This window comes from Streptomyces capparidis (genome assembly GCF_054782095.1).
This window is the reverse complement of the sequence record NZ_BAAGTD010000020.1, coordinates 1-110,987: the sequence shown is the minus strand read 5'-3', so window position 1 is coordinate 110,987 and position 110,987 is coordinate 1. Positions and strand designations below refer to the sequence as shown.

102 protein-coding genes, 2 tRNA genes, 1 other RNA gene and 2 pseudogenes (1 of these 107 running past the window's edge) are annotated in these 110,987 nt (G+C 75.7%); 57 read left to right on the top strand and 50 right to left on the bottom strand.

What is annotated here, in order from left to right; translation table 11 throughout:
- The 4 genes from ACYVO2_RS18195 to ACYVO2_RS18180 all read left to right on the top strand — a co-directional run.
- On the top strand, nt 1–487 hold the 3' portion of the coding sequence (locus ACYVO2_RS18195) for a TerD family protein (protein ID WP_461008902.1). The gene continues 89 nt to the left of window position 1, outside the view; only the last 487 of its 576 coding nucleotides appear in the window; the start codon falls outside the window, past its left edge; it ends in the stop codon at nt 485–487.
- 153 nt (nt 488–640) lie between these two features.
- Complete coding sequence (locus ACYVO2_RS18190; RefSeq protein WP_461008901.1) at nt 641–1,216, top strand: TerD family protein; 576 nt, start codon at nt 641–643, stop codon at nt 1,214–1,216.
- Nucleotides 1,217–1,327: 111 nt separating this feature from the next.
- The gene (locus ACYVO2_RS18185; RefSeq protein ID WP_461008900.1) at nt 1,328–2,491 is read left to right on the top strand and encodes a DUF475 domain-containing protein; all 1,164 of its coding nucleotides are present in this window, start codon (nt 1,328–1,330) and stop codon (nt 2,489–2,491) included.
- A gap of 124 nt (nt 2,492–2,615) precedes the next feature.
- Nucleotides 2,616–3,329, top strand: coding sequence for a TerD family protein (locus ACYVO2_RS18180; protein ID WP_461008899.1), 714 nt, complete (start codon nt 2,616–2,618; stop codon nt 3,327–3,329).
- A 42-nt stretch (nt 3,330–3,371) separates the two neighbouring features.
- On the opposite strand, the gene ACYVO2_RS18175 is transcribed toward ACYVO2_RS18180, so the two are convergent.
- On the bottom strand, nt 3,372–4,340 hold the full coding sequence (locus ACYVO2_RS18175) for a TerD family protein (RefSeq protein WP_461008898.1): 969 nt from the start codon (nt 4,338–4,340) through the stop codon (nt 3,372–3,374).
- A gap of 239 nt (nt 4,341–4,579) precedes the next feature.
- Between ACYVO2_RS18175 and ACYVO2_RS18170 the strand changes: the two genes are divergently transcribed.
- From ACYVO2_RS18170 to ACYVO2_RS18150, 5 genes and pseudogenes are all read left to right on the top strand, one after another.
- Nucleotides 4,580–5,749, top strand: a complete 1,170-nt coding sequence (locus ACYVO2_RS18170; protein ID WP_461008897.1) for an HpcH/HpaI aldolase/citrate lyase family protein — start codon at nt 4,580–4,582, stop codon at nt 5,747–5,749.
- 62 nt (nt 5,750–5,811) lie between these two features.
- A pseudogene (locus ACYVO2_RS18165) lies at nt 5,812–8,339 on the top strand (phosphoribosyltransferase).
- The gene (locus ACYVO2_RS18160) at nt 8,336–9,202 is read left to right on the top strand and encodes an HAD family hydrolase (protein WP_461008896.1); all 867 of its coding nucleotides are present in this window, start codon (nt 8,336–8,338) and stop codon (nt 9,200–9,202) included. The pseudogene ACYVO2_RS18165 and the gene ACYVO2_RS18160 overlap by 4 nt, the downstream one beginning before the upstream one ends.
- A gap of 108 nt (nt 9,203–9,310) precedes the next feature.
- Nucleotides 9,311–10,867: an alpha/beta hydrolase gene (locus ACYVO2_RS18155; protein WP_461008895.1), complete on the top strand. Its 1,557-nt coding sequence runs from the start codon at nt 9,311–9,313 to the stop codon at nt 10,865–10,867.
- Nucleotides 10,868–10,935: 68 nt separating this feature from the next.
- A complete protein-coding gene (locus ACYVO2_RS18150; RefSeq protein WP_461008894.1) occupies nt 10,936–11,604 on the top strand; it encodes an O-methyltransferase in 669 nt (222 codons plus the stop codon).
- Nucleotides 11,605–11,660: 56 nt separating this feature from the next.
- Here ACYVO2_RS18150 and ACYVO2_RS18145 read toward each other — a convergent pair whose 3' ends face one another.
- The 3 genes from ACYVO2_RS18145 to ACYVO2_RS18135 form a co-directional block, all read right to left on the bottom strand.
- Nucleotides 11,661–11,891, bottom strand: a complete 231-nt coding sequence (locus tag ACYVO2_RS18145) for an FmdB family zinc ribbon protein (protein ID WP_461008893.1) — start codon at nt 11,889–11,891, stop codon at nt 11,661–11,663.
- A 40-nt stretch (nt 11,892–11,931) separates the two neighbouring features.
- Nucleotides 11,932–13,377: a hypothetical protein gene (locus ACYVO2_RS18140; protein WP_461008892.1), complete on the bottom strand. Its 1,446-nt coding sequence runs from the start codon at nt 13,375–13,377 to the stop codon at nt 11,932–11,934.
- A 143-nt stretch (nt 13,378–13,520) separates the two neighbouring features.
- Nucleotides 13,521–14,285: a DUF4097 family beta strand repeat-containing protein gene (locus tag ACYVO2_RS18135; protein ID WP_461008891.1), complete on the bottom strand. Its 765-nt coding sequence runs from the start codon at nt 14,283–14,285 to the stop codon at nt 13,521–13,523.
- A gap of 207 nt (nt 14,286–14,492) precedes the next feature.
- Between ACYVO2_RS18135 and ACYVO2_RS18130 the strand changes: the two genes are divergently transcribed.
- From ACYVO2_RS18130 to ACYVO2_RS18115, 4 genes are all read left to right on the top strand, one after another.
- Nucleotides 14,493–14,564: transfer RNA gene (locus tag ACYVO2_RS18130), tRNA-Val, on the top strand.
- A 129-nt stretch (nt 14,565–14,693) separates the two neighbouring features.
- The gene (locus ACYVO2_RS18125; protein ID WP_461008890.1) at nt 14,694–15,221 is read left to right on the top strand and encodes a DinB family protein; all 528 of its coding nucleotides are present in this window, start codon (nt 14,694–14,696) and stop codon (nt 15,219–15,221) included.
- Nucleotides 15,222–15,554: 333 nt separating this feature from the next.
- The gene (locus ACYVO2_RS18120) at nt 15,555–15,974 is read left to right on the top strand and encodes a CBS domain-containing protein (protein WP_461008889.1); all 420 of its coding nucleotides are present in this window, start codon (nt 15,555–15,557) and stop codon (nt 15,972–15,974) included.
- A 34-nt stretch (nt 15,975–16,008) separates the two neighbouring features.
- Entirely contained in the window at nt 16,009–16,548 is a 540-nt protein-coding gene (locus ACYVO2_RS18115) for a superoxide dismutase family protein (RefSeq protein WP_461008888.1), read from the top strand.
- A 200-nt stretch (nt 16,549–16,748) separates the two neighbouring features.
- Here ACYVO2_RS18115 and ACYVO2_RS18110 read toward each other — a convergent pair whose 3' ends face one another.
- A complete protein-coding gene (locus ACYVO2_RS18110) occupies nt 16,749–17,111 on the bottom strand; it encodes a hypothetical protein (protein WP_461008887.1) in 363 nt (120 codons plus the stop codon).
- A gap of 217 nt (nt 17,112–17,328) precedes the next feature.
- On the opposite strand from ACYVO2_RS18110, the gene ACYVO2_RS18105 reads away from it, so the two are divergent.
- From ACYVO2_RS18105 to ACYVO2_RS18090, 4 genes are all read left to right on the top strand, one after another.
- Nucleotides 17,329–17,691 (top strand): hypothetical protein, encoded by a 363-nt coding sequence (locus tag ACYVO2_RS18105; RefSeq protein ID WP_461008886.1) that lies wholly within the window; start codon nt 17,329–17,331, stop codon nt 17,689–17,691.
- On the top strand, nt 17,688–18,641 hold the full coding sequence (locus ACYVO2_RS18100) for a hypothetical protein (protein ID WP_461008885.1): 954 nt from the start codon (nt 17,688–17,690) through the stop codon (nt 18,639–18,641). The genes ACYVO2_RS18105 and ACYVO2_RS18100 overlap by 4 nt, the downstream gene beginning before the upstream one ends.
- Complete coding sequence (locus tag ACYVO2_RS18095) at nt 18,638–19,018, top strand: roadblock/LC7 domain-containing protein (protein ID WP_461008884.1); 381 nt, start codon at nt 18,638–18,640, stop codon at nt 19,016–19,018. Before ACYVO2_RS18100 ends, ACYVO2_RS18095 begins: the two co-directional genes overlap by 4 nt.
- Nucleotides 19,019–19,222: 204 nt before the next feature.
- The gene (locus tag ACYVO2_RS18090) at nt 19,223–19,828 is read left to right on the top strand and encodes a hypothetical protein (protein WP_461008883.1); all 606 of its coding nucleotides are present in this window, start codon (nt 19,223–19,225) and stop codon (nt 19,826–19,828) included.
- A 43-nt stretch (nt 19,829–19,871) separates the two neighbouring features.
- On the opposite strand, the gene ACYVO2_RS18085 is transcribed toward ACYVO2_RS18090, so the two are convergent.
- Nucleotides 19,872–20,258 carry a winged helix-turn-helix transcriptional regulator gene (locus ACYVO2_RS18085; RefSeq protein ID WP_461008882.1) on the bottom strand — a complete coding sequence of 129 codons (387 nt, stop codon included), beginning with the start codon at nt 20,256–20,258 and terminating at the stop codon, nt 19,872–19,874.
- 132 nt (nt 20,259–20,390) lie between these two features.
- On the opposite strand from ACYVO2_RS18085, the gene ACYVO2_RS18080 reads away from it, so the two are divergent.
- Nucleotides 20,391–21,014 carry an NAD(P)-dependent oxidoreductase gene (locus ACYVO2_RS18080; RefSeq protein ID WP_461008881.1) on the top strand — a complete coding sequence of 208 codons (624 nt, stop codon included), beginning with the start codon at nt 20,391–20,393 and terminating at the stop codon, nt 21,012–21,014.
- A gap of 37 nt (nt 21,015–21,051) precedes the next feature.
- On the opposite strand, the gene ACYVO2_RS18075 is transcribed toward ACYVO2_RS18080, so the two are convergent.
- The gene (locus ACYVO2_RS18075; protein ID WP_461008880.1) at nt 21,052–21,858 is read right to left on the bottom strand and encodes an SDR family oxidoreductase; all 807 of its coding nucleotides are present in this window, start codon (nt 21,856–21,858) and stop codon (nt 21,052–21,054) included.
- 387 nt (nt 21,859–22,245) lie between these two features.
- Here ACYVO2_RS18075 and ACYVO2_RS18070 point away from each other — a divergent pair, with 387 nt between their 5' ends.
- A complete protein-coding gene (locus ACYVO2_RS18070; protein WP_461008879.1) occupies nt 22,246–22,902 on the top strand; it encodes an HAD-IA family hydrolase in 657 nt (218 codons plus the stop codon).
- Here the strand turns inward: ACYVO2_RS18070 and ACYVO2_RS18065 are convergent.
- Entirely contained in the window at nt 22,892–23,482 is a 591-nt protein-coding gene (locus ACYVO2_RS18065) for a TMEM165/GDT1 family protein (protein WP_461008878.1), read from the bottom strand. The genes ACYVO2_RS18070 and ACYVO2_RS18065 overlap by 11 nt on opposite strands.
- A gap of 281 nt (nt 23,483–23,763) precedes the next feature.
- Nucleotides 23,764–24,525, bottom strand: a complete 762-nt coding sequence (locus ACYVO2_RS18060) for an ABC transporter permease (protein WP_461008877.1) — start codon at nt 24,523–24,525, stop codon at nt 23,764–23,766.
- 200 nt (nt 24,526–24,725) lie between these two features.
- Here ACYVO2_RS18060 and ACYVO2_RS18055 point away from each other — a divergent pair, with 200 nt between their 5' ends.
- The 3 genes from ACYVO2_RS18055 to ACYVO2_RS18045 all read left to right on the top strand — a co-directional run bounded on the left by ACYVO2_RS18055 (nt 24,726) and on the right by ACYVO2_RS18045 (nt 28,583).
- Nucleotides 24,726–25,373, top strand: coding sequence for an HNH endonuclease family protein (locus tag ACYVO2_RS18055; RefSeq protein WP_461008876.1), 648 nt, complete (start codon nt 24,726–24,728; stop codon nt 25,371–25,373).
- Between the two features lie 211 nt (nt 25,374–25,584).
- On the top strand, nt 25,585–26,793 hold the full coding sequence (locus ACYVO2_RS18050) for a hypothetical protein (RefSeq protein ID WP_461008875.1): 1,209 nt from the start codon (nt 25,585–25,587) through the stop codon (nt 26,791–26,793).
- Between the two features lie 146 nt (nt 26,794–26,939).
- On the top strand, nt 26,940–28,583 hold the full coding sequence (locus ACYVO2_RS18045; protein WP_461008874.1) for an alkaline phosphatase D family protein: 1,644 nt from the start codon (nt 26,940–26,942) through the stop codon (nt 28,581–28,583).
- A gap of 81 nt (nt 28,584–28,664) precedes the next feature.
- Here the strand turns inward: ACYVO2_RS18045 and ACYVO2_RS18040 are convergent, their stop codons facing one another.
- Nucleotides 28,665–29,813, bottom strand: a complete 1,149-nt coding sequence (locus ACYVO2_RS18040; RefSeq protein ID WP_461008873.1) for a peptidoglycan-binding domain-containing protein — start codon at nt 29,811–29,813, stop codon at nt 28,665–28,667.
- Between the two features lie 337 nt (nt 29,814–30,150).
- Here ACYVO2_RS18040 and ACYVO2_RS18035 point away from each other — a divergent pair, with 337 nt between their 5' ends.
- From ACYVO2_RS18035 to ACYVO2_RS18025, 3 genes are all read left to right on the top strand, one after another.
- Nucleotides 30,151–32,211, top strand: a complete 2,061-nt coding sequence (locus ACYVO2_RS18035; protein ID WP_461008872.1) for an MFS transporter — start codon at nt 30,151–30,153, stop codon at nt 32,209–32,211.
- A 153-nt stretch (nt 32,212–32,364) separates the two neighbouring features.
- Nucleotides 32,365–33,039: a hypothetical protein gene (locus ACYVO2_RS18030; protein ID WP_461008871.1), complete on the top strand. Its 675-nt coding sequence runs from the start codon at nt 32,365–32,367 to the stop codon at nt 33,037–33,039.
- Nucleotides 33,036–33,590, top strand: coding sequence for a hypothetical protein (locus ACYVO2_RS18025; protein WP_461008870.1), 555 nt, complete (start codon nt 33,036–33,038; stop codon nt 33,588–33,590). The genes ACYVO2_RS18030 and ACYVO2_RS18025 overlap by 4 nt, the downstream gene beginning before the upstream one ends.
- A gap of 270 nt (nt 33,591–33,860) precedes the next feature.
- Here ACYVO2_RS18025 and ACYVO2_RS18020 read toward each other — a convergent pair whose 3' ends face one another.
- Nucleotides 33,861–34,175: an antibiotic biosynthesis monooxygenase family protein gene (locus tag ACYVO2_RS18020; RefSeq protein ID WP_461008869.1), complete on the bottom strand. Its 315-nt coding sequence runs from the start codon at nt 34,173–34,175 to the stop codon at nt 33,861–33,863.
- A gap of 309 nt (nt 34,176–34,484) precedes the next feature.
- Between ACYVO2_RS18020 and ACYVO2_RS18015 the strand changes: the two genes are divergently transcribed.
- Nucleotides 34,485–36,560 (top strand): bifunctional glycosyltransferase 87/phosphatase PAP2 family protein, encoded by a 2,076-nt coding sequence (locus ACYVO2_RS18015; protein ID WP_461008868.1) that lies wholly within the window; start codon nt 34,485–34,487, stop codon nt 36,558–36,560.
- A gap of 121 nt (nt 36,561–36,681) precedes the next feature.
- A complete protein-coding gene (locus ACYVO2_RS18010; protein WP_461008867.1) occupies nt 36,682–38,322 on the top strand; it encodes an alpha/beta hydrolase in 1,641 nt (546 codons plus the stop codon).
- Nucleotides 38,323–38,593: 271 nt separating this feature from the next.
- Here the strand turns inward: ACYVO2_RS18010 and ACYVO2_RS18005 are convergent, their stop codons facing one another.
- The gene (locus ACYVO2_RS18005) at nt 38,594–39,829 is read right to left on the bottom strand and encodes a cytochrome P450 (protein ID WP_461008866.1); all 1,236 of its coding nucleotides are present in this window, start codon (nt 39,827–39,829) and stop codon (nt 38,594–38,596) included.
- Nucleotides 39,830–40,263: 434 nt separating this feature from the next.
- Between ACYVO2_RS18005 and ACYVO2_RS18000 the strand changes: the two genes are divergently transcribed.
- Nucleotides 40,264–41,433, top strand: coding sequence for a steroid 3-ketoacyl-CoA thiolase (locus tag ACYVO2_RS18000; protein WP_461008865.1), 1,170 nt, complete (start codon nt 40,264–40,266; stop codon nt 41,431–41,433).
- 60 nt (nt 41,434–41,493) lie between these two features.
- On the opposite strand, the gene ACYVO2_RS17995 is transcribed toward ACYVO2_RS18000, so the two are convergent.
- The 6 genes from ACYVO2_RS17995 to ACYVO2_RS17970 all read right to left on the bottom strand — a co-directional run bounded on the left by ACYVO2_RS17995 (nt 41,494) and on the right by ACYVO2_RS17970 (nt 48,217).
- Nucleotides 41,494–42,315, bottom strand: a complete 822-nt coding sequence (locus ACYVO2_RS17995) for an ECF transporter S component (RefSeq protein WP_461008864.1) — start codon at nt 42,313–42,315, stop codon at nt 41,494–41,496.
- Nucleotides 42,312–43,934 carry an ABC transporter ATP-binding protein gene (locus ACYVO2_RS17990; protein WP_461008863.1) on the bottom strand — a complete coding sequence of 541 codons (1,623 nt, stop codon included), beginning with the start codon at nt 43,932–43,934 and terminating at the stop codon, nt 42,312–42,314. The genes ACYVO2_RS17995 and ACYVO2_RS17990 overlap by 4 nt, the downstream gene beginning before the upstream one ends.
- Nucleotides 43,931–45,070 carry a CbiQ family ECF transporter T component gene (locus ACYVO2_RS17985; protein ID WP_461008862.1) on the bottom strand — a complete coding sequence of 380 codons (1,140 nt, stop codon included), beginning with the start codon at nt 45,068–45,070 and terminating at the stop codon, nt 43,931–43,933. Before ACYVO2_RS17985 ends, ACYVO2_RS17990 begins: the two co-directional genes overlap by 4 nt.
- A gap of 7 nt (nt 45,071–45,077) precedes the next feature.
- Nucleotides 45,078–45,764, bottom strand: coding sequence for an SCO2322 family protein (locus ACYVO2_RS17980; RefSeq protein WP_461008861.1), 687 nt, complete (start codon nt 45,762–45,764; stop codon nt 45,078–45,080).
- On the bottom strand, nt 45,764–47,044 hold the full coding sequence (locus ACYVO2_RS17975) for a prenyltransferase/squalene oxidase repeat-containing protein (protein WP_461008860.1): 1,281 nt from the start codon (nt 47,042–47,044) through the stop codon (nt 45,764–45,766). The genes ACYVO2_RS17980 and ACYVO2_RS17975 overlap by 1 nt, the downstream gene beginning before the upstream one ends.
- A 150-nt stretch (nt 47,045–47,194) precedes the next feature.
- Nucleotides 47,195–48,217 carry an MBL fold metallo-hydrolase gene (locus ACYVO2_RS17970; protein WP_461008859.1) on the bottom strand — a complete coding sequence of 341 codons (1,023 nt, stop codon included), beginning with the start codon at nt 48,215–48,217 and terminating at the stop codon, nt 47,195–47,197.
- Nucleotides 48,218–48,485: 268 nt separating this feature from the next.
- On the opposite strand from ACYVO2_RS17970, the gene ACYVO2_RS17965 reads away from it, so the two are divergent.
- From ACYVO2_RS17965 to ACYVO2_RS17940, 6 genes and pseudogenes are all read left to right on the top strand, one after another.
- Nucleotides 48,486–49,961 (top strand): aldehyde dehydrogenase, encoded by a 1,476-nt coding sequence (locus ACYVO2_RS17965; RefSeq protein ID WP_461008858.1) that lies wholly within the window; start codon nt 48,486–48,488, stop codon nt 49,959–49,961.
- A complete protein-coding gene (locus tag ACYVO2_RS17960; RefSeq protein ID WP_461008857.1) occupies nt 49,954–50,187 on the top strand; it encodes a ferredoxin in 234 nt (77 codons plus the stop codon). The genes ACYVO2_RS17965 and ACYVO2_RS17960 overlap by 8 nt, the downstream gene beginning before the upstream one ends.
- Before the next feature lie 383 nt (nt 50,188–50,570).
- On the top strand, nt 50,571–53,156 hold the full coding sequence (gene lanKC, locus ACYVO2_RS17955; RefSeq protein ID WP_461008856.1) for a class III lanthionine synthetase LanKC: 2,586 nt from the start codon (nt 50,571–50,573) through the stop codon (nt 53,154–53,156).
- 65 nt (nt 53,157–53,221) lie between these two features.
- Nucleotides 53,222–53,347 (top strand): SapB/AmfS family lanthipeptide, encoded by a 126-nt coding sequence (locus ACYVO2_RS17950; RefSeq protein ID WP_461008855.1) that lies wholly within the window; start codon nt 53,222–53,224, stop codon nt 53,345–53,347.
- A 197-nt stretch (nt 53,348–53,544) separates the two neighbouring features.
- A complete protein-coding gene (locus tag ACYVO2_RS17945) occupies nt 53,545–55,380 on the top strand; it encodes an ABC transporter ATP-binding protein (RefSeq protein WP_461008854.1) in 1,836 nt (611 codons plus the stop codon).
- Nucleotides 55,280–56,875, top strand: a pseudogene (locus ACYVO2_RS17940) (ATP-binding cassette domain-containing protein); the annotation flags it as partial. The gene ACYVO2_RS17945 and the pseudogene ACYVO2_RS17940, both read left to right, overlap by 101 nt.
- 279 nt (nt 56,876–57,154) lie before the next feature.
- Here the strand turns inward: ACYVO2_RS17940 and ACYVO2_RS17935 are convergent.
- Nucleotides 57,155–57,847, bottom strand: coding sequence for a helix-turn-helix transcriptional regulator (locus ACYVO2_RS17935; protein WP_461008853.1), 693 nt, complete (start codon nt 57,845–57,847; stop codon nt 57,155–57,157).
- A 439-nt stretch (nt 57,848–58,286) separates the two neighbouring features.
- Nucleotides 58,287–58,913, bottom strand: coding sequence for a TetR family transcriptional regulator (locus ACYVO2_RS17930; RefSeq protein WP_461008852.1), 627 nt, complete (start codon nt 58,911–58,913; stop codon nt 58,287–58,289).
- Nucleotides 58,914–59,323: 410 nt separating this feature from the next.
- Between ACYVO2_RS17930 and ACYVO2_RS17925 the strand changes: the two genes are divergently transcribed.
- Genes ACYVO2_RS17925 through ACYVO2_RS17915 form a run of 3 tightly spaced genes read left to right on the top strand, consistent with a single transcriptional unit; the run spans nt 59,324 to nt 62,557 of the window.
- On the top strand, nt 59,324–60,652 hold the full coding sequence (locus ACYVO2_RS17925; protein WP_461008851.1) for a glycosyltransferase family 4 protein: 1,329 nt from the start codon (nt 59,324–59,326) through the stop codon (nt 60,650–60,652).
- 46 nt (nt 60,653–60,698) lie between these two features.
- Nucleotides 60,699–61,436, top strand: a complete 738-nt coding sequence (locus tag ACYVO2_RS17920; RefSeq protein ID WP_461008850.1) for a class I SAM-dependent methyltransferase — start codon at nt 60,699–60,701, stop codon at nt 61,434–61,436.
- Nucleotides 61,433–62,557, top strand: coding sequence for a prenyltransferase (locus tag ACYVO2_RS17915; protein ID WP_461008849.1), 1,125 nt, complete (start codon nt 61,433–61,435; stop codon nt 62,555–62,557). The genes ACYVO2_RS17920 and ACYVO2_RS17915 overlap by 4 nt, the downstream gene beginning before the upstream one ends.
- A 22-nt stretch (nt 62,558–62,579) precedes the next feature.
- Here ACYVO2_RS17915 and ACYVO2_RS17910 read toward each other — a convergent pair whose 3' ends face one another.
- The 6 genes from ACYVO2_RS17910 to ACYVO2_RS17885 all read right to left on the bottom strand — a co-directional run bounded on the left by ACYVO2_RS17910 (nt 62,580) and on the right by ACYVO2_RS17885 (nt 68,262).
- The gene (locus tag ACYVO2_RS17910; protein ID WP_461008848.1) at nt 62,580–62,891 is read right to left on the bottom strand and encodes a hypothetical protein; all 312 of its coding nucleotides are present in this window, start codon (nt 62,889–62,891) and stop codon (nt 62,580–62,582) included.
- Nucleotides 62,892–62,944: 53 nt separating this feature from the next.
- Nucleotides 62,945–63,967 carry an LLM class F420-dependent oxidoreductase gene (locus ACYVO2_RS17905; RefSeq protein ID WP_461008847.1) on the bottom strand — a complete coding sequence of 341 codons (1,023 nt, stop codon included), beginning with the start codon at nt 63,965–63,967 and terminating at the stop codon, nt 62,945–62,947.
- Between the two features lie 257 nt (nt 63,968–64,224).
- Nucleotides 64,225–65,169 carry a hypothetical protein gene (locus ACYVO2_RS17900; protein WP_461008846.1) on the bottom strand — a complete coding sequence of 315 codons (945 nt, stop codon included), beginning with the start codon at nt 65,167–65,169 and terminating at the stop codon, nt 64,225–64,227.
- 127 nt (nt 65,170–65,296) lie between these two features.
- On the bottom strand, nt 65,297–66,316 hold the full coding sequence (locus tag ACYVO2_RS17895; RefSeq protein ID WP_461008845.1) for an N-acetylmuramoyl-L-alanine amidase: 1,020 nt from the start codon (nt 66,314–66,316) through the stop codon (nt 65,297–65,299).
- The gene (locus ACYVO2_RS17890; protein ID WP_461008844.1) at nt 66,306–67,490 is read right to left on the bottom strand and encodes a hypothetical protein; all 1,185 of its coding nucleotides are present in this window, start codon (nt 67,488–67,490) and stop codon (nt 66,306–66,308) included. The genes ACYVO2_RS17895 and ACYVO2_RS17890 overlap by 11 nt, the downstream gene beginning before the upstream one ends.
- Before the next feature lie 106 nt (nt 67,491–67,596).
- Entirely contained in the window at nt 67,597–68,262 is a 666-nt protein-coding gene (locus tag ACYVO2_RS17885; RefSeq protein WP_461008843.1) for a class I SAM-dependent methyltransferase, read from the bottom strand.
- Nucleotides 68,263–68,468: 206 nt separating this feature from the next.
- Here ACYVO2_RS17885 and ACYVO2_RS17880 point away from each other — a divergent pair, with 206 nt between their 5' ends.
- From ACYVO2_RS17880 to ACYVO2_RS17870, 3 genes are all read left to right on the top strand, one after another.
- Nucleotides 68,469–69,323, top strand: coding sequence for a MaoC/PaaZ C-terminal domain-containing protein (locus tag ACYVO2_RS17880; RefSeq protein WP_461008842.1), 855 nt, complete (start codon nt 68,469–68,471; stop codon nt 69,321–69,323).
- Between the two features lie 85 nt (nt 69,324–69,408).
- Nucleotides 69,409–70,488 carry a Zn-dependent alcohol dehydrogenase gene (locus ACYVO2_RS17875; RefSeq protein WP_461008841.1) on the top strand — a complete coding sequence of 360 codons (1,080 nt, stop codon included), beginning with the start codon at nt 69,409–69,411 and terminating at the stop codon, nt 70,486–70,488.
- Between the two features lie 103 nt (nt 70,489–70,591).
- On the top strand, nt 70,592–71,500 hold the full coding sequence (locus ACYVO2_RS17870; RefSeq protein ID WP_461008929.1) for a 3-oxoacyl-ACP reductase: 909 nt from the start codon (nt 70,592–70,594) through the stop codon (nt 71,498–71,500).
- An 83-nt stretch (nt 71,501–71,583) separates the two neighbouring features.
- Here the strand turns inward: ACYVO2_RS17870 and ACYVO2_RS17865 are convergent, their stop codons facing one another.
- Nucleotides 71,584–71,760, bottom strand: coding sequence for a hypothetical protein (locus tag ACYVO2_RS17865; RefSeq protein WP_461008840.1), 177 nt, complete (start codon nt 71,758–71,760; stop codon nt 71,584–71,586).
- Nucleotides 71,761–72,670: 910 nt separating this feature from the next.
- Nucleotides 72,671–73,882 (bottom strand): hypothetical protein, encoded by a 1,212-nt coding sequence (locus tag ACYVO2_RS17860; protein ID WP_461008839.1) that lies wholly within the window; start codon nt 73,880–73,882, stop codon nt 72,671–72,673.
- Nucleotides 73,883–74,085: 203 nt separating this feature from the next.
- Between ACYVO2_RS17860 and ACYVO2_RS17855 the strand changes: the two genes are divergently transcribed.
- The 3 genes from ACYVO2_RS17855 to ACYVO2_RS17845 are packed head-to-tail and all read left to right on the top strand — an operon-like array spanning nt 74,086 to nt 76,852.
- Entirely contained in the window at nt 74,086–74,961 is an 876-nt protein-coding gene (locus ACYVO2_RS17855) for a Nif3-like dinuclear metal center hexameric protein (protein WP_461008838.1), read from the top strand.
- Nucleotides 74,958–75,701, top strand: a complete 744-nt coding sequence (locus tag ACYVO2_RS17850; RefSeq protein ID WP_461008928.1) for a zinc ribbon domain-containing protein — start codon at nt 74,958–74,960, stop codon at nt 75,699–75,701. The genes ACYVO2_RS17855 and ACYVO2_RS17850 overlap by 4 nt, the downstream gene beginning before the upstream one ends.
- Nucleotides 75,701–76,852 carry a bifunctional RNase H/acid phosphatase gene (locus ACYVO2_RS17845; RefSeq protein WP_461008837.1) on the top strand — a complete coding sequence of 384 codons (1,152 nt, stop codon included), beginning with the start codon at nt 75,701–75,703 and terminating at the stop codon, nt 76,850–76,852. Before ACYVO2_RS17850 ends, ACYVO2_RS17845 begins: the two co-directional genes overlap by 1 nt.
- Here the strand turns inward: ACYVO2_RS17845 and eda are convergent.
- Both eda and yaaA read right to left on the bottom strand, forming a co-directional pair.
- Nucleotides 76,814–77,467 carry a bifunctional 4-hydroxy-2-oxoglutarate aldolase/2-dehydro-3-deoxy-phosphogluconate aldolase gene (eda, locus tag ACYVO2_RS17840; RefSeq protein WP_461008836.1) on the bottom strand — a complete coding sequence of 218 codons (654 nt, stop codon included), beginning with the start codon at nt 77,465–77,467 and terminating at the stop codon, nt 76,814–76,816. The two genes, ACYVO2_RS17845 and eda, sit on opposite strands and share 39 nt — an antisense overlap.
- Nucleotides 77,468–77,754: 287 nt before the next feature.
- Nucleotides 77,755–78,582 carry a peroxide stress protein YaaA gene (yaaA, locus tag ACYVO2_RS17835; protein ID WP_461008835.1) on the bottom strand — a complete coding sequence of 276 codons (828 nt, stop codon included), beginning with the start codon at nt 78,580–78,582 and terminating at the stop codon, nt 77,755–77,757.
- Nucleotides 78,583–78,667: 85 nt separating this feature from the next.
- On the opposite strand from yaaA, the gene rnpB reads away from it, so the two are divergent.
- An RNA gene (gene rnpB, locus ACYVO2_RS17830) (RNase P RNA component class A) lies at nt 78,668–79,067 on the top strand.
- Nucleotides 79,068–79,241: 174 nt separating this feature from the next.
- Here the strand turns inward: rnpB and ACYVO2_RS17825 are convergent.
- The 3 genes from ACYVO2_RS17825 to ACYVO2_RS17815 all read right to left on the bottom strand — a co-directional run bounded on the left by ACYVO2_RS17825 (nt 79,242) and on the right by ACYVO2_RS17815 (nt 82,460).
- Nucleotides 79,242–80,060, bottom strand: a complete 819-nt coding sequence (locus ACYVO2_RS17825; RefSeq protein ID WP_461008927.1) for a dienelactone hydrolase family protein — start codon at nt 80,058–80,060, stop codon at nt 79,242–79,244.
- Between the two features lie 74 nt (nt 80,061–80,134).
- Nucleotides 80,135–81,250 (bottom strand): ferritin-like domain-containing protein, encoded by a 1,116-nt coding sequence (locus ACYVO2_RS17820; protein WP_461008834.1) that lies wholly within the window; start codon nt 81,248–81,250, stop codon nt 80,135–80,137.
- 190 nt (nt 81,251–81,440) lie between these two features.
- Nucleotides 81,441–82,460 carry an NAD(P)/FAD-dependent oxidoreductase gene (locus ACYVO2_RS17815; protein ID WP_461008833.1) on the bottom strand — a complete coding sequence of 340 codons (1,020 nt, stop codon included), beginning with the start codon at nt 82,458–82,460 and terminating at the stop codon, nt 81,441–81,443.
- A 129-nt stretch (nt 82,461–82,589) separates the two neighbouring features.
- Here ACYVO2_RS17815 and ACYVO2_RS17810 point away from each other — a divergent pair, with 129 nt between their 5' ends.
- From ACYVO2_RS17810 to ACYVO2_RS17800, 3 genes are all read left to right on the top strand, one after another.
- Complete coding sequence (locus ACYVO2_RS17810) at nt 82,590–83,438, top strand: UbiA family prenyltransferase (RefSeq protein ID WP_461008832.1); 849 nt, start codon at nt 82,590–82,592, stop codon at nt 83,436–83,438.
- A 571-nt stretch (nt 83,439–84,009) separates the two neighbouring features.
- On the top strand, nt 84,010–85,086 hold the full coding sequence (locus ACYVO2_RS17805) for a type III polyketide synthase (RefSeq protein WP_461008831.1): 1,077 nt from the start codon (nt 84,010–84,012) through the stop codon (nt 85,084–85,086).
- Entirely contained in the window at nt 85,083–85,619 is a 537-nt protein-coding gene (locus tag ACYVO2_RS17800; RefSeq protein WP_461008830.1) for an isoprenylcysteine carboxyl methyltransferase family protein, read from the top strand. The genes ACYVO2_RS17805 and ACYVO2_RS17800 overlap by 4 nt, the downstream gene beginning before the upstream one ends.
- A 3-nt stretch (nt 85,620–85,622) precedes the next feature.
- Here ACYVO2_RS17800 and ACYVO2_RS17795 read toward each other — a convergent pair whose 3' ends face one another.
- From ACYVO2_RS17795 to ACYVO2_RS17780, 4 genes are all read right to left on the bottom strand, one after another.
- Entirely contained in the window at nt 85,623–87,398 is a 1,776-nt protein-coding gene (locus ACYVO2_RS17795) for a sugar-binding protein (protein WP_461008829.1), read from the bottom strand.
- Nucleotides 87,399–87,531: 133 nt separating this feature from the next.
- A complete protein-coding gene (locus tag ACYVO2_RS17790; RefSeq protein WP_461008828.1) occupies nt 87,532–87,741 on the bottom strand; it encodes a hypothetical protein in 210 nt (69 codons plus the stop codon).
- Nucleotides 87,741–87,965 carry a hypothetical protein gene (locus tag ACYVO2_RS17785; RefSeq protein WP_461008827.1) on the bottom strand — a complete coding sequence of 75 codons (225 nt, stop codon included), beginning with the start codon at nt 87,963–87,965 and terminating at the stop codon, nt 87,741–87,743. Before ACYVO2_RS17785 ends, ACYVO2_RS17790 begins: the two co-directional genes overlap by 1 nt.
- An 11-nt stretch (nt 87,966–87,976) precedes the next feature.
- A complete protein-coding gene (locus tag ACYVO2_RS17780; RefSeq protein WP_461008826.1) occupies nt 87,977–88,171 on the bottom strand; it encodes a hypothetical protein in 195 nt (64 codons plus the stop codon).
- A gap of 138 nt (nt 88,172–88,309) precedes the next feature.
- Between ACYVO2_RS17780 and ACYVO2_RS17775 the strand changes: the two genes are divergently transcribed.
- The 3 genes from ACYVO2_RS17775 to ACYVO2_RS17765 are packed head-to-tail and all read left to right on the top strand — an operon-like array spanning nt 88,310 to nt 89,539.
- Nucleotides 88,310–89,170 (top strand): helix-turn-helix domain-containing protein, encoded by an 861-nt coding sequence (locus tag ACYVO2_RS17775; RefSeq protein ID WP_461008825.1) that lies wholly within the window; start codon nt 88,310–88,312, stop codon nt 89,168–89,170.
- Entirely contained in the window at nt 89,130–89,351 is a 222-nt protein-coding gene (locus tag ACYVO2_RS17770; RefSeq protein WP_461008824.1) for a DUF397 domain-containing protein, read from the top strand. Before ACYVO2_RS17775 ends, ACYVO2_RS17770 begins: the two co-directional genes overlap by 41 nt.
- The gene (locus ACYVO2_RS17765) at nt 89,348–89,539 is read left to right on the top strand and encodes a DUF397 domain-containing protein (protein WP_461008823.1); all 192 of its coding nucleotides are present in this window, start codon (nt 89,348–89,350) and stop codon (nt 89,537–89,539) included. The genes ACYVO2_RS17770 and ACYVO2_RS17765 overlap by 4 nt, the downstream gene beginning before the upstream one ends.
- A 66-nt stretch (nt 89,540–89,605) precedes the next feature.
- Here ACYVO2_RS17765 and ACYVO2_RS17760 read toward each other — a convergent pair whose 3' ends face one another.
- The 3 genes from ACYVO2_RS17760 to ACYVO2_RS17750 all read right to left on the bottom strand — a co-directional run bounded on the left by ACYVO2_RS17760 (nt 89,606) and on the right by ACYVO2_RS17750 (nt 91,847).
- Nucleotides 89,606–90,154: a YwqG family protein gene (locus ACYVO2_RS17760; protein ID WP_461008822.1), complete on the bottom strand. Its 549-nt coding sequence runs from the start codon at nt 90,152–90,154 to the stop codon at nt 89,606–89,608.
- 95 nt (nt 90,155–90,249) lie between these two features.
- Nucleotides 90,250–91,707, bottom strand: coding sequence for a hypothetical protein (locus tag ACYVO2_RS17755; RefSeq protein WP_461008821.1), 1,458 nt, complete (start codon nt 91,705–91,707; stop codon nt 90,250–90,252).
- A 63-nt stretch (nt 91,708–91,770) separates the two neighbouring features.
- Nucleotides 91,771–91,847, bottom strand: a tRNA-Trp gene (locus ACYVO2_RS17750).
- A gap of 167 nt (nt 91,848–92,014) precedes the next feature.
- Here ACYVO2_RS17750 and ACYVO2_RS17745 point away from each other — a divergent pair.
- Together ACYVO2_RS17745 and ACYVO2_RS17740 are read left to right on the top strand one after the other, a co-directional pair.
- Nucleotides 92,015–93,325, top strand: coding sequence for an aminotransferase-like domain-containing protein (locus ACYVO2_RS17745; RefSeq protein ID WP_461008820.1), 1,311 nt, complete (start codon nt 92,015–92,017; stop codon nt 93,323–93,325).
- 40 nt (nt 93,326–93,365) lie between these two features.
- Nucleotides 93,366–94,322, top strand: coding sequence for a D-alanine--D-alanine ligase family protein (locus ACYVO2_RS17740; RefSeq protein WP_461008819.1), 957 nt, complete (start codon nt 93,366–93,368; stop codon nt 94,320–94,322).
- 58 nt (nt 94,323–94,380) lie between these two features.
- On the opposite strand, the gene ACYVO2_RS17735 is transcribed toward ACYVO2_RS17740, so the two are convergent.
- Nucleotides 94,381–94,914, bottom strand: a complete 534-nt coding sequence (locus ACYVO2_RS17735; protein ID WP_461008818.1) for a hypothetical protein — start codon at nt 94,912–94,914, stop codon at nt 94,381–94,383.
- Nucleotides 94,915–95,219: 305 nt separating this feature from the next.
- Between ACYVO2_RS17735 and ACYVO2_RS17730 the strand changes: the two genes are divergently transcribed.
- Nucleotides 95,220–95,753: a hypothetical protein gene (locus ACYVO2_RS17730; RefSeq protein ID WP_461008817.1), complete on the top strand. Its 534-nt coding sequence runs from the start codon at nt 95,220–95,222 to the stop codon at nt 95,751–95,753.
- Between the two features lie 82 nt (nt 95,754–95,835).
- Here the strand turns inward: ACYVO2_RS17730 and ACYVO2_RS17725 are convergent, their stop codons facing one another.
- Together ACYVO2_RS17725 and ACYVO2_RS17720 are read right to left on the bottom strand one after the other, a co-directional pair.
- Complete coding sequence (locus tag ACYVO2_RS17725) at nt 95,836–97,476, bottom strand: TROVE domain-containing protein (protein ID WP_461008816.1); 1,641 nt, start codon at nt 97,474–97,476, stop codon at nt 95,836–95,838.
- A 309-nt stretch (nt 97,477–97,785) separates the two neighbouring features.
- Nucleotides 97,786–98,976: an XdhC family protein gene (locus ACYVO2_RS17720; protein WP_461008926.1), complete on the bottom strand. Its 1,191-nt coding sequence runs from the start codon at nt 98,974–98,976 to the stop codon at nt 97,786–97,788.
- 162 nt (nt 98,977–99,138) lie between these two features.
- Between ACYVO2_RS17720 and ACYVO2_RS17715 the strand changes: the two genes are divergently transcribed.
- Nucleotides 99,139–99,720: a Uma2 family endonuclease gene (locus ACYVO2_RS17715; protein WP_461008815.1), complete on the top strand. Its 582-nt coding sequence runs from the start codon at nt 99,139–99,141 to the stop codon at nt 99,718–99,720.
- A gap of 82 nt (nt 99,721–99,802) precedes the next feature.
- Here the strand turns inward: ACYVO2_RS17715 and ACYVO2_RS17710 are convergent, their stop codons facing one another.
- On the bottom strand, nt 99,803–100,426 hold the full coding sequence (locus ACYVO2_RS17710; RefSeq protein ID WP_461008814.1) for a TetR/AcrR family transcriptional regulator: 624 nt from the start codon (nt 100,424–100,426) through the stop codon (nt 99,803–99,805).
- 418 nt (nt 100,427–100,844) lie between these two features.
- Here ACYVO2_RS17710 and ACYVO2_RS17705 point away from each other — a divergent pair, with 418 nt between their 5' ends.
- Complete coding sequence (locus ACYVO2_RS17705) at nt 100,845–102,437, top strand: alkaline phosphatase D family protein (protein WP_461008925.1); 1,593 nt, start codon at nt 100,845–100,847, stop codon at nt 102,435–102,437.
- Between the two features lie 43 nt (nt 102,438–102,480).
- Here ACYVO2_RS17705 and ACYVO2_RS17700 read toward each other — a convergent pair whose 3' ends face one another.
- On the bottom strand, nt 102,481–103,626 hold the full coding sequence (locus tag ACYVO2_RS17700; RefSeq protein ID WP_461008813.1) for an acyl-CoA dehydrogenase family protein: 1,146 nt from the start codon (nt 103,624–103,626) through the stop codon (nt 102,481–102,483).
- A gap of 183 nt (nt 103,627–103,809) precedes the next feature.
- On the opposite strand from ACYVO2_RS17700, the gene ACYVO2_RS17695 reads away from it, so the two are divergent.
- Nucleotides 103,810–104,418, top strand: a complete 609-nt coding sequence (locus ACYVO2_RS17695) for a TetR/AcrR family transcriptional regulator (protein WP_461008812.1) — start codon at nt 103,810–103,812, stop codon at nt 104,416–104,418.
- A gap of 40 nt (nt 104,419–104,458) precedes the next feature.
- Here ACYVO2_RS17695 and ACYVO2_RS17690 read toward each other — a convergent pair whose 3' ends face one another.
- Both ACYVO2_RS17690 and ACYVO2_RS17685 read right to left on the bottom strand, forming a co-directional pair.
- On the bottom strand, nt 104,459–104,788 hold the full coding sequence (locus ACYVO2_RS17690; protein WP_461008811.1) for a chaplin family protein: 330 nt from the start codon (nt 104,786–104,788) through the stop codon (nt 104,459–104,461).
- Nucleotides 104,789–104,861: 73 nt separating this feature from the next.
- Nucleotides 104,862–106,199: a glycosyl hydrolase family 28-related protein gene (locus tag ACYVO2_RS17685; RefSeq protein ID WP_461008810.1), complete on the bottom strand. Its 1,338-nt coding sequence runs from the start codon at nt 106,197–106,199 to the stop codon at nt 104,862–104,864.
- A 278-nt stretch (nt 106,200–106,477) separates the two neighbouring features.
- On the opposite strand from ACYVO2_RS17685, the gene ACYVO2_RS17680 reads away from it, so the two are divergent.
- Complete coding sequence (locus tag ACYVO2_RS17680; protein ID WP_461008809.1) at nt 106,478–107,191, top strand: CDP-alcohol phosphatidyltransferase family protein; 714 nt, start codon at nt 106,478–106,480, stop codon at nt 107,189–107,191.
- Nucleotides 107,192–107,196: 5 nt separating this feature from the next.
- Here ACYVO2_RS17680 and ACYVO2_RS17675 read toward each other — a convergent pair whose 3' ends face one another.
- From ACYVO2_RS17675 to ACYVO2_RS17665, 3 genes are all read right to left on the bottom strand, one after another.
- Nucleotides 107,197–107,625 (bottom strand): adenylyltransferase/cytidyltransferase family protein, encoded by a 429-nt coding sequence (locus ACYVO2_RS17675; RefSeq protein ID WP_461008808.1) that lies wholly within the window; start codon nt 107,623–107,625, stop codon nt 107,197–107,199.
- A gap of 22 nt (nt 107,626–107,647) precedes the next feature.
- On the bottom strand, nt 107,648–109,144 hold the full coding sequence (locus tag ACYVO2_RS17670) for a fibronectin type III domain-containing protein (protein ID WP_461008807.1): 1,497 nt from the start codon (nt 109,142–109,144) through the stop codon (nt 107,648–107,650).
- 121 nt (nt 109,145–109,265) lie between these two features.
- Nucleotides 109,266–110,813 carry a lipopolysaccharide biosynthesis protein gene (locus ACYVO2_RS17665; protein WP_461008806.1) on the bottom strand — a complete coding sequence of 516 codons (1,548 nt, stop codon included), beginning with the start codon at nt 110,811–110,813 and terminating at the stop codon, nt 109,266–109,268.
- Between the last annotated feature and the right edge of the window lie 174 nt (nt 110,814–110,987).

Below are 110,987 nucleotides of genomic sequence, written 5' to 3'. Positions count from 1 at the left end.
CGCGCGTACCACCACCGGCACGGACTTCGACCTGGACGCCAGCGCGCTGATGACGAACGCGGACGGCAAGGTCATCTCCGACGGCCACTTCATCTTCTTCAACAACCTCAAGAGCCCCGACGGCTCCGTGGAGCACACCGGTGACAACCTCACCGGTGAGGGCGAGGGCGACGACGAGCAGATCAAGGTGAACCTGGCCACCGTGCCGCAGGACGTCGCCAAGATCGTCTTCCCGGTCTCGATCTACGAGGCCGAGGCGCGCCAGCAGAGCTTCGGCCAGGTCCGCAACGCCTTCATCCGCGTGGTGAACCAGGCCGACAACAACGAGCTGGCCCGTTACGACCTCACCGAGGACGCCTCCACCGAGACCGCCATGGTCTTCGGTGAGCTGTACCGGCACGGAGCCGAGTGGAAGTTCCGCGCCATCGGCCAGGGCTACGCCTCGGGCCTGCGCGGCATCGCCCAGGACTTCGGCGTCAACGTCTGAGCCCGAAAGCGGTACCGCCACCGGTTCCTCCGCCACGGCGCCGTACGCCCCTCGGGCGTGCGGCGCCGTGCGCACTGACGGGGGCGGTGCCGCGCTCGGGCGCGCCCGGGGACCCCGGGGCACGCAGGATGAGAACCAGGGGAGGAACAGCACATGGGTGTGACGCTCACCAAGGGTGGCAACGTCTCCCTCACCAAGGCCGCGCCGAATCTCACCCAGGTGACGGTCGGCCTGGGCTGGGAGGCCCGCGCCAGCACCGGCGCGCCGTTCGACCTCGACGCCAGCGCCTTGCTGTGCGGCGGGGGCCGGGTCCTCGGCGACGAGTACTTCGTCTTCTACAACAACCTCACCAGCCCCGAGGGCTCCGTGGAACACACCGGTGACGAGCTGGTGGGCGGCAGCGGCGGGGACGACGAGGCGATCGTGGTGGACCTCCCCCGGGTCCCGCCGGCCGTGGACCGCGTCGTCTTCTGCGTGTCGATCCACGAGGCCGACGCCAGGCGGCAGAGCTTCGGCCAGGTCCGCGACGCCTACATCCGCGTGGTCAACCAGTCGGACGGTGTCGAGCTGGCCCGCTACGACCTCACCGAGGACGCCTCCAACGAGACGGCGATGATCTTCGGCGAGCTGTACCGGTACGGCGGAGAGTGGAAGTTCCGTGCCGTCGGCCAGGGGTACGCGTCCGGGCTGAGGGGCATCGCTCTAGACTTCGGGGTCAACGTCTCGTAAAAAGCTTGCGGACAGCGCGGGGGATCATCATGTGTCAGGCCAGTCAAGCCGGCGTCCCCTCCTGGCGCGGAAGCATCGCCCGGATACCGACCTGATCTATAAGGAAAAGCAGTGATCCTCCGAACTTTCGGCTGGTCCTTCGGCGTCACCGCCGCGGGGCTGGCGTTCGCCGCGTGGCAGTGGGGATGGACGGCGTTCGCCGTCGTGGGCATCCTCTCCATTCTCGAGATCTCGCTGTCGTTCGACAACGCGGTGGTCAACGCCGGCGTGCTGAAGAAGATGAACGCCTTCTGGCAGAAGATCTTCCTCACCATCGGCATTCTCATCGCCGTCTTCGGCATGCGGCTGATCTTCCCGGTGGTGATCGTCGCGATCAGCGCCAACCTCGGGCCCATCGAGGCCGTTGATCTCGCGATCAACGACAAGGAGGAGTACGAGCACCTGGTCACCGCCGCCCACCCGGCGATCGCGGCGTTCGGCGGCATGTTCCTGCTGATGATCTTCCTCGACTTCGTCTTCGAGGAGCGCGAGCACAAGTGGCTGGCGTGGCTGGAGCGCCCGCTGGCCAAGCTCGGCAAGGTGGACATGCTGTCGGTGACCATCGCGCTGATCGGGCTGCTGGTGACCGCCATGACCCTGGCCACCAGCGTGGCGCACAGCCACGAGGACAAGTCGGCGACGGTGCTGCTCGCCGGTGTCGGCGGTCTGATCACGTACCTGGTCGTCGGCGGCCTGTCCGGCTACTTCGAGGACCGGCTCGAGGACGAGGACGAGGACGAGGACGAGGAGGACGGCGAGGAGGCCGCCGAGGCGGAGCCGCGGGAGAAGCAGCCCGCCGCCGCCGGGGACCGCCGGCCCACCGCCATGGGCATGGCGGGCAAGGCCGCGTTCTTCATGTTCCTCTACCTGGAGGTGCTGGACGCCTCGTTCTCCTTCGACGGCGTGATCGGCGCCTTCGCCATCACCAACGACATCTTCTGGATGGCGCTGGGCCTGGGCATCGGCGCGATGTACGTCCGGTCGCTGACCGTGTACCTGGTGCGCCAGGGCACCCTGGACGACTACGTCTACCTGGAGCACGGCGCCCACTACGCGATCGGCGCGCTGGCCGTCATCCTGCTGATCACCATCAAGTGGGAGATCCACGAGGTGATCACCGGCCTGATCGGTGTCACCCTGATCGCCGCCTCGTTCTACTCCTCGATCCGCCGCAACAAGCGCATCGCGGCCGAGGGCGGCGAGGGCACCGAGGCCCGGACGGAAGTCAAGGTGTGACGGCAGGGGTGTGACGCGACCCCGTTTGCGGAACGCTTGCTGAGGGGCGGCGCGAGGCACGGCCTCGTGCCGCCCCGTCGTCGTGCCGCCGAGGGAGCGGCCGGGGCTCAGGGGAGGACACGCGATGTTGGACCTGTTCCGGCGGGCCAGGATGGCGACCGTGGACAGCTTCAGTCCGCACAAGGTGACGCTGACCAAGACGCGACCGCTGCTGTCGCTCACCGAGCACGGACTGGACAACGGCACCCTGCGGATCAACCTGGCGTGGACGATGCGCTCCAGCGACGCCCTGCCCCGGCAGCGCGGCAGCCTGCTGCGCCGCCCGCTGAGCCTGTTCGAGCCCCAGGTGGTCTCCGCGCAGGGCCCGGCGCTGGTCAACGTGGACCTGGACCTGGGGTGCATGTACGAGCTCGCCGACGGCAACAAGGGCGTGGTGCAGCCGCTCGGCAGGCTGCTGGGCGGCCTGCACAAGCCGCCGTACGTCGAGACCAGCGGCGACGACAGGTTCGGGGCGCCGTCGGGGGAGACGCTGTACGTCAACTTCGACAAGAAGGACGAGCTCCGGCGGCTGCTGGTGTTCGTCTACATCTACGACGGCACGCCCGCGTTCAGCCGCGCCAACGCGGTGGTGACCCTGTTCCCGAACTACGGGCCGCGCATCGAGATCCCGCTCGAGGAGACCGCGCCGGAGGCCAGGTCCTGCGCCGTGGTGCTGTTCGAGAACCGCAAGGGCGAGATGCTGGTGCGCCGCGAGGTGAAGTACGTGTACGGCTTCCAGTCGGAGCTGGACCGGCTGTACGGCTGGGGCATGCAGTGGGAGCGGGGTTACAAGAGCTAGTTCTCACGGGACCGCGCACGCCCGCGCACGCGGGTCGGCGGCTCAGCGGCGGCCCGCCCGCGACGGCTGGAACTGGGGCCCCTGCGGCGGCAGCGCGAAGCCCTGGCCCGTCGGCAGCGACTGCGGAGCGGGCTGCGGGGCCGGGGGCTGGTAGGGCGGCGGCGGGGGCGGGTACCCGTAGCCCGGCTGGGGCTGGGGCTGGGGCTGGGGCGGCGGGGCGGCCGGAGGCTGCGGGTAGCCGTAGGAGCCCTGCGGCTGCGGATAGCCGTACGCCCCGGCGGGCTGGGGCTGGGGCGGATAGCCGTAGGAACCGGCCGGCTGCGGCCCCGGCGGGTAGCCGTACCCGCCCGCGGGCGGCGCGGCGGGCACCGGGGGCGCGGGCGGCGGTGACAGCGGCTCGGGAGCGGGCGCGGGCGTCGCGGGCTCGGGCGCCGGGGCGTGCGGGGTCCCGGGTTCGGCCGCGGCGCCGTCGTCCACGGCCACGCCGAAGTCCGTGGCCAGGCCGATCAGCCCGTCGGTGTAGCCCTGCCCGACGGCCTTGAGCTTCCACTGGTCCCTGCGCCGGTACAGCTCGGCGCAGTTCAGCGCCGACTCCTCGCCGGTCTCCGGCACCACGTGGTACTCGGCGAGCGGCTGCGCGTCGCGCCCCGCCGCCAGGTCGTACACCAGCACCCGCAGGTCGCCGACGGCGGTGAACGTCCCCACGTCCACGGACGCGGCGATCACCACCCGGTCCACCGAGGGGTCGAGCGTGCCCAGGTCCACCTCGACGGTGTCGGTGATGCCGCCGGAGTCGCGCCGCTTGGGCCGGTGCCGGACCAGGCCCGAGGGGTGGCGGGGCTGGTTGTAGAAGATGAAGTCCTGGTCGGAGCGCACGCGGCCGTTCTCGCCGACCAGCAGGGCGGAGGCGTCGATGTCCGGCACGCCCGCGTTCGGGCTCCAGCGCAGGACCACCCGCACCGCGGAGGCGCTCAGCGGGATGTTCGACCCTTTCACCATCGCGTGCGTCATGACGGCAATCCTGCCCTCCCGGCGGGTGGTGGGACAACGCGGGGGCCGCCCCTCCGCGTCACCGGCCGGTCCCGGTCCGCGCGTCCCGCGGCGCGCCGCCGGGCCCCTCCCGTGGTTGGCGTGGTGGAAACCTGCTTGTCTTGAGGTCTTCACATGGCGGCGGATCTCGAGGGCAGAGGATGTACGTACGATAATCGGCCAGTCGATGGCCGGAACGGCCGAAAGAAAAGCGGGGAGATATGCGTCATTTCGGGCATCTGGCGGAGGGGGCACGCGAAAGGCTGTTCCACCGTCAGCCGCGGAGCTTCGGCGCCGACGCGCCGGCCGACACGCTCGCCGTGGCGCTGGGGGCCACCCTCTACAGCCCCGCCACCCGCCTGGGGCTCGCCGACGACGTCGTCAAGCTCGCCGCCCGCGGGGTCGTCTCGATGGTGCTGTGCCTGGAGGACTCCATCGGCGACGAGGAGGTGGCCGGCGCCGAGGACAACCTCGTGCGCCAGTTCGCCGACCTCGCGGACCGCGCCGCCGACCTGCCGCTGCTGTTCATCCGGGTGCGCCGCCCCGAGCAGATTCCCGACCTGGTGCGGCGGTTCGGCGAAACGGTTCGGCTGCTGTCCGGATTCGTACTCCCCAAATTCACCGAAACCACCGGAACCCCGTTCCTCGAGGCCCTCGCCGCCGCCGAGTCCGAGTGCGGCCGCCGCCTGTTCGCCATGCCGGTCCTGGAGTCGCCCGAGCTGCTCCACGTGGAGACCCGGCACGAGACCCTGTTCGGCATCGCCCGCGCCGTGGAGAAGTACCGCGACCGCGTCCTGGTCCTGCGGCTCGGCGTCACCGACTTCTGCTCCGCCTACGGGCTGCGCCGCCCGCCGGACCTGACCGCGTACGACGTGCAGGTCGTGGCCTCCGCCATCGCCGACGTGGTCAACGTCCTCGGCCGCGCCGACGGCACCGGACACGTCGTCACCGGCCCGGTGTGGGAGTACTTCAGGGCGGGCGAGCGGATGTTCAAGCCGCAGTTGCGCCGCTCCCCGTTCACCGAGGTCGCCCCGCGCGCCGAGAAGCTGCGCGCCCAGTTGATCGAGCACGACATGGACGGCCTGCTGCGCGAGATCGAGCTGGACCGCGCCAACGGCCTGCTCGGCAAGACCTGCATCCACCCCAGCCACGTCGCGCCGGTGCACGCCCTGTCCGTCGTCACCCACGAGGAGTACAGCGACGCGCTGGACATCCTCCAGGAGGACCGGGCGGGCGGCGGCGTGCTGCGCTCCGCGTACACCAACAAGATGAACGAGGTGAAGCCGCACCGCCCCTGGGCCGAGCGCACCCTGCGCCGCGCCGACGCGTTCGGGGTGGCCCGGGAGGACGTCTCGTTCGTCGAACTGCTCGACGCGCTCCTGCCCTCCTGACCCGCGCCCGGGAACCGACCCCCGCACCACGCCGCACACCCACACGACGGAGCCGCCCCCGCATGCCCGAAGCCCCAAGCGCCACCCGGGACCACATCTGGCCCGGCACCTGGGTCGCCGACCGCCTGGGCCTCGCCCTGCGCGGCGACGGCCTGCCCGAGCTGCTCGGCCTCGCCCTGCGCCGCAACCCCAGGCGCGCCCACCTGCTGGTCTCCGAGGTGCTCGGCAAGCACGTGCCGCAGTCGCCGTCGCGGGTCGTCGGCGCGGGCGCCGCGCTCGGCGCGCGGGTGCGCGCGCTGCTCGGCCCGGAGCGGGCCGGGCGCGCCGTCGTCCTCGGGTACGCCGAGACCGCCACCGGGCTCGGGCACTGCGTCGCCGACGCCGTCGGGCCGGTGACCTATCTGCACTCCACCCGCCGCCCGGTGCCCGGCGTCGCCCCGGTCGGCGGCTTCGAGGAGGAGCACTCCCACGCCACCTCCCACCTGCTGCTGCCGCAGGACCCGGAACTGCTGGCGGGCGGCGGGCCGCTGGTGCTGGTGGACGACGAGTTCTCCACCGGCCGCACGATCCGCAACACCATCGCCGCCCTGCACGCCCGCCACCCGCGCGAGCGGTACGCCGTCGCCGCGCTGGTGGACCTGCGCTCGGCCGCCGACCGCGCCGCCATGGAGGAGTTCGCGGCGGCGCTCGGGGCGCGGGTGGAGGTGACCGCGCTCGCCTCGGGCGAGGTGGAGCTGCCCGGCGACGTGCTGGAGCGCGGCCGGGCCCTGGTGGAGCGGTACGAGACCCCCGACGCGCCGCCCGCCGCGCACGGCACGGTGGCCCGGGTCGCCCTGGACTGGCCGGACGGGCTGCCCGACGGCGGACGGCACGGCTTCACCCCGCGGCACCGGGCCGTGCTCGAGGAGGCGCTGCCCGGCATGGCGCGGCAGGTGGCCGCGGCGCTGCCCGGCGGCGGGCGGGTGCTGGTGCTGGGCTGCGAGGAGTTCATGTACGTGCCGGTCCGTCTGGCGCAGGCGCTTCAGGCGCGGCTGCGCGGCACCCACGAGATCCGCTTCTCCACCACCACCCGCTCCCCGGTGCTGGCGGTGGACGACCCCGGCTACGCCATACGCACCCGGCTCACCTTCCCCGCCCACGACGACCCGGCGGACGGCCCGGGCCCCCGCTACGCGTACAACGTCGCCGCGGGCGCCGATCCCGGCCGCGGGTTCGACGCGGTGGTGCTGGTGGCCGACTCCGCCGCCGACACCCCGCGACTGCACGCCCCCGGCGGGCTGCTGGACGCGCTGCGCGGCGCGGCCCCCCGGGTGCTGCTCGCCGTCGTCCCCTCCCATGTCCCCGCCGCGGCGGACCCCGGGCCCACCCCGCACACCCCGAACGTGAGGCACCCCGCATGACCACCACCGACGCCGCCCCGCCGCCCGTGCTGCCGACGCCGCTGCGCGGGCCGCACTTCTCCTCCTACGCCCCGGACGAGGTGGCCTGGCTGCTCCAGGACCTGTCCGGCGTGGCGCTGGAGGCCCCCACCGAGGAGCGCGAGGAGGCCATCCAGAGCGGCGGCGCGCACTACGCCGAGTCGCTGCCGGTGGAGTACCAGCCGAGCGAGGACTACCAGCGGCTGTTCCGCGCGGCGCTGGACGCGTCGGCGGCGCGGATCGCGCGGGCGGTCGGCGTGGTGACGGACACGGTGCTCGCCGAGCGGGGCCGCGGCGCCGTGCTGGTGTCGCTGGCCCGGGCCGGGACGCCGGTCGGCGTGCTGATGCGCCGCTGGGCCCGGCACGCCCACGGGGTGGACCTGCCGCACTACGCGGTGTCCATCGTGCGCGGCCGCGGCATCGACACGGTGGCGCTGCGCTGGCTGGCCGCGCACCACGACCCCGCCGACGTGGTGTTCGTGGACGGCTGGACGGGCAAGGGCGCCATCACCCGGGAGCTGGCCGCGGCCCTGGCGGCGCCCGGGGTGCCGCGCGGGTTCGACCCGGGCATCGCGGTGCTCGCCGACCCGGGCCGCTGCGTGCGGGTCTTCGGCACCCGCGACGACTTCCTGATCCCGTCCGCCTGCCTGAACTCCACCGTCTCGGGGCTGGTCTCGCGCACCGTGCTCCGCGCCGACCTGGTGGGCCCGGACGACTTCCACGGCGCGAAGTACTACCGGGAGCTGGCGGACGCGGACGTCTCCGGGCTGTTCCTGGACACCGTCTGCGGGCGCTTCGCCGAGGTGGGGGACGCCGTGGCCGCCGACCTCGCCGCGCTGGCCGCCGCCGACCGGGAGCCCACCTGGGAGGGCTGGGCCGCCGTGGAGCGGATCAGCGAGGAGTACGGGATCGGGGACGTGAACCTGGTCAAGCCCGGCGTCGGCGAGACCACCCGGGTGCTGCTGCGCCGGGTGCCGTGGCGGGTGCTGGCCCGCCGGGGCGCGGGCGCCGACCTGGACCACGTGCGCCTGCTCGCCGCGCAGCGCGGCGTCCCCGTGGAGGAGGTGGACGACCTGCCGTACTCCTGCGTGGGCCTGATCCACCCGAGGTACACCCGCGGCGCGGTGGGCGCCTCCGGCACCGTGGCCGCCCCCGGGGGTGAGCGCGCGTGACCGCCCTGCCCCTGGTCGCCAGCGACCTGGACCGCACCCTGATCTACTCCACCGGCGCGCTCGCCCTGGACATGCCGGACGAGCTGGCCCCGACCCTGCTGTGCGTGGAGGTCTACCAGCGCAAGCCGCTGTCGTTCATGACCGAGCGGGCCGCGGCGCTGCTGCGGGAGCTGGCCGGGGCCGCGGTGTTCGTGCCGGCGACGACCCGCACCCGCGAGCAGTACCGCCGCGTCCGCCTGCCGGGCCCCGTCCCGCCGTACGCGATCTGTGCCAACGGCGGCCATCTGCTGGTGGACGGCAGGACGGACTACGACTGGCGCGCGGCCGTGCAGGAGCGGCTGGCCGCCTCCTGCGCGCCGCTGGCGGAGGTCCGCGCGCACCTGGCGGCCGTCGCCGACCCGGCGTGGCTGCTGAAGAACCGGGTCGCCGAGGACCTGTTCGCCTACCTGGTGGTGGAGCGCTCCGCGCTGCCCGCCGCCTGGCTCGCCGACCTCACCGGCTGGGCGGGCGAGCGCAACTGGACCGTCTCCCTCCAGGGCCGCAAGGTCTACGCCGTGCCCGGGCCGCTCACCAAGACCGCGGCGCTGGAGGAGGTGGTGCGCCGCACCGGCGCCACCACCGTGCTGTCGGCGGGCGACTCGCTGCTCGACGCCGAGCTGCTGCGCGCCGCCGACGAGGCGTGGCGCCCGGCGCACGGCGAGCTCGCCGACACCGGCTGGACCGCGCCCGGCGTGACCGCGCTCCCCGAGGCGGGCGTCGCCGCGGGCGAGGAGATCCTGCGCCGCATGCTGGCCCGCGCCAGGAGCACCGCCGGGGCCGCCCCCGCCGGCGCCGCCCCCACCGCGGAGGCGGCGCTGCCGTAGCGCCGCCCCCACCGGCTGACCCGAGGCCGCGGGTGGGGACGCCCCCACCCGCGGCCCGGGGGCGTCCCGGCCTGCCGCCGCGCCGCCCGCGGCCTACGTTTGACGGGCATGAAGGCCATCACCGCCACACCCGGCCGCGTGACCGCGGCCGCCGCCGCGGGCCTCGCCGTGCTCGCCGCCTCCCTCTCCGTCCCGGCCGGAGCCTCCGCCGCGCAAGCGGGCGGGGCGGGGCCCGGCCCGGCCCGCTTCCACGACCAGCGCCTGGAGTGGGGCGGCTGCGCCACGGGACCCGACGACGAGCAGGGCAGGGAGCTGGAGCGGGCCGGCGCGCGGTGCGCCGAGCTGACCGTCCCGCTGGACCACGCCCGCCCGCACGGCCGCACCATCACCGTCGCCGTGTCCCGGATCGCCGCCGCCGACCCCGCCCGCCGCGTCGGCGCCCTCCTCGTCAACACCGGCGGGCCCGGCGGCCAGGGCATCTTCGACCCCCCGTTCGTGAGGAAGGCGATGAAGCGGATGGGGGAGCGCTGGGACGTCATCGGGATGGACCCGCGCTTCGTCGGGCGCAGCACCCCGCTGGACTGCGGCTGGCCCACCGGCACGGCCGTCCGCTCGGCCGGCCCCGACCGGGCCACGTACCTGCGCGCGGCCGCGTTCGCCCGGGACCTGGCGGACCGCTGCGCGCGGGCGCACGGGGACGTGCTGCCGTACGCGAGCACCCGCGACACCGCCCGCGACATCGACGTGCTGCGCGCCGCGCTCGGCGAGCGGAAGCTGTCCTACCTGGGCTACTCCTACGGCACCTACCTGGGCACCGCGTACACCCAGATGTTCCCCGGCCGCACCGACCGGGTGGTCCTCGACGGCGCCATCGACCCGGGCGCCTACCGGACCCGGCTGCTGTTCGGCGCGGAGGGCGAGAACGAGCGGGCGCTGGCCGCCTGGGCGTCCTGGGCGGCGCGCCGCCACGCCGACTTCGGCCTCGGCGCCACCCGGGAGGCGGTGCTGCGCACCGTGGACGGCATCGCGCGGGCCGCGGCCGAACGCCCGCTGCGCGTCGGCGCGTTCCGGGTGGACGCCACCGAGGTCCCCGCGCTCCTCGTCAACGGCACCGCCGACGACCGCGACCCGGCCCGGGCCGAGTTCGCCTCCGCCGTCGCCGTGCTGCACCGGGCCGCCCGCGACGGCCACGCCGAGCCCACCGCCTCGTTCGCCGAGACCCTCGCGTTCTTCCTCACCGGCGTCCACTCCTCCTACGGCAGCGCGCAGACCGCGATCCTGTGCGCGGACGTGGCCGAGCCCCGCGACACCGAGGTCCAGTGGCGGGACGTGGAGCGGGTGCGCGCCCGGCACCCGCTGTTCGGCCCGCTCACCCGCAACGTCACCCCCTGCGCGTTCTGGCCCACCGCGCCGCGCGAGGAGCCGGTGCGGGTGCACCGCGACACGCCCGCGCTGATCGTCGCCGCGACCGGCGACGCCCGCACCGCCTACACGGGCAGCGCGGCCCTGCGCCGGCAGTTGCCCAGCTCCCGGCTGGTGACCCTGCGCGGCGCGTACACGCACGGCGTCTACGGGGAGTACGGGAACGCCTGCGTGGACGGCCACGTCAACGCCTACCTGGCCACGGGCCGCCTGCCCGCGGGCGACCGCACCTGCGCCCGGTGATCCCGCGCAGTACAGTGCCCGCACCCGCGACACCGCGGGGCCCACGGCCCGAGAGGAACAGCGCCGCCATGACCGACGACACCGTGCCGAAGCAGGTCCGCCTCACCCCGGAGCTGTTCGCCTACGTCATGGAGCACAACGAGCCCCTGGACGAGCACCAGCGGGCCCTGATCGAGCGCACCCGCGCCCTCGGCGACGTGGCGGGCCTCCAGATCAGCCCGGTGCAGGCACCGGTGCTCGCGTTCCTGGTGCGGCTCACCGGGGCCCGCAGGATCGTGGAGGTCGGCACCTTCACCGGCTTCTCCGCGCTGACCATGGCCCGCGCCATGCCCGCCGACGGGCGGCTGCTGGCCTGCGACATCTCCGAGGAGTGGACGGCGATCGCCCGCGAGGCGTGGCGGGCGGCCGGGGTCGAGGACCGGGTGGAGCTGCGGCTCGGCCCGGCCGCGGACACCCTGCGCGCGCTGCCGGAGGAGCCGTGGATCGACCTGGCGTTCCTCGACGCCGACAAGCCCGGCTACATCGCCTACTGGGAGGAGCTGGTGCCCAGGATGCGGCCGGGCGGGCTGATCGTCAGCGACAACGTCCTCTACCACGGGGAGGTCACCGACGCCGAGCCGGGCGCGACGGCCCGCGCGGTACGGGAGTTCAACGCGCACGTGCGCGCCGACACCCGCGCCGACTCCCTGCTGCTGCCCATCGCGGACGGCCTGACGGTCAGCCGCAGGCTGGGCTGACCCGGTCGGGCCCGGCGGCGCCGCTCCGGGGCGGCGCTGTCAGGAGTCTTTCGCCGTCACGAGCAGCAGCCTCCTCCGCAGCACCCTCCCCCGCCCCCCGCGGCGGGGGAGCCCGCGGCGGAGGACGGGCCTCCCCCGGCCCTGCCGGTCACGGCCACCGTGGACAGCAGCTTCACCGTGTCGGCGTGCCCCTCGGGGCAGACCGCGGGCGCCGACGACTGGTCCATGGGGCGTCGCAGCTCGAAGGTGGCGCCGCACGCCTTGCACCGGTACTCGTAACGAGGCATGGCGCAAGGATATCCGCGCCGCCCCGCGGGGGAAGGGCGCTCAGCGGCCCCCCGCCAGGTCCTCCCTGATGGCGGCCACCACCCGGCTGGTGGCCTCCCGGATCTCGGCCATCTCCCGCAGGAAGTGCCACCAGTCCGGGTGCGGCGCGTCCAGCGCGGCCACCGCCCGGTCGATCCTGGCCACCGCGGCGTCCAGCGGCCGGGCGTGCCGCGGGTCCGGGGTGGTGCGGCCCGTCATGGCCAGCCGCTGGGCGTCGCGCAGGGCGAAGCGGGTGCGCTCCACCTCGGCCGAGGGGTCCCGGGCCACCTCGTCCAGCACCCGCAGCCGGCCCGGGACCGCCGACAGCGCCTCGTCGGCCTGGTTCAGCAGCGCCCGCACCGTGCCGAGCAGCGCCGTCGCGTCCGGCCACCGCTGCTCGGCGCGGGCCGCCGCCGCCTCCCGCAGCCGCTCCTCGGCCCGCGCCACCGCCTCCCCGGCCCGCTCCGGCGCGCCCTGGAGGTCCAGCCAGCAGGCCGCGGTGTAGCGGCGGCGCAGCTCGCTCAGCACCGGATCGACCGTCTCGGCGCGGCCCTGGAGCGCCTGCACGCGGGTGCGCAGGCTCACCAGGCGGCGGTCGATCTCGCGGACCCGCTGCGGCAGTCGCTCGGCCTCGGCGCGCACCGCCTCCGCCTTGGCGCCCAGCTCGTCGGCGCGGCGCAGGGTCTCCCGCACACCGTGGACGCCCGCGCCCTGGTTCAGCTTGGTCAGCTCGGGCGCGAGCGCGGCGAGCCGGGCCGCCAGGTCGTCCGCGCGCAGCCCCGCGCCGCGGGCGGCGTCCAGCGCCTCGGTGGCGGCGAGCAGGGTCCGCTTGGCCCGCTCCACCGCGGGCACCAGCCGGGACAGCTCGGCCTCGGCCTTCTCCAGCAGCGGGCCCAGGGTGCCGGCGAAGCGGTCGAGTTCCTCCTGGGCGCGCCGCAGCTCCTCCTGGGCGCGGCGCAGCTCCGCGGTGGCCCGGGCGGCCGTGCCCGCGTCGAGCTCCTCCGCCTCCAGGTCGTGGGCGTCCACCGCGCTGATGTAGACGTGGCTGGCCTCGTCGATGCGGCGGGAGACGGCGGCGAACCGCTCGGCGACGCCGCGGGCGGCGGGGGAGTCGTCCACCGCCTCGATGGTCTCCACCGAGATCCGCAGCTCCCGCTGCGCCGAGTCCAGCTCGTAGAACGCCTGCGCGGCGGCGTCCCGCGCGGCCCTGGCGCCGTTCCCGTTGTCGCCGCGGCGCCACCAGGAGCGGGTGCCGCCCCCGGCGAAGGAGGCGGCGCGGAGCGTGACGAGGAGGGCGCTCGCCAGGAGCGGCGCGGCGAGCAGCGCCCCGAGCGGTCCCGCCGCCGCCGGTTCCGCGGGATCCGCGCCGTCGGCCGGTCCGCCGCCGTCCGCGCAGGGCCCGCGGCCCTCGGGCGCCCTGTGCTCCTGCGGCGTCCCGCGATGTCCTGGCGTGTGTATCGCCGTCACATCTCTCTCCCGTCCCGCCCCGGTGCCGGGTTCCATCCTTCCACCAGCGTCCACGATCGCCAGGTGATCGCCGGTTGCGGGAACGGTTCGCGGGCGGTTCGAGCCGGGCTCGTGCCCCGGCCCCGGCCCCGCCCGGGCCGGGCTCAGCCGCCGTTCAGGCGCAGCGAGACGCTGCCGTTGGCCGACTTGGCGGTGACCGAGTGCCGGCTGCCGTCGTCGCGGGGCACGCCGACGCGGACGCTGCCGTTGGAGGCCTTCGCGTCCACCCGGTACTCCGCCCTGGGCAGGTGGATGCGCACCGCGCCGTTGTCGGACTCGGCGCGCACCACGTCGGGCACCTTGGTGAACCGCAGCTCCACCCGTCCGTTGTCGGCGTCGGCGTCCACCCGCGGGGACCGCACCCCGGTGGCCTTCACCGAGCCGTTGTCGCTGCTCAGCCGAAGTTCGCCGGAGGAGTCCCGGACGACGACCCGGCCGTTGCCCGAGTCCAGGTCCAGGGCGGTGGTGAACCCGGAGGCGGTGACCGAGCCGTTCTCGGCGTCCACGGACACCGCGACGCCCCGGGGGACCAGCACCCGGTGCCGGGCCGCGCAGTCGTTGATCAGGCCGACCCCGCACCGGACGGTCAGCCGCAGGGTGCTGCCCTCCATGGACCACTTCACCTCGGGCCGCTTGCCCCCAAGCACCGTCCAGGCGTCGAACCAGCGCGTCACCCGGACCTCGTCCACGTCGGCCGGGCGGATCTCCACGCTGCTGTCGTCGGCCTTCACGGTCAGCCGCCGGCCGTCCAGCGGGAACGAGCGGTGCTCGGGGTCGCCGTCCTGGCCCGGGTCGGCGCATCCCGCGGCGGCCAGCGCGAGGAGCGCGGCGCCGGCCGCGAGCATCCGGGTGGGGTGGGGCCTGGCCACAGGTGCCTCCGGGGGTCTGGGGTGTGCCGTGCGCCGTGCGCACACCGGGACGGTATCGGGGCTCCCGCCCCGCCTCGATCCGGCCGCCCCCCTGGGTCCGGGTGGGGTTATCCCCCCGTCGGCATCCGGTGGATTCGGGTTTGATGGGGCGCCGCGGGGACGTTGTACGCTGTGCACTCGTGCTTCGCGCCCTTCGCGGGCGCGCGCGGGCGCATAGCTCAGTGGTAGAGCGCTGCTCTTACAAAGCAGATGTCGGCGGTTCGAATCCGTCTGTGCCCACCGTCTCCTTCCCCCGGCCGCGCCGCGTCGCCGCAGGTCACCGGGGTCGCCCCGGGTCCCGGCCCACTCCGCGGCCCCGCCCCGGAAAACCGTTTCCGTTCCCCGCCGCCCCCGTGTCAGGGTCGGGGGGTGAGTGCTTCCCGACGTGAGCTGCTGCGCTGGCAGTTCGAGTTGTCCTGGTCGCTTTTCGAGTACCACCTGGAGCGACTGGAGCTGGCGGATCTCCTGTGGGAGCCCGCGCCGCTGTGCTGGACGGTGCGCGAGCGGGCCGACGGCACCTGGGTGCCCGACTGGGCGGACACCGAGCCGGACCCCGTGCCGGTGCCCACCGCCGCCTGGCTCACCTGGCACCTCGGCTGGTGGTGGTCCACGGCCGTGGACCACGCGCGGGGACGCGCGCCCCGCGGCCGGGAGGAGGTCGCCTGGCCGGGGGACGGCGAGGCGGTCGTGGCGTGGCTGCGCGGGCTGCGCGACGAGTGGCTGGCGGCGCTGGACGGCCTCACCGACGCCGACCTGGACGCCACCGCCCCGTTCCCGTGGCAGGACGACCCCCGGCACACCGTCGCCCACATGGCGGCGTGGGTGAACGCCGAGCTGATGAAGAACGTCGCCGAGATCGGCCAGCTCCGCCTGCTGCGCGCGGCGTCCTCCGCCTGAGCGGGGCCTTCCGCCCGAGCGGCGGTCCCCGCCCCGGCGGGCGGCCTCCGGCCGGGACCGGCCGCCGCGGTTGCGCGGTCCGGCGGCAGGATGCTGCACGGCAACTGGCGGCCAGTGCGGGCGGGGTCCGCTTCCCCGGCCCCGGTCGGTATCGTTCTTCCCGGTGCCCCGCTGCTGTTCCCCCGTCGGTAGCGGGGCGCCTTCGTGTCCGCGTCCCTCCCTCCGGGGCGCGGTCACCCGGTCGGACGGCCACCGCTCGCGGGCGGCCGGCCCGGCGGTGACGATGAGGGCGCCGCCCGGCGGGAGTCGCCGGGCCCCATCGGAGGGACAGCGATGACCACCGCCGGACAGATCATGCACCCCGGTGCCCAGTGCATCGACCAGGGGGAGACCCTCGCCCGCGCCGCGCAGCTCATGCGGGAGCTCGACGTCGGCGCCCTGCCCATCTGCGACGCCGACGGACGGATGACCGGCATCGTCACCGACCGGGACATCGTCGTGCACTGCGTGGCCGTGGGCCGGGAGCCGGCCCAGGTCCAGTGCCGCGACCTGGCGCACGGCACCCCGGTGTGGATCGACGCCGACGCCGACATCAGCGAGGTGCTCCACACGATGGAGCGGCACCAGATCCGCCGCCTGCCGGTGGTGGAGAACAAGCGGCTCGTCGGCATGATCAGCGAGTCCGACCTCGCGCGGAACCTGCCGGAGGACCAGATCGCGGAGTGGGCCGAGCGCGTCTACGCCAAGGGCTGACCCCGCAGTTGTCCGACGACCCCACGGAGTACCGATGCTTGCTGCTTGGATGGCGGCCGGCGCCGTGATGGCGGCGACGACCGCCCAGCCGGTGGTCCTGGCCGACGCGGAGTTCGCCCGGCCCGCCGCGCCGCTGCCGAAGGCGGTCACCTATGACACCGCGGCCGTGCCCGGCGGCGCCCGCGTGCGGCTGACCGAGGAGACCGGCGACCGCACCACCCGGCTCACGCTGCGGCTGCGCGGCCTGAAGCCGGGCCGCACCTACGGGGTGCACGTCCACACCGGGCCGTGCGGCGCGGACCCGGCCGCCGCCGGCCCGCACTACCAGCACCGCCCCGACCCCGGGGGCCCGTCCTCGGGCGACCCCCGCTACGCCAACCCGCGCAACGAGGTGTGGCTCGACCTCACCACGGACCGGCGGGGCGACGGAACCGCGCACGCCGTGCAGCAGTGGCGGTTCCGGCCGGGCGGGGCCCGCTCCCTGGTGGTGCACGAGCACGGCACCAGCACCCACCCCGGCCACGCGGGCACGGCGGGCGACCGGGTCGCCTGCGTCACCGCGCGCTTCAGGTAGCCGCCGCCCGCGGGGCCGCGCGCACCGGTGACGCCGCGTGCCGGTGACGCCGCGCCGGTGCCGCGGGCGTCACCGAGTCCGCCCCCGGCCGCGCCCCGGGGGTGCGGGCGCCCGTACCGGTCGAGCACCCGGTGCGGGCGCCCGGTCACGTCCCGGCCCGCCGCGGACCGGGCACGAGTGGGCGGCGCCCGGTCGGGCCGTCAGACGACCAGCGCCTCCTCGATCCTGCGCAGCCCGTGCCGGGCCAGCGCCAGGTTGGCCCGCTGCCGGTCCAGGGCCAGGTACAGGAACAGGGAGCCCTGGGACTGCCGGAGCGGGCGGATCAGGTGGTACTGCCGGGTGAGGGTGATCAGGATGTCCTCGACGGCGTCGTCGATGCCCAGGCCGGCCAGGGTGCGCGCCTTGGCCCGCACCACCTCGGTGTTGCCCGCGGCGGCCAGCTCCAGGTCGAGGCCGCCCCCGCCCAGCGTCCCCAGCGACATGCCGCTCTCGCAGTCGACGAGGGCCGCGCCGATCGCGCCGTCCAGCGCCATGGCCTCCTTCAGGGCGGCCTCGATGTTCATCAGTGCTTCCTCCGGGTCCGCGCCGGGCCCCGCGCCGCTCGTCGGACACCGGCACGGCGCCGGCGGGGACGAGGGGGACACCCGGCTGTGCTGACAGGTCCGCACGGGGCAGGAAAGCCGGGCGGATCCACCGCCGGGTGAAGACGGGCGAGAACTCCTCTTGCCGGACGGGAGTCGCAGGGTATCGTCGCGCCCCACGGAAAGTGAAGGGGGGACCGTGTCCCGACTGGCCGACGCCTTAACGGAGTTGCTGGACTTCCCGGGCCTGGTCACCGCGGTTCTGGTGGACGGTGTGACCGGGCTGGAGTACGGCAGCGCCGGTGACCGCGGCGCGCTGCCGGACGCCGCCGCGCTCTGCGAGGAGGTCCGTCGGGTTTCGGACACCGCGCTGGCGGCGCGCGCCGAAGGGGAGGTGGAGGGCCTGGTCCTCACCACGGCCCGCCGCCACCACCTCACCCGGGTGCTGCCCAGGGCGCACGGTGACCCGCTGCTGCTCGCGGTGGCCCTCGACCGCGGGCGCACCAACCTGGCCCTGGCGGTCCGTGAGATCGACGCGCGCGCCGGAAGGCTGCTGGCATGAGCGGGCACCCCGGGGACGAGACCCCCGGGGACGAGACCCCCGTGGACGAGACCCCCGTGGACGGGACCCCGGCCCCCGGCGGCCCCGAGCCGCCCGGCGCGCTCCACGCCGGGCTGCGCGCCCTGGCCGAGCGGGGGTTCACCGGGCCGCTGCGGGTCGCGGGCAGCCCCGGCGGCACCCTGCACCTGCGCGACGGGCTCGTGGTCGCGGTGGCCACCCCCGGGGCGCCCGGGCCTGACTCCCTGCTGCTGCGCTCCGGGCGGGTCACCGAGCGGGCCTGGTCGGCCGCGTTCGACGCCGGGGCCGCCGCCGGGCGGGTGGGGGAGCACCTGGTGGCGGCGGGCGCGGTGGGGGCCGGCGAGCTGGAGGTGGTCCTCCTGGCGGCCCTGTACGACGGGGTGTTCGCGCTCGCCGTGCACCCCCCGGACGGCTGGTCCGCGGAGCCGGGCCCGCCCGGCCACCCGCTGCCGCTGGACCGGGGCGTGCACCCCGACGCCCTGCTGGAGGAGAGCCGCCGCCGCCTCGCCGCCCTGTCCCGCGGCTGGGGCCCGGCGCGGCGACTGGCCCGCGAGCGGCCGGTGCCCGCGGCCGCCGTCGCCCCGGGCGGGCCGCGCGGCGCGGAACGCGACCTGCTGACGCTGGCCAACGGCCGGCGCACCCCGCGCGACCTGGCCTTCCTGCTCGGCCGCGGCACCTACGCGGTGATGTGCGACGTCGTCTCGCTGGCCGGGCGCGGCCTGCTGCACTGCCGTCCGCCGCAGCCGCCCACCGGGTCCGTGACGCTGACCCGCCGCCTCCCCGAGCCGCGCGGCGGCCGCCCGCAGCCCGGCGCCCCCGCCCCGCTGCCCCGCCGCCGCCCCGCCGCGGGCCCCGCGCCGGGGAACCGCGGGCAGGGCCTCACACGTCCGTTTGATCACGGTCCACGGCAGCAGGAGGAGTCACCGCGTTGAGCGACAAGGAACTGGTACTGAAGGAGCTGAAGGCCCTGCGGGAGCAGGTGACCGGGGTGAGCGAGAGCCTCGTCGCCACCTCCGACGGCCTGCTGGTGGCCGCCGACAGCTCGGAGATCCAGGCGGAGTCGGTGGCCGCCCTCGCCGCCGCGTCACTGGGCCTGGCCCGCCGCACCGCGGCCGAGGTCCGCGTCGGCGCCCTGCGCGAGGTCGTCATCCGCGCCAGGACCGGGCACATGGCCGTCTACGCCGTCGGCCCGAACGCCCTCCTGGCCGTCCTCGGCGACGAGGGCCTGGACCTGGACACCCTCCACACCCACTCCCGCACCACGACCGACCGCCTGGCGGCGCTGCTGGAGACGGACGCGGAGGACTGACGGGGCGGCCGGCGGGCGGGGCCGAGAGCTCTCCCGGCGGCCTCCCGCCACCGGACTTCCGGGGCGGCGCCGCGGGGTGCCGGGCCCACCGGGCGGGCCCGGGGCCGCGGCGGTCACGGCGGTCGGGCGGCAGCCCTGCCACGACCGGGCCCGCCCGGCGCGGGCCCGCCGCACGTGCCGGAGGACAGAAAGGAGACGCGGGCGTTGAACGTCCCGAACGACGGTGCGTGTCCGGAGCGGAGGGAGCCCGCCGCGCCCGGTCACACGCCGGTTCCCGACGGCTTCGCGGAGCCGCCGGCGGAGCACCCCGACGCGCGGGCCCGCAGCTACTACCTGCTCGAGTTCTGTTTCGAGCAGACACCCAACTCCTACGACATGGGCTACCTCTCCGCCGATCCGGCGGAGATTCGCACCGCGCTGGAGGACCAGTACCGGGCGCCGCGGAGGCCGGGTACCGGGATCGGCGAGCAGGTGTGCCTCTGGGTGGCCCAGCGCGGCGTGCTCACCCACGGCCTCGACCTGAACCCGCTCATCCGCGCCCGGTGCGCCGACGGGGCCACCCGCTCCCTCGCCGAGCTCCGGCGCCTGCACGGCGAGGGGGCGGGGGAGCGCGGCGCATTCCCGACGGGACGGACCTTCACCGTCGACTGGGAGGCCATCGCCGCCCTGCTGCCGCCGCTGCCGGCTCCGCTGGCCGCCCCCGGGGACGAGGAGCTCCACCTCGAGGTGCCCGACCCGTCCCCCGTGTCGGGGGTGCCCCTGTCGATCGACGACCGGGAGTGGCTGGAGCACGGGTGGACCGACCTGTGACGGGGCGGCGCGCCCGCCCGGGACCGGCTCGCCGCCCGCCGGGTCATCCGGCGTGGTCGAGGCGGGTGGCGTCGTCGTACGCCTCGCGGGCGTCGAGCAGTTCCTCCCAGTGCTCCTCCGCCCAGGCGCAGGCGGCCGCCATCGGCTGGAGCATGCTGCGGCCCAGCGCGGTCAGCTCGTACTCGACGCGCGGGGCGGCCCCCGCGTGGACGGTCCGCTTGACCAGGCCGTCCCGTTCCAGGGACCGCAGCGACTGGGTGAGGACCTTGGGCGTGACGCGGCTCAGCGGCACGCGCAGCTCGGAGAACCGGCGCGGCCCGTGCTCCAGGCAGCGGATGACGAGCGCCGCCCACTTGTCGCCGAACCGGATCGGATTGAGCGACGACGGGCACACCTCGTCGAACATGTCGGCGGGCAGCGGTTCCCTCATGTCCTCACCCTAGGAAACCGAGCCGCGGCTGACCATCCCCGGCCGGTATCCGCGTGGTAACCGGGGCCCTCGATAGCGTCCGGGAACCGACCGGGGCATCAGGGCTCCGGCGCTGGTGAGAGGCGGTTCGTCATGGAGATCGTGGTCTTCGGCGCGGGTGGCAGGGCAGGGCGGCAGGCGGTCGCCGAGGCGCGGCGCCGCGGCCATGGCGTCACCGCCGTGGTGCGCGATCCGGCGCGCCACGGCGACCTGGCCGACGTGCGGATCGTGGCGGGCGACGTCACGGACCCGGCGAGCGTGGAGCGGGCGGCCGCCGGGCACGACGCCGCCGTCAGTGCGGCCGCGGACCTGTCCGCGCCGCCGCACGAGTTCTTCACCGCGTCGTCCCGCGCCCTGACCACCGGTCTGGCGAAGGCGGGCGTGCGCCGCCTGGTGGTCGTCGGGCTGGCGTCGATCCTGCCCGGCGCGTCCGGTGCTCCCCTGATGGACGAGCCCGGCTACCCCGACGAGTACCGCTCCTTCTACCTCGGCCACGCGGCGGGCCTCGACGAGCTGCGGGCCGGTGACCTGGACTGGGCCTATCTGGCCCCGGCCGGCGACTTCGACCACGACGGCACGCGCACCGGCCGGTACCGCATCGCCGAGCACGGCGACCCGGCCGACCGGATCACCTACCCGGACTTCGCGATCGCCCTGCTCGACGAGATCGAGACCCCCCGCCACCACCGCGCCGCCGCCAGCGTGCGCGAGGCGTGACCCGGCGCGGGCTGCCGTCCGGGGCCCGCCGCGTCCCTCACCCCCGCCTCCCCCGGTAGGCCACCCGTCGCGGGTCGGGCTGTTCCGTCAGGTACTGCCCGAAGGTGATGCGTCCTTCGGCGTGGTCCGGGGTGAGGTTGTGGCCGGAGCGGAAGGCGGTGAACGCGGCGCCGGGCAGGCGCACCGGGGCCACCGGGCGGCGGCGGCCGGTGGCGCGCAGATAGGCGCGGGCCAGGTCGCGGGCGTCGCGGACCTCGGGGCCGCCCATGTCGGGGACCCGGCCCGCGGGCGGGGCGGTGGCGAGGCGGGCCAGGCGGGCGGCCACCTCGCGCACGTCCACCGGCTGGAAGCGCAGGCCGGGCACCGGCATCACCGGCAGCCTGGCGCCCGCCGCGAGCACGGTGCGGACCAGGTCGTGGAACTGGGTGGCCCGCAGGATCGTGTACGGCAGCCCCGAGTCCGCGATCAGCCGCTCGGCCGCGAGCTTGCCCCGGTAGTAGGGGAACGGGATCCGGTCCACGCCGACGATGGACACGTACACCAGGTGGGGCCGCGGCCGCCCGGCGGCGAGCGCGGCCTCCACCAGCGCCCGCACCTCGTCGGCGGGCCGCCCCCGCCGGTGCGCGGTCACGCAGTGGACGATCACCTCCGCGCCCGCCACGGCCGGGGCCACCCCCCGCCCGGTGCTCAGGTCGGCGACCGCCCAGGCGGCCGGTCCCGGCTCGCCCGCGGGGCGGGGGCGCCGCCCGGTCGCCCGCACCTCGTGCCCGTCCGCGGCCAGCCGCCGGACCACCTCACGCCCGAGTGTGCCCGTGCCTCCGGTCACCAGGATCGGTGCTCCCACCTCGTGCTCCTCGCTCTCGTCGCAGCCCGTTCACCGGTGAGGACAGCGCGGGCCGGGGAAGTGTGACATCCGGCCGCCGCACCCGCGGGGCGCCGCCGCTTCCGTTCTTCCCCTTCCGTTTGCCGTCCCGCCATCCGGTCGCCTGTTTGCCCGCGGCCCCGCCGGTGGTACTTTGTATAGCGCGGAAACAAACGCAGGAACACCTGGTTCCGTGCCTCACCCCGACCACCCCTCCCGCTCCGTTTCCCTGACAGGACGGGCCGGGAGGCAGGCGAGGCACGGAACCTTCCTGTTGGCCCTCGTATCCACGGCCCTCCCCGGCCCCCGCCCGCGATCCCGCGGCCCGGCGCCCGGCCGCCCCACCCCGGCGTGAGGAGAATCCCACCCATGACCGCACTCACCGCGAAGGCCCTGCTCCTCGACATGGACGGCACGCTCGTCAACTCGGACGCGGCCGTGGAGCGCTGCTGGCGCCGGTGGGCCGCGGAGGTCGGCCTGCCCGCGGAGGAGGTGCTCGCGGTGGCGCACGGGCGGCAGGGCCACGCCACCATGGCGGAGCTGCTGCCGGACCGGCCCGTGGCGGACAACCTCGCGGACAACGCCCGGATGCTGCGCTGGGAGGTCGCCGACACCGAGGGCGTCGTCCCGATCCCCGGCGCCCCCGAGTTCCTCGCCGCGCTGCGGGGCGTGCCGCACGCCGTCGTCACCTCCGCCACCGGCGACCTGCTGCGGGCCAGGATGGGCGCCGCCGGGCTGCCGCTGCCCGAGGTGCTGGTCACCGCCGAGTGCGTGAGCGCGAGCAAGCCCGACCCCGAGGGGTTCCTCAAGGGCGCCGCCGAGCTCGGGTTCGAGCCCGCGCGGTGCGTGGTCTTCGAGGACTCCCAGGCCGGAATCGCGGCCGGGCTCGCCGCCGGGATGCGGGTGGTGGGCGTCGGCCCGCGCGCCGGGGAGGGGCCGCACCGGCCGACCGTCCTGGTGCGGACGCTGGAGCAGGTCGCGGTGGCGGCCCTGCCCGGCGGCGGGGTCGAGCTGACTATCCGGTGACGGCCTCGTAGAGGCTGTACGCGGCCATGGCGAGCATCACGCAGGCCGCGATCCGGGTGACCACGGTCATCGGCACCACGCGCAGCAGCGTCCTGCCGCCGACGACGGCGAGCCCGGCGACGGCCCACAGGGCGAGCAGGGCGCCGACGCCGACGGAGAGCGGGTCGTCGAAGCGCGCGGCGAGGTTCGCCGTCATGATCTGGGTGAGGTCGCCGAACTCGGCCACCAGGACGATGCCGAACCCGGTCGCCGCGACCCGCCAGAACGTCGGCGCCTTCGCCTCCCTGGCCTCCCGGTCTTCCTCCTCCTCGTCGTCCTTGTTGAGCAGCAGCATCGCCGCCCCGCCGAGGAACAGCGCGGCGACGATGCCCTGGAGCAGCCGCTCGGGCAGCAGCGCCAGCAGACTGCCCGCGGCGACGGCGAGCGCGACGTGCACGGCGAACGCGGCGGCGACGCCGGCGAAGACGTGGGCGGCGCGGTAGCGGGTGCCGAGGACGAGGCCGGCCAGCGCCGTCTTGTCGGGCAGCTCCGCGAGGAAGACGACGCCGAAGGCGATCGCCGCGGTGGTGGGAGAGAACACGAGTCGAACCCGTTCCGGTCGGGCCGCCGTGCCGAACCGGGGACGCTTCGGCACGGCAGCGCTGTGGACACAACACTGCTGGCCGAAGGTCTCGCTGGCGCGCACCGCCCGACGGCGGTCCGCGCTCCGGGCGCCGGGCCCCCACCGCGGACGGCGGGTGGCCAGTATGTCGACGTTCCGGCGAGGAGCTACTCCCCTTCGTACGCGCCCCAGGGTACGGCATCGCGGTCCGGAGGCGGCCGGGGCGGGGCTCCGGGGCCCGGGACGGCCGGCCGGGCGGCTCAGCCCCGCGGCGGCCGGGTCAGGCGCCCCCGCGCCACCAGCTCGAGCACCACCGCGATCGCCGCCGCCTCCACCGCGACCAGCGCGACCAGCACGAACAACTGGACGGCCCCGGCCATCAGCGGTGAGGCGCCGCCCAGCAGCATGCCCACGAACGCGCCGGGCAGGGTGACCAGGCCCACGGTGCGGGTCTGGTCCAGGGCCGGGAGGAGGGCGCCGGAGGCGGCGGGGCGGGCGATCTCCAGGCGGGCCTCCCGGTCCAGGAGGCCGACGGCCATCGCCGCCTCCACCTCGCCGCGCCGGGTCTGGAGCTCCTCCAGCGCCCGCCGCCCGGCCAGCACCGTCGCGGTCAGCGCGCCGCCGACGAGGATGCCCGTCACCGGGATCAGCGCGATGCCGCGCACCGGCACCACGCCCAGGGCGGTGAGCAGGCCCACCACGGGGACGACGCCCACCGCCATCGGCAGCCCCGCCCAGGGCCAGGTGCGGTCGCCGGTGACGCGGTGCCCGGCCGTCCAGGTGGCGACCGCGTACATGACCACCAGGAACGCGAGCAGCACCGCGAGGGAGTGCAGCGCCCACCGGACCACGACCGCCACCGCGGCGAGCTGCACCGCGGCGCGCAGGCCCGCGGTGACGACGGCCCGCGCGTGCCCGAGCCTGGCCACCGCCGCCACCGCGGCCCCCGCCACCAGCAGCGCCGCCAGCGCGAAACCCAGCTCCGGGGTCACCAGGAGCAGGGTGGGGGAGGCCGCGAGCACGCCCTCAGCGTAGAACGCCGAGGGAGTGAACCCGCACCACCCGGCCGGGGAGTGCCGCCGCGTCAGCTCCGCGCGCCTCTTGTATCTGACGTGCACATGACCTCAGGCTGTTACCTGGAGCACGCCGGAGCGAAAGGTTCCGCCGAAACGATTCCCTCGCTCGACCGCAGCTCCGGGTTCCGCCTCGAGAGGAGTTCCGCATGCTCAGGTTCTACGCGCGTCGACGGGTCGCCGCGCTCGCCGCCGCCGTCGGCATCGCCACCGCCGCGCCCGTGCTGGCCGGCCCGCCCGCCCAGGCCGCGCCCCCCACCCCGCCCGACGCCTCCACCGCCCGCTCCTACCTGTCGGCCCTCACCGTCCGGGCCGAGGGTTCCTCCTCCGGCTACAGCCGCGACCTGTTCCCGCACTGGATCACCCAGAGCGGCAGTTGCAACACCCGCGAGGTCGTCCTCAAGCGCGACGGCAGCAACGTGGTGCAGGACTCCTCCTGCGCGGCCGTCAGCGGAAGCTGGTACTCGCCCTACGACGGCGCCACCTGGTCCGCCGCCTCGGACGTCGACATCGACCACATCGTCCCGCTCGCCGAGGCGTGGCGCTCCGGCGCGAGCGGCTGGACCACCTCCCGGCGGCAGTCCTTCGCCAACGACCTGACCCGCTCCCAGCTCATCGCGGTCACCGACGACGTCAACCAGGCCAAGGGCGACAAGGACCCGGCCGAGTGGATGCCGTCCCGCACCACCTACCACTGCACCTACGCGCGGATGTGGGTCTGGGTGAAGCACTACTACGGCCTGTCGGTCGACTCCGCGGAGAAGAGCAAGCTCAGCTCGGTGCTGAACGGCTGCTGAGCCCGGCCCCTCCGGCGGGGGTGCCGCGCCGGAAGGGAGCGCTCGGGGGGCGGGGGCCCGCGGTGACGGGGGCGGCGGGGGTGGCAGCCGTCGCCGCGGGACCGCCCGCCCTCCGCCCTCCGCCCTCGCCGTCCCGGGCGGGGCGGCGCCGCGCCGTGCGCGGGGGGCCGTGACCCGCTCCGGGTTGCGGGGGGTGCGGGCCGGACCTGCAATGGACGTGTGGAGGGAGCCCGGAGCCGAGGGCGGCGCGATGCCCGCTTACCTGGACGTGGCGGCGCCGATGAAGGCGGGCGCCTGGCGCCAGCGGGCCAGCGCCCACGTCGCCGCGCTCCAGGCGCAGCTCGACCGGATCCGCGCGATGGGCTCCTTCGCCCCGCACGACGACAAGCTCGCCGAGAAGGCCGAGTGCATCCTGGACGCCGCCCGGGAGGCGGCCGAGCGGTGGACCGGCCCGGTCTGGGCGCTGAACTCGGCCAAGGACCGGGTGCTGGCCAACATCCACGAGGCCGAGTCGATCCTCCTCCAGATCGCCCCCGAGGAGGAGCTGGCCTGGCGCGGCCCGGCCGTGCTGGCCAAGGGCATGCAGCACCTGGGCGCGGAGGACCCCCGGCTGCGGCTCCTGTCGGAGCACCTGGCCCGCAACGGCAACCGGCTCGACCCCCGGTACCGGGACCTGGCGGTGGGGGTGCTGCACGCCGCCAACCACACCGAGGAGGTGGAGATCGCCAGGGTGCGGAACTTCCGCGACATCCTGCTGGTCTGCTTCCTCGCCACCGCCACCCTGGCCACCCTGCTCATCCTCTCCGCCTACTGGGCGCCCGATGCGCTCGCGGAGAAGCTCTGCTTCGAGCGGCCCGAGCGCCCCGCGGACGGTGCCCGCACGGAGATGGTGTGCCCCACCCGGAACGGGCCGGGCGGCGGCGACGCGCTGCTCGTGGCGTCGCTCGGCGCCGGGGCCGCCACCCTCACCGGCGCCGTGGCGATCCGGCACCTCCAGGGCTCGGCCGTCCCCTACATGGTGCCGATGGGCCTGCTCCTGCTGCGGATCCCCGTCGGCGCCCTGTCCGCGATCCTGGGCCTGATCCTCATCCACGGCGACTTCATCCCGGGGCTGACCGCGCTGGACCGCAGGCCGCAGATCGCCGCCTGGGCGGTGATGTTCGGCATCGGCCAGGAGGGGCTGACCCGGCTGCTCGACAAGAAGGGCACCACGGTGCTGGAGAACGTGCGCGGCTCCTGGCGGGCCGTGGACGCCCCGCCGCCCGCGCCGCGGACCATGATGAAGGCGGAGAACCTGCCCGCGGGGCCGGGGGAGCCCGGGGCGCCGGACGCGCCCGCGGGCGCGGGGAGCGCGGGCGAGCCCCCGCCCGCCGGCCCCGCCCGCCCCCGCGGACGGCGGTTCCGCCGCCGCGGGCGGTAGCCGCGGCGGCCCGGCCCGGCCCCGCCGCGCCCCTCGGCCCGGCCCCGCCGCGCCTTCACGAACGGACCCCCCGTGCCCCCCCGGGAACCCGGGTTCGACGCCCGTACGTCCACTCAGTGCGTTCGGGCGTGAGGAAGGGGCCGGGGATGGCCGGGTTGGTGCTGGGGCCGCTGCTGCGGTACGCGGGGGAGCAGGGCGCCACCGTGTGGGTGGAGACCGGCGGGCCCTGCGAGGTGCGCGTGGTCACCGACTCGGGCGCGTCCGGCGCGGCGAGGACATGGCGGGTGGCCGGGCACCACTACGCGCTGGTGCCCGTGACGGGGCTGCCGCCAGGCACCGAGACCGCCTACCGGGTGGAGCTGGACGGCGAGCGGGTGTGGCCGCTGCCCGGCTCCCCGTACCCGCCGAGCACGATCCGGATCCCGGCGGGCGGGGACGCGCCGGTGCGGGTGGTGTTCGGCTCGTGCCGGTGGGCCTGCCCCTCGGTGGTGCACTCCTCGCCGCACGCCTCCCGGGTGGGGCCGGACGCGCTGGACACCCTCGCCGTGAAGCTGGCCGCGGAACCGGCCGCGTCCCGGCCCGACGTGCTGGTGCTGCTGGGGGACCAGGTCTACGCGGACGAGGTCTCCGACCGCACCCGGGCGTACCTGGACGAGCGCAGGGGCCTGGACACGCCGCCCGGCGCCCAGGTGGCAGACTACGAGGAGTACACCCGCCTGTACTACGAGTCATGGCTCGACCCGGAGGTGCGGTGGCTGCTGTCCACCGTGCCGAGCTGCATGATCTTCGACGACCACGACGTGATCGACGACTGGAACACCTCCGCGTCCTGGCGCGAGGACATCCGGGCCACCCCGTGGTGGAGCGAGCGCATCCTGGGCGGGCTGACCTCCTACTGGGTGTACCAGCACCTGGGCAACCTCTCCCCGCGGGAGCTGGCCGCCGACGGGCTGTACGCCGCGGTGCGGGCCGCGGACGACGGCGAGGAGCGGCTGCGCGCGTTCGCCCGCGAGGCCGACGCCGACCCGTCCGCGGCCCGGTGGAGCTACCGCCGCGACTTCGGCCGCACCCGGCTGCTGATGGTGGACGCGCGGGCCGCCCGGGTGCTGGAGGAGCGGGAGCGGGCCATGCTGGCGCCCGACCACATGCGCTGGGTGGCCGAGCAGGCGCGGGACGGCGACTGCGACCACCTGCTGGTGGGGACGTCCCTGCCGTGGCTGCTGCCGCAGGCCGTGCACGACGCCGAGGCGTGGAACGAGGCCCTGTGCGCGGGGCGGCGCGGGCCGCGCTGGGCGCGCTGGTCGGAGCGGTTGCGGCGGGCGGGCGACCTGGAGCACTGGGCCGCGTTCCGCACCTCCTTCGACGCCCTGGCGGAGCTGTTCGCCGAGGTGGGCGAGGGGGAGGGGGCGCCCGCGACGGTGTGCGTGCTGTCCGGCGACGTGCACCACGCCTATGTCGCGGAGGCCCGCTTCCCCGGGCGGCGGATGCGCAGCCGGGTGGTGCAGCTCACCTGCTCGCCCGTGCACAACGCGGTCCCGGCCGCGATCCAGCTCGCCTTCCGCCTCGGCTGGGGCCGCCCGGCGCGGTGGGCCGGACGGGCGCTGGCCCGGCACGGCGGGGTGCCGCCCGCGCCGGTGACCTGGGAGCGGCGGCACGGCCCGCACTTCGGCAACCAGTTGATGACGCTCACCCTGGACGGCCGCTCGGCCCGACTGCGCCTGGAACGCGCCGAGCCGGGGCGACCCGGCGCGCGGCTGGCGACGACGGTGGAGACGGAGCTGGGGGAGTAGGGCGCCGCCGACGGGCCGTCAGGCCAGGCCGCCGTGAGGGCATTCCGCCTTCGGGTCCCGCCGCCTTCGGGTCCCGGCCCGTCACGGCTCTTCGGTCTCGGCCTCCAGGGCGCGGCGGGTGGTGTGGCCGTAGACGCCCTCCGGGTCGGCCTCGATGCCGCGGTCCCGCTGGAACCTGGCGACCCAGTCGGCGACCTCGCCGTCGTACTCCCCGTCGACCGTGCCCCAGTACAGGGCGTACACCTGCTTGAGCCGCTGCTGGAGCTCCTCCACCTCGGGCCCGCTGTCGCCCTCCCGCAGCACGGGCGGGCCGGGGTCGACGGGCTTCTGGGTCTCCTCGTCCTCCTCCCCGCCCCCGCCCCCGCCGCCGTCGTCCGAGGGGGAGGGCACGGAGATGCCGCCGCCCGCGTCCCTGGTCGGCCGCGCGGAGGAGCTGGGGGAGGCGGCCGCGCTCCCGCTCGCCGAGGGGCTCTCGCTGGCGGAGGAGGAGGCCGAGGCGGACGGCGACGGGGAGCCGGAGCGGCTCGCGGACGGGGAGTCCGTGGGGTCGGCCGGGTCGTCCGGGGTCGCGGCGGTGGGGACGGCGTCGGTCGGCCGGGGCAGCGCGTGGTCGTCCTTGCCGTCGCCGCCGCCCATGCCGGTGAGGAACGCGATGGCGCCCACCCCGAGCACCGCGGCGGCCGCGGCGGCGGCCACGCCCCGGCGCCTGCCGGTCCGCGCCTGCCGGGTCCGCCGGGGCGCGGTGCGCACCACCAGGGCGGTGGAGTCGCCGCGCGGCGCCAGGACGGGCAGGTTGTCCCCGGAGTCCCTCGGCTCCCCGGCGGGCTCGGGCTCGGGCTCCGCGCCGCCGTGCCCGGCGGGACCGGGCTCCGGCTCGGGGAACAGGCTCACGTCCTCCGCGTTCGGGCCGCCGCCGAACTCCCCGCCCGGCCCGGCCGCGCCCGGCGCCGCCAGACCAGGTGCCGCCAGACCGGGCGCCGCCGGACCGGGCGCGGGGGCGGGCCCGTCGGGTCCGGTCCCCCCCGGGTCGCCGATCAGCGAGCGGCGGGGCTCCGGCGGGCGCGTCTCGATGTCGTCGTTCGACGCGATGTACGGCCGTACCCGCATCGGGCGGAACGAGTCGAACGCGGCCGCGACCGCCTCCTCGGCCGTCAGGGGAGCGCAGTCGCAGAGGGGCCTGCCGTCCGTGTCGAGACCGGCCCCGCAGACCGAGCACTGCTCTGCCGCCACTGGCGGTCCTCCTCGTGGAATTGCCGCGGACCGCGCCGCGGGACGTGCGCCGCCGCCTCGCGGCGGGGGTGGTCGGGCAGGCGTCCGGGGCCCTGATACGGGGCTCCCTGGTTCCGCTTGGCCGGGCACAGATTATGCAGAACCCGCCAGGGGACGGACAGGTTTCGCCAAGGCTCTGCCCGGTTTCGACACGGCGGCTTTACGGGATCTCACGAGATCGGGAGACGGCGGTTTCGGTGCGAATGCCGGTGGTACCCGGTTCGCTCAGCCGCCCATTCGGGGTCAGGTGTGACCATTCGTGCAGGTGCCGACGAGGCGACAGCGAGGGAGCGGGGAGATGGCCCAGGACCCCGCGGCGGCGGCCGCGGACCCGCAGGAGCCGCGGGCGCGCCCCGGGCAGCGGAAGGAGCGCGGCCTGTGGGTGGTCCTCGGCGCGCTCCTGCTCGGCATGCTGCTCGCCGCGCTCGACCAGACCATCGTCTCCACCGCCCTGCCCACCATCGTCGGCGACCTCGGCGGGATGGAGCACCTGTCCTGGGTCGTGACCGCCTATCTGCTCGCCTCCACCGCCGCCACCCCGCTGTGGGGCAAGCTCGGCGACATGTACGGCCGGAAGAAGCTCTTCCAGAGCTCGATCGTCATCTTCCTGGCCGGATCCGTGCTGTGCGGCATGGCGCAGAACATGGGCGAGCTGATCGCGTTCCGCGCCGTCCAGGGCCTGGGCGGCGGCGGCCTGATGGTGCTGTCCATGGCGATCGTCGGCGACCTGGTGCCGCCCCGCGACCGGGGCCGCTACCAGGGCCTGTTCGGCGCCGTGTTCGGGGCCACCAGCGTCCTGGGGCCGCTGCTCGGCGGCCTGTTCGTGGACCACCTCAGTTGGCGCTGGGTGTTCTACGTCAACCTGCCCGTGGGCGTGGTCGCGCTGGCCGTCATCGCCGCCGTGCTGCACCTGCCGGAGCGGCGCACCGAGCACCGGATCGACTACCTCGGCACCCTGCTCATCGCGTCCGTCGCCACCTGCCTGGTGCTGGCCACCTCGCTCGGCGGCGTCACCTGGGACTGGGGCTCCTGGCAGATCGTCAGCCTGGGCGTGCTGGGCGTGGCGCTGCTGGTGCCGTTCGTCCTGGTCGAGCGCCGCGCCGCGGAGCCGGTGCTGCCGCCGCGCCTGTTCCGGCTGCGGACGTTCACCCTCTGCTCGGTCATCGGGTTCGTGGTGGGCTTCGCCATGTTCGGCGCGCTCACCTACCTGCCGACGTTCCTCCAGGTCGTGCACGGCGTCTCGCCGACCATGTCGGGCGTGCACATGCTGCCCATGGTGGGCGGGCTGCTGGTGGCCTCGGTCGGCTCCGGGCAGGTCGTCAGCCGCACCGGCCGCTACCGGGTCTTCCCCATCGCCGGGACCGCCGTCACCGTCGCCGGGCTGCTGCTCCTGCACCGGCTGGACGAGAACAGCGGCACCTGGCAGATGAGCGGGGCGTTCCTCGTCTTCGGGTTCGGCCTGGGCCTGGTGATGCAGGTGCTGGTGCTCGCGGTGCAGAACGCGGCGAGCTACGAGGACCTGGGCGCCGCCACCTCGGGGGCGACGTTCTTCCGCTCCATCGGCGCCTCCTTCGGCGTGGCCGCCTTCGGCACCGTCTTCAGCAACCGCCTCGGCACCGAACTCGGCGACGCCCTGGCGGGACGCCCCCTGCCGGCCGGTGTCGACGCCGAGGCGCTGCGCGCCGACCCCGGTCTCGTCGACTTGCTGCCCGCGGGCCCGGCGGGGGCCGTGGTGCACGCCTACTCGGTGTCCATCACCACGGTGTTCCTGTGGGCGGTGCCGGTGGCGGCGGTGGCGTTCGTGCTCGCCTGGTTCCTCAAGGAGGAGCCGCTGCGCGGTTCGGTGCGGGCACCGGAGCAGGCCGAGACGCTGGGCGCCAACCCCGTGGAGCGGTCCTCGCTCGACGAGATCGCCCGCGGCCTGTCCCTGCTCGGCAGCCGCGAGGCCAGGCGCGGCCTGTACACGCGGATCACCGCGCGCGCCGGGCTCGACCTGCACCCGGCGGCGAGCTGGCTGGTGCTGCGCATGGCCCGCCACGGCACGGCGGAACCCGCGCTGCTCGCCGACCACGCCGCCGTGCCGCTCGACGTGGTCACCACCGCGGCCCGGCAGTTGGAGGAGCGGCGGCTCGCCGTGCGCGAGGGCGTCTCCATGGTGCTCACCGACGCGGGCCGGGCGGTGGCCGACCGGCTCCTGGTGGCCCGCAGGGAGACCCTGGCCGAGCTGCTCGGCGACTGGGACCCGGAGCGGCACGCCGAACTGGCCGCCCTGCTGCGGAGCCTGGCCCCGCAGTTGTGCGGGGACGACGCGGACCGGCCGCTGGGCGTGCGGCCGCGCGGCGCGCACGCCCGCCCCTGACCCGGCCGCGCGCACCCCGCCCCGGCGCCTCCGCGGGGACCCGCGGTGAAGCACTGGGCGAAGCGGGCGTTTGAGCCCGCATCAGGCGGTAAGCCGACCAGTAGCCGGCGACCGAGACGAACAGCCCGTGGAGAGCACCACAGGAGGCATGTGATGTCCGCAGGGACGATGGCTCTCGTCATCGTGGCAGCCGTCATCGTGCTCGCGGCGATCGTGATCGCCGCGATGTGGCCCCGGATGAGGACCCGGCGGCTGCGGCGGCGCTTCGGACCCGAGTACGACCGCACCCTCGCCCGCCACGCGGGCGACCGCAAGATCGCTGAGCGCGACCTGGAGGAGCGGCTGCGCCGCCACCGGGACCTGGACCTCAAGCCGCTCCCGCCCGCCACCCGCCAGGCGTTCCTGAGCCGGTGGGCGGAGATACAGGAGCGGTTCGTGGACGCCCCGGCCCAGACCGTGGCCGAGGCCGACGAACTGGTCGAGGAGCTGCTGAAGGAACGCGGCTACCCCGTCGGCCGGGGCGAGGAGACCATGGCGGTGCTCTCCGTGCACCACGCGGGCCCGCTCCAGAGCTACCGGGAGGCCCGGGTGGCCGTCTACCGCGCCCGGGACGGGCACGTGGACACCGAGGAGCTGCGGGAGGCCCTGGTGGGCACCCGGTCCCTGTTCCACGAGGTGATCGGCGCCAGCAAGGCCGACGACCGGCCGCTCGGCTCCCGCACCGGGTCCACCGCACGCGAGGACGGGCACCACGCCGGCGCGGGCAGCCGCCTCGGCGCCCTGGCCGGGCACCGCGGCCGGCACGACGGAAGGGCTGACCACCGATGACCCAGCACGAGACCGAGCACCGGGTGTACACCCTCGCCACGCACGACACCGGCAAGCACGGCGCCGGCAGGCCCGAGGACGGCAGGCCCGACGCCGACGGCGACGACGCCGGCAGGCGGGACGGCGGCAGCCACACGAGCGCCGGTGGGCACGGCACCGGCAAGCACGACAGCGGCTTCAGCGGCCTCCCCGACGGCACCGCTCCCGCCACCGGTACCGCTCCCGCCACCGGGGCCGTCCCCGCCACCGGGGCCGGCGCCACCGCGGCCGGCACCGCGCCCGCGCCCAACCGCATCCTCGCCGCGGGCACGGAGGCCGAGCTGCGGGCCCGTTGGAAGGAGATCCAGGCCGGGTTCGTGGACGGGCCGCAGCAGGCCGTGGAGGAGGCGGACGCGCTGGTCGAGGACCTGGTCAGGAAGGTCGAGCAGAGCATCGCCGCCCGCCGCGAGTCCCTGCGCGGCAACTGGCGCGAGGGCCGGGCCGAGACGGAGGAGTACCGGCTGAAGTTGCAGGAGTACCGCGCGTTCATGGGGGACCTGCTGCGACTGTGACACCGTGGCCGCCCCGCGTGGCCACAGCCCCCGACCGCAGCCCTCGAGCACAGCCCTTTGCGCACGGCTCCGTGAGCACGGGGGCTGCGAGCACGGCACAACCCCCGTAGTACGACGGGAGAGCCTCTCTCGAGGCCGCCCATCCCGACCGGGCGGGTGCGCGTCCCGGTCGGAGCGGCCGGACAGCCGGGTCCAGCGGCGAGGACCCGGCTGTCGCCGTGCCGCCGCCGGGTGGGAAACGCCCGGCGGCGGCACGGCGCGGGAGGCCGCTCAGGCTTCCTGGAGCACCTCGAAGGACCACAGCTCGGACCCGGAGGCCGCGGGCTTCGGCTGCTCGCCGCCCTCCCCGCCCCCGCCGCGGTGGGCCGCCTGCATGGGGCCCGACATCCACTTCTGGAAGTCCTCCTCGCTGCGCCACCGGGTGTACACCAGGTACTTGTCGGTGCCGTCCACGGGGCGGAGCAGCTCGAAGTGCTCGAAGCCCTCCGCGTTCTCCACCGCGCCGGCGCGGCCGGCGAAGCGCTTCTCCAGGGTCTCCCGCTGCTCGGGCGGCACGGTCAGCACATTGATCTTCACAACGCTCATGCGGTCCATCCTGCCGCACACCCGCGTTTGGGTCGGCTAAGTATGGATGTGGGATTCTCATAGCTCGAACAACGACGAGGACCACCGAGCAGGACGCGGACGACAGGCACCGGCGGCACGCACCGGTGAGGGGCGCCGACCGGCGGCACCGCCGGGGACCCCCGGCGGCGGACCGGGCGGCGGCGGCCCCGCCGGTCAGGTGACCGGAGGGTGTTTCGCGTCCCTCACAGGGGGTTCTCCACAAGGGTCCGCGACGGGCCGGCCGGCGTGGACCGCCCGACGCGATCGAGAGACGAGGAACAGCGGCACATGACGACGAACGCAGCCAGACGCGACCTGGGGGATCCGCGAGGGCCGCGCACCGTCGTGCTGCTGGGCGGACTGTGGCTCCTGACCGCGGTGCTCGCCGTGCGCCAGGCGGCCTCGGTGCTGCGGCTGCCGCCGGACCGGCGGCTGACCGACCTGGAGACGTGGATCGGCCCCGACGGGGTCCTGCACTTCGAGCGCGGCCTGTACGACAGCGACGCCTTCACCGGCACCCCGTTCTCCGGCCTGGTGCTCAAACCGCTGACCAGGGCCGCCGAGGACAGCCTCGGCGTGGCGTGGACGCTGGGCACGCTGCTGCTGGTGGCCGCGCTCGGCTTCGTCGTGGCGCGCGCCCTGCCCGGCCCGATGCCGGCGCGCACCGCCTCGCTGGCCGCTCCGGTGGCGATCAGCCTGCTGGTGCTCTCGCTGCCGGTGCGCGACACCTTCGAGCTGGGCCAGCTCAGCATCCTGCCGGTGCTGTTCGTGCTGCTGGCCTGCCTGCCCGCGACCTCGCACCGGCAGGCGGCGGTGCTGCTGGGCCTGGCCGCGGCGCTCCAGCCGGCGATGCTGCTGTTCGCGGGGCTGCTGTGGCTGACCGGGCGGCGGCGGGCCGCGGTGGGCGGCGCGGGCGTGTTCGCCGCCTGCACCGCGCTGGCCTGGGCCGCGCTGCCGGGCGACTCGGCGACGTACTGGGTGCACCATGTGGCGGGCGCCGGCCTGGGCGCGCCCGCGGACGACCCGTCCAACCAGTCCCTGCACGGGCTGCTGCTGCGCCTGGGCCTGCGCGGCCCGCTGGAGCTGGTGCTGTTCGGGGTGCTCGCCGGCCTGGTCGCCGTGGTGGGCCTGCGCCGGGCGGCGCACTACGGCAGGGACGGGCAGACGGTGCTGGCCGCCGCGCTGACCGGCTGTGTCGCGGTCGCCGTCTCCCCGGTGGCGTGGCAGCACCAGCAGTTGTGGATCCTGCTGGCGGCGGTGGGCCGGGTCGGGCGGCGCGGCTCGGACCGGCTGGTGTGGCCGGTGTTCGTGGTGCTGGTGATGACGTGGGGCAGCGAGGCGCTGCTGCCCCGCATCGACGCCCTCGCCCCGCTGGGCGACAACGTGCCGCTGCTCGCCGCGGTGCTGGCCGCCTGCGTGGTGCCGTTCCTGACCCGCCGCTCCGAGCTGTGGGACAAGCCCGAGCCGACGGTCGTCGCCGCCCCGCCGAGCCCCCGTCTGCGCTGGGTGCCGCTGGTGCGGGTCTGGCCGCGCCCGCTGCACCGGCCGAACCTGCTGCTCGAGCTGCTGCTGATCCGCGTCGGCTACTTCGTGTACTCCTATGTGCGCGGCTCCGTGCCTGACCAGCGGCACGTCGCCGAGCGGCACGGGCGGCAGATCCTCTCCATCGAGAACGCGCTGTTCATCGACGTCGAGCACTGGCTGAACCAGCACGTGGCCCGGATGGGGTGGCTGGAGAGCTCGATGAACTTCTTCTACTCCACCTTCCACTTCCTGGTGCCGCTGGTGCTGCTCGGCGTGATGTACGTGCGGCGGCCCACCATGTACCGGGCCGCCCGCACCTCGCTGGCGTTCGCCACCCTGCTCGGCCTGATCGGCTTCTGGCTCTACCCGCTGGCGCCGCCCCGGCTGATGCCGGGCCTGGGCTACATCGACACCATCCACGGCCCGCAGGACCTGGCCAACCCGGACTTCGGCGCGCTGACGAAGCTGTCCAACCAGTACGCGGCCATGCCGTCCCTGCACGTCGGCTGGGCGCTGTGGTCCGGGCTGATCATCGCGGCGCTGGTGCCGTGGCTGTGGCTGCGGGTGATCGGGCTGCTGTACCCGGTGCTGACCACGATCGTGATCATGGGTACCGCCAACCACTACGTGCTGGACGCGGTCGGCGGCGTCGCCGTCGTGCTGTGCGGCCTGGGCCTGCTGTACGCGCTCAGCGGCGCCACGCCGTTCACCTACCGGGCGCGGGAACCCGAGCCGGCGGCGGCCGGGGCCGCGCCACCGCCCGGCGGCGCGCCCGAGGTCGTCGCGCCCCGCGCGCCGGAACCCGACCCGCACACCGGTCGCACCTTGGCAAAACCGTAGGCAATTCTCGCCCGCGCGCCCTCCCGCCGCCGCCCTTCCGCCGGAAGGATGCGTTCCCGGCATCGCTGGATCAGCCGCCGCCCCGTACCGGGGCGGCGGTTCGGCTGGGGAGGGGACGATCGTGCGAAGGACGACGGTGCTCGCGGTGGCGGGCACCCTGCTGGCGGGAACGCTGGCCGCGGCACCCGCGGCGACGGCGCGGGGGACGGCCGGCGGCGACGGAGCGGGCCAGGGGGTCGCGGAGGCCGCCGGGGTGCGGATCGCCGCCGCCAGGGCGGCCAGGGCGGGCATCGACTGGTCGGCCTGCCCCGCCGACTGGGGCCTGCCCGCCGCCGTGGAGTGCGGCTGGGTGCGGGTCCCCGTGGACTACGCCAAGCCGTACGGCAGGCAGATCCGCATCGCGGTGGACCGCGCCACCGCCACCGGCACCCCCGCGCAGCGGCAGGGCGCCCTGGTGTACAACCCGGGCGGGCCCGGCGGCTCCGGGCTGCGCTTCCCGGTCCGGGTCACCGGCAAGAACCCGATCTGGGCGAAGACCGCGGAGGCGTACGACTTCGTCGGCTTCGACCCGCGCGGCGTCGGCAAGTCCGCCCCGATCTCCTGCCAGGACCCGCAGGAGTTCGTCAAGGCGCCCAAGATGGACCCGGTGCCGGACGACGAGGCCGACAAGCTCGCCCAGCGCAAGCTGGCCCGCGAGTACGCCGAGGGCTGCGCCGAGCGCAACCCGTGGATGCTGCCGCACATGACCACGCCGAACACCGCCCGCGACCTGGACGTCATCCGGGCCGCGCTCGGCGAGCGGCGGCTGAACTTCATCGGCGCCTCCTACGGCACCTACCTCGGCGCCGTGTACGCCACCCTCTTCCCCCGCCATGTGCGCCGCATGGTGATGGACAGCGTGGTCAACCCCAGCCGGGAGAAGATCTGGTACCAGGCCAACCTGGACCAGGACGTGGCGTTCGACATGCGCTGGAGCGACTTCAAGGAGTGGGTGGCCCGGCACGACGCGACCTACCGCATCGGGAGCACCCCGCAGGAGGTCGAGCGGGCGTGGCAGCAACTGCGCGCCGAGGCCAGGCGCGCGCCGATCGGCGGCGTGGTCGGCCCGGCGGAGCTGCTCGGCTTCTTCCAGGCCGCGCCGTACTACGACTCCTACTGGACGGTCGTGGCCGGCGCGTGGAGCAGCCACCGGGCCGGTGACCCGCGGCCGCTGCTGGACGCCGCCGCCCCCGACCCGTCCGACACCGCGGGCAACGCCGCCGCGGAGAACGGCAACGCCGTGTACACCGCGGTGGAGTGCACCGACGCGAAGTGGCCCACCGACTGGCGGGTGTGGGACCGGGACAACACCGCCCTGCACGCCAAGCACCCGTTCCTGACCTGGTCCAACGCATGGCTGAACCTGCCGTGCGCCACCTGGGGCGTGCCCCAGCGCACCCCGGTGGAGGTGCGCGGCGGCCGGCACCTGCCGCCGGTGCTGATCGTCCAGGCCACCCGGGACGCGGCCACCCCGTACGAGGGCGCGCTGGAGCTGCACCGCAGGCTGAAGGGGTCCCGTCTGATCACCGAGCGCGACGCGGGCTCCCACGGCGTGACCAACCTCGCCAACCCCTGCGTCAACACCCGCGTGGAGGCGTACCTCCTCCGCGGCGCCCTCGACCCGTCCGACGTGACCTGCGCCCCGCACGCCACCCCGGTCCCCCAGCCCACCACCAGGGCACGGACCGCCGCGGGCGCGGCGGACCTCCCGACGGTGCGCTAGGCCCCACTCGCCGTGGGGGCCCGGTGGGCGGAAGCCCCGGGTCCCCACGGGCTGAGGACGGATGCCCTCCTCACCGGGGCCCGGGGTGGCAGCCCCGGCGGGAAGCCGGGGCGCGTCCCCGGGCCTCCGGAAGTTCCCCCGCCACCCCCACGACCTCACCACCGGGGCCTGGGGCGGAGCCCCAGCGGGGGTCCGGGGGGCGGAGCCCTCTGGCTTCCGGAGGACCCCCGATCCCCACCCCCGACCCCGCCGCCGCCAGGCGGCGGTCCCCTCACGCGTACCGCACCCGCAGCTCCTTCACCCCGTTGATCCACGGCGACCGCAGCCGCCGCGGCTCCGCGTCCTCCAGCGCGATCCCCGGCATCGCGTCGGCTATCGCGTCGAAGATCAGCCCGATCTCCATCCGCGCCAGCGAGGCCCCCAGGCAGAAGTGCGGCCCCCCGCCCCCGAACCCGAGATGCGGATTCGGGTCCCGGGTGATGTCGAACGCCTCCGGCCGGTCGAACACCTCCGGGTCGTTGTTGGCGGAGGAGTAGAACATCCCGACCCGGTCGCCCTCGCGGATCGCGGTCCCCCCGATCTCCGCGTCCCGCGTCGCCGTCCGCTGGAAGGACACGATCGGCGTGGCCCACCGCACGATCTCGTCGGCGGTGGTGGCGGGCCGCTCGGCCCGGTACAGCTCCCACTGCTCGGGGTGGGTGAGGAAGGCGTGCATGCCGTGGGTGATGGCGTTGCGCGTCGTCTCGTTCCCCGCCACCGCCAGCACCAGCACGAAGAACCCGAACTCGTCGGAGGTCAGGTTCCCCTCGTCCTCGGCCGCCACCAGCCTGCTCACGATGTCCTGGGCGGGGCAGCCCTTGCGCTCGGCGGCCATGGCCATCGCGTACCCGATGAGCTCGGCGGCGGACTGGGCGCCGACCTCCTCGGTGATGGACAGCTCCGGGTCGTCGTAGCCGATCATCGAGTTGGACCACCGGAAGATCCGCGCGCGGTCCTCCTGCGGCACGCCGATCAGCTCCGCGATGGCCTGGAGGGGCAGCTCGGAGGCGACGTCGGCGACGAAGTTGCCCGCGCCGCGCTCCTTGGCGGCGGCGACGATCCGCGTGGCGCGCTCGCGCAGCGCGTCCTGGAGGGCGCGGATGGCGCGCGGGGTGAAGCCGCGCTGGACGATCTGCCGCAGGCGGGTGTGCTCGGGCGGGTCCATGTTCAGGATGATCAGCCGCTGGACGTCGATCTGGTCGCGGGCGATGCCCTCGCGGAAGCGGATGATGGCGGTGTTGGCGTGGGAGGAGAACACCTCGGGGTGGGTGGAGACCTCCTTGACGTCGGCGTGCCGGGTCACCACCCAGTAGCCGTCGTCGTCGAACCCGGCGAGGCCGTGCGGCTGGGCGTTCCACCACACCGGGGCGGTGGCGCGCAGTTCGGCCAGTTCGGGGAGCGGGACGCCCCGCTGGTAGAGGTCCGGGTCGGTGAAGTCGAAGCCTTCGGGCAGCGCGGGGCAGGACATGGCGTCTCCTGACGGTCCATCAGTTCTGCTGGCTGGCACCGTAGTAACCCGTTCTACAAGTGGCAAGAGCCGCGCAGGCCGTACCGGGGGCCCGGCCGCGGCGCGAGGCTGGCGCATACGCCCCTTGCAGGACGGCTTTCTCCCACTCCGCTCCCGCACACCCCTTGCCCACCCCCTACCCGCGGTAATAGGAACCCGGGTAGAACTAGAACACGTACTAGTTCACTGGCCGCCCGCCCACGTCCGGCCGCCCGGACACCGCAGGCCCGCACCTGACGGGTCCGCCGCACCGGACCGTGGACGGGCCCGATGGCGGGCCCCCGCGGGGCCCGCGCCGCCCACGCGTTCCGCCCACCGGTTCCTTCCGCCGGTCGGTCCCCGGGCACCACCGGGAACGCCCGGGGACGCCCGCGGTGTTGAGGAGAGGACGAGTCATGGCCGCTGAACCCGTCATCGTCGAAGCAGTCCGCACCCCCGTCGGCAGGCGCGGCGGAGCCCTCGCCAACCTCCACCCCGCCTACCTCCTCGGCGAGACCTTCCGGGAGGTGCTCGCCCGCACCGGGATCCAGCCGGACGCGGTGGAGCAGATCGTCAGCGGCACCGTCACCCACGCCGGGGAGCAGGCGATGAACCCCGCGCGCACCGCCTGGCTCGCCGTCGGCCTGCCCTACGAGACGCCCGCGACCACCGTGGACTGCCAGTGCGGCTCCTCCCAGCAGGCCAACCACATGGTGGCCAACATGGTCGCCGCGGGCGTCATCGACATCGGCATCGGCTGCGGGGTCGAGTCGATGTCCCGGGTCCCGCTCGGCAGCGGCTCCAAGCACGGCCCGGGGCGGCCCTGGCCGGACGAGTGGAACGTGGACCTGCCCAACCAGTTCGAGGCCGCGGAGCGCATCGCCCGCAGGCGGGGCCTGACCCGCGCCGACGTGGACGCGCTCGGCCTGCTCTCGCAGCGGCGGGCCGCGCGGGCCTGGGCCGAGGAGCGGTTCAAGCGCGAGACGTTCGCCGTGCAGGTGCCCACCACCGAGGAGGAGCAGCGCGCCGGGCAGGGCATGTGGCGCCTGGTGGACCGGGACGAGGGGCTGCGCGACACCTGCGCCGAGGCCCTGGCCGGGCTCAAGCCCATCATGCCCACGGCCGTGCACACCGCGGGCAACTCCTCCCAGATCTCCGACGGGGCCGCCGCCGTGATGTGGGCGTCCCGCCGGATGGCCCGCGCGCTGCGGCTGCGGCCCCGCGCCAGGATCGTCGCGCAGTCCGTGGTCGGCGCCGACCCGCACTACCACCTGGACGGGCCGGTGGACGCCACCCGGGCGGTGCTGGGCCGGGCCGGGATGACCCTCGGCGACATCGACGTGGTGGAGGTCAACGAGGCGTTCGCCTCGGTGGTGCTGTCCTGGGCCCGGGTGTTCGACCAGGACCTGGAGAAGGTCAACGTCAACGGCGGCGCCATCGCGCTGGGCCACCCGGTGGGCGCGACGGGCGCCCGGCTGATCACCACCGCCCTGCACGAACTGGAGCGCGCCGACAAGGAGTTCGCCCTGGTCACCATGTGCGCCGGCGGCGCCCTGGCCACGGCGACGATCCTCCAGCGGCTGTGACCGCGCGCCGGTGACCCCGGCGGGCGGCCGCCCCCGCACCGGGGGCGCCGCCCGCCGCGGTCACCGCCCCGGGTCCGGCTCCTCGAAGCGGACGGGTGCCTCGAACGCCGCGCGGCGGGCGGTGCGGCGCAGGGCGTGCAGCAGCGGCGGGCCCAGGGCGAAGGTGAGCACCGTGGTCAGGACCGCCCGGGGGATGTCCCAGCCCAGGGACGTGGCCAGGCAGTACGCCGCGAAGCGGGGGAGGTTCTCCCACAGCGGGTCCCCGGGGTGGAAGGACACCGAGCTGCTCATCCCGGCCAGGTACGGCCAGCCCTGGAGGTTCATCACCGTGCCGTACCCGAGGGACGCCACCGCCCCGTACCCGGCGAGCATCGCCACCTCCGCCCTGCCCCGCAGCGTCTCCGGGCGGGGCAGCAGGCCCGCGCCCGTGGCGACCCAGCCCATGCCGAGCATCTGGAACGGCAGCCACGGCCCCACCCCGCCCGTGAGCAGCGCGGACGCGAACATCGACACCGCGCCGAGGACGAACCCGAAGCCGGGGCCCAGCGCCCGCCCGGACAGCACCAGCAGGAAGAACATCGGCTCGATGCCGCCGGTGCCCGCGCCGAGCGGCCGCAGCGCCGCGCCCACCCCCGCCAGCACCCCGAGCAGGGCCACCGCCTTGGCGTCCATGCCGCCCTCGGCGAGCTGCGCCACGACGACGGCGAGCAGCAGCGGCAGCAGCGCCGCGAACAGCCACGGCGCGTCGGCGGAGTGGGCGAGGCTGGAGCCGGGGTCGGCCAGCAGCGGCCACCCGAACGCGGCCACCCCGACGGCCGACACCAGGACCAGCGCGGCCACCGAGCGCGGCCCGAGCCGGACCGGGTCGGGACGGCGGGTCACGGTGTCGGCGCCCCGTCCAGCGCGGACCGCACCTGCCCGACCGTCAGCCACGGCAGCGGGTGCAGCACCTTGGCGACCTGCGGGGCGAACGCCGGGGAGGAGGTGACCACGTCCGCGGTCGGGCCGTCCGCCACCACCTCCCCCTCGGCGAGGATGACCACGCGGTGCGCCAGCTCGGCGGCCAGCTCCACGTCGTGGGTGGCCAGCACCGCCGCGTGGCCCTCGGCGGCCAGGCCCCGCAGCACCGCCACCAGGCGGGCCTTGGCGGCGTAGTCCAGGCCGCGGGTCGGCTCGTCGAGCAGCAGCAGCGGGGGCCGGGCGGTCAGCACCACGGCCAGGGCCAGGGTGAGGCGCTGCCCCTCGGACAGGTCGCGCGGGTGGGTGGCGTCGGGCACACCGGGCAGCAGCTCCTCCACCAGGGCGCGGCAGGTGCCGGGCGGGGCGCCCGCGTCGGCGTCGGCCGCGGCGCACTCGGCGGCCACCGTGGTCGCGTACAGCAGGTCGCGCGGCTCCTGCGGGACCAGGGCGACGTGCCGCAGCAGCTCCCGCGGCCCGGTCCGGTGCGGCGCCAGGCCGCCGACGTCCACGGTGCCCGAGGCGGGCCGGTGCAGCCCGACGAGGGAGCCGAGCAGGGTGGACTTGCCCGCGCCGTTGCGGCCCATGAGGGCGACGGTCTCCCCCGGGGACACCGTCAGCGACACCCCGCGCAGCGCCGGGACGCCGTCGCGGTGGACGGCGAGCCCCGCCACGGCGGCCACCGGGGGGCCCGGGCGCGGCGCGCACCCGGACGGGGGCGGGGTGCTCCCGGCGAGGCGGGCCCGCAGCGGCGCGGCCCTGCGGCGGGCGTCGCGCACGGAAAGCGGCGGCGGCGCCCACCCGGCGGCGCGGGCCAGGGCGACCACCGGCGGGTGCACCGGGGAGTCGGCCATGACCTCCTGCGGCGCCCCGGCGACCGGCGGCCGCCCCCCGCCGGGCAGCGAGATCACCGAGTCCGCGTACTGCACGACCCGCTCCAGGCGGTGCTCGGCCAGCAGCACGGTGGTGCCCAGGTCGTGCACCAGCCGCTGGAGCACGGCGAGCACCTCCTCGGCGGCGGCCGGGTCGAGCGCGGAGGTGGGCTCGTCCAGGACCAGCACCCTCGGGTGCGGGGTGAGCACGGAGCCGATCGCCACGCGCTGCCGCTGCCCGCCGGAGAGGGTGGCCAGGGGCCGGTCCCGCAGCTCGGCCAGGCCCAGCAGGTCCAGCGTCTCCTCGACGCGGCGGCGCATGGTGGCGGGCGCGACGCCCAGGGACTCCATGCCGTAGGCGAGCTCCTCCTCGACGGTGTCGGTGACGAAGTGGGCCAGCGGGTCCTGGCCGACCGTGCCCACCACGTCCGCCAGCTCGCGGGGGCGGTGGGTGCGGGTGTCCCGGCCGTCCACGGTGACCCGGCCGCGCAGGGTCCCGCCGGTGAAGTGCGGCACCAGCCCGCTGACCGCGCCCAGCAGGGTGGACTTGCCCGACCCCGAGGGGCCGACCAGCAGGCACAGCTCGCCCTCGGGCACGGTCAGGTCCACCCCGGCCAGGGCGGGGGCGGCGGCGTCCGGGTAGGTCACGGTGACGTCGTCGAAGCGGATCATGGTGCGCGGTCCTCGGGGTCGGCGGTCTGCACGGCGGCGTCCTCCCGGCGGGCCGGGGCCGCGCGGGCCCGCCTCCCCGGGGCGGGGGCGGCCACGGCCGGGAGCAGCCCGAGCAGTACGGCGGCGGCGGGCAGCAGCGGCAGGGCGGGCACCGCGGCGGGCACGGTCTGGGGGTGCAGCGAGCCGGGGGAGCGGGCCCCGGACCAGATCAGCAGCGCGGCCACGGCCGCCCCCGAGCAGGCCACCAGCCACTCCCGGCCGCCCCACGGGTCGGGGCGGTAGCGGGTGCGCACGGCCCGCCGCCCGCCGAGCGCCAGGCCCGCTCCCGCGGCGGCCGTGCCGAGCGCCAGCGCCGGCAGGCCGAACGGGCCGCCGCGGTCGGCCAGCAGCGCGTAGGTGCCCAGGCACACCCCGAGCAGCCCGCCCAGGGTGAGCGCCGAGGTGGTGTGCCGCACCGCGCGGGGCACCTGCGCGGTGCGGCCGTAGCCGCGGGCGTCCATGGCGGCGGCCAGCGCGACGGAGCGCTCCAGGGCGCTCTCCACCACCGGCAGCGCCACCTCGAGCACCGAGCGCAGGCCCCGGTCCGCCCGCCCGCGCAGCCTGCGCGCGGCCCGCAGCCGGCGCGCGTCGGCCACCAGGTGCGGCGCGAACGTGGTGGCCACCACCACGGCGACCCCGGCCTCGTACAGCGCGCCGGGCAGCGACTTCAGCAGCCGGGCCGGGTTGGCCAGCGCGTTGGCGGCGCCCACGCACACCAGCAGCACGGCCAGCTTCATCCCCTCGTACAGCGCGAACAGCACGCCCTCCGCGGTGACCCGCCCGCCGAGCCGCACCCCCTGCGCCCAGTGGGGCAGCGGCGCCTCGGGCAGCGTGAACAGGGTGGTGGTGCCCGGCACGGGCGAGCCGAGCAGGGTCGCGAACACCAGCCGGATCGCCATCACGACCAGGCCGAGCCGCAGGTAGGCGGCGTAGGAGCGGGCCCAGGGCGCGTCGGTGGCGCGCGCCGCCACCACGTACCCGGCGACGGCGGCGATCAGGAGCAGCAGCAGCGGGTTGGTGGTGCGGGACGCGGCGGTGGCCAGGCCCAGGGCCCACAGCCACCAGGCCCCGGCGTGCAGGGCGTTCGGTCGGGACATGGCCCGGCTACCGCCGGCGGCGGCGCGCGTGCCAGGCGGCGGCGATCAGCACGGCCACGGCGGCCAGCCCGCCGAACGCGGGCACGGACGGGCCGCCGCCGTCCCCGCCGCCGTCCCCGCCGTCGGCACGGCCGCCGTCCCGCTCCCCGGCCCCGCCCCGCGCGCGGGGCTCCTCGCGCCCGGACACGGCCTCGCCGCAGCCCGCCTCCGGGTAGCCGTCGATGGCGCACAGCAGCAGCCGGCTGTCGTAGCGCAGCGGCCCGGCGACCGCGGCGAGCGCGTCGGCGGAGCTGGCGTCCCGGTCCACCCGGGCGCACACGGTGCGCGTCCGCGGGGGCCGCTCGCCGTCCGGGGCGTCGCCCGCGGTGCCGAAGTCCAGGAGCAGCGCCACCCGCTTCTTTCCGCCCCCGGCCGGGGTGGCGCCGCACACGTCGGCGAAGCCGGCGGTGCCGCGCGGGCGGGTGGCACCGGCGGCGCCGTCCTCGCTGACCGCGAACCGCCAGCCCTCCACGTCCCCGTCGCGGGGCCGGACGGTGGCGGGCCCCTGCTGCGCGTACGTCCAGGCGCCGTCCTGCCAGCGCCAGTACGACCAGTACCGGTACCCGGTCGCGTGGGCGGGCGGCGCGGCGGCGAACGGGGCGAGGAGCAGGGCCGCCGCGAGCGCCGCCGCGGCGCCGCGGCACGGTGCGGGCATCAGTCCTGCTTCTTCCGGATGACGATGAGGTAGCCGATGCCGACGCCGATGAGCAGGCCGACGCCGACGGTCAGCCACAGGCTCAGGCCGTCCTCGTCGTCCTTGTCGTCCTTGTCGTCCTTCTCCGCCTTCCGCTGCTTGTCGTCCTTCGCCGCGCCGCTGTCGCCGGCGGGCTCGGGGCCCAGGTTGACGAGCTGGGTCACCAGGTCGGCGCCGCGGAAGTTCCGGGGGTCGGCGGCGGTGGCCTTGGACAGCAGGATCAGCTTGGCCAGGGCGGCGGGCTGGCCCTTGGACCACTCGGCGGAGTTGCGCTGCAACCACGCGAGGACGTTGTCGGCGGGGCCGGTGTACCCGTTGGCGGCCAGCGCCAGGCCGATGTCCGCGGTGGTGCCGAGGTCGGGGCCCATGGCCTTCTGCGGGGCGTCCACGTGCCAGTCGTTCTTGCTCAGCCGGGGCACCAGGCTCCACAGGGCGAGGCGCGCGGACTCCTCGGGGGACAGCTCGGGCGTCCTGCCGCCGGAGCACTTCATGGTCCGGGGCCCGTTCTCGTGCTGGGCCGCCTCGGCCATCAGCACCGGCAGGCCCTTGCCGACCATGGCCAGGGCGGCGGCGGCCGTGGCGCTGTCGTTGCGGTGCAGCTCGCCCTTCTTGTCCGGCTGGTAGGCGAACGTGCCCCGGTCGTTCTCCGGCGCGTCGCAGCCCAGTCGGAGGGACGCCAGCGCGTCGTACGGGCTCTTGCCGCCCTTGGCGGCCTTCGCCGGGTCCTGCTTCGCCGCGGCGAAGGCGCCGACGACCAGGGAGGTGGAGTTGGCGTCGGTGGTGCCCTCGGGGTTGAACGACCAGCCGCCGTCGTCGTGCTGCACCTTCCGCAGCCAGTCCGTGGCCTTCTTCACCTCGGCGTCGTGGCCGCCCAGCGCGGCGAGGGCCTGCACGGCCAGCGCGGTGGCGTTGGTGTCCTCGGTCTTCGGGTCGCACGGCGCGCCGGTGTCGGCGCGGTACGCGGGGAAGCCGCCGTCCGCGCACTGCTGGCCCACCAGCCAGCGCACCGCGCCGCTCGCCGGGCGCACCTCCACGGTGTCCAGCGCCAGCAGGGCCAGCGACTGCCGCCACACCCCGTCGAACGTCGGGTCGCCCTGCCCGTACAGCGCCGCGGGCAGCGGGGCGGAGGGGGACGGCGAGGGCGCGGCGAGCGCGGCGGGAGCGGCGGCGCCCACGGCGAGCGCGGCGGCGGTGAGGGCGGCGGCGCTGCGCGCGACGCGGCTCCGGAGCGGGAGGGACATGCGGGCGTCGTTGCCTTTCTGCGTTCGGTGGATCGTCTCCCGAGCACCGGGCCCGGCCGGCCGTCACTCTACTTCGTGGCCCGCCGGGCGGCGCACGAGGACGTCCGGCGGACCGCGCACGAGGACGTCCGGCGGGCGGCGGGACCGGGCCTACCGCGCCCGCCAGCGGGGCGGTTCCGCGTCCGGCACCGGCTCGGCCAGGTCCGTCTTCTCCAGGCGGCGCAGGTGCGAGGCCACCTCGGACACCGCGATGTTCCGGGACTGCGCCGAAAGCCGCGCCCACGGGCGGTTCCACTCCACGGCCTCGGCCAGCTCCCACAGGGTGCGGGGCCGCTCGGCCAGCAGTCGGTGCAGCGCGGCCAGGCGGGCGGCGTGGTGGCCGAGCAGCTCGCGCACCCGCCCCGCGGCGTCGGCGAACGGGTGCTCGTGCGCGGGCAGCACCCGCGCGGGCGCGAGCCGGGCGACCCGCTCCAGGGCGTCCAGGTAGTCGCCGAGGGGATCGGCGACGGTGCCCTCGTCCGGGTCCTCGTACAGCCCGATGTGCGGGGAGATGCGGGGCAGCAGGTGGTCGCCGGAGAACAGGGTGGGCGGCAGGCCCTCCTCCTCCAGGTGCAGGCAGACGTGGCCCGGGGTGTGGCCCGGCGTCCACACCGCCCGCAGTCGCCGCCCCGGCAGGTCCAGCAGCTCGCCGGGCACGATCTCCCGGTCCGGCGGCGCCGGGTCCATGCCGGGCAGGGCCGCGGCGGGGCCCGCGTCGCGGGCGGCCCGCAGCACGGCCAGGTGCTCCTCGGGCGCGCCCGCCTCGGCGAGCCGGTCCAGGACGTAGCCGTACCAGGCGGTGGCGGGCGCTCCGCGGGTGCGCCGCACCACGGCGGCGTCCGCGGCGTGCATGGCGATCCACGCGCCGGAGACCTCCCGCACCCTGCCGGACAGGCCGTGGTGGTCGGGGTGGTGGTGGGTCAGCAGCACGCCGTGGACGTCGGCGAGGCTCGCCCCGGCCTCGGCGACGCCGCGCTCCAGCGCCCCGAACGACGCCGGGTCGTCCCACCCGGTGTCGATCAGGACCGGGCCGCGGCCGGTCTCCAGCAGGTACACCAGGGTGTGCCCGAGGGGGTTGTCCGGGATGGGCACCGGGATGCCCCACACCCCGCCGCCGTGGTCGGTCACTCGCACCTGACGCCCCCTTCGCCGCCGCCCGAGTCGATGATAGAGCGGCGGTGATAGAACGTGTTCCACTTCGTGGAACCCCGGTCGGCGGCGGAGTCCCGGGTGCGCCCCCGGGTCCCGCCGAAGGCCGAATTCCCGGCCTGTGACGGGCGGTGGCCGCTTCCCGCTCCTCCGGGGAAAGGTGGCCCCTCGCCGTCATTGCTCCCTGAAACTGGAACTGGTATCAGTCCTGGAGAGCGCCGGGCCCGAAGTCCACGCCCCCAGGAGGCATGCGATGACCGATGTGCTGGAGCACGGCCAGTTGTTCATCGGCGGCGCGTTCACCGATCCGGTGGGCGACGCCGCCATCGAGGTGGTCTCCCCGCACTCGGAGCAGGTCATCGGCCGGGTGCCGCACGCCTCGCGGGAGGACGTGGACCGCGCGGTCGCCGCGGCCCGCCGGGCGTTCGACTCCGGGCCGTGGCCCCATCTGCCGCTGGAGGAGCGGATCGCGGTCGTCACCCGCATCAAGGACGCGTTCGCGCTGCGGCACGAGGAGATCGCCCGGCTGATCAGCATGCAGAACGGCTCCCCCTACTCCTGGGGCGTGCTCGCCCAGGGGCTCGGCGCGCTGCTGGTGTGGGACACCGCCATCGCCGTCGCCCGCGAGTGCCGCGAGGAGGAGCCGCGCGCCGGGGTGCTCGGGCCGCTGCTGGTGCGCCGGGAGCCGGTCGGCGTCGTGGCGGCCGTCGTGCCGTGGAACGTGCCCCAGTTCACCGCCGCGGCCAAGCTCGCGCCCGCCCTGCTCGCCGGGTGCGCGGTGGTGCTCAAGCCGTCGCCGGAGTCGCCGCTGGACTCCTACCCGCTGGCGGAGATCTGCGCCGAGGCCGGGCTGCCCGAGGGGGTGCTGAGCATCCTGCCCGCCGACCGTGAGGTCAGCGAGTACCTGGTGGGCCACCCCGGGGTGGACAAGGTCTCCTTCACCGGCTCGGTCGCCGCGGGCCGCCGGGTGATGGAGGTGGCGTCCCGCAACCTGACCCGGGTGGTGCTGGAGCTCGGCGGCAAGTCCGCCGCCGTGATCCTGCCCGACGCCGACCTGGACGCGGCCGTCGCCGGGATCGTGCCCAGCGCGTGGATGAACAACGGCCAGGCGTGCGTCGCCCAGACCCGGGTCCTCGCGCCGCGCTCCCGCTACGACGAGATCGCCGAGCGGCTCACCGCCGCCGCCTCCGCGCTGACCGTCGGCGACCCGCTGGACCCGGCCACCCAGGTGGGGCCGCTGGTCGCCGAGCGGCAGCAGCGGCGGTCGTTCGACTATGTGGCGCTGGGCCGCAAGGAGGGCGCGAAGGTGCTCACCGGCGGCGGGCGGCCCGAGGCGATGGCGCGCGGGTGGTACGTGGAGCCGACGCTGCTCGGGGAGGTGACGGCCGACATGCGGGTGGCCCGGGAGGAGATCTTCGGGCCCGTGGTGTGCCTGCTGCCCTACGGGGACGAGGAGGAGGCGGTGGCCATCGCCAACGACTCCGAGTACGGCCTCTCGGGCAGCGTGTGGACCTCCGACGTGGAGCGCGGCATCGCGGTCGCGCGGCGGGTGCGTACCGGGACCTACTGCGTGAACACCTTCAGCCTGGACATGCGGGGGCCTTTCGGCGGGTTCAAGCGGTCCGGGATCGGGCGGGAGTTCGGACTCGAGGGGTACTCGTCCTACCTGGAGTACAAAACCATTCATCTGCCCGCCGACCACACACCGGGAGGGACGGCCGATGGGTGACCGCTGGCGCGTCGAAGTGGACCACGCCCTGTGCATAGGCTCCGGTCTGTGCGCCGGCTCGCAGCCGGACTGGTTCCGCCTGGACTCCGCACACAAGTCCCACCCGGTCACGACCGAGACCGACGCGAACGAGGCCGTCCTGGGCGCCGCCGAGACCTGCCCCGTGGAAGCCATCCACCTGCGCATGGCCGACACCGGTGAGGTCGTCTTCCCTCCGGAGGACTGACCCCCGTCCGGGGCCGCCCCCTCCCCGGATTCCCATGCGAGGGCCCGCCACCCCCCCGGCGGGCCCTCGCCCACGCGTGCCCACGTCCCCGCGCGCGCCCCGCCCGCCGAGCCCGGGCCGCCGCGCATGTGCCCGCCCGCGCCCGCGCCACGTGCGCGTTCCCGCGCCCGTCCGCCCCCGCCTTCCTCCCCGGGCCGACGCGCCGAACCCGCGCCGAATGTCGAACTCCTGAGCGATGCCTGTGGTGTGATGTCACAGCCAACGCCCTTTTCTTTTCCTGTGCATTCCTCACAGGTCCTTCATTACATCCGTGACTGTTCCACCTCTTCGCCGGTGTGGAAATCTCATCACCGCCGGAAGCCCCGGACCCGGAGGTGGACCCCATGGACAAGCGGTACGAGGTCTTCGCACTGCTCGACCCCCAGTTCTACGAGACCCCGGACCGCCTCCCCGCCACCCCCGGGAACGCCGCCCGCCCCTTCGAGGCCGCCGAGCGTCCGCTGCCGGAGGGCTGGCGCACCAGCCGGGAGGGGGACTGGCTGGTCCTCAGCCCGCCGCGCCCGAACACCCCTGCCCAGGGCTGGAAGATCCATGTCTCGGCCTGCCTGGACAACGCCGAGAAGACCGCGGCCAAGGTGTGGGACTACTGCGTCCCCCGCGGACTGCCGTTCAAGTTCGTGCCGGACGCGCACCAGTTGTTCCTGCGCAACTCCAAGTACGCGGGCCGCGCGTCCAGCGGGAAGTTCGTCACCGTCTACCCGGCCGACGAGGAGGAGCTGCGCGCGGTGCTCCAGGACCTCGACGCCCTGCTCGGCGGCGAACCCGGCCCCTACATCCTCACCGACCTGCGCTACCACGAGGGCCCGCTGTACGTGAGGTACGGCGGCTTCGCCGAGCGCCACGTCATGGACGAGGAGACGGGCGAGCTGGTCACCGCGATCGAGGACGACCGCGGCCGCCTGGTCCCGGACCGCAGGGAGCCCGCCTTCCGCGTCCCGGAGTGGGTGACCCTGCCGGAGTTCCTCGCGCCGCACCTGGCGGCCCGCAACGCCACCACCGTCGCCGACCTGCCGTACCGCATCGAGGAGGCCCTGCACTTCTCCAACGGCGGCGGCGTCTACCTGGGCACCGACACCCGCACCGGGGAGAAGGTGGTGCTGAAGGAGGGCCGCCCGTACGCGGGCCTGGCCGCCGACGGCGCGGACGCGGTGGCCCGCCTGGAGCGGGAGCGGACCGCGCTGGAGCGGCTGGCCGGCCTGGACGTGGCGCCGGGGTTACGGGACTGGTTCACCCTGGGCGGGCACCGCTTCCTGGTGATGGACCACGTCGAGGGCCGCACCCTGAACTCGTTCTTCGCCGAGCGCCACCCGCTGCTCGCCCCGGACCCCGACCCCGACAGGCTCGCCGAGTACACCCGGTGGGCGCTGCGGATCCACGCCGCCGTCGAGGAGGCCGTCACCGCCGTGCACGAGCGCGGCGTGGTCTTCAACGACCTGCACATGTTCAACATCATGGTGCGGCCCGAGGAGTCCTGGGCGGACCGCGGCCCGGTGGCGCTGATCGACTTCGAGGCGGCCACCCCGGCCGGGCGGCCCTCCCGGCAGGTCGTCGCCCACCCCGGGTTCCTGGCGCCGCCGGACCGCGAGGGCTTCGCCGTGGACCGCTACGCGCTGGCCTGCCTGCGGCTCGCCCTGTTCGTGCCCATGACCTCCCTGCTGCCCGTGGACGCCCGCAAGGCCGCGCACCTGGCCGAGGTGGCGGCGGAGCAGTTCCCGGTGCCGCGCGGGTTCCTGGACGAGGCGGTGCGCGTCATCGCCGGAGAGGAGCCGCGCCGCCCCGGCAGCGCCCCGGCGTCCCCGGCCGCCACCGGGCCGGCCGCGCTGGCCCGCCTGGTCACCGACTGGCCGAGCGCCCGCGACTCCATGACCCGCGCCATCCTGGCCTCCGCCACCCCGGACCGCGACGACCGCCTGTTCCCCGGCGACATCGCCCAGTTCGCGGCCGGCGGCGGGCTCGGGATCGCGCACGGCGCCGCCGGTGTGCTGTACGCGCTGCACCGCACCGGCGCCGAGCGGTACGAGGAGGGCGAGCGGTGGCTGCTGCGGCACACCGACCCGCCGCCGCGCGGCACCCCGCTCGGCCTGTACGACGGGCTGCTCGGCGTCGCGTACGTGCTGGACCTGCTGGGCCACCGCGCCCGCGCCCTGGACCTGGTGGAGCGGGTGCTGGCGGAGCGCTGGTCCCGCCTGCCCGCCGACCTGCACGGCGGCCTCGCCGGAGCCGGGCTGGTGCTGCACCACCTGGCCCGCACCACGGGCGAGACCGCGCTCGCGGCGACCGCCCGCGCCATGGCCGGGCACGCCGTGGAGCGCCTGCGCGGCCAGGGCGAGGGACGCCGCCGCGCCGGGCTGCTGCACGGCGCCACCGGCCCGGCCCTGCTCCTGCTGCGCCTGTACGAGGACGGCGGCGACACGGAGCTGCTCGACCTGGCGGCGCAGGCCCTGCGGCGCGACCTGGACGCCTGCGTCACCGACCGCCGCGGCACCCTGATGGTCGACGAGGGCCCGCGCCTGATGCCGTACCTCGGCGCGGGCAGCGTCGGCATCGCCGCGGTGCTCGACGACCACCTCGCCCTGCGCCACGACGAGGACCTCGCGCGGGCCCGCGCCGCCATCGAACCCGCGGCGCACCTGCACTACTACGCCCAGCCCGGCCTGTTCAACGGCCGCGCCGGGATGGTGTGGCACCTGGCCCGCACCCCCGGCGGCGACCCCTCCCGACTGCGGCGGCAGACGGCCGCGATGGGCTGGTACGCCATGGACTTCCGAGGCCGTCTCGCCTTCCCCGGCGAGCAGATGATGCGTCTGTCGATGGACCTCGCCACCGGAACGGCGGGCTGCCTGCTGGCGCTCGGCGCCGCGGACCTGCCGTTCCTGCCGCCCCCCGGGCGGCCCAGAAGCCGGCCCTGATCTGTCACAGGGTCGTATGTGAAACAACCCGTCCCCACAAAGGGCACGACCGAAAGGAAACGACCATGACGCTTCTCGACCTCCAGAAGATGGAAACCCCGGCCACCGGTGGCGGCGGCGGCGACGAGAGCAGCGCCAGCCTGCTGCTGTGCGACAAGCACAGCTCGAACAGCGTGCTGCTCTGCCTGTGATGTCGGACCGCTGACAACGGTGCCCCGCGGACGGCCCGCCGGCCGGCCGCGGGGCACCCGCGCCGCGCGGGCCCCGGGCGGTGCCCTTCCCTGGGGGCGCCGCCCGGGGCGGCCGCGCGTCCGGCCGCCGCCGCGCGGGACCGCGCACCACCGCCCACCGCCGACGACCCCGCGGAGGCCCCCGTATGGCGACCCGTATGGCGACGCCCACCAAGGACGCCCCCGACCGGCGGTCCGCCGACCGGCTGCTGGCCCGCACCACCCGGCACGGCGCCGTCCCGGTGGCCGTCCTCGCCCTGGTCGGCACCGCCTCCACGGCCGCGGGCCTGGCCCTGCCCGCCGCGCTCGGCCTGGCCGTGGACGCGCTGCTCGCCGGGGAGAGCGCCGCCGGCCGGGTGGGCGTCTGCGCCGCGCTGACCTGCGCGCTGGTGCTGCTGGACGCCGTGGACGGCCTGCTGACCGGCACCACCACCGCCCGCGGCACCGCCTGGCTGCGCCGCCGACTGCTCGGCCACGTCCTGGCCGCGGGCCCCCGCGCCGCCGCCCGGTTCACCCCCGGTGACCTGATCACCCGGCTCGTCGGCAACGCCGCGCACGCGGGCGCCGCGCCCACCGCCGTGGCCGCGCTGCCGTCCGCGGTGGCCGCGCCCGTCGGCGGCCTGGTCGCGCTGGCGCTGATCGACCCGTGGCTGGCCGTGGTGTTCCTCGCCGGGACGCCGCTGCTGGCCGCGCTGCTGCGCGGCTTCGCCCGGCAGTCCTCCGACAGCGTCGCCCGCTACCAGCGCGCCCAGGGCGACATCGCGGGCCGCCTGGTGGAGGCGCTCGGCGGCGCCCGCACCGTCGCCGCCGCGGGCACCGAGGCCCGCGAGCGCGACCGGGTGCTCGCGCCGCTGCCCGAGCTGACCCGCCAGGGCCACCGCATGTGGCGGGTGCAGGGCCGCGCCACCGCGCAGGCCGCGGCGCTGGTGCCGCTGCTCCAGATCGCGGTGCTCGCCGTCGGCGGCGTGCGCCTGGCCGAGGGGCACCTCACCGCGGGCGGGCTGCTCGCCGCGTCCCGGTACGCCGTGTACGCCACCGGCATCGGCGTCCTGGTGGGATACGTCAACGCGCTGGTCCGCGCCCGCACCGCGGCCCGCCGCCTGACCGGGGTCACCGGGCTGCCCGCCCCCGCCGAGGGCACCCGCGCGCTGCCGCCCGACGGCCCCGGCACCCTGCGCCTGAGCGGCGTCACCGTCTCCCGCGACGGCACCCCGGTCCTGGACGGCCTCGACCTGACGGTGCCCGGCGGCACCTGCCTGGCCGTGGTCGGCCGCTCCGGCGCGGGCAAGTCGCTGCTGGCCGCCGTCGCCGGGCACCTGGCCGAGCCCGACGCGGGCCGGGTGCTGCTCGACGGGGTGCCGCTGGACGAGCTCTCCCGCGAGGAGCTGCGGCGCGAGGTCGGCTACGCGTTCGAGCGGCCGGTGCTGATCGGGGAGACCGTCGGCGACGCCGTCGCGTTCGGGGCGTTCACCCCCGCACCGGCCCGGGTGGCCGACGCGGCGCGGGCCGCGTGCGCGGACGGCTTCGTGGCGCTGCTGCCCGACGGGTGGGCCACCCGGCGCGCGGACGCCCCCATGTCCGGCGGCGAGGTGCAGCGGCTGGGCCTGGCGCGGGCGTTCGCGCACGCGGGTCGGCTGCTGGTGCTGGACGACGCCACCTCCAGCCTGGACACCGTCACCGAGCTGAAGGTCGGCGAGGCGCTGGTCCGCGACGTGCGGGCGCGCACCCGGCTGATCGTCGCGCACCGGGCGTCCACGGCCGCGCGGGCGGACGCGGTGGCGTGGCTGGACGGGGGCCGGGTGGTGGCGGTGGACCGGCACGAGCGGCTGTGGCGGCGCCCGGAGTACCGGGCGGTGTTCACGGCGGAGGACGAGCCGGACGGGGACGAGCCGGATGGGGCCGGGCCGGGCGGGGACGAGGCCCGTGCGGCGGGCCCACCGGGGGAGGGGCCGCGCGGGGAGCGGCCCGGCGGTGCGGAGGCCGGTGATGGCTGAGCCCGCCTCCCCCACCCGGGCCCTGTGGCCGTACGGGCGCGCCTTCCTGGGGCGGCACCGGCGGGCGGTGGCCGCGCTCGCCGGGTGGTCGGTGCTGGAGGCGGGGCAGACCTTCCTGCTCGGCTTCGCCCTGGCCAGGTCGCTCGACCAGGGGTTCCTCGCCGGGCGGCGGGGCACCGGGCTCGCCTGGCTCGGCGTGGCCGCGCTGGCCGTGCTCGTGGGCGCCTGGGGCACCGGCCGGGTGTACCGGGCGGTGGCGGCGCTCACCGAGCCGCTGCGCGACGCCCTGGTGCGGCGGGTGGTGGACGGCGGGCTGCGCCGGGCGGTGCGCGAGCCGCACCGGGCGGACGCCGCTGTGGTGTCCCGGCTCACCCACCAGGTGGAGATCGCCCGGGACACCTTCGCCGGCGTGGTGATGGTGCTGCGGTCCTTCGTGTTCGTCGCCGCGGGCGCGCTGGCCGGGCTCGCCGCGCTGGCGCCGGTGCTGCTCGTGGTGGTGCTGCCGCCGCTGGTCGCGGGCATCGCGCTGTTCCTGGCCACGCTGCGGCCCATGGCCCGCCGCCAGCGGGACTTCCTCGTCGCCGACGAGGAGCTGGCGCGGGAGCTGGGCACGGTCGCCGAGGGGCTGCGGGACATCGCGGCGTGCGGGGCGGAGCGCCGGATCGCGGACGGCGCGGGGGCGCGGATCGCCGCGGAGGAGCGGGCGGCGAGGTCGCTGGCCCGGTGGAGCGTGCTGCGCGCCGTGGCCCTGGGCGTCGGCGGGCGGCTGCCCGCGGTGCTCCTGCTGGTCGCCGCGCCGTGGCTGCTGGACCGCGGGGTGAGCGCGGGCGCCCTGGTCGGGGCGCTGGCGTATGTCACGCAGTCGCTGCTGCCCGCGTTGCAGAGCCTGATCGGCGGCCTGGGCACGGCGGGGGCGCGGCTGGCCGTGGTGCTGTGGCACCTGATGGGCGACGAGCCGGACGCCCGGGACACCGGCGGACGGGGGCACCCGCCGCCCGCCCCGCCGCCGCCCGCCCCGCCGCGGCCCGCGCCCGCGCCGCCCGCGCCGTCCGCCGCGCCCGCGGTCGAGCTGCGCGGCGTCACCTTCGGCTACGGCGGGCGGGCCCGCCCGGTGGTGCGGGACCTGGACCTGGCGGTGGCGCCCGGCGAGCACCTGGCGGTGGTCGGGCCGAGCGGCATCGGCAAGTCCACCCTGGCCGGGCTGGCCGCGGGGCTGCTGGCGCCGGACCGGGGCGAGGTGCGCCTGGCCGGGGTGCCGGTGCGGGGGCGCGGGCCCGCGGAGCTGGCCGGGCTGCGGGTGCTGATCCCGCAGCAGGCCCATGTGTTCACCGGCACCGTCCGGGAGAACCTGCTCTACCACCGCCCGGACGGGGCGCCGGACGGCGAGCTGGACGACGCCGTGGCCGCGACCGGCCTCGGCCCGCTGGTGCGGCGGCTCGGCGGCCTGGACGCGGCGCTGGACCCGGCGGCGCTGTCCGCGGGGGAGCGGCAGTTGGTGGCGCTGACCCGGGCGCTGCTGGCGCCCGCGCCACTGGTGCTGCTGGACGAGGCCACCTGCCACCTGGACCCGGCCGCCGAGGCCCGCGCGGAGCTGGCCTTCGCCCGCCGGCCGGGGGCGCTGGTGGTGGTGGCGCACCGGATCACCTCGGCGCGGCGGGCGGACCGGGTGCTGGTCATGGACGGCGCGGACGCGGTGTGCGGCACCCACCGGGAGCTGCTGGCCCGCTCCGCCCTGTACCGCGACCTGGTGGGGCGCTGGGGGCGGCCCGACGGCTCACAGCCAGCCGGCCCCGCGGGATATTCGTATCGCGTCGACCCGGTTGCGGGCGCCGGTCTTGCGGGTGATCGCGGACATGTAGTTGCGCACGGTGCCGCTGGACAGGTGCAGGCTGCTGGCGATCTCGGAGACGGAGGCGCCCTCGGCGGCGAGCGACAGCACGTTCAGCTCGCGGGGCGTCAGCGGCATCTCGGCGGCCTGGAGGAAGTCGAAGGACAAGGTGGTGTCCACGAAGCGCCGGCCCTGCGCGACGTGCCGGATCGCCCGTAACAGGTGGTGCGGCGGCGCGTCCTTGTTGACGTAGCCGAGCGCCTTGCAGCGCGTCGCCTGCCGCAGCAGCCCCGGCTTGCCGGGGGGAGCGAGCACCACCAGGGCGGGCCCGTCGCCGTCCTCGGCGGCCGGGGCCTCGCACCAGGCGACGCCCGTGCGGGCCCGGGAACCGCCCCCAACGGCACCCGCCGCGGTCCGGGCGTCGTGCGTCCGGTCCCGCGGCGGGCGGCCGCCGCACTGGGCGGCCAGGGACAGCAGGGGCGGGGTGACGGCGGCCTCCTGGGCGCAGGGCGAGTCCGCGTCGACCACGCACACGTCGGGTCTGACTCGTCTGACCCGCTGCGGGGCCTCCTCCCACGAGGCCGTGGCCACTTCTATGTCCCCCTCCCGTTCGAGCAGCGCCGCCAGAGCCGTGCGCATCAGTCTGGTGTCCAGCACAAGAAGAACCCGGATCACGTGCCCCCTCCAAAATCGCGTGCACCGGTGCTGCGTTATGAGCACGTCACTATTACCCGCGATCCGCGGCGCCAAGGTGGGCGAATCCAGCCATTGCCGGTGGCGCGGGGGTGCGAGAGGGCGTACGGGAACCCCTGCGCACGCCGTTGCGAAAGGGGAACAAGTGAACTAGTGACGGGTGGGGCGGAGCGGCCCGCCGGGCCGGTGCGCAGGTGGGCGGCGGCGGGCGGGCGGAACCGTCCGCTCAGGTCGGCGGCGGTCCCCTCCGCCGGGAGCGCTCTCGCCGGGCCGTCCGCCCGCGTGTCGCGTCGCGCGTCCGCCGCCGCACGGGCGGGCGCGCCCCGCACCGGCGCGCGCCGGTCCCCGGGCGGGCGCCGCGCCCCCCGAGCGGCCGAGCACCCCTTCAGCGACCCTGCGCGCCCGCGGTTTCCGGCCAGGTGAGCGGGATCAGTCGGCACACCGTCTCGATGTCTATCTTGACCTGGGCGATGGACGCCCTCCCGGAGAGCCAGGTGATCAGCGCCGAGTGCCAGGTGTGCTCGATGACCCGCACCGCCGAGAGCTGCTCCGCCGTCGGCGGCCCGGTCAGGCCCATCGCGTCCAGCACGATCGCGGTGGTCAGCCGGCTGACGGTGTCCACCTCCGCGCTCACCGAGCGGTCGGCGAAGGTCAGCGCGCGCACCATCGCGTCGGCGAGGTGCGGCTCGCGCTGGAGCGCCCGGAAGGCGCGCATCAGCGTCTCGGCCACCCGCGCGGCCGGGTCCGCCCCGGCGGGCGGGCGCTTGCGCAACTGCTCGTGCATGTGCTGGAGCTGGTCCTGCATGGTGGCGACCAGCAGGTGCACCTTGGAGGGGAAGTAGCGGTACAGCGTGCCGAGCGCCACCCCGGAGACCTCGGCGACCTCCCGCATCTGCACCGCGTCGAAGCCGCCCCGGCTGGCGAGCTGCGCGCTGGCGTGCAGGATCCGGCGGCGGCGCGCCTCCTGGCGTTCCGTCAGCGGCAGGGAGCCCGGCTTGGCGTATGCGGTCATCTCTTCCACCTCGGGACGGTCGGTCCCCGGTCGGTGCGGCACGGTGAGCATGATGGCAGGGGACGCGAGGTGGCGGCACCATACTCTGCAACCGGTTCTAGATTACAGACGCCTTCCGACCCCCGGACGGCCCCCGGCCCGGCCCCCGGGCGCCGGGCGTGGCACGAATCACCTGTCCCGGGGGCGGCATGGCGGGCCCGTGCGGGTATCTTCTGAAGCTGCTCCTCCACCGCGCTCCGCGCACGGACACTGAAACCCGTTCTACGGTGTCCCGCGTACGCCGGAGCGTTCACCGCGCGGCCGGCGCCCCGCGCGAACCACCGGCGGCCCGCCGCGCGGCCACCGCGGAACCGGGGGCGCGGCAAACCGGACGGCAGTGATGAAGACGGCAGGCAGAAGGGGGCCGGGCAGTGACCGCTGAGGCCGCGCGGGCCATCGGGCCCGAGACCGTGCGACGCCCCGGCGACGGGCCGCTGCGGATCGCGCTGCTGTCCTACAAGGGCAACCCCTTCTGCGGCGGGCAGGGCGTCTACGTGCGTCACCTCTCCCGGGAGCTGTCCCGCCTCGGCCACCACGTCGAGGTCATCGGCGCCCAGCCCTACCCGGTGCTCGACGAGGACGCCGCGGGCCCCGGCCGGCTGAGCCTCACCGAGCTGCCCAGCCTCGACCTGTACCGGCAGCCCGACCCGTTCCGCGTGCCCAAGCGGGGCGAGTACCGCGACGCCGTGGACGTGCTCGAGGTCGCCATCATGCTCAGCGCGGGCTTCCCCGAGCCGCTCACCTTCAGCCTGCGGGCCCGCCGCCACCTCGCCGCGCGGCGCGGCGCGTTCGACGTCGTCCACGACAACCAGACCCTCGGCTACGGCCTGCTCGACCTGCCCCGCCTCGGCTTCCCCCTGGTCACCACCATCCACCACCCGATCACCGTGGACCGCCGGGTGGAGCTGGAGGCCGCCGCGGACTGGCGGCGGCGCGCCTCCGTGCGCCGCTGGTACGGCTTCACCCGCATGCAGAAGCGGGTCGCCAGGAGGCTGCCGAGCGTGCTCACCGTCTCCGGCTCCTCCCGCCAGGAGATCGTGGACCACCTCGGCGTCCGCCCCGACCGGGTGCACGTGGTGCCCATAGGCGCCGACACCCGCCTGTTCTCGCCCGACCCCTCCGTGGCCGAGGTGCCGGGACGCATCGTCACCACCTCCAGCGCCGACGTGCCGCTCAAGGGCCTGGTCCACCTGGTCGAGGCCCTGGCGAAGGTGCGCACCGAGCGGTCCGACGCCCACCTCGTCGTCGTCGGCAAGCGCCCGGAGCAGGGCCCGGTGGCCGCCGCCGTGGAGCGGTACGGCCTGGCGGGCGCGGTCACGTTCGTGAAGGGCATCAGCGACGAGGAGCTGGTGGACCTGCTGCGCGGCGCCGAGGTGGCGTGCGTGCCCTCCCTGTACGAGGGGTTCTCGCTGCCCGCCGCCGAGGCCATGGCCACCGGGACCCCGCTGGTGGCCACCACCGGCGGCGCCATCCCCGAGGTCGCGGGGCCCGACGGCGACACGTGCCTGGCCGTGCCGCCCGGCGACGCGGGCGCGCTGGCCGCCGCCCTGCTGCGCCTGCTCGGCGACGCCTCCCTGCGCTCCCGGCTCGGTGCCGCGGGCCGGGCCCGCGTCCTGGAGCGCTTCACCTGGGAGCGGGCGGCGCAGGGCACCGTCGAACGCTACCGCGAGGCCATCGCCACCGCGCCCCGGCGCGGGTGAGCCGCGTGGCAGGGCACCCCACCCGACCGGATGAAAGCAGAGCGCAGTGCTGACCGTGGACTTCTCCCGCTTCCCGCTCGCCCCCGGCGACCGGGTGCTCGACCTCGGCTGCGGCGCGGGCCGCCACGCCTTCGAGTGCTACCGGCGCGGCGCGCACGTCGTCGCCCTGGACCGCAACGGGGACGAGATACGCGAGGTCGCCCGCTGGTTCGCCGCGATGGACGAGGCGGGCGAGCCCCCGGCGGGCGCCACCGCCACCGCCGTGGAGGGCGACGCGCTGGCGCTGCCGTTCCCCGACGAGAGCTTCGACCGGGTGATCGTCTCCGAGGTGATGGAGCACATCCCCGACGACAAGGGCGTCCTCGCCGAGATGGTGCGGGTGCTGCGGCCCGGCGGGCTGCTCGCCGTCACCGTGCCCCGCTGGCTGCCCGAGAAGATCTGCTGGCTGCTGTCGGACGCCTACCACGAGGTCGAGGGCGGCCACATCCGCATCTACCGCGGCCACGAACTCGAGGAGCGCGTCCGCGAGGCGGGCCTGACCCCCTACGGCAGCCACCACGCGCACGCCCTGCACTCCCCGTACTGGTGGATCAAGTGCGCGGTCGGCGTGGACAACGACGCGGCGCTGCCCGTGAAGGCGTACCACAAGCTGCTGGTCTGGGACATCGTCAAGCGCCCGCTGGCCACCCGCCTCGCCGAGCAGGCCCTCAACCCCCTGATCGGCAAGAGCTACGTCGTCTACGCCGCCAAACCGCACACCCCGGCGCTTGCGAGCGGCCGGTGACCACCCCCAACCGCCGCCGAGGCGGGCCCCGCGGACCCGAGGGCGGCCCCTGGCACGCCCCCCACCTGGAGCTGCCCGGCGTGCTCACCGCGGAGCAGGCCGCCGCCACCGTGCGCGGCATCGCCGCGGTCCAGCGCCCCGACGGCGCCATACCGTGGTTCCCCGGCGGCCACCTCGACCCGTGGGACCACGTGGAGGCCGCGATGGCGCTCGACGTGGCCGGCGAGCACGCCCGCGCCGCGGCCGCCTACCGGTGGCTGGCCGCCAACCAGAACGGCGACGGCTCCTGGTACGCCGCCTACACCGAGGGGGAGCCCACCGACCTGGGCCGCGAGGCCAACTTCTGCGCCTATGTCGCGGTCGGCCTGTGGCACCACTACCTGTCCACCGGCGACGACGCGTTCCTGGACCGGATGTGGCCCACCCTGTACGCCGCGGTCGAGTTCGTCCTCGGCCTCCAGGCGCCCGGCGGCCAGATCGGCTGGCGCCGCGACCCGGACGGCACCGCGAGCGGCGACGCGCTGCTCACCGGCTGCTCCAGCGTCTACCAGGCGCTGCGCTGCGCCCTCGCGGTGGCCGAGCACCGCGAGGAGCCGCAGCCGGACTGGGAGCTGGCCACCGGGCGGCTCGGCCACGCCGTGCTGGGCCACCCCGAGCGGTTCCTGGACAAGGACCGCTTCTCCATGGACTGGTACTACCCGGTGCTCGGCACGGCGCTGCGCGGCGAGGCCGCCCGGCGCAGGATCGACGACCGGTGGGACGACTTCGTGGTGCCCGGGCTCGGGGTGCGGTGCGTGTCGGACCGGCCGTGGGTCACCGGCGGGGAGAGCGCGGAGCTCGCCCTGGCCCTGTGGGCGATCGGGGAGTCCGACCGGGCGGTGGACATCCTCAAGTGGATCCAGCACCTGCGGGCCGAGGACGGGATGTACTGGACCGGGTACGTCTTCGAGGACGACGCGATCTGGCCCGAGGAGCGCACCTCCTGGACGGCTGGCGCGCTGCTGCTGGCGGTGGCGGCACTGGGAGGAGACAGCGCCACCACCGCGGTCTTCGGGGGCGAGGAGCTGCCGGTCGGGCTGGCTCCCGGGGCCACGGGCTGCGAGTCGGAGGGGTGCCGCTGAGCGGCTGCCGCGCCCGGCGCCGTCAGACGCGCGCCCGGTGGCGGCCGTGGACGCGTTCGAGGCGGGCCGCGAGCGCGTGGCCGATCAGCAGGTACACCACGGCGGGCAGGCCGTAGTTCAGGGTGACCCTGATCCAGTCGGTGTCCATCGTGAACAGGTCGTGGGACCAACCGGCGAGCCAGCGCGCGCTGTCGCGCACGAACTCCACCAGGTCGTTCGCCCGGTTGGCGTCCAGCAGGTACATCACGATCCACAGGGCCAGGATCGCGGCCGCTATGTCCGCGACCAGCCGGACCACCACCGCTGCCGGGTTTGCCGCGTATCTGGTACTCATGTGGGACGGATTGCCGGGCTTGCCCCGCCCAAACCCGTGGTCATGAAAAGCCGTCACGGCCCGCCGGTGCCCACCAGGTCCGCCAGCGCCCGCAGCGTCCCGGGGTCGGGGGAGGTGACCAGCAGGTCCGTCACCGGCCCCGCCGCCCAGTCCGCCAGCCTCCGCGCGATCCGCTCCTTCGGGCCCACCAGCGAGATCTCGTCGGCGAACTCCTCGGGCACCAGCTCCACCGCCTCCGCCCTGCGCCCCCGCGCGAACAGCTCCTGGATCCGCCGGGCCTGCGCCTCGTACCCCATCCGCGCCATCAGGTCGGCGTGGAAGTTCCGGCCGCGGGCGCCCATCCCGCCGATGTAGAAGCCCAGGGTGGCCTTGACCGGGGCGAGGCCCTCGGCCACGTCCGCGCACACCCGGGCGTGCACCAGCGGCGCCACCATGAAGCCCTCCGGCGCCACCGCCAGCGAGGGGGCGTGCACGCCGGTGCGGTACGGCGACCAGTACAGCGGCAGCCACCCGTCGGCGATCCGCGCGGTCTGGGCGACGTTCCTCGGGCCCTCGGCGCCGAGCAGGACGGGCAGGCCGGGGCGGAGCGGGTGGGTGATGGACTTCAGCGGCCGGCCGAGCCCGGTGCCGTCCGCGCCCCGGTACGGCAGGGCGTGGTAGTCGCCGTCCAGCCGGACCGGCGCCCGGCGGCCCAGCACCTGCCGCACCACCTCCACGTACTCGCGGGTCGCGGTCAGCGGGCTCTTCGGGAACGGGCGCCCGTACCAGCCCTCGACGACCTGCGGCCCGGACAGGCCGAGCCCGAGCAGCACCCGGCCGCCCGAAAGGTGGTCCAGGGTCAGGGCGTGCATCGCGGTGGCGGCCGGGGCCCGGGCGGCCATCTGCGCCACGGCGGTGCCCAGGCGGATGCGGGTGGTGTGGGCGGCGATCCAGGTCAGCGGGGTGAACGCGTCCGACCCCCACGCCTCGGCGGTCCACACCGAGTGGTACCCCAGCCGCTCCGCCTCACGGACCAGCTCCACCACCCCCGGGGCGGGCCCCCGCCCCCAGTACCCGAGCGCGAGACCGAGCCGCATGACCGCTCCTTCCCGGCGCGCCCGGGCGCGGGACCGCCGAGGGGACGGGGGCCTCAGCCGGCCCCGGGGGAGTACCTGACGAACCGTCAACAATCCGCGACTGTACGCCCGCCCGCCCGGGACGGGAAGGACCCCGCGGGGCGGGGCCGCCGGGGCCCGGGTGCCGGTGCGGCCCCCCGGCAGCGCGAAGCCCCGGCCGGATCCGTGGATCCGACCGGGGCTCGTGGTGCGCGCACAGGGCCTCGCGGCCCCGGGCGTCAGCCGCGCTGAATGCCCGAGGTGTCCTGGAGGACGCCGCGGCGGCCGTCCTGGGTCTGGGCGACGAGGGCCGGGCCGCGCTGGTCCACCGCCAGGTACCACACGCCGGGGGTGAGCTCGGCCATCGGGGCGCCGGAGCCGTCCTCGGAGAACAGCGGGCGGGCGGCCGGGACGGCGAACCAGAACGGGGTGAAGTCCGGGGCCGGGGCACCCTGCTGCGGGCCGGGCGCGGGCGCCGGAGCCGGGGCGGGCGCCGGGGCCTGCTGGCCGAAGGGGGCGCCGCCGCTGGTCGGGCCGGGGTAGCCGTACCCGCCCGGCTGCTGCGGCTGGCCCGGCTGGGGCTGGCCCGGGTACCCGTACCCGCCGGGCTGCTGCATCCCCGGCTGGCCCATCCCCGGCTGGCCCACGCCCGGCTGGCCCGCGCCCGGCATGCCCATGCCCGGGTGCTGCGGGCGCGGCCCGGGCACCAGGGGGGCCTTCAGCGCGGGCATCTGCGCCGCGAGCACCGCGCACACGCCGAGCGCGAGGCCGAACAGCAGGGTGAGGTAGGCGCCGATGCCGAGCTCGACGTTCTCGTCCACGCCCTGCGCCTCCAGCACGCCGAAGACGTCGAGGCCGCTGCCGAAGATGGACCAGATCGAGGCCCAGGCGACGAACACCGACAGGGCGATGCCCCACTGGTCGAAGCCGAGGCCCGCGAACTTGCGGCCCGCGGGCATGGAGCGGCCGACCAGCAGCAGCACGACCGCGATCAGCGCGGCCAGGTGCACCGCCCCGACCAGCGGCATCGCCGCCGCGTTCCACGCGTTGGCGGAGCACTCGACGCCGCCCCTGTCCTCGCAGTCGCCGTCGACGCTGAAGAACGGCAAGAACGAGGCGATGAGCAGCAGGAGCGCGGCACCGATGACCGCGCCGTCTCCTCTTGTGAGGGAGCGGATGTTCACTGAGAGTCCTTAGTGCTTCTTGGTGTCGTCGTCGCTGTCGCCGGTTCTTCGGGCGCAATGGAGCACCATGGTACGGGTGTGCTCCGTTCGCCGCGCCAGGGGTGCGGCAGCGGTCGTGGGGAGATCGTCAAGAATTCGTGAGCAGGAACGCGGAGATGCCCTCCGCTATCCCTTTGGCGGCGAGTTGTCGCCCCGAGGCGCTGCCGAGCACGGCCGCGTCCGCGGAATTCCGCATGTTGCCGCATTCGATGAACACTTTGGGAACTCGGGAAAGGTTCAGGCCGCCCAGGTCGTCCCGGACCGTCACCGCCGCGCCACCGCCCAGATAGTTGGCGGGCGGCAGCGCGGTGGCCTGTCCGAAGTGTCGTTTCAGCGCGGTGCCGAGCCGCCGCGACGGCCCGGCGATCGCCGTGGTGTCGGCCTTCCCGGTCCGCACGGACGCGGGCAGGATGACGTGAAAGCCGCGGCTGCCCGGCGCGGTGTGGCCGTCCGCGTGGATGGACACCACCGCGTCCGCGTGCGCCTCGTTGCCGATCCGGGCCCGCTCGTCCACGCAGGGGCCGAAGTCGCGGTCGCCGTCGTGGGTGAGCCGCACCGTGGCGCCCTGGGCCCGCAGCAGGGTGCGCACCCGGCGGGCGACGTCCATGGTGAACGCCGCCTCGCTGTAGCCGTCGTTCGTGGCGGTGCCCGTGGTGTCGCACTCCTTGCGGTGCGTGCCCGCGTCCACCGGGCGGTTGATCTCCCGGAGGTGGTCGCGGTTGCCGGTGTTGTGGCCGGGGTCGATGACGACGACGGTACCCGCGAGGGGCCGCCCGCCGCGCCCGTCCTCCTCCCCTCCGTCCGGCGCCCCCGCGCCGCCGTTCCCGGAGTCCCGGGACGGCGGGTCCTGGTCCGGATCGGGTGATTCCATTCCTTCTCCGGCCCTTCCCCCGTTGTTCTCCGCGCCCTCGGCCTGCCCGGTATTCCCCTGCGGCTTCGGCCGTGCCGTGGACGACGCGGCGCTGGGAGCGGAGGGGCCGGGAATGGGGCCCGCCGCCGGTTCTCCGGAACCGCCGAACGGCCGCCCCAGCAACCAGCCCGCGCAGCCGGACACCAGCAGCACGGCGAGCACGACCGCCAAGGCGCGGCGGCGCGGCTCAGAGGTCATTCGCCGACCTCGCCTCCAGGCCGTGTTCCTCGGCGACCGGATTCCACAGTTCCACAAAGGATTTCTTCGCGTCGGTCGCCTTGGCGCTGCTGTCCACCCCGCGATCGTAGTGGGCGTCGCGCGGGGCCCCGTCGGCGGCACACCCCCGCTCCGCCACGGCCCGCGCCCAGTCGGCGAACGCGCGGTCGGCGTCGGCGGAGTGCTCCCAGGCGCGGCTCAACTGCCCGGTGGCCCGCTGCCCGCCGGGCAGCTCGTCCACGTCCAGTCGCGCCAGCCTGCGCACGAGGTCGTCGCGGCGGTCGGCGGCGGAGGTGAGGTCGTCCGCGGCGTCGGACACCTCGCCGGTGGAGGTGCAGGCGTCCACGGTGCTGACGGCGTCGACGACGGTCTGCCGGTCGGCGGCGCTCTCGCCCAGCAGCTCGTCCACGGCCTCCGCCTGGGTGCGGGCCGGGTCCGCGGACCCGCTGGGCGAGGCGCCGGAGGCGTCCGGGGAGGCGGCGCCGGAGGCGGAGGCGTCCCGCTCGCGCTGTTCGACGTTGCCCTCGTCGCCCTGCTCGGAGGCGGGCGCGGACGGCGCGGCCCGCTCCCCGCCGTCGTCCGAGCCGGTCAGCGCGGCGGCGCCGAACCCGATGCCCACGCCGAGCACCACCACGCCCGCCACCGCGGCGATCGCCCGGCGCCCGGCGAGTCCGCGGCGCCGGGGCTCGTCCGGGTCGGGACGGGACCAGGTGGGCAGGTCGGTGCGCGGGGGCGGGCCCGGCGGCGGCGGGGGCGGCGGGGGCGGAGGGGCCGACGGCGGGGGAGGCGGCGGAGGAGGGGCCGACGGCGGGGTGGCCGGTGGCGGTGGGGCGGCCGGGGACGGGGTGGGCGGTGGCGGGGTGGGTGCCGCGGCCGGGCCGGCGGCGGGCCGCCGGGGCGCGCCGCCCACGGGCGGCCAGGCGGGGGCGGCGTGCCCCTGCGGGTCGTCCCGCTCCTCCCGCGCGCCCTCCCGCCCGCTCGGCTCGTCCTGCCCGCTCGGCTCGTCCCGCGGCTCCCCCTGCCCGTCCGGCTCCTCCCGCCCCGGCAGCGGCCGGGTCCACCCCTGCGCCTCGTGCTTGGGCACCCACGCGCCCGCGCCGCCGTTGGCGGTCGGATCCCACACGGCGGGCGCCCAGGTGTCGCGCTCGTCTCCCATGACCGAAGTCCCCCCGGTTGCCTGTGCGTCGCGGACGATTGTCCAGCAGCGGCCACCGCGGCGCACGGCGGTCGGCGCTGTGACGATACGTCAGTCCCCGGCCGGGTCAGTCCTCTTCCGCCGGGCGGCGGAGCACCCGCAGCGACCCCGTGGCCGACACCTCGGTGAACCCGCCCTCCTCCAGCGCCCGGCGGTGGATCCGGTGGGGCGCCTGGCCGCCGTCGGCCGGGTCGGGGAACACGTCGTGGATCACCAGCAGCCCGCCGGGGGCCAGGTGCGGCGTCCAGCCCTCGTAGTCGGCGGTGGCGTGCTCGTCGGTGTGCCCGCCGTCCACGAACACCAGGCCCACCGGCCGCCCCCACACCGCCGCCACCCGCGGGGACCGCCCCACGACCGCGATCACGTGCTCCTCGAGGCCGGCCCGGTGCAGGGTGCGGCGGAAGGCGGGCAGCGTGTCCATCAGGCCCACCTCGGGATCGACCAGCGACGGGTCGTGGTACTCCCAGCCGGGCTGCTGCTCCTCCGAGCCGCGGTGGTGGTCCACGGTGACGGCGACGGTCCCGGCGTCCCGCGCGGCGGCGGCGAGCAGGATCGTGGACCGCCCGCAGTAGGTGCCGACCTCCAGCAGGGGCAGCCCGGACCGCGCGGCCTCGACCGCGGCGGCGTACAGGGCGAGCCCCTCGTCCTCGGGCATGAACCCGGCCGCCTCGCGGAAGGCGGTGAGCACGTCGGAGGGCGGCACGGGGGTGGTGGTGTGCGGCGTGCGGGTCATCGCGCCATGGTGCAGCATGCCCGGACGGGGCCGGCCGCGGGGGGTGGACGACGGCCCGCGGGCACGTCCGCGGCCACCCGGAGCTGACACCCTGTCAGCTCTTCCCACCGCCGCCGCCGTGCGTTATACAAGGGGGGCGTCGACTGGAACACGTTCTATCGCGCTCCTCGCCCCTCGTTCACGGCACCAAGCAGGAGAGGAAGACGATGCCGATCGACGTCGCCAAGGCCCTCGCCGCAGAACCCCGGCGCAGCGACCTCGCCTGGGACCACAAGGACGTCCAGCTCTACCACCTGGGCATCGGCGCGGGCACCCCGGCCACCGACCCCGGGGAGCTGCGCTACACCCTGGAGGGCCGGCTGCACGTCCTGCCCGGCTTCGCCACCGTCGCGGGCGGCGCCCTGGCCGCCGCCGGGGGCCTGTCCAGCCCCGGCGTCGAGGTGGACCTCGCGGCCGTCCTGCACGGCGGGCAGCGTCTGACGCTGTACCGGCCGATCCCGGCGGCCGGCACCGCGGTGCAGACCTCCCGCATCACCGCCGTCCACGACAAGGGCAAGGCCGCGGTGATCGTGCTGCGCTCGGAGGTCGCCGACGACGACGGGCCGCTGTGGGCCGCGGACACCGAGATCTTCGTGCGCGGCGAGGGCGGCTTCGGCGGCGAGCGCGGACCGTCGGACCGGCTGCCCGCGCCCGCGACCGAGCCCGACCGCGTCGTGGAGGTGCCCACCCGCGAGGACCAGGCGCTGCTGTACCGCCTGTCCGGCGACTGGAACCCGCTGCACGCCGACCCGGAGTTCGCCCGCCGCGCCGGCTTCGACCGGCCCATCCTGCACGGCCTGTGCTCCTACGGCATCGCCCTGAAGGCCGTGGTGGACCGGATGCTCGACGGCGAGCCGGCCCGGGTGCGCCGGTACTCGGCCCGGTTCGCCGGGGTGTTCTTCCCCGGCGAGACGATGCGGCTGCGCCTGTGGGCCCGCCCGAACGGCGTCCGGTTGACCGCCACCGCGGCGGACCGCGACGACGCCCCCGTCCTGACCGACGCGCTCGTCGAGCACGACTGACGGCGCCCCCGCGCCGAGCCCGCACCACCGCCCGCCACTCCCCGGACCGCGAACCACCCGCGAACCCACACCGAAGGGGACCCGAATGCGCGCAGCCATCCTCCAGGAGATCGGCCAGGACAAGCTCGAGGTACGCGACGACGTGGAGGCGGCGGGCTTCGGCCCGGGCAAGGTGCGGGTGCGGGTGCGCGCCACCGGCCTGTGCCACTCCGACGTCTCCGCCATGACCGGGGTGCTGCCGCAGCCCGCGCCGTTCGTGCCGGGCCACGAGGGCGCGGGCGTCGTCGCCGAGGTGGGCGACGGCGTCACCGGGCTCGCCCCGGGCGACCGCGTCGTGCTGTGCTGGCTGCCGCCGTGCGGGTCCTGCGCCGCCTGCCGCCGCGGCGAGGGCCACCTGTGCCTGGCCTGGTTCGCCCACGCGGGGACGGCGAACTTCCGCTTCGCCGGGGGCGGCGAGGTGTTCGGCATGGCCGGCACCGGCACCTTCGCCGAGGAGACGGTGGTGCCCGCCGACTGCGCGGTGCCGCTCCCCGACGACGTGCCGTTCGACATCGCCGCCCTCATCGGCTGCGGCGTCAGCACGGGCCTGGGCGCCGCCCTGAACACCGCCCGGGTCGAGCCGGGCTCCTCGGTGGCCGTGCTCGGCTGCGGCGGGGTGGGGCTGAGCGTGATCCAGGGCGCGCGGGTGGCGGGCGCCGCCGAGATCGTCGCCGTGGACCCGGTGCCGTTCCGCCGCGAGTCGGCGCTGCGCTTCGGCGCGACCGACGCCGTGCCGCCCGACGGCCTGGCCGACGCCCGGCGGAGGGTCACCGGCGACGAGGGCTTCGACTACGTCTTCGAGGTGGTGGGCAGGTCCGCGACGGCGCGCACCGCCTACGAGGCCACCCGGCGCGGCGGCACCCTGTGCGTGGTCGGCGCGGGCGCCATGGACGACCACGTCTCCTTCAACATGTTCGAGCTGTTCTTCGACGAGAAGCGGATCCTGCCGTCCCTGTACGGCGGCGGCGACGTGCGGCGCTCCTTCGAGCGGGCGATCAGGCTGTGGCGGGCGGGGCGGGTGGACCTCGCCGGGCTGATCACGCACCGGGTGCGCCTGGAGGAGGTCAACGACGCGGTGGCGCAGATGCGCACCGGCGAGGCCCTGCGCACCTGCGTCACCCTGTGAGGGGGGAGCGGCCGTGGCTGTGAACCGGGCGCCGCGGAACGGGGCCCCGCAGGACGGGGCCCCGCAGGACGGGGTCTCGCAGGACGGGGTCTCGCGGAGCGGTGTGTCGCTGAGCGGCAGGACCGCCGTGGTCACCGGCGCCGGGCGGGGCCTGGGCCGCGCCGAGGCCCTCCAACTCGCCGCGCTCGGCGCGAACGTCGTCGTCAACGACCTGCCGGGGCGGGACGCGGACCCGGCGCGGGACACCGCCGAGGAGATCACCGCGCGGGGCGGCTCGGCTCTCGTCCACCACGGCGACATCGGCGACCTGGAGTGCGCGCGGGAACTCGTCGGGCTGGCCGTGCGCGCCTTCGGGCGACTGGACGTGCTGGTCAACAACGCCGGGATCCTGCGCGACCGGATGGTGTTCTCCATGACCGCCGAGGAGTGGGACGCGGTGATCCGGGTCCATCTGCGCGGCCACTTCGCCACCACCCGCTTCGCCGCCGCCCACTGGCGCGAGCGGGCCAAGGCGGAGGGCCGCCCGGTGTACGGGCGGATCGTCAACACCTCCTCCGAGGCGTTCCTGGCCGGCTCGGCGGGCCAGCCCAACTACGCCGCGGCCAAGGGCGGCATCGTCGGCCTGACCACCAGCACCGCCGCCGCGCTCGCCAGGTACGGGGTGCGCTGCAACGCCATCTGCCCGCGCGCCCGCACCCGGATGACCGAGGAGGTGTTCGCGTCCGTCGCCGTCCCCGGCTCCGGGCCGGACCCGCTGGCGCCCGAGCACGTCTCCCCGCTGGTCGGCTATCTGGCCTCTCCGGCGGCCGACGGGGTCAACGGGCAGGTGTTCGTGGTGCACGGCGGCATGGTCGCGGTGGTGGACCGGCCGCGGGTGGCGGCGCGGTTCGACACGGCGGGGGAGGTCTTCACGGCCGGCGAGCTGGACGGGCTGCTCACCCCGTACTTCGCGGGCCCCGGTGCGGGCAGCGGCTTCGCGGCGCCCGAGGTGCTGCGGCTGGCCCGGGGCTGAGCCGGCCGGAGAAGCCGTCCGGCGGCGGCCCGTCCCCCGGGGCCGCCGCCGGACACACGCCCGCGCGTGACCGCTTCCGCGGATCACTGGGCCGTCGCGGGCTCCTGCGCCGGGGTCGGGCGGCGGTGGCGGCCGTGCCCGATCTCGTGGGGGGACGCGCCCGCGTCGTCGGCCGCCGGACCGCGGTGCCTGCCGTTCCCGGCGCCGGCTGCCGCCTCCGCCGTGCGGATGTCGGTGGTGTCGGTACGGGCTTCGGACATGAAGGTCTCTCCGTGGATTGCGTACGGCTGTCTTCAGGTGCGGGCGGGACGGAAAGCATCCTGTGCCGTGCCCTGCGGCAAGCGCCGAACACCCGCAGATCACAAGGGCAACGGGCACCCCGGGGTGGCGCGTTCGCTGTCGCGTGGCGCCCGGTTGGGAGTTTATCGGCGTGATGATCCGTCCGATATAACACCCTGGCACTTGAGTCACCTGAGCCTCTTTCGTTACAGCCGCGAGATCTTGTGGCAGGGGGCGGGGCGGGGGCGTTGGAGGTGGGGCCGGTCCTCCGGAGGCCAGGGGGCTCCGCCCCCTGCACCCCCACCGGGGCTGCCGCCCCGGACCCCGCCGGGTGTGGGCGACGGAGGGCTTCCGTCGGGAGGGCGGGGGCTCCGCCCTTTGGGCTTTTGCCGGGGCTGCCGCCCCGGGCCCCGCGGGTGCGGGTTACGGAGGGCTTCCGCTGGGAGGGCGGGGGCTCCGCCTTTTGGGCTTTTGCCGGGGCTGTTGCCTCGGGCCCGCCGGGTGTGGGTGGTGGAGGGCGGCGCTTCACCCAGACCCCCACCGGTGTTCCCGCTCCCGGCCCCGCGAGGGGCGGGGGCGCAACGCCCCACCGGGGCCCGGAGCGGAGCCCCGGTGGGGGTGCAGGGGGCGAAGCCCCCTGGCCTCCGGAGGAACACCTCTCACCCAGCCCGACCCCGACCCCGCGGAGGGGGTGGGGCGGGGCGCAATCCTCCACCGGGCCCGGGGCGGAGTCCTGGTGGGGGTGCAGGGGGCGAAGCCCCTTGGCCTCCGGAGGAACATCCCCTCACCGAGCCCGCCGGACCCCGGGCCGCAACCCTCCACCGGGGCCCGGGGCGGAGCCCCGGTGGAGGGCTGGGGGGCGGAGCCCTCTGCCCCCGGAGGACTGCCCCCTCACGGTCTCGGGCGTCCCCGCCACGCGAGGCGGACGCCGGCGCTGAAGCGGCCCGCGGCGCCGGAGCCGCCGGGGAGGGTGGCGTGCTGGAGGGGGACGGGGCGGTGCATCTGGGGGATCGCCGTGGCGGACCCCGGCGCCGCGGGTTCGTGGCGCCGCACCACCGTCACCACGCCCGAGGAGCACTCCGGCCCCGCGTACGGCAGCCGCAGGCCGTCCGCCGACCAGTGCCCGGCGCCGACCAGCCAGCCCCGGGGAGCGGCCAGGGGCTCGATGCGCCGCGGGCCCGGGCGCCACACCGCGATCCGCGCCCCGTGCGGGCCCGCCGTCCACACCGCCACCCCGCACTCGTCCGGGGTGAGCGCCGCGCCGGGCTCCAGGGCGAACGGGGTGACGGCGGGCCCGCCGGGCCGGGTCACGCACTCGGGGAACCGCAGCGGCCGCCCGCTGCCGAGGATGCCCCAGCCGACCCGGTCGGCGCCGGGCGCGTCGCTGCGGACGACGACCAGCCCGCTGTCCGGGTCGGCGAGCAGCAGCCGGTCGTTGCTGTCCGGGGTGATCTCCAGCAGGGGGCTGGCCCGCCCGCTGTCCAGGTCGAGCGCCACGGTCTTCACCCGCCCGCCGGACAGCGCGTCCAGGGCGAGCATCCGCCCCTCCCGGTCCAGCCAGACCCCGCCCAGGTGCCGTCCGGCCAGCTCGGCGACCCGGCGCGGGCCCCGCCCCTCGGTGGAGACCAGCCACACCGTGGTGACGCCCCGCGCGCACCCCAGGGCCAGCGCGACCGCGCCCCACGGCCACCGGTGGCCCGGGGGCAGCGGCACCAGCCTGACGTCGTCCACCTGGAGCTGCCCCAGCGGCAGCTCGGCCGTTCCGGCGCGCGGCCCCCGCGGGGCCTCCCGGGTGGGGTACAGCAGCGTGGGCCGGAACCCCCGCTCGCCGCGGCGGCAGATCAGCACCCGGCCGTCGGGCAGCGGCAGCAGCGGGCTGCCGGGCCGCTCCGGGGCCCGGCCGGGCAGCCGGACCGTGTAGGGCTCGGGGCTGTCCAGCGTCCACCGCTCCGGGATCCAGGCGCCGTCGGGCCCACGGACCAGGCAGGCGGCGTACGAGCCGTCCGCCGCGCACGTGAACCCCAGTCGCTGGGGGAGCGCGCGTGGGACGACGCGCGGCACCGTCCGCGCGGCAAGCTGGGCAGGAGCGTCACAGACCGTCATATCGGGTCACCTCCGCGCACTGACGGTAGTTTCGCCTTCGCGGTGGAACGGGGTCGGATGTGTTGGTTCACCTATAAGGGTGGGAAATCATCGCATTGGGTGCGATGTCCGTTGCTGAGGCGTTCGCGCACGCGCGGGCGCCGCGGCGGGCGCCCCTCGCCGCGGCTGCGTGTCCGGCGCCGTCGCACGGTAGCCTTCGACCCGTGCCCAAACTGTCCGAAGTCATCGCCGAGCTCGACGCCCTGTGGCCGCGGGAGCGGGCCGAGCAGTGGGACGCCGTGGGCCTGGTCTGCGGGGACCCGGACGCCGAGGTCTCCCGGGTGCTGTTCGCCGTGGATCCCGTGCGGGAGGTCGCCGAGGAGGCGGTCCGCCTGGGCGCCGACCTGCTGGTGACGCACCACCCCCTGTATCTGCGGGGCACCACCACGGTGGCGGCCGACTCCTTCAAGGGCCGGGTGGTGCACACCCTGATCCGGGCCGGGGTCGCCCTGCACGTCGCCCACACCAACGCCGACACCGCCGACCCCGGCGTGTCCGACGCCCTCGCCGGCGCCCTGGGCCTGCGGGTGCTCGCCCCGCTGGTGCCCGACCCCGCGGACCCGTCCGGCCGCCGCGGCCTGGGCCGGGTCTGCGAGCCGCCCGAGCCGACCACCCTCGCCGCGTTCGCCGAGCTCGCCGCGCGGTGCCTGCCGCACACCGCCGCGGGCATCCGGGTGGCCGGCGACCCCGCCATGCCGCTGCGCACCGTCGCGGTCAGCGGCGGCTCCGGCGACAGCCTCTTCGAGCAGGTCCGGGCCGCGGGTGTGGACGCGTTCCTCACCGCGGACCTGCGCCACCACCCGGCCTCCGAGGCCCGGCAGGCCGCGCCGCTGGCCCTGGTGGACGCCGCGCACTGGGCCACCGAGTGGCCGTGGTGCGAGCAGGCCGCCGCCCAGCTCGACGCGGTGTCCGACCGCCACGGGTGGGATCTGCGCACGCACGTCTCCCACCTGGTCACCGACCCGTGGACCGCGCACGCGGCCGCCCGGCCCGCCGACATAGACCCGTCCCTCCCCGACCGCCCAGGAGCCCCACGCTGAACGCCGCGCCCGCCGACCAGATCCGCCTCCTCGACCTCCAGGGCCTCGACTCCCGCCTGGACCAGTTGGCGTACAAGCGCAACAACCTGCCCGAGCACGCCGAGGTCGAACGGCTCACCGGCGAGCTGGCCCAACTGCGCGATCTGCTGGTCGCGGCGCAGACCGAGGAGAGCGACACCGCCCGCGAGCAGACCAAGGCGGAGCAGGACGTGGACCAGGTGCGGGCCCGCGCCGTCCGCGACCAGCAGCGCCTGGACTCCGGCGCCGTCACCTCCCCCAAGGACCTGGAGAACCTCCAGCGGGAGATCGTCTCCCTGGCCAGGCGCCAGTCCGACCTGGAGGACATCGTCCTGGAGGTCATGGAGCGCCGGGAGTCCGCGCAGGCCCGCGCCGCCGAGCTGGCCGAGCGGGTGCGGGGCCTGGAGAGCGGGATCGCCGAGGTGGAGGCCCGCCGCGACGTCGCGCTGAAGGACATCGACGCCGAGACCGCCTCCCTCACCAGGGAGCGCGGCGTCGTCTCCGCGGCGATCCCCGCCGACCTGCTGAAGCTGTACGAGAAGCTGCGCGCCGCGTCCGGCGGCATCGGCGCCGCCCGGCTGTACCAGCGCCGCTGCGAGGGCTGCCGCCTGGAGCTCGGCGTCACCGACGTGAACGACATCAAGGCGGCCGCCCCCGACACCGTGGTGCGGTGCGAGAACTGCCGCCGCATCCTGGTCCGCACCGCGGAGTCCGGCCTGTAATGCGCGCCCTCCTCGTCGAGGCCGACGGCGGCTCCCGCGGCAACCCTGGTCCCGCCGGCTACGGGGCCGTGGTGCGGGACGCCGTCACCGGGGAACTGCTGGCGGAGACCGCCGAGTACATCGGCGTGGCCACCAACAACGTGGCCGAGTACCGGGGGCTGGTGGCCGGGCTGCGCGCCGCCCACGCCATCGACCCGGACGCCCGGGTCCAGGTGCGGATGGACTCCAAGCTCGTGGTGGAGCAGATGTCGGGGCGCTGGAAGATCAAGCACCCCGACATGCGCCCGCTGGCCGCCGAGGCCAAGGCGGTGTTCCCCGCGGGCCGGGTCACCTACTCGTGGATCCCCCGGGAGAAGAACTCCGCCGCGGACCGGCTCGCGAACGAGGCCATGGACGCGGGCAAGGCCGGACGGCAGTGGGAGCCCCGGGCGGCCCGCGCCGTCCTGACCGAGCCCACCGGCGACCCCACCGCCCCGGCGGAGCCCGCGCCCGCGGCCTCCGCCGGGCTGTGGGTGCCCGACCCGGACCTGGGCACCCCGACCACGTTCGTGCTGCTCCGCCACGGCGAGACGGCGCTCACGCCGGAGAAGCGGTTCTCCGGCAGCGGCGGCAGCGACCCGGAGCTGTCCGACAAGGGCCGCTGGCAGGCGGAGCGGGCCGCGGCGGCGTTCGCCTCGCGCGGCACCGTCCAGGCCGTGGTGACCTCGCCGCTGGCCCGCTGCCGCCAGACCGCGCGGGCCGTCGCCGACCGCCTCGGCCTGGAGCCCCGCGTGGACGAGGGCCTGCGCGAGACGGACTTCGGCGCGTGGGAGGGGCTGACGTTCGCCGAGGCGAAGGAGCGGCACCCCGCCGAGCTCGACGCCTGGCTGAGGTCGCCGAAGGCCGCGCCGCCCGGCGGGGAGAGCTTCGCCGCCGTCACCCGCCGGGTCGGCCTGTCCCGCGACAAGCTGCTGGCCCGGTACGCGGGGCGCACCGTGCTTGTGGTCAGCCATGTCACGCCGATCAAGGTGCTGGTCCGCCTGGCGCTGGGCGCCGGGCCGGAGTCCCTGTTCCGCATGGAGCTGTCCCCGGCGTCCGTGTGCGCGATCCGCTACTACGCGGACGGCAACACCTCACTGCGGCTGTTCAACGACACCTCGCATCTGCGTTGACGGGGTGAGGGCGGCGGCCTGGGCCGCCAGCTCCCGCACCCGCGCCCAGTCGCGGGCGGCGACCGCGTCGGCGGGCACCATCCAGGTCCCGCCGACGCATCCGACGTTGGGCAGCGCCAGGTACCCGGGCGCCTGCCGCGGGCCGATCCCCCCGGTGGGGCAGAACCGGGCGCGGGGCAGCGGCGAGGCCAGCGACCGCAGATAGGGGACGCCGCCCGCCGCCTCGGCCGGGAAGAACTTCATCTCCTCCACCCCGCGCTCCAGCAGCGCCAGCACCTCCGACGCGGTGGACACCCCCGGCAGGAACGGCAGCCCCGACTCCCGCATGGCCGACAGCAGCCGCTCGGTCCACCCCGGGCTGACCAGGAAGGACGCCCCCGCCCCCACGGCCGCCTCCACCTGCTCCGGCGCCACCACCGTCCCCACCCCCACCACGGCGCCCGGCACCTCAGCGACGACGGCCCGCACCGCGTCCAGCGCCACCGGGGTGCGCAGCGTCACCTCCACGGCGGGCAGCCCTCCCGCCACCAGCGCCCTGGCCAACGGCACGGCCTCCCCGGCGTCCTCGATCACGACCACGGGCAGCACACGGGCCAGCCCCAGAACGGAACCCATACCCACCATCCTGCCGGTCCGCTCGCGCGGTGCGCAACGCGCGTTGCGCAGGATGCAATGCGAAGGGGGGTGGGTGATCCTCTGGAGGCCAGGGGGCTCCGCCCCCTGAACCCCCGCCGGGGCTGCGCCCCGGACCCCGCCGGACTGCGCCTCGGGTCCCGTCGGGTGGGCTGGGGAAGGGAGCCGGGAAGCCGGCGGGCTGCGCCCCGGACCCCTGCCGGTGCTTCTCGCCGAGCCCCACCCGGCGGGCCTCCGCACGCGGCCGGGGTGGCGCCCGGAACCAGGCCCTACAGCTCCTCCACCACCACGTCCACGCCCCAGCACGCCCCCCGCCGCCGCGGCGCCGTGGCCTCCACCCGGTGGCCCAGGGACTCCAGTGCCCCGGCCAGCTCCTCGGGGCTGCTCGGCTCCACCCCCGACGCCAGCAGGTCCCGCAGCAGCCGTCCCTTGGTGGCCTTGTTGAAGTGGCTGACGACCTGCCGCCGCTCCACCCCGTCCACGACCCTCGACTGGAGCACCCGCACCGCGACGGTGCGCCCGGCCACGTCCCCCTTGGGCTTCCACGCCGCCGCGTACGCCGCCGACCGCAGGTCCAGCACGACGCCGTCCCCGGCCGCCTCCGGCAGCACCCGCTCCATCGGCCCGCGCCAGTGCGCCGCCAGCGCCCCGAGCCCCGGCAGCCGCACCCCCATGGAGCACCGGTACGGCGGGATCCGGTCGTCCACCCGCACCGCCCCCCACAGCCCCGAGAACACCAGCAGCCACGCGGACGCCCGCCGCCGCGCCGCCCCGTCCAGCGAGGCGAGCCCCAGCGCGTCGTACAGCACCCCCGTGTACAGCTCCGCCGCGGGCAGCGCGGGCGCCGTCCGCACGGCCGCGTTCTTCCCCACCTCGCCCCGCAGCCCCCGGCTGAGCCCCAGCACCTCCGCGGCCTTCTCCTCGTCCCCCGAGCAGAGCCCGACGAGCTCCTCCAGCACGGCCTCCCGCGCCGCCCCCAGCCCCGGCAACGCCAACGCCCCCGGATCGACGGCCGCCCCGGCGCCCCCATCGGCCTTGCCCTCGGACGGGGGAAGCAGCACGAGCACCTCGGACTCCTGACGAAAGAGAGCGAACACGACCCGCGCAGGATAAACCGGCCCCGGCCCGGGGCTGGGCGTCCGGGGCGTCCCCGGAGGTCGACTACCATGGCACCACGGCAGACGAGCCGAGTGGGCGGCCGCGTCAGGACTCCGGTCCTGCCGAGGAACGTCCGGACTCCACAGGGCAGGGTGGTGGGTAACGCCCACCCGGGGTGACCCGCGGGACAGTGCCACAGAAAGCAGACCGCCGGGGGCCTCGCGCCCCCGGTAAGGGTGAAACGGTGGTGTAAGAGACCACCAGCGTCCGGGGTGACCCGGACGGCTAGGTAAACCCCACCCGGAGCAAGGTCAAGAGGAGCCGAGGCGATCGGCTCTGCGCGGACGTTCGAGGGCTGCCCGCCCGAGTCCGCGGGTAGACCGCACGAGGCTGTCGGCAACGGCAGCCCTAGATGGATGGCCGCCTCCCGGCCGACCGCGAGGTCGACCGGAGACAGGATCCGGCGTACAGCTCGACTCGTCTGCCGCCGGAACCACGGCCGAAGGCCCTGAGGACGGGGAAGGCCCTGAGGACGGGGGAGATCCCGCTCAGGGCCTTCGGCGTGTCCCGGGGCGTGCCGCGGGGACGGCGTTCCCGGCGGCACCCCGACTCGCCTTCCCCGCCCCTCGCCCCCAGCCCTCCGCCCCCCGCGCCCCCCTCACCCCCCGTGCGGGCACGTGTCGCGGTACTCGCTGATGGCGGGGAGGGCGGGGGGCGGGCACAGGTGGGTGTCGTAGCGGGTGTCGCCGTCCAGGAAGCGTTTGAGCCAGACGACGGTGTACGCGCGCACCGTCGGCTCCGGGGCGAGTTCGAAGTCGTGGCCGCTGCCGCGCAGTTCCAGGTACGCCTTCTCGGGGGCCGCGGTGAGGGTGGCGTAGAAGCGTTCGGCGTGCGCGGCGGGGGAGGCGACGGTGTCCTTCTCCCCGGCGACGACGAGCGTCGGCACCCGCACGCCGGACCAGTCGGTGTGCAGGTGCCACGGGGCCATCGGGACCGCCGCCCGCAGCCCGGGCTGCTTGCGGGCGGCCTCCAGCGCGGCGCCGCCGCCGACGGAGTGCCCGGCGACGGCCAGCCGACCGGGATCGACCCGGTGCCGGAACGGGCCGCCGCGGGTGAGGTGGCGCAGGGCGGCCAGGAGCTGGTCGCCGCGGGCGGCGGGCAGGTCGAGGGGGCTGAGGGTGTCGATGGTGAACACCACGAACCCGTGGGAGGCCAGGTGGTCGGCGAGGCGGGCCAGGGTGACGCCGGGGGCGGCGAAGCCGGGGGAGAGGGCCACCGCGCCGAAGCGGCCCGCCCGGGGTGTGGCGGGGTGGGAGACGGTGCCCCCGCCGAACCCGGTCGCCTCGGCGGCGGGGACCCGGTGGCGGGTGACCTGGTGCGGCCCGGCGGCGGAGAGGCGGGCCAGGTCCGGTACGGGGGAGGGCGCGGCGGCGGTGGGGGCCGGGCCCGCGCCGAGGGCGAGCGCCGGGGCGAGCAGCAGCCCGGCGAGCGCCCGCGCCGTCCGCGTCCCGGGCCCGGGGCGCCGCCGCCCCGGGCCCGGGCGGCGCCCGGTCAGGCCGCGTCCTCGACGTACAGGAACTCCGGGCCGTAGGACTCCCGCGGGCTCGACGGCAGGCGCATGCCCATCAGGGCGCGGGCGGTCTCCCGCATCATGCCCATGGAGCCGATGGCGCTGCCCAGCAGCCTGCGGCGCTCCGCGGCGTCCGCGGTGCGCCACACCGTGTGCAGGGAGCGCAGCATCGCGCTGTAGTGGCCGTTGAACGCGTCCAGCTCCCGCTGCACATCCGGTGCGGGCTTGTTCTCCGGGTCGTTCGACCAGCCGCCGTCGGGGATGCGGGCCATGGGGTGGGTGACGGGCATGGGGACCGGGTCGCCGGTGAACGTCCAGGTGCCGCTCGCCTCGTCGCGGACCAGCTTCCTGCCGTGGTAGATCTCGCGGAAGACGTAGTAGTGGGCGAGCTCGCCCTCCTCGCCGGGGAAGGGGTTGTCGGGGGAGGTGGTGGTGCCCTCGCCCTGGGCCATGATGATCTCGATGGCCGCCCCCGCGTCCTCCAGCGTCCGGATGGGGACGATCGCGTTGCCCGCGCCGTGCGTGCCGGAGAGGTCGAACTCCATCTGCGGGCCGGGGTTGCGGCCGAACAGGTGACCGTGGCGCTCCAGGACCCGCCACAGCTTGTCGTAGAAGGCGCCGATGGAGGTGTGGGTCTCGTCGGGCCGGATGGCCCTGGCCAGCGGCCGGTCCGGCTTCTCGATCTGCGAGTACATGTCCGCGGCGTTCATGTCGAGCCTGCTGAGGTAGACGTTGAGCTGGGGCCGCACACCGCCGGGCAGGGGTCCCGAGTACTTCGGGACGACGTGCCGGTCGGCGACGACGGGCGCGCCGCCGATGGCGCTGAGGATGTTGCCGACCAGGCCGAAGTGGGACATCTCGTCGAAGATGATCTCCCGCACGGCCTTGTGCACCTTCGCGTCCCGCTGCGGGTCCTCGATGGACCACAGGCCGCAGGCGTACGGGGGGATGGTGGCCAGCTCCAGCATCACGGCCCGCTGGAGGGCGTCCTTGAGCCACAGCTCGTCGCAGTCCTTGTCCTCGATCAGCATCAGGCCGACGATCGCGTCGCTGCGGTAGTCGAGGATCGCCGTCGCCGTCGTTGCGCTTGTCGCCATGGGTGTGCCCGCCTGTCGGTGTGGGGAGGGAGCGGTTTCCGGTGGACCGGGGTGATGCGAGGGTATGGGGCTTTGCGGGGGATCGGTCACATTCGTCCCCGGCCGGAATCTACTGCTCCCACCGGCCCGACGCGGGCCGGTGACGGGGCGGCGGGGAGCGGTTCAGCCGTACGGCTGCCGGGACGGCCCCCTACGCCAGCGCCGCCACCGCCCGGGTGAACGCCCCCGGCCAGCGGGCCGCCGCGGGGACGATGCGGGGCGCCAGCCCCGGCCGGTGGCGGGCCCACAGCAGGGCGGCGGTGAGCAGCCGGTAGCGGCGCGAGGCCCGGAGCCACGCCGCCTCGTACTCCTCGGGGCGGCCCCGGCTGACGCACTCCACCAGCGCCGCCGCCCCGGCCAGCGCCACCGCCACGCCCTCCCCGGTGAGCGCGTCCACGTACCCGGCGGCGTCCCCGACCAGCAGCACCCGCCCGGCCGTGCGCCGCCGCGCCGTCTGCCGCAGCGGCCCGGCGCCCCGCACCGGCCCGGCCCGCCGCCCGGCGAGACGGCGGGCCAGGTCGGGGAAGCGGGCCAGGTGGTCGTCGTACGGGGCCCGCCGCGTGGTGAGCACGGCCACCCCGACCAGTCCCGGCCCAACGGGGGTGACGTACGCCTCGGCGTCGGCGGACCAGTGCACCTCCACGTGGTCGCTCCACGGCGCCACCGCGTAGTGGCGGCGCAGCCCGTACCTGGCCGGGGCGGGCGCGGGGCGGTGCAGGCCGAGAGCGCGGCGGACGGGGGAGTGCAGGCCGTCGGCGGCGGCCAGGTGGCGGGCGGTGAGCCCGGCGGCGGTCACCCGGTCGCCGTGCTGGGTGACGGGGCCCGCGGCGCGGGGCAGCACGGGCACGCCGAGGGCGGCGGCGCGGGCGGCCAGCGCGGAGTGCAGGGCGGTGCGGCGCACCCCGAGGCCGGGTCCGGCCGCGGCGGGGAAGTCGGCGGTGACGGTGTGCCGCCCGTCGAGGTAGCGGATGCCGTGCAGCGGCTGCCCGGGCGGGGTGACGCCAAGGGCGCGCAGCGCGTGCACGGCCCCGGGCATCAGGCCCTCGCCGCACGCCTTGTCCACGGGCGCGGCGCGGGGTTCCAGGACGGCGGTGTCGAGCCCGGCGAGCGCCGCGCCGATGGCGCAGGCCAGCCCGGCGGGCCCGCCGCCCACCACGAGCAGGTCGAGCATGGCAGGGGAACTGTAGGGGCGCGGGGGCGCCCGGCGCGGCCCGCGCTGGCCCGTTCAGGGGTAATCCGTCATCCGAACGAGTCCAGCGACCGGCACGGGCCCCGGGCCTTCCGTACCCTCCACCGCACCATGACGCCCTCCCCGTCGCCGCCCCTGCGCGGGCTGCCCGCCGCCTGTCATCCTCTGCCCACCGCCGCGGTCACGGTCCTCACGACCGCGCTGGCCGCCGCCTGCGGGCACTCCCCGCCGGGCCTGGCGCTGGTCGGCCTGGCCGTGCTGGCGGGCCAGTTGTCCATCGGCTGGAGCAACGACTGGCTGGACGCCCGCCGGGACCTGGCGGCGGGCCGGGCGGACAAGCCGCTGGTGACGGGCCGCGCCGACCCGCGCGCGGTCGGCCGGGCCTCGGGGGCGGCGCTGGCCGCCTGCGTGCTGCTGTCCGCGGCGACGGGCCCCCTGGCGGCGCTCGTCCACCTGTTCGGCGTGGCGGGGGGCTGGCTGTACAACCTCGGGCTGAAGCGCACCGTGTGGTCGTGGCTCGGCTACGCCATGGGCTTCGGCGCCCTGCCCGCGTTCGTCGTCCTGGCCCTGCCCGGCAGCCCGCGGCCCGCCTGGTGGCTGGTGGCGGTCGGCGCGCTGCTGGGGCTCGGCGCGCACTTCGCGAACGTGCTGCCGGACATCGCGGACGACCTGGCGACGGGGGTGCGCGGCCTGCCGCAGCGGCTGGGGCCCGCCGGGGTGTGCCTGGCGGCGCCGGTGCCGATGGTGACGGCCGTCGCCGTGCTGGCCTTCGCCCCGCCGGGGCCCGCGGGCACCGCGGACTGGGCCGCGGTGGCGGTCAGCGCCGCCTGCGCCACCGCGGGGCTGGCCCGCCCCGGCCGCGACCACCGCCGCGACCCGGTCCCCTTCCGCACCGGCATCGCCGTCGCCGCCATCGCGGTGACGCTGGCCCTGACCCGGGCCCCGGCGCTCCTCACCTGACCGGTGGGGGTTCCGGCGGGGATGGAGGAGGGTTGTTTTCCTCCGGAGGCCAGGGGGCTCCGCCCCCTGAACCCCACCGGGGCTTCGCCCCGGGCCCCGTTGGGTGGAGGAGGGTTGTTTTCCTCCGGAGGCCAGGGGGCTCCGCCCCCTGAACCCCCACCGGGGCTCCGCCCCGGACCCCCCGGGTGGGGTGAAGGGGAGGGCTTTCCTCCGGAGGCCAAAGGGCTCTGCCCTCCGGACTCCCACCGGGGCTCCGCTCCGGGCCCCGTTGGGGGGCGTCCCTCCGGAGGCAACCCCCTGGCGGGGGTCCGGGGGCGCAGCCCCCGGTGGGGGTCCAGGGGGCGAAGCCCCCTGGCCTCCGGAGGAACGCTCCCCAGCCCCCGCACCCCTCCACCGGGCCGGGGCGGAGCCCCGGCCCGGGAAGCCCCCTGGCCTCCGGAGGAAACCCTCTCCCTCTCCCCACCAAGCCCGGGGCGGAGCCCTCTCCCCCAGAAGACCCCAAACGCGACGCGCCACGCGCACCCCTCTCAAAACGCCCGTAAACCCCATCCGGGCTGTCTACGCTGCCCGCATGGCTGCCCCCACCCCGCCCCACCCGCGTGTCGCCGCGGTCGGTACGGCCCTGCCGCCGTTGCGCTTCCGGCAGGAGGACATCACCGCCACGTTCGTGGAGCACTGCCTGCCCGAACAGCACCCCGCCCGCCGCACCACGGCCAGGATCGGGCGCAACACCGGGGTGCGCACCCGCCACTTCTGCCTGCCCCTGGAGCGCTACCCGGCCCTCACGGACTTCACCGAGAGCAACGCCCTGTGGCTGGAGCACGCCCTGGACCTGGGCGAGGCCGCCCTCCTCGCCGCGCTGGACGCCGCGGGCACCGCGCCCCGCGAGGTGGACCTGCTGGTCGGCACCACCGTCACGGGCCTGGCCGTGCCGTCCCTGGACGCCCGCCTCGCCGCGCGGGTGGGGCTGCGCGAGGACGTGACCCGGCTGCCGCTGTTCGGGTTCGGCTGCGCGGGCGGCGCGGCCGGGCTCGCCCGGGTCCTGGACTGGCTGCGCCACCGGCCCGACGGGGTGGCGGTGCTGCTCGCCGTGGAGCTGTGCTCGCTCACCTTCCAGCCCGGCGACGCGGGCCCGGCGAACCTGGTAGCGACCAGCCTGTTCGGCGACGGCGCCGCCGCCGTGGTGGCCGTGGGCGCCGACCGCGCCGCCGCGGGCCCCCGGCTGATCTCCTCCCGCAGCCGCCTGCACCCCGGCACCCTGGACGCGATGGGCTGGCACATCGGCTCCGACGGCTTCCGCGTCGTGCTCTCCCCGGGCGTGCCCGAGATGATCGCCACGGTGCTGCCGAAGGAGGTGCACGCCTTCCTGGACGGGCACGGCCTGACCCCGGGCGACGTCGCCACCTGGCTGTGCCACCCCGGCGGCCCGAAGGTCATCGACGCGATCATCTCGTCGCTGGGGCTGCCCGAGGAAGCCCTGGCCCTCACCCGGGCGTCCCTCGCCAGGACCGGCAACCTCTCCTCCGCCTCGGTGCTGCACGTCCTCGCCGACGCGATGGCGGGCGGCTCCCCGCCGCCGGGCAGCCCCGCCCTGATGCTGGCGATGGGCCCCGGCTTCGCCACCGAACTCGTCCTGTTGGCGTGGTGAGCGCCGTGACCGGCCAGGCCCTCGTCACCGCCCTCGTCGCCGCCGTCGCCGCGGAGCGCCTCGCCGAGCTGGTGGTGGCCCGCCGCAACGCCCGCTGGGCCCTGGCCCGCGGCGGCCGGGAGCACGGCGCGGGCCACTACCCCGTGATGGTGGCCGTGCACGCCGGGCTGCTCGCGGGCATCCTCGTGGAGGTGCACGCCGCCTCCCGCCCGTTCCTGCCGGTCCTCGGCTGGACGGCGCTGGCGCTGGCCCTGGCCGCGCAGGTGCTGCGCTGGTGGTGCGTGGCCACCCTGGGCCCCCGCTGGAACACCCGCGTGATCGTGGTGCCCGGCCTGCCCCTGGTGACCGGCGGCCCCTACCGGCTGCTGCGCCACCCCAACTACCTGGCCGTCGCCGTGGAGGGCGTGGCGCTGCCGCTGGTGCACTCGGCCTGGGTCACCGCCGCCGCGTTCACCGCGCTCAACGCCGCCGTCCTCGCGGTGCGCCTGCGCGTGGAGAACCGCGCCCTGCGCACCGCCCCGGCCGCCGCCTGACTCTCACCGCCGGGGCCCGGCCCCCGGGGGCACCCCGGTGCGCCTGCTCTGCGCCGCGGACGCGGGCGAGTCCGCGCCGCGCGCCGCCGCCACCGGCAGCACCGGGGGCGGCGGCACCACGGGGCGGCCCTTCGGCGGCAGGTACCCGGGCAGTCGCCAGGTGCCCCACGCGTACGGGTCGGCCTGCGCGCCGCCGAACGGCGCCCACGCCAGCCGGGTCTGCCCGGTCCCGTCCGGCGTGTCCGAGTCGTACAGCAGGACGTTCGCGCCCAGTTGCGCCGGGTCGGCGGCGGCGGGCAGCGCGTCCAGCGGGATCCGCACCTCCACCCGGTACCCGTCGGCGCGCAGCACCGCCGCCCGCCCGATCGCGGGCGCGGGTCCCTGCCGGTGGTCGGCGTCCCTGGCCGCGCAGGGCCCGCGGCCGTGCGCGGTGTACGGCAGCACGGCGGCCTTCAGGGTGGTGGAGGTGTCGTCGGACACGCCCCGCGGGTCGAGGGTGATCTCGACGGCGTCGGTGCGCCAGTGCCGCGTGCAGTCCGCCGCGTCCAGCGCCGCGCCCCGCGCCTCGTCCCGCGCCTCCACCAGCACGTACAGCGCGTCGCCGTGCCGGGCGAGCCGGACCGCCGCGGAGCAGTCGGCGGCGTCCCGGCACCGCTCGCCCTCCCAGTGCGCCAGCCGCAGCACCCCGCCCGGGTACTCGCCGGGCCCCGCGGCGCCGTCCAGGACGGGCGTCCGCGCGCTCACCCGCACCGCCGCCGCGGGCCGCGCCGGGTACCGCGGCTGCGCCCCGTTGGCCAGCCACGGCATGCCCTGCGCGCGCGCCCAGTCCCGGAACTCGCCGTACAGCGGGCGCAGCCCCCGCTGCTCCGCCACGGCCGCCCGCACCGGCACCCCGTTCTCGGCCAGCACCGTGAACCAGTCGCAGCCCAGTTCCTCCCGAGGCACGGCGACCCTCTCCGGCAGCGCCGCGAACCCCTGGGTGCGGTACTCCCGCGCGGCGGCCCGCTCCACCTGCGCCCACGTGGTGCGCCGCGCCCGCGACCACGCCCCCTCCCACACCCCGACCACGGGCAGCCCGGTCACCGGGTCCTCCCGCCTGCCCTGGGCGCATCCGGGCCCGGCCGGTCCGGCGAAGCCCCAGTGCTGGGTGAGCAGCCGGGAGGCCCGCCACGGCCGGTACCCCTCCTCGGTGAGCTGGCGGGGGAACGCGGACGCGTCGGCGGCCAGCCGGAACGCCTGCACGGCCAGGCGGCCGGACAACTGGTGCCCGCCGTGCTGACCGAACGGGCGCGGGTCCATGGTGACGACGGTCCGCGGGGTGGTGGCCCGGATCAGCCGCACCAGCCGCTCCAGGGTGTCCGCGCGGCGCGGCGGGCCGTCCCACACCCGGGCGGTCAGCGGTGCCGACAGCGTGTACCAGAAGTCGGGCCTGTCCAGGTGGTACACGTCGCGGATGCCCGCGTGCGCGACCGCGGCCCGCTGCTCCCGCTCCCGCGCCAGCCCGAGCGCCGCGCCCTCCCGCGTCCCCTCCGCGTCGCCGCCGCCCTCGCCCCGGGTGACGGTGGCGACGGCGACCGACTGGCCGTCCCGCTCCCGCCACTGCCCGAACGCGGCCAGCGACGGGTACTCGTCGTCGGGGTGGGCGCCCACGAACAGCACGTCGGCGTGGGCCCGGGTGGCGGAGCGCCCGGCCGCCCGGCTCTCGGCGGGCGGCCCCTGGCAGGCGGCGGCGACGGCGGCCAGCACACACACCCCGGCCACGGCGAAGGCTCCTCGCATGAGATGACTTTCCGCCGCCCCCGCGCCGGTCACCCCGTTTCCCGGCCCGCCCGCGCCGTGTCTCCCCCGAACGGAGCAGCCCTCGCACGGGCGGGCGTGTACGGCGGGGTGCCCGGGCGGGGCCGCCGCCGCGTCACAGCGGGCGGTGCGCGGTGAGCGGGACGCCGCGCGCCAGGTGGTACAGCCGCCCGTCGTCCAGCAGCAGCGACTTCCCCCGCTGCGCGGGTTGCAGGGCGAACAGATCGACCACCTCGTGGTAGCGGTCGCCGACGCGGATCCAGTCGCGCAGCCGGATCGTGGCCGCGTCCACCACGACGACCTTGGCGGGCAGGGGCACGGGCATCAGGCGCCCCCCTCGCCGACACCGCGCAGCGCGGCCGGGTCGGCGGTCCACTCGCGGCCGCCCCGCTCCGGGCGCAGGAACGCGACGAGCGGCCCGCGCACTCCCGTGTCGTAGTGGAGCCGGGCGGCCGGAAGCAGCGCCATGAGAACACCGACGCGTTCGGTGGCCGGGTCGAGCAGGAGTTGACCGACCTTCAGGGCCGCGGAGTCAAGGTTCTTTTCCATTCTGCCTTCCCTCAATTCCCCTCGTCGGCTTTGGGAACCGGTCGGCCGAGCGCCCGGAAGTGGTTGTCGATCTCCACGTTGAGGATCTTGAGGCGACGGCTGAGGTCGGCGACGCGGCGGGACAGGTCGGCCATGGCCTGCGGGTCTTCGGTTTCGCGGGGGTGCGGGGTGCGGTCGGGGAATTCGTCAGAGTGTTCGGATTTCATTGACACGGGGAAACCTTTTGGGGCGGGTGGAATGCGCTCGGGGCGAGCGGCAATTGACAATGCGTATCGCAAGAGTCACGCCCCGCCCCTACTATCGGAAGCGCCTCAGTTCCCGTGCAATAGGGGGGAGTTTCGATCATGCGCAAAAACGCACTGACGCCCGACCGTTCCGTCCGCCACTTCTTCGGCGCGGAGATGCGCCGCTACCGCGAGAACGCCGGGATGACGCTGGAGGGCCTGGCGGGGGTGGTGCACTTCGCCCGAAGCCACCTGTCCCGCATCGAACTGGCGGAAAGCATCATCCCCACGGAGCTCCCGGCCAAGCTCGACGCGGCGTTCGGGACGGACGGACACTTCGTGCGGCTGTACGCGCTGGCGAAGAAGGAGGTGCACCCGGACCGGTACCGGCGGGTCATGGAGCTGGAGACGAGGGCCCGGATCATCCACCAGTTCGCGGGGGACGTCGTGCCCGGTCTGGTGCAGACGGAGGAGTACGCGCGTGCGCTGTTCCGGGTCTTCGGTCCCAGGCAGACCCCCGAGCAGATCGAGGAGAAGGTGCAGGCCCGCATCAGCCGTCAGGAACTCCTGCGTGCCACGCCCCCGCCGGACCTGACGATCGTCCTCGACGAGGCGGTGGTGCGGCGCTCCGTCGGCGGACCCGCCGTCATGCGCGCCCAGTTGGCCGCGCTGATCAAGCAGGTGCAGGCTCCGCAGATCACGATCCAGTTGCTCCCGTTCGCGCACGGGGAGCACGCGCTGCTCGGGGGCTCGCTCAAGCTGATGACCTTGGAGGACAGGACCCAGGCCGCCTACGAGGAAAGCATCGCTACCGGCACGTTGTTCGAGGACGAGGAAAGCGTCAGCGAGCGCCGTCGGCACTACGATCTGATTAGGGCCTGCGCTCTGTCGCCTCGCGACACGGCGGCTTTCCTCCGATCCGTCCTGGAAGGACTTTCCGATGAGCACCACCCCCGACCTCTCGAGCGTGGCATGGGTTAAATCCAGCTACAGCAACGGTGACGGCGGCGACTGCGTGGAGTGGTCCCCCACCATAGCCACGACCTCCGGCCTCGTCCCCGTCCGCGACAGCAAGGACCCCACCGGCCCCGCCCTCCTCTTCCGCCCCGAAGCCTGGACCGCATTCATCACCGCCGTCGCAGAAGGGAAGCTGCGCCCGTGAAATGGATCAAATCCAGCTACAGCAACGGCGCTGGCGGCAACTGCCTCGAATGGTCCCCCTCCCAAGTCGCCGCCACCGGTCTCGTCCCCGTCCGTGACAGCAAGGACCCCGACGGCCCCGCCCTCCTCTTCCGCCCCGAGGCGTGGGCCGCCTTCATCACCGCCGTCACCGACGACCGACTCTCCTGACCTGCTCCGCAACCGGCGAAGCCCCTGACCCCCACCAACCCGGGCCAGGGGCCTCGCCCCGGTGCCTCAGCAGCACTGCCAGAGGAACCGCCCCTCCTTGCCGTCCGGTGACACGAACGCCCAACCGGCCCCCGCGTCACCGAAGTTGACGAAGAATGGCAGCTCCTCCGTCAACTGCGCCACCAGCTCCCAGCCCTCGCCGGGGTGCTCGTCCTCCTGCACCCACTCCGGCAAGGCGCCGGGACCGCCCAGGAACACGGAGGTGTGGCGCTCCGCCGGGCGCGGCAGGTGGTCGTCGCCCGCGGTGGGGCCCTCGGCCCGCGCCCGCACGGTGACGAACTCCGGTACCCGGCCGCCGGGCTGGACGATCACCGCGTTCTCCCCGCCCTCGGGGTCCCAGGTGCCGGTGGGCGCGTTGTCGTACTCGCTCATGAACACATAGGCCAGGCGGCCCCCGTCCAGCGCGAACTGCCCCAGGAACTCCATGGGCTCGCCGGAGCTCGCGCCCAGCGGCCACTGCGGCTCCTCCAGCCACACCGGCTGCCCGCCGACCTTGGTCACCGGCTCCCGGACGGGGCCGTCGGCGGGCACGAACTCGATCCGCTGCTCGGACACGGAAGACTCCTCTCACATCGCGCGGCACCGCACACCCTGACTCCCCGAACGCCAGCCCCGCCCACCGACACCCTTCCCCGTCGGCGGGCTCGGCCTCAGGCCCCCATCTCCCCCCTGAAGACGAGGTACAGCGCCTCCCTCTCCCCGACGACCAGCAGCCGCCGCGCGTCCTCGTGGACATCGACCGTGCCGTCGGCGTCGTGCCAGAACGCGCCGGTGCCGACGGCGTCGGCCCAGGCGAGCATCCGGCGCTCCGGCCCTCCGACCCGCTCCAGCGGCCCGGCGAGCAGCTCGTCGATCAGGGGGTCCACCAGCTCGCCCGGTGCCGCGGCCTGCTCCCGGCACGCCGCGCGGAACGCCTCGACCTGGGCGAGGAGGGTGCCGCCGTCCAGCGGGAGCATCGGGTCGCCGACCGCGAACCACCCCTCTGCCCGCGGCTCGGCGGGGTCGGCGAGGACCAGGCAGTCCCGGCCGGGGTAGTCGTCGCCGTCCTCGTCGGCGATCTGCTCCGGCGTGGGCGCCAGGTGCCGGTGACGGCCGAGCCAGTCGCCCGCGCCGTAGTCGTAGTAGACGTCCATGTGGTCGTCCGGGTACTGGTCGTGCCAGGGCGTGCTCTCCCACCAGGCGCGGACGGCGGTGAGACGGTCGGGGTGCCCGGGGTCGATCCCGTGCGGCCGCCATCCGACGGAGAACGCGGCGCGCCCGTCGCACCCCAGCAGGGCCGCCAGCACCGTCCCGGCGCACACGGCCCGCCCCCGGGCCTCGGTGAGCCCGTGTTCCTCCGGCGCGATCCGGGCTCCGTCCGGGCAGCCCGCGAAGGAGCACGCCGGGTCGATCGGCTCGCCGCCTCCGGGGCGGGGCACGACGCTGACGCGGACCAGCCCGCCGTTCCACGACAGCACCACATGCGTCTCGTCCTCCGCGACCGCGCCGGTGGCCGGGTCCGCCACCGTCACCAGCGCCGCCTCCCGCCCCTCCGCGTCGAGCACCGCGCGCAGGTCGGCGGCGAGCAGCGCGACGCGCCGCGACGGCGTGCCGCCCCCGGCCCGCAGGGCGCGCTCCACGGCCGAGGCCGCCTCCGCCACCGGGACGGTCCGGCACGCGCGGGGCTCGCGCCGCACCCGCCCGGCGGAGTCCACGGCCCCGAACAGCCCGCTCCCCGGCAGCGCCTCCGGCGTCAGCTCGACGTCCTGCCCCGTCGTCCGCGCCGCCGCGAGCACGCCGGATCCCGCGGGACCGTCCTCGCCGAGCCACCGGTCGAGCAGATGCACACGGACCGGGATGTCCACGAACTCGTCCCAGCCGTCGTCAAGAAGCCCTTCGCTCTGCTGATCGCAGCGCTCGGAGTGCCCGACGAACTCCTCCACCGCGTAGCTGTCCCGCACCCGAAACCTCCCGGCGACCGACTGTCCGCGCAGTCTCCCGCACCCCACCGACAGCCCCGGGCACCAGCCCGCCCACCACCCGTGCCCGGTGAGCCCCCACTCCGCCCGCAGGTACCCCGCCGACCCGGCCGCCGGGTACCCGATCACGTCCTCCGGCAGCCCGTGCACCGGCGCGCACCGGTCCGCGGCGGCGGCCCGGCCGCGCGGGCCGGGGCCGCGCGCCGCGGCTCGTGGCAGGGGTGACAGGAGTCGAACCTGCGACATCCGGTTTTGGAGACCGGCGCTCTGGCCTGCTGAGCTACACCCCTTCGACGCCGATCACCCTGCCACGGCGGAACCGCCCGCCGCCACGGCTTTTCCCGGCGGCCCGTCCGTCCGCGGACGGCGGCGCGGCGGCCGCGCCCGGACGGGCCCGCGCCCGCCCTCCGGCTAGGCTCGGCACTCCGAGCCTTCGTCCGACACAGGGAGGCCGCGCATGGAACCGGTGGAACCGCGGCGCCGCGGGACGGGCGTCGATCCGTGGCACGGGCGGTACGCGCAGCGGGCCGCCGGGATGGTGGCGTCCGAGGTGCGGGCGCTGTTCGCGGTGGCGTCCAGGCCCGAGGTGGTGTCGCTGGCCGGGGGCATGCCGAACGTGTCGGCGCTGCCCCTGGACGCGGTCGGGGCGATGATGGCGGAGCTGGTCGCCGAGCGGGGGGCCGTGGCGCTCCAGTACGGCTCGGCGCAGGGCGACCCGTCGCTGCGGGAGGCCATCTGCGAGGTGATGGCGCTGGAGGGCATCGACGCCCACGCCGACGACGTGGTGGTGACGGTCGGCTCCCAGCAGGCGCTGGACCTGGTCGCCCGGGTGTTCCTGGACCCGGGGGACACCGTGGTCACCGAGGCGCCCACCTACGTCACCGCGCTCGGGGTGTTCGCCGCCCACCAGGCCCGGGTGGAGCACGTCCCCATGGACGGGGACGGGGTGGTCCCCGAGGCGCTGGGGGAGGTGTTCGCCCGGCTGGAGGGCGAGGGCCGCCCGGCGAAGCTGTTCTACACCGTCCCCACCTTCTCCAACCCGGCGGGCGTCACCCTGGCGGACCGGCGGCGGGCGCGGGTGGTCGAGGTGTGCCGCGCGGCCGGGGTGCTGCTGGTGGAGGACAACCCGTACGGGCTGCTGTACTTCGACGGCGGGCCCCGGCGGGCGCTGCGCGCCGACGCGCCCGGCGACGTCGTCTACCTCGGGTCGTTCTCCAAGACCCTCGCGCCGGGGCTGCGGGTCGGGTGGGCGCTCGCCCCGGCGGCCGTCCGCGACAAGCTGGTGCTGGCCGCCGAGTCGGCGATGCTGTCCCACTCGGCGTTCGCCCAGCTCGCCGTGGACCGGTACCTGCGCACCCAGCCGTGGGCGCAGCAGCTCAAGCAGTTCCGCGAGATGTACACCGAGCGGCGCGACGCCATGCTGCGGGCCCTGGCCGACCACATGCCGCCCGGCGTGAGCTGGACCACCCCCGGCGGCGGGTTCTTCGTGTGGGTGACCCTGCCGCCGGGGCTCGACGCCAAGGCGATGCTGCCCCGGGCGGTGTCCGCGCGCGTGGCGTACGTGCCGGGCACCGGCTTCTACGCGGACGGCACCGGGCGGCGGCACATGCGCCTGTCGTTCTGCTACCCGCCACCGGAGCGCATCCGCGACGGCGTGGCCCGGCTGGCCCGGGTGGTCACCGCCGAGCTGCGGATGCGGGAGACCTTCGGGACGGCGTCCCCGCCGCGGGCCGCCGGACCCCAGACGCCCGGCCCCGACCTGGTGTGACGACCCGCTGTGACGACCTGCGAGCCGAGGAGGACCCATCGTGAGTGACCTGGAGCGGGTGGTCGTCGTCGCGGGCGGCCTGTCCGCGGAGCGCGAGGTGTCGCTGCGCTCCGGCGCCCGGGTGAGCCGGGCGCTGCGCCACGCCGGGGTGGAGGCGAGCGTGCGCGACGTGGACGCGGGGCTGCTGGACGAACTGGCCGCCGACCCGCCGAGCGCGGTCTTCCCCGTGCTGCACGGCATCGCCGGCGAGGACGGCACCATAAAGGAGGTGCTGGAGCTGGCGGGCGTGCCGTACGTGGGGGCGGCGCCCGGGGCGTGCCGGACCGCGTTCGACAAGTCCGTCGCCAAGGAGATCCTGACCCGGGCGGGCGCGCGCACCCCCGAGTCGGTGACGCTGCCCAGGGAGGCGTTCCACGACCTGGGCGCGGCGGCGCTGACCGCGCGGCTCGCCGAGCGGCTCGGGCTGCCGCTGTTCGTCAAGCCGCGCGCGGGCGGATCGGCGTTCGGGGTGAGTCGGGTGGACGCGGCCGAGCAACTGCCCGAGGCGCTGATGGCGTGCTTCGCCCACCACGACGAGGCGCTGGTGGAGCGGTGCGTGACCGGCACGGAGATCGCCGTCGCGGTGGCCGACCTGGGGGAGGGGCCCGCCGCGCTGCCCGCCGTGGAGATCGTCCCCCGCGGCGGCCGGTACGACTACACCGCCCGGTACACCGCGGGCGCGGTCGAGTTCTTCACCCCCGCCCGCGTCCCCGAGGCGGTGGCGGCCGAGGCGGCGCGGGTGGCCCTGCTGGCCCACCGGGTCCTGGGCCTGCGCGACCTCTCCCGCACCGACATGATCGTCACCGGGTCCGGCGAGGTCTTCGTCCTGGAGACCAACGTCGCCCCCGGGATGACGGAGACCAGCACCTTCCCCATGGCCCTTCAGGCGGCGGGCCGCGACTTCGGCGTCCTCTGCCGCGACCTGGCCGCCAGGGCGGCGGCCCGCGCCCGGCGGTGAGCGCCGCCCCGGGCACGGGACGACCCCGCCCCGGCGGCGGGACCGGGGCGGGACCCGGTCACGAGTGGGTGCCGATCCAGCCGTCCTTCGCGATGTCGGGGGAGAGGTTGGTGTTGCCGTACACCGCGCCGTTGTTCTGCGCGCTCAGGCAGGGGCTCGGGCTGGTCAGCAGCGGGCACAGGTAGTGCGAGTCGGCGTAGTAGTGGAAGCGCATGCCCCGCCGCCACTCGCAGGTGCTGGTCCACACGGCGTTGCCGTTGTAGCTCTTGTTGTCGGTCGCCAGGCAGGTGCCGGTGGCCTTGTTCTGGAGCTGGTGGTGCGGGATCGGGCTGTCCGGGTCGGAGCCGCGCCAGTCCCACTGCTGGAAGTTGCTCCCGTTGCAGGTCGCCATGAACACACGGGAGGTGCCGCCGTCCAGCTTGCCGCCGGTCAGGCACTGGTCGCCCATGCCCACCCACAGGTTCCGGAAGGTCCAGTAGACGGGGGAGGGCGCCGCCTGCGCGGGGGCGGGCAGCATGACGGCGACACCCGCGGCCAGGGAGAGGGCCGCGACCAGGGTGCCCAGGCGCTTCTTGAGCCAGGTGGACTTCATGGCCGAAACGTAGCGGGGGAATTTGTCGCCCCACCAGCACCGAACGCACGGCCCGAGCGGAGGAAACGGGCGAGAGCCGCTGAATTCCCGGGAGATTTCCGACGGGCGACGGGCGGCGGAAACCCGCTGTTGGGCGGGAGTCCGCAGTCCGTTGACCACTCGCGGGTGAGCGGGGCCGCGGCCGTCCCCCGACTTTCCGTCGGCGAACCGGAACATGACACTCTGTCGAACGCGAGGTGACGGGAAGCCGTATTGTGCGGACGATCGGTGACGTTCGAACGGATATCCGGCTAGGTTTTCCGGCCATGACGTTGACCAGGCTCAAGAAGTCCGCCGCCGCCACCTTCGCCCTCCTCGCGGTGACCGCGGCCGTCGGCATCGGCGCCCCGACCACCGCGAACGCCGCCGCCGAGGCCCCCACGTACTGGAGGTTCATGAACAGCAAGTTCGGGACCCACTGCCTGACGAGCGGGGAGAGGAGCTCGGACGGCACCGCCAGGGCCTTCATGAAGTGGTGCGACTCCAATAGCTGGAACCAGCAGTGGGACTGGCGCGGCAACGACACCACGGACCCCCGTTTCCACCAGTTGCAGAACCGGGCCACCGGCCTGTGCCTGGCCACCGACGCCAAGACGGACAAGAACTCGGTCTGGCTGAGCACCTGCGAATGGCGCAACGGCATGCGCTTCCGGTACGACTTCAACACCGACGCCGGAACCGGGGGGACGCTCTGCGCCAACCTCATCCGCTACAACCAGTACACCTGCCTGACCACCGAGTCCTCGGGCGCCGTGTACAACGGCACGTGGGACGGCGAGTGGGAGGCCAGCCACGACTGACCCCCGTGTGCCGCCGGACGCGCCCGCGGGGCGGCCGCCCGCCCCGCGGACCCCGGGCCGGGCGACCGCCCCGGCCCGGGCGTCACTCCGCCGCGCGCTCCTCCCACGGCCACGTCCCGTCCCGGCCCGACTCCAGCAGCCCGATCATGCGGAACGCGGTGTCGGTCAGGCCGCCGAAAGTGTGCCGGTTCCGCTCGCCGGACGGGGCGTGGCCCACCCGGTACCCGGCCAGGTTCCACGTGTACATGGGGACGCCCGCCGGGACGGACTCCGTCACCTCCACGGCGTCGTGGGAGGACTGCTCGTCGGTCAGCACCACCACCCGGTCGTGGCCGGAGAACTCCCGGCGCAGCGCCAGCGCCGTGTCCGTGCCGCCGCCGAGGAACCAGCCGCCGTCCTTCCACCGCCCCAGCGCCTTCAGCAGCGACTCGCCCGGCAGCAGCGGGAACGCCTTGGTGAGCGCGCCGGGCGGGTCGCCCCAGTACCGGCGGGAGCTGGAGAACGACACCACGTCGGCGGACGCGCAGCGCAGCCCCAGCGCGATCCCGAACAGCGCGGCGGCGTCCCAGCGCATCAGCGTCCCGTCGCGGGAGAACCTGCTCTGCATCGAGGTGCTGGTGTCCACCAGCACCAGGGTGCGCCCGCGCAGCACCGGGATGTTCCCCAGCGACGCCATCAGCGCCTTCTCCAGCGCGTGCCCCCAGCGCAGCGAAGGCGCCGCGTTGTACGCCGAGTAGAACCGCATCGGCAACTGCCGCGACCGCGCCACCCGCCCCGGGTCGCCCAGCATCCGCGCCACCCCCTCGGCCGCCTCGTCACCCACCCCGGCCTGGTCGAAGTTCCTGAGGTTGCGGAGGAGCGCCATGAACCCCATGGACGGGATGACGGCCTCCCACGCCGCGGCGTCCATCGGGCCCTGGAGCCAGCCGGCGAGGGCCTCCCAGGTCATGCCGGCGGCGGCGAGGATGTCCGCGGCGCCGGGGCGGGTGAGCAGGGCGCGGCGGTCGGGGACGGGGAGGCGGGCCAGGTCGGCGCGGGCCCGCAGCAGGGGCAGGGACGGCGGGACGTCGTCGCCGCGGCCGTGGCGGCGGTCGATGGCGTGCCGGAACAGCTCGCCCTGCTCGGGGCCGGCCGGGGAAGGGTGGGTGAGCTCCAGCACGTCCGCGAAGCGGAAGCCGCGCGCGGCGGTGTCGTACTTCAGCAGCGACCGCTCGGTGTACAGCTCCCGCACCGCGTCCCCGACGCCGCGCTTGACCGGCTTGGGGATGGCCCGGCCGTGCCGGGACGTCCAGTAGGCCAGCAGCTCCCCGGGCTCGTCCGCCCGCCTCAGGACGGAGGCCACCACGCGGCGGTGGGCGGCGGCCGGGTCGGCCGGGGCGGGCTCGCCCGCGGCGAGGCGGGCGTGCACGTACTCGGCGGCGCCCACCAGGGACGCCGAGCGCAGGTTGGCCTCCGAGCGCAGCCAGCGCAGCAGGCGGGCGGTCCACGCCGGGTCCTCGACGGCGAGCTGCCGCACCAGCGTGCGGTACCGGTCGTCGCGGCCCTCCGCGCTCTCGTAGAACGTCTGCTCGCCCACCATGTTGGTGACGGCCAGCAGGAACAGCTCGCCCTTGGCGTCCCGCAGATGGCCGCCGCCGCCCTGGTGGGTGGCGGCGGTCGCACCGGTGGACCGCACCGGCGAGGTCACCGCGGGGCGGGCCGCGCGGGTGTTGAACTTGGCCATGAAGGCACTTCCCCCGTGGAACGGGGGAGGCGGAACGGCGGTGGCGCCCGAGGACATGGGGAAGCGGCGGCGGAACGATCGGATGGCTTCGGCCACTCGCCCACACCGGCCGGGGCCGGCGGCGGGATTCGAACCCGCGGGATCCCCGGGTGCGGGAATCCGGTCCGGAGAAGTATCCGCTGCCTGCGCACCGGGCGCCCCGACGTCCGCCTCCCGAGATCAAGGCGGCTCCGGTGTGTGATTCTCTTGCAAAGAAGTAACCGGGGCCTGAGCGCACCGGGAGGCGCGCGTCGAAGCTGAGGCCAGAGCCTAGTGGAGCGGCTGGTCCGGGTGCACCCGAGTATTCGCGGGCGGCCGCGGCCCCGGCGGCTCGGCGGGCACGTGGTGGATGCGCCCCTTCAGCGCCGTCAGCCGCTCCCCGGTGCCGCCCCACCGGTCCGCGACGATCTCCGCGGCGATGCTCACCGCGGTCTCCTCCGGGGTGCGGGCGCCCAGGTCCAGGCCCAGCGGTGAGGAGAGCCTGGCCAGCTCCTCCCCGGTCAGCCCCGCCTCCCGCAGCCGGGCGAGCCGGTCGTCGTGGGTGCGGCGGGAGCCCATCGCGCCGACGTAGGCCAGCGGCAGGCGCAGCGCCACCTCCAGCACGGGCACGTCGAACTTCGGGTCGTGGGTGAGCACGCACACCACGGTGCGCTCGTCGAGGCGGCCCGCCTCCGCCTCGGCGCGCAGATAGCGGTGGGGCCAGGCCACGACCACCTCGTGCGCGTCCGGGAAGCGGCGGGCGGTGGCGAAGACGGGGCGCGCGTCGCACACCGTCACCCGGTGGCCGAGGAACGCGCCGATCCGGGCGACGGCCGCGGCGAAGTCGATGGCGCCGAAGACGATCATCCGGGGCGGGGAGGTGTGCGCCGACACGAACAGCGTCAGCTCGTCGCCCCTGCGCTCCCCGTCGTAGCCGTACCGCAGGGTGCCGCACCGGCCGGTGGCGAGCAGGCCCCGCACGTCGTCGGCCGCCGCCGCGTCCAGGCGCGCCGAGCCCAGGGAGCCCGCGGTGCGGTCCGGCCACACCACCAGGCGGCGGCCGAGCCGCCCGGCGGGGTCCGCCCCGGCGAGGGCCACGCACGTCGCCACGGCCACCGGCGCCCCGGCCCGGACGGAAGCGGCGGCCTCGCCGAGCTCGGGGAACGAGGCGCGGTCCACCCGCTCCACGAACACCTCGATGGTCCCGCCGCAGGTCAGCCCGACCGCGAACGCGTCGTCGTCACTGACCCCGTACCGCTCCAGGCGCGGCGCCCCACCGCCCAGCACCTCCCGCGCCGCCTCGTACACCGCCCCCTCGACACACCCGCCCGACACACTGCCCACGGCGGTGCCGTCCGGCCCCACCAGCATCACCGCCCCGGGCGGACGCGGCGCGGACCGCCAAGCGGCCACCACGGTCGCCACCCCCACGGCCTCCCCGCCCCGCCACCAGCGCTCCAGGTCCTCCACGACGTCACGCATCACACCCCTACTGTGCACCGCCGCGGCACTCGCCTCCCGGCGGCGGGGGCGACGGGGTGCGAGCGGTGTCAAACTCCTCCGTTCGGGTGACCGGGCCGTATCCGGCCCGGTGAGGAGTTTCCGGCTTCCTAGGGTTGGCGCCGAAGAAAGGAGGGGAGCAGTATGAGTGCCATGACATGCGAGCGGTCGCAGACGCCGGAGGAGAGCCTCCTGGCCGATTTTCTCGAGCTGCAAACCCCCGAGGGTTATCGAGCCGAGTTGATCGAGGGGGAATTCGTCGTGTCGCCGCCGCCGGATGGGGATCACGAAAGCATCATCAGCCTTGTCGTCACGCAGGTGATCAGGAACTCCGCCACGGACATGCACTTCTCCGGGCACAAGGGGCTGGTCGTGCCCGGGACGAAGGGTGCGCCCGACGAGCACCTGATTCCTGACGTGACGTTCGCCGTCGCAGAGAACTGGGCTTTCCGTGACGCCCCGTCCTGGATGCGCTGCGAGGGCATCGCCATGGTGGTGGAGGTGACCTCTCCCGGGTCGCATCCCCGGGACCGGGGGCCGAAGCGGCGGGCCTACGCGCGTGGCGGAATTCCGCTCTACCTCTTGGTGGATCGCTCGGCCGGCGAAGTCGCCCTTTTCTCCCACCCGGGAAAAGGTGACTACACCGACACGCACACCACCCTGCTCGGCAAGGCCCTCGACCTCCCCGCTCCCTTCTCCTTCCCGTTGGACACCGCCGACTTCTAGGGCCTGTCACTGTGAAGGGGTTTCCGCGGCGTCCGTGAACGCGGCCGTCGGCCGGGGTGTGCGGGCGGTTGCCGGGTGACCGTCACGCCCCCGCCCCGGCGACGCCGTGCAGGAACACGTCCACCAGCCCGGCCGTGTCCAGGCCCGTGGGTCCCTCCGGCCGGAGGCGGGTGAACAGGAGGCCGAGGAAGACCGCCGCCGCCTGCTCCGGCGGCACCCGCAGCCGGTCCCGCTCCGGCGCGAACAGCTCCGCCAGGGCCTGCCTGACCGCCGCCATCGACGCCTCCCGGTCCGGGGCCGGCCCGGAGCCGGGCCCCGGCTCCCCGCGGCGGCCGCCGCGGCCGCCGTGGCCGGAGGCCCGCAGCGCGCCGAGCAGCGCGCCGATCCTGGCCACGTCCGCCTCCAGCGCCTCGGCGGCCCGCGCGAGCCGCGCGGCCAGCGGCTGCTCCAGGGGGATCGAGGCGATCTCCCGCACGGCGTGGTCGGGGCTGAGCGCCTCGGCGACGCAGGCGTCCAGCAGCTCGTCCTTGTCGGCGAAGACCCGGAACACCGTGGCCTCCCCGATGCCCGCGGCGCGGGCGATCCTGGCGGTGGTCACCGCGGCGCCGTGCTCGACGACCAGCGGCAGCGCCGCCGCCACGATCATCGCCCGCCGCTCCTCGGGGCTCATTCCCGGCGCCCGGCGCCGCGAAGGGGATGTGCTCATGTGTTCATCGTACGGAGTGAGTATTCACTCCGGCAAGGTCGGAGTGAGGACTCACTCCGATATCGGGGAAGCATCGGTGTGTGACGGTGGTGGAGGCGGCGGTGGCCGCGGGGGGCGCCGTGCCGGGCCGCCGGGGCGGAGCGGCCCGGCGGAGCGCCGACGACCGGGCCCGGCCGCGGGCCGCCCGCGGTGGTTGTGTCGGCCATCTCCCCTTCCCCCCGTTCCCGGCCGTCTGTCCGCATGCGCCGCCGGAACTCGTCCGACCTTCATCTCCTTGTTGTGTTCTTGACAGCGCCCGGCCGCCCCCGGCCCCTGCAATGGCACCCGTTCGCGCAAGGTGCGCGTGAGGGGAGGGGCTCACATGCCGAGCACAGCACACACCACGGGTGCCGCCGACCGGACGGCGGACGCGTCCGCGATGCGCGAGGCGGCGCGGCTGACCCGGCGCCGGTTCCTGACCGTCACCGGAGCTGCCGCCGCGCTGGCGTTCAGCGTCAACCTGCCGTCCGCGCACGCCGCCGAGGCCCGCGCCGCCGACCTCTCCGGCGACCCGTTCACCCTCGGCGTCGCCTCGGGCGACCCCGCCCCGAACGGCGTCGTCCTGTGGACCCGCCTCGCCCCCGCCCCCTTCGAGCCGGCCGGCGGCATGCCGAACGGCAGGGTGAGCGTGCGGTGGGAGGTCGCCACGGACGAGCGGTTCGACCGTGTCCTGCGCCGCGGCTACACCTGGGCCGACCCGGCGTTCAACCACGCGGTGCACGTCGAGGTCAACGGCCTCGCCCCCGACCGCGTGTACTGGTACCGCTTCCGCGTCGGCCGGTGGACCAGCCCGGCCGGCCGCACCAGGACCGTCCCCGCGCCCGGCGCCCCCGTCACCGACATGCGCCTGGGCGTGCTGTCCTGCCAGGCGTACCACGACGGGTACTTCACCGCCCTGCGCCACCTCGCGGACGAGGACCTCGACGCGGTGTTCCACACCGGCGACTACCTCTACGAGTACGCGGTGAACGCCGCCGGGGGCGCCCGCGGCTACACCGGCGACCAGTCGCTGCCCGCGGTGTTCAACACCGAGACCATCACCCTCGAGGACTACCGGCTGCGCTACGCCCTGTACAAGTCCGACCCCGACCTCCAGGCCGCGCACGCCGCCTTCCCGTGGCTCGTCACCTGGGACGACCACGAGACCGAGAACAACTACGCGGACGACATCCCCGAGAACGACGTGCCGCCGGAGGAGTTCCTCATCCGCCGCGCCGCCGCCTACCGCGCGTACTGGGAGAACATGCCGCTGCGCGCCCCCCAGCGGCCCACCGGCCCCGACATGCGCCTGTACCGCCGCTTCTCCTACGGGAAGCTGGCCCAGTTCGACATCCTCGACACCCGCCAGTACCGCAGCAACCAGGCGAACGGCGACGGCTGGAAGGTCCCCGGCGACGAGAGCCGCGACCCGTCCCGCACCATGCTCGGCGCCACCCAGGAGCGCTGGCTGCTGGACGGGCTGCGCTCCTCCGGCGCCACCTGGAACGTCATCCCGCAGCAGGTGGTGTTCTCCCAGCGCCTGGAGAACTCCGCCCGGCCGGCCAGGGTCAGCATGGACGCCTGGGACGGCTACCCGGCCGCCCGCGAGCGCGTCCTGGCCGGGATCGACGCGGCCGGGGCGGAGAACGTGGTGGTGCTCACCGGCGACGTGCACGTGCACTACGCGTTCGACATCAAGCGGGACTTCGCCGACCCGGCCTCGCGCACCGTCGGCGTGGAACTGGTCGGCACCTCCACCACCAGCGGCAAGGACGGCGCGGCCGTGCCCGCCAACCACGGCGCCCTCACCGGCGCCAACCCGCACCTGAAGTTCTACAACGGGCAGCGCGGGTACGTGGCGGTCACCCTCGGCACCGGGCAACTGCGCGCCGACTACAAGGTCGTCTCCGCCGTCACCCACCGGGGCGGGACGCTGAGCACCGCGGCCTCGTTCGTCTCCGAGGCGGGCGACCCCGGGCTGAAGCCCGCCTGACGCCGCGGCCCGGCGGGGCCCGGCGCACCGGGTCCCGCCGGGCTCACGCCCGCGTCAGATGGCGGCTGATCACCAGCCGCTGTATCTGGTTGGTGCCCTCGAAGATCTGCGTCACCTTCGCCTCGCGCATGTACCGCTCCACCGGGAAGTCCCGGGTGTAGCCGTACCCGCCGAGCACCTGCACCGCGTCGGTGGTCACCTTCATCGCCGCGTCCGTGGCGACCAGCTTGGCGACGGACGCCTCGCGGGAGAACGCCAGGCCCGCGTCGCGCCGCCGCGCCGCGTGCAGGTACGTCGCCCGGGCCGAGTCCACGGCCGCCGCCATGTCCGCGAGCAGGAACCCCAGGCCCTGGTGCTCGGCGATCGGCCGGCCGAACTGCTCGCGCTCCTTGGCGTACGCCACCGCCTCGTCCAGCGCGGCCTGCGCCAGCCCCGTGGCGACGGCGGCGATGCCCAGACGGCCGGAGTCCAGGGCGGACAGCGCGATCGCCATGCCCTGCCCCTCGGCGCCGACCAGCCGCTCCGCGGGCACCGGCACGCCGTCCCAGTTCACGGCCGTGGTGGTGGAGCCGGTCAGGCCCATCTTCCGCTCCGGCGCGCCGAAGGACAGGCCGGGCGCGGCGGCGTCCACCACGAAGCAGGAGATGCCGTGCCGGGGGTCGCTCCCGGTGCGGGCGAAGACGGTGTAGCTGTCCGCCTCGCCGCCGTGGGTCGTCCACGCCTTGGTGCCGGTGAGGGTGAAGCCGGTCTCGCTCTTGTCCGCCCGGGTCCTGATCGAGGAGACGTCCGAGCCCGCCTGCGGCTCCGACAGGCAGTACGCCCCGAGCAGCGCGCCCTCCAGCAGCGGCGGCAGCAGCTCCCGGCGCTGCCGCTCGGTGCCGAAGGCGGCCAGCGGATAGCAGGACAGGGCGTGCACGCTCACGCCCACGGCCACGCTCGCCCAGCGGGCCGCGATCTCCTCCACCACCTGGAGGTACACCTCGTACGGCTGGCCGCCGCCGCCGTACTCCTCGTCGTAGGGCAGGGACAGCAGCCCGGCGCGGCCCAGCGTGCGGAAGACCTCGCGCGGGAAGCGCCCCTCCGCCTCGTGGTCGGCGGCCCGGGGCGCCAGCTCCCGGTCGGCGATCTCCCGGGTGAGCTCGATCAGGTCGCGGGCCTCGGGGGTGGGAAGCATGCGTTCGACCGGCATGGGGGCCTCCGTCTGGTGCCGGGTGGGTGCCCTGGTGGGGCAGGTCAGCCAACGAAAGGGGTGCTGCGGCGCGGCCGTGGGTGAGACCGGTCACCGTACTGTAGAACGTACGCCAGTACTGTCAATGGTAGCGCCGAACCCGGCGGACCGGATGCGAAAACATGTGCGGTTAAGGTGGCAGCCATGAGCGGCAGAACCGGGATCCCCACGGCCCGCCCCGGCGGGCGCGGCCTCACCGGACGGCAGGCCGAGCTGTTCGACCAACTGGTCGCCCTCTTCCTGAAGGAAGGCTTCGCCGACTTCACGCTCGACGACCTCGCCGGGCGGCTGCACTGCTCCAAGTCCACCCTGTACGCCCTGGCCCGCAGCAAGGAGCAGTTGGCCGTGGCCGTGGTGAAGCACTTCTTCCGGCGGGCGGCGCAGCACGTGGAGGAGCGCACCGCGCGCGCGGCGGACGCCCGGGACCGGGTCGTGGCCTATCTGTCGGCGGTCGCCCGGGAGCTGCGGCCCGCCTCCGCCCGCTTCTACGCGGACCTGGCCGCGTTCCCGCCCGCCCTGGAGGTCTACGAGCGCAACACCCGGATCGCGGCCGGGCGGGTGCGCGAGCTGGTGGACGAGGGCGTGCGGAGCGGGGCGTTCCGCAAGGTGCACGCGGCGTTCGTGGCGGAGGTCGTCAGCGCCTCCATGGTGGCCATCCAGCGCGGCGAGATCACCCACCGCGCCGGACTCGGCGACGCCGACGCCTACGAGGAGCTGGCGTCCCTGCTGCTGCACGGGATCGCGGCGCCCTGACCCGCGGCGGCCCTGCCCCGCGGCGCCGCGGGCGCCCGGCTCAGGTCAGCGCGCCCACCAGCGGCGCCGCCTTGCCGAGCGGGGCCAGCGGACCGGGGCCGGGCAGCGGCGGCAGGGGCAGCCCGGCGATGCCGCAGGTGTTCGTCGGGCTGCTCGTCGGCAGCCCGATCACGTTCCCGGTCACCGGGCCGGGGTTCCGCGACGCGCTGCCCCGGGAGTCCGCCGAACCGCCGGTGTCGCACCCGTTGCCGAACCCGCTGTTGAGCAGGCCGATGACACTCGTGGCATGCGCGGGGCCCGCCCCGGCCGCACCGGTGAGGACCGCGGTCGCGGTGAGGCCGACGAGGGCCGCTGTCGTACGCCTGGTCATGCCAGGCGTAACGGCCGCACGCCTGTCCGGTCACGCCCGGTCACGCCCGGTTACCCGGACGGACTTCCCCCGCCTAACTGCCGAGGCAGTCCACGATCCGCGCGAAGCCCTCGCGCAGCTTGCCCTCCGTGACCAGGAAGTCGTCCACCGGGTGGTTCTTGAACAGGCACATGTCGTACCTGACCACCGTCGGCTGCTCCGCCCCCGGCCGCACGGCGCGGTACTCGTGCCTGCCGGTGAGCTGGCAGGAGTCGTAGCGCACCAGCGGGCCGCGCGGGCCCATGTCGTAGCGGTGCGGGCGCGCGGAGTCGGAGAAGTCCTTGAACGCGTTCGCGGTGTCGTCGCAGTCGTTGAAGTGCACCGTCCCGCTGTTCCAGGCGCAGTCCATCACGATCACGTCCGGGCCGCGCACCTCGAAGCGGATGTCCTCGGCGTGGAAGCGCTGCACCGCGTCGAAGTGCCTGCCCCGCGGGAAGCGGAAGAAGGTGGACGCGCGCCCGTACTCCTCGTCGTCCGAGGGCCGCCGCCCGGTCACGATGTACGAGCCGCCCCGGCAGGTGATCGAGCCGCCGTAGGGGAACTCCAGGAAGTTGCCCCACTCGTACTCGACCTTCATGTCGTTGAACCAGTAGTTGAGGAACTGGTCCTGCTGCGCCTCGTTCTCCGACCGCTTCGACAGGCCCGAGTACAGGAACGCCTTGCGGTAGGCGCCGCCCACCCGGCAGGCGTCCCAGCGCATCTCGGAGTTGGTGTTGGAGCCGTCCAGCGCGAGGCCGTACGTCCACTCGCCGGTCCACTCGCACTCGGAGAAGCGGTAGTCCTGCGCCTGCCCCGTGGAGTACGAGTAGAAGAACGACGCGCCGGGCGTCGCCGACCGGAACCGCAACTGCTCGAACATCAGGTTCGCCCACATGTCGTCGTTGCGGCACAGATAGGCGTCCTCCGACGTCGGCGGCGCGAACACGATCTCCGTCATCCGCTTGCCCGCGCCCCGGAACCGCAGCCCGTTGGCCTTGCGGTCCGGCCGGTCCCCGTTCAGCAGCGCGTGCGGGCGCCGGACGACGTAGCTGCCCGCGGGGACGTCCACGACCGTGCGGCCCACGTGGCCCCACACCCGGGACGCCGCGTAGCGGTACGCCTCCTCGAACGCGGCGCTGTCGTCGGTGCGGCCGTCGCCCTTGGCCCCGAAGTCGGCGACCACGTCCACCACGTCGTCGCCCTTCGGCTTGCGCCCGGCGACCGCGGCCCCCGTGCGGCCGATGGTGGGGGTGTCCCGGGGGGCGGGGGCGCCCTGGGCGTCGCAGGCGGACAGGGATCCGGCGGCCAGGGCGGCGCCGCCCGTCAGCAGCGCCCTGCGGCTGGCACGCCGGGCGGGGGAGGGCTCCCCTTCGGGGCGACGGGGGACGGCCATGGTGGGGGTCCTTTCGGTGCGGTGGCGGTGTGCGGTGGCGGTGTGCGGTGCGGTGCGGGTCGGGGCGGTGCGGTCGGGGACGGGGCGGTCGGGGGCGCGCGCGGCGGGCGGGCGCCGCACCCGCGTGTGCGGCGGCCACGGCGCGTGCGAGACTGTCGCGCGCGGCAGGCGCCGCCCGCCGGGCGCCGCACGGCCGTCGCAGGTCATGGCACACGTTCCTCCGGCCCGGGCGCGGGTTCCCGGCGGGGCGCCGGGGGTGGGGCGAGGGGGAGCCGGAAGTGAGCGGTTTCACGCGGACGGTCAGGGAGCTGAAGGCCGCGCAGAAGCCCGGCAAGGGCGTGTCGGTCTACTCCCGCTTCGTCAACCGGCCCGCCGGGCGGGTGTTCGCCGCGGCCGCGTACCGCCTGGGCCTGAGCCCCAACCAGGTGACGCTGGTCAGCGCCGTGTTCACCTTCACCGGAATCGGCATCGTCGCCGCCGTCCCCCCCTCGCATCCCATGGCGCTCGGCGTGTTCCTCGCGCTGGTCACCGGCTTCGCCCTGGACTCCGCCGACGGGCAGCTCGCCCGCCTCACCAGGTCGGGCAGCCCGTCGGGCGAGTGGCTGGACCACGTCGTGGACTGCGCGAAGATGCTCGCCCTGCACATGGCGGTGCTGCTGTCGTTCTACCGGTTCTTCGACCTCCCGGACACAGGGTTCCTGCTCGCGCCCATCGCCTTCCAGTTCGCCGCCGTCATGGTGTTCTTCGGCGGCATCCTCACCGAGCAGTTGAAGCGGAGAGCGGAGGCGGGGCCGCCCGCCCCGGCCTCCACCCTCCGCTCCCTGGCGCTGCTCCCCGCCGACTACGGGGTCTTCTGCTTCGTCTTCCTGCTCCTCGGCAACGAGGACGCGTTCCTCGCCGGGTACTGCGCGCTGCTCGCCGCCCATGTGCTGTTCCTGGTGGCGTTCCTGGCGAAGTGGTACCGGGAGCTGTCCCGCGCCGGACGCCGCTGAGCGGCTCAGGCGCTGTCCACCAGGCCGTCCAGCACACTGCGCAGCAGCGTGCTGGACGTGTGCACGGTGTACGGGAAGTACACGACCTCCACGCCCACGGACGCGAAGTCGCGCTCCAGCCGGTCGCCCTTCTCGGTGCCGCGCCAGTCGTCGCCCTTGAAGATGACGTCGAAGCGCACCTGCCGCCAGGTCTCGAGCTTGTCCGGCACCGTCTCCACGAACGCCGCGTCCACGAAGCGGATGCTGCGCACGATCTCCAGCCGCTCCGCCAGCGGCACCACCGGCGCCCGCCCCTTCGCCAGCTCGGCCATCTCGTCCGAGACCACCCCCGCGATCAGGTGGTCGCACCGGCTCTTGGCGTGCCGCAGGATGTTCAGGTGCCCGACGTGGAACAGGTCGTAGACCCCGGGCGCGTACCCCACTCGCTCAGCCATGTCCCCCCCTGGGATCCGCGGTTCAGCTCTTCGCCGTGACGAGCACCGGGCCGTTGCGGCCGGAGACGTTCTCGCCGTCGGTGACCTCCAGCGAGTAGCGGTACGAGGAGCCCGGCGCGACGGTGTCGGTGAAGCTCATGTTCGGCCGGTCCCAGTAGCGGGACTCCTTGGTCAGCGTCTTGTACAGCGTGCCGTCCCGGTAGATCCGGTAGGTCAGCACCGCGTCGTCCCGGTCCCACGACGCCTTCCAGGTCAGCGTGATCTTCCCCGTGGACGGGCTGGAGCCGGACATGATCGGCACCTGCGGGGCGCCGGTGTCGGGCGAGGCGGGGAAGCGGGTCAGGCCCTGCTGCGCCTTGTCGTTGACGGTGGTGAACTCGCCGCCCACCCACAGGATGTCCCCGGCCATCGCCATGGCGCGCGGGCCGATCTGCTCGCCGATGCCGTCGTTGGTGTCCGGGAACCACGGCAGGATCGTCTTGTCCTTCGTGGACTGCGCCAGCAGGTGCTGCCGGTTGTTGTGCTCGGGGAAGCCGCCCGGGGTGCTGCCGCAGTTGTGCGCGTGCGAGCCGCTGTACAGCACGCCGTCGTAGGGCAGCACCGACTGGGTGGCGCCCAGGCAGGTGTCCTTCCACTTCAGGAGGCCGGTGGCCAGCGAACCCGCGGCCCGCCCGTCGAACACGCCGCCGCCGGTGCCCTCCGCGCCCAGGTAGAAGTCGGTGCCGTCGTTGGCCAGCGACTTCACCACGGAGTTCGCCGGGATCCAGGTGGTGGAGGAGAACCGGTGCACGGTCGCGCCCGTGGTCGGGTGCAGCGCCGCCAGGGCGCGCGAGGCGGAGCCGTTGACGGTGGTGAAGTCGCCGCCGACCAGCACCTTGCCGTGCGCCGGGGAGGCGGTGATGGCCCGCACCGGCAGGTCCAGGGTGGCCTTGAACGGCAGCAGCGCCCCGGTGGTGCTCACCGCGGCCACCCGCTGCCGGGTCTGGCCCGCGACCGTGGTGAAGTCGCCGCCGAGGTACACGGTGGACTCCACCGCCTCGATGGCCCGCACCGTGGCGGTGACCTGGGGCCGCCAGGCGGTGCCGATCTTGCAGGTGGCGGTGTCCAGCGCCGCGGTGTTGGACACCCCGACGCCGCCCGCGCTGCCGAAGGAGCCGCCGATGTACAGCCGGGAGCCGTCCGGCGACGCCTCCATGGCGCGGACCGTGCCCGAGCCGCCGGTGAACGCCGGGGCGCAGGGCAGCAGCTCGCCGGTGGTGGCGTTGAACGCGGCGAAGTTGGTGCGCGCCACCTCGGTGGAGGCGCCCGCGGCCGCGCCCGGCGGGCGGACCTTGGTGAACGTGCCGCCGACGTACATCACGCCCTTGGCGTACGCCATCGACCACACGATGCCGTTGGTCTGCCAGGTGGCCATCGGGTCGGCGGTGAGGGTGGACTGGTCCGCGGCGGCGGCCGGCCCCGCGGAGGACGCCACGGTGACGACGGCCGCGGTCGTGGAGGCGACCACGGCCGACAACACGCGTGCTCTTCGGCTTCTTCGGGACACGGGTTCCCCCCTGGTGCTGAAGTCGGTGCGAAGGTGGAGGCGGGGCCGGTCGAGGCCGGACCCCGTGCGCGGTGTCACCGCAGGTGGCAAGCCGTCATGACGAGTCCCGCGCGGTGTCGCGGCGCAGCGCTCCGAGGAACTCGCCCACCCCCAGCGCTTCACGATAGCGCCACACACCCATCACAGTTACCGCGAACACCGAAACGGCGCCGACCAGGGCACCGGCCACCGAGTCACCGAGCCCGGCGCGCGCCCCCGCCGCCACCGCGCCCGCCGCCACCAGGCCCAGCGCGACCGCCGCCCGGTAGCCGCCGTCCACCGTGGTGAACCCCAGCCGCAGCCGCACCAGCAGCGCCGACGCCACGTTGTCCACCACCATCGCCGCCGCCCACGCCACCGCCGCCCCCAGCACCCCGTGCCGGGGCACCAGCAGCACGCCCAGGCCCACCTGGACGGCGAAGGACGCGCCCGCCACGGCCAGGTTCCACGTGCTGCGGCCCGCCATGAGGATCACCGTCTGCGCGTTGCCCACGCCCACGTTCACCGCGCACGCCGCGCACAGCACCGCCAGCGCCGCCGCCCCGTCGTCGAAGCCCCCGCCGAACAGCGACAGCACCGTGCCGGGGAACGCCGCCAGCACCGCGAACAGCGGCCAGGAGAACAGCACGACCCAGCGCGTGGACAGCCGGTGCAGGTGCCGCGCCTCCTCCTGCCGCCCGGCCGCGACGAGACCGGAGATCTGCGGCGCCACCGCCAGCCGCACCGCGAGCTGGAGCAGCGTGCCCGCCGTCACCAGCCGCCCGATCGCCGTGTACACGCCCGCGTCCGCGCTGCTGCCCAGCGCCGACAGCAGGATCACCCCGACCCACACCGCCGCGATGTCGAACAGCGACGACACCGCGCGCGGCCCCGCGAACGCCCAGAACTCCCGCCCCAGCCCGCCCGCGTCCGCCGGGACGTGCGCGTGCGACCGGCGCGCCCGCCGCAGCGCCCACCACGCCACCACCGCGCCGAGCAGCGACGGCACCAGCCACGCCGCGGACAGCGCCAGCACCCCCGGCGCCGCCAGCGCCAGCGGCAGCGCGATCAGCACCCGCAGCACCGGCTTGCCGATCTGCTCCACACCGACGAACGGCAGCACCGTGCCGTACCCGCGGGTCGCCCCGAGCCACACCAGCGACACCGTCGCCACCGGCAGGAACACCGCGAACAGCCGCACCAGTCGCACCGCGTCCTCGCGCGGCAGGTCCGGCAGCACCGCCGCGGCCAGGTCCGGCACGGCCAGCAGCACCGCCGCGCCCGCGGTGGCGGCCACCGCCCCCGGCAGCACGGCCGTGCGCAGCAGCGCCGGTATCCGAGCCCCGCCGGTGGTGGCCAGGTCCCCGGAGACGAACCGCACCAGGCCGGTGTCGGCGCCCAGCTTGCAGGCGTGGCACGCCACCGTGAACACCGCCACCCCGGTGAACACCGCGCCCGCCCCGTGCGCCCCCAGCGCCCGGGTGACCACGGCCACCAGCACGAACCCGAACACGGCGTTCACCGCGGCCCCGGCGAACCCGAACCAGCCGCCGCGCACGGTGCGGGTGACGGCCCGCCGGTCCGCGGGAGCCCCCGCGCCCGCCTCCCCAGCGGTCACCGCCACCGCGGGCTCACCGCCACCGCGTCATCGCGCCGTGGTCGTCCGGCGAACCGGGCGGCGAGGCGTCCCGCCCCGGCGCCGCGGGCGCGGCGTCCCCGTTCGCCGGGTCCGCCGCGGGCGCCGAGTCCGCCGCGGCGCGGGCCGGGGGCGGGGGCGACGGGCGGGCGGGCGGCGGGC

Bases quoted from the DNA above. Each gene is read 5' to 3' on its own strand.
- ACYVO2_RS17785 (WP_461008827.1), bottom strand. From the start codon at position 87,965: ATGGAAAAGAACCTTGACTCCGCGGCCCTGAAGGTCGGTCAACTCCTG.
- ACYVO2_RS17975 (WP_461008860.1), bottom strand. From the start codon at position 47,044: ATGTCCCTCCCGCTCCGGAGCCGCGTCGCGCGCAGCGCCGCCGCCCTC.
- ACYVO2_RS18170 (WP_461008897.1), top strand. From the start codon at position 4,580: ATGCGTCATTTCGGGCATCTGGCGGAGGGGGCACGCGAAAGGCTGTTC.
- ACYVO2_RS18055 (WP_461008876.1), top strand. From the start codon at position 24,726: ATGCTCAGGTTCTACGCGCGTCGACGGGTCGCCGCGCTCGCCGCCGCC.
- ACYVO2_RS17725 (WP_461008816.1), bottom strand. From the start codon at position 97,476: ATGGCCAAGTTCAACACCCGCGCGGCCCGCCCCGCGGTGACCTCGCCG.
- ACYVO2_RS17895 (WP_461008845.1), bottom strand. From the start codon at position 66,316: ATGACCTCTGAGCCGCGCCGCCGCGCCTTGGCGGTCGTGCTCGCCGTG.
- ACYVO2_RS17690 (WP_461008811.1), bottom strand. From the start codon at position 104,788: ATGACCAGGCGTACGACAGCGGCCCTCGTCGGCCTCACCGCGACCGCG.
- ACYVO2_RS18000 (WP_461008865.1), top strand. From the start codon at position 40,264: ATGGCCGCTGAACCCGTCATCGTCGAAGCAGTCCGCACCCCCGTCGGC.
- ACYVO2_RS18045 (WP_461008874.1), top strand. From the start codon at position 26,940: ATGGCCGGGTTGGTGCTGGGGCCGCTGCTGCGGTACGCGGGGGAGCAG.
- ACYVO2_RS17860 (WP_461008839.1), bottom strand. From the start codon at position 73,882: ATGACGGTCTGTGACGCTCCTGCCCAGCTTGCCGCGCGGACGGTGCCG.
- ACYVO2_RS17795 (WP_461008829.1), bottom strand. From the start codon at position 87,398: ATGCGAGGAGCCTTCGCCGTGGCCGGGGTGTGTGTGCTGGCCGCCGTC.
- ACYVO2_RS17685 (WP_461008810.1), bottom strand. From the start codon at position 106,199: ATGGCCGTCCCCCGTCGCCCCGAAGGGGAGCCCTCCCCCGCCCGGCGT.
- ACYVO2_RS17735 (WP_461008818.1), bottom strand. From the start codon at position 94,914: ATGAAGTCCACCTGGCTCAAGAAGCGCCTGGGCACCCTGGTCGCGGCC.
- ACYVO2_RS18035 (WP_461008872.1), top strand. From the start codon at position 30,151: ATGGCCCAGGACCCCGCGGCGGCGGCCGCGGACCCGCAGGAGCCGCGG.
- ACYVO2_RS18175 (WP_461008898.1), bottom strand. From the start codon at position 4,340: ATGACGCACGCGATGGTGAAAGGGTCGAACATCCCGCTGAGCGCCTCC.
- ACYVO2_RS17965 (WP_461008858.1), top strand. From the start codon at position 48,486: ATGACCGATGTGCTGGAGCACGGCCAGTTGTTCATCGGCGGCGCGTTC.
- ACYVO2_RS18050 (WP_461008875.1), top strand. From the start codon at position 25,585: ATGGACGTGTGGAGGGAGCCCGGAGCCGAGGGCGGCGCGATGCCCGCT.
- ACYVO2_RS17905 (WP_461008847.1), bottom strand. From the start codon at position 63,967: ATGCGGCTCGGTCTCGCGCTCGGGTACTGGGGGCGGGGGCCCGCCCCG.
- ACYVO2_RS18100 (WP_461008885.1), top strand. From the start codon at position 17,688: ATGAGCGGGCACCCCGGGGACGAGACCCCCGGGGACGAGACCCCCGTG.
- ACYVO2_RS17695 (WP_461008812.1), top strand. From the start codon at position 103,810: ATGAGCGGCAGAACCGGGATCCCCACGGCCCGCCCCGGCGGGCGCGGC.
- ACYVO2_RS17880 (WP_461008842.1), top strand. From the start codon at position 68,469: ATGCCGATCGACGTCGCCAAGGCCCTCGCCGCAGAACCCCGGCGCAGC.
- ACYVO2_RS18115 (WP_461008888.1), top strand. From the start codon at position 16,009: ATGCTTGCTGCTTGGATGGCGGCCGGCGCCGTGATGGCGGCGACGACC.
- ACYVO2_RS18070 (WP_461008879.1), top strand. From the start codon at position 22,246: ATGACCGCACTCACCGCGAAGGCCCTGCTCCTCGACATGGACGGCACG.
- ACYVO2_RS18085 (WP_461008882.1), bottom strand. From the start codon at position 20,258: ATGAGGGAACCGCTGCCCGCCGACATGTTCGACGAGGTGTGCCCGTCG.
- ACYVO2_RS17945 (WP_461008854.1), top strand. From the start codon at position 53,545: ATGGCGACGCCCACCAAGGACGCCCCCGACCGGCGGTCCGCCGACCGG.
- ACYVO2_RS18155 (WP_461008895.1), top strand. From the start codon at position 9,311: ATGAAGGCCATCACCGCCACACCCGGCCGCGTGACCGCGGCCGCCGCC.
- ACYVO2_RS17890 (WP_461008844.1), bottom strand. From the start codon at position 67,490: ATGGGAGACGAGCGCGACACCTGGGCGCCCGCCGTGTGGGATCCGACC.
- ACYVO2_RS17875 (WP_461008841.1), top strand. From the start codon at position 69,409: ATGCGCGCAGCCATCCTCCAGGAGATCGGCCAGGACAAGCTCGAGGTA.
- ACYVO2_RS17960 (WP_461008857.1), top strand. From the start codon at position 49,954: ATGGGTGACCGCTGGCGCGTCGAAGTGGACCACGCCCTGTGCATAGGC.
- ACYVO2_RS17865 (WP_461008840.1), bottom strand. From the start codon at position 71,760: ATGTCCGAAGCCCGTACCGACACCACCGACATCCGCACGGCGGAGGCG.
- ACYVO2_RS17710 (WP_461008814.1), bottom strand. From the start codon at position 100,426: ATGAGCACATCCCCTTCGCGGCGCCGGGCGCCGGGAATGAGCCCCGAG.
- ACYVO2_RS17715 (WP_461008815.1), top strand. From the start codon at position 99,139: ATGAGTGCCATGACATGCGAGCGGTCGCAGACGCCGGAGGAGAGCCTC.
- ACYVO2_RS17770 (WP_461008824.1), top strand. From the start codon at position 89,130: ATGAGCACCACCCCCGACCTCTCGAGCGTGGCATGGGTTAAATCCAGC.
- ACYVO2_RS18190 (WP_461008901.1), top strand. From the start codon at position 641: ATGGGTGTGACGCTCACCAAGGGTGGCAACGTCTCCCTCACCAAGGCC.
- ACYVO2_RS17705 (WP_461008925.1), top strand. From the start codon at position 100,845: ATGCGCGAGGCGGCGCGGCTGACCCGGCGCCGGTTCCTGACCGTCACC.
- ACYVO2_RS18110 (WP_461008887.1), bottom strand. From the start codon at position 17,111: ATGAACATCGAGGCCGCCCTGAAGGAGGCCATGGCGCTGGACGGCGCG.
- ACYVO2_RS18180 (WP_461008899.1), top strand. From the start codon at position 2,616: ATGTTGGACCTGTTCCGGCGGGCCAGGATGGCGACCGTGGACAGCTTC.
- ACYVO2_RS17985 (WP_461008862.1), bottom strand. From the start codon at position 45,070: ATGTCCCGACCGAACGCCCTGCACGCCGGGGCCTGGTGGCTGTGGGCC.
- ACYVO2_RS17885 (WP_461008843.1), bottom strand. From the start codon at position 68,262: ATGACCCGCACGCCGCACACCACCACCCCCGTGCCGCCCTCCGACGTG.
- ACYVO2_RS17745 (WP_461008820.1), top strand. From the start codon at position 92,015: ATGGAACCGGTGGAACCGCGGCGCCGCGGGACGGGCGTCGATCCGTGG.
- ACYVO2_RS17935 (WP_461008853.1), bottom strand. From the start codon at position 57,847: ATGCGCACGGCTCTGGCGGCGCTGCTCGAACGGGAGGGGGACATAGAA.
- ACYVO2_RS17815 (WP_461008833.1), bottom strand. From the start codon at position 82,460: ATGCTCGACCTGCTCGTGGTGGGCGGCGGGCCCGCCGGGCTGGCCTGC.
- ACYVO2_RS17820 (WP_461008834.1), bottom strand. From the start codon at position 81,250: ATGGCGACAAGCGCAACGACGGCGACGGCGATCCTCGACTACCGCAGC.
- ACYVO2_RS18020 (WP_461008869.1), bottom strand. From the start codon at position 34,175: ATGAGCGTTGTGAAGATCAATGTGCTGACCGTGCCGCCCGAGCAGCGG.
- lanKC (WP_461008856.1), top strand. From the start codon at position 50,571: ATGGACAAGCGGTACGAGGTCTTCGCACTGCTCGACCCCCAGTTCTAC.
- ACYVO2_RS17930 (WP_461008852.1), bottom strand. From the start codon at position 58,913: ATGACCGCATACGCCAAGCCGGGCTCCCTGCCGCTGACGGAACGCCAG.
- ACYVO2_RS17805 (WP_461008831.1), top strand. From the start codon at position 84,010: ATGGCTGCCCCCACCCCGCCCCACCCGCGTGTCGCCGCGGTCGGTACG.
- ACYVO2_RS17720 (WP_461008926.1), bottom strand. From the start codon at position 98,976: ATGCGTGACGTCGTGGAGGACCTGGAGCGCTGGTGGCGGGGCGGGGAG.
- ACYVO2_RS18030 (WP_461008871.1), top strand. From the start codon at position 32,365: ATGTCCGCAGGGACGATGGCTCTCGTCATCGTGGCAGCCGTCATCGTG.
- ACYVO2_RS18080 (WP_461008881.1), top strand. From the start codon at position 20,391: ATGGAGATCGTGGTCTTCGGCGCGGGTGGCAGGGCAGGGCGGCAGGCG.
- ACYVO2_RS17845 (WP_461008837.1), top strand. From the start codon at position 75,701: ATGCGCGCCCTCCTCGTCGAGGCCGACGGCGGCTCCCGCGGCAACCCT.
- ACYVO2_RS18025 (WP_461008870.1), top strand. From the start codon at position 33,036: ATGACCCAGCACGAGACCGAGCACCGGGTGTACACCCTCGCCACGCAC.
- ACYVO2_RS18005 (WP_461008866.1), bottom strand. From the start codon at position 39,829: ATGTCCTGCCCCGCGCTGCCCGAAGGCTTCGACTTCACCGACCCGGAC.
- ACYVO2_RS17675 (WP_461008808.1), bottom strand. From the start codon at position 107,625: ATGGCTGAGCGAGTGGGGTACGCGCCCGGGGTCTACGACCTGTTCCAC.
- ACYVO2_RS17790 (WP_461008828.1), bottom strand. From the start codon at position 87,741: ATGCCCGTGCCCCTGCCCGCCAAGGTCGTCGTGGTGGACGCGGCCACG.
- ACYVO2_RS18015 (WP_461008868.1), top strand. From the start codon at position 34,485: ATGACGACGAACGCAGCCAGACGCGACCTGGGGGATCCGCGAGGGCCG.
- ACYVO2_RS17810 (WP_461008832.1), top strand. From the start codon at position 82,590: ATGACGCCCTCCCCGTCGCCGCCCCTGCGCGGGCTGCCCGCCGCCTGT.
- ACYVO2_RS17780 (WP_461008826.1), bottom strand. From the start codon at position 88,171: ATGAAATCCGAACACTCTGACGAATTCCCCGACCGCACCCCGCACCCC.
- ACYVO2_RS18120 (WP_461008889.1), top strand. From the start codon at position 15,555: ATGACCACCGCCGGACAGATCATGCACCCCGGTGCCCAGTGCATCGAC.
- ACYVO2_RS18145 (WP_461008893.1), bottom strand. From the start codon at position 11,891: ATGCCTCGTTACGAGTACCGGTGCAAGGCGTGCGGCGCCACCTTCGAG.
- ACYVO2_RS17950 (WP_461008855.1), top strand. From the start codon at position 53,222: ATGACGCTTCTCGACCTCCAGAAGATGGAAACCCCGGCCACCGGTGGC.
- ACYVO2_RS17980 (WP_461008861.1), bottom strand. From the start codon at position 45,764: ATGCCCGCACCGTGCCGCGGCGCCGCGGCGGCGCTCGCGGCGGCCCTG.
- ACYVO2_RS18150 (WP_461008894.1), top strand. From the start codon at position 10,936: ATGACCGACGACACCGTGCCGAAGCAGGTCCGCCTCACCCCGGAGCTG.
- ACYVO2_RS17775 (WP_461008825.1), top strand. From the start codon at position 88,310: ATGCGCAAAAACGCACTGACGCCCGACCGTTCCGTCCGCCACTTCTTC.
- ACYVO2_RS17730 (WP_461008817.1), top strand. From the start codon at position 95,220: ATGACGTTGACCAGGCTCAAGAAGTCCGCCGCCGCCACCTTCGCCCTC.
- ACYVO2_RS17910 (WP_461008848.1), bottom strand. From the start codon at position 62,891: ATGAGTACCAGATACGCGGCAAACCCGGCAGCGGTGGTGGTCCGGCTG.
- eda (WP_461008836.1), bottom strand. From the start codon at position 77,467: ATGGGTTCCGTTCTGGGGCTGGCCCGTGTGCTGCCCGTGGTCGTGATC.
- ACYVO2_RS17700 (WP_461008813.1), bottom strand. From the start codon at position 103,626: ATGCCGGTCGAACGCATGCTTCCCACCCCCGAGGCCCGCGACCTGATC.
- ACYVO2_RS17990 (WP_461008863.1), bottom strand. From the start codon at position 43,934: ATGATCCGCTTCGACGACGTCACCGTGACCTACCCGGACGCCGCCGCC.